The following is a 110,794-nucleotide window of genomic DNA, read 5'->3' on the forward strand; positions in this document are numbered from 1 at the left end:
CGTAAAGAAGCTCCACAAGACGGGCGGGCGGAACAACAAGGGACGCATCACCACCCGTCACATCGGGGGCGGCCACAAGAGGCGCTACCGGCTCATAGATTTCAAGCGCAACAAGGACGGGGTCCCCGCCACGGTCGCCGCGGTCGAGTACGATCCGAACCGTTCGGCGAACATCGCGCTGCTCCACTACCACGACGGCGAGAAGCGCTACATTCTGGCGCCGCGCAACCTGACGGTCGGGAGCATCGTGATGAGCGGCCCGGACGCCGACGTCGACGTCGGCAACGCGCTGCCGCTGAACCGCATACCGGTCGGTACGGTGATCCACAACGTCGAGCTCGAGCCGGGCCGCGGCGCGCAGATGGCGCGCAGCGCGGGCACGAGCGCTCAGCTTACGGCGCGCGAGGGCGCGTACGTGACGCTGCGGCTCCCCTCCGGTGAGCGGCGCAGGGTCCGTTCGGAGTGCCGGGCGACGGTCGGGGTGGTCGGCAACCAGTCGCACCAGAACGTGCGCTGGGGGAAGGCCGGCCGCAAGCGCCACCTCGGCATCAGGCCGACGGTGCGCGGCACGGTCATGAACCCGGTCGACCACCCGCACGGCGGTGGCGAGGGCAAGTCGACGCCGGGCAGGGCGCCGGTCAGTCCGACGGGCAAGCTCGCCCAGGGCTCGCCCACGCGTAAGAAGCACAAGCCGTCGGACGCGCTGATCGTCCGAAGGCGTCGTAAGGGAAGGAGGCGCTAGTCGATGACGAGATCGTCGAAGAAGGCGCCGTTCGTGGAGGAGCGCTTGATGGAGCGCATCCTCCGCATGAACGAGAACAACGAGCGGCGGATGCTCAAGACGTGGAGCCGGGCGAGCGTCATCTACCCGGAGTTTGTCGGCCACACCGTCGCGGTGCACGACGGGCGCAAGCACGTGCCCGTGTTCTGCACCGAGAGCATGGTCGGCCACAGGCTCGGCGAGTTCGCCCCGACGCGGACGTTCCGGACGCACGTAAAGAGCGACCGGACCGCGAGGAGGCGATAGCGTGAAGGCCGTAGCCAAGTTCGTGAGGATCGCGCCGAGGAAGGCGCGCCTCGTGGCGGACGAGATCCGTGGTAAGAGCTACCCGGAGGCCCGCGCCACCCTCATGTACACCAACAAGCGCGCCGCGGAGATCGTCGGCGGCGTCGTGAACAGCGCCGCCGCCAACGCGGAGCACAACTCGGACGCGAACCCGGACGAGCTCGTGGTTCGGACGGTCAAGATAGACGAGGGTCCGACCATCAAGCGCTACCGTCCGCGCGCGATGGGCCGGGCGACCATGATCCGCAAGCGGACCAGCCACATCACCGTGGAACTGGAAGCCCCGGTGGGCGCTACCGTCACGGTAGACACGCCCGAGGGCGAGGAGGAGTAGTTTGGGTCAGAAAATACATCCCGAGGGCTTCAGGCTCGGTGTCAAGCGCAAGGGCGACAAGGTCGACTTCAAGAGCAGCTGGTACTCCGACCGCGACTTCGCGGACCTGCTCGGCGAGGACCTGAAGGTCCGCGACCACATCGAGAAGAAGCTCAGGCGCGCGGGGATCGCGAACATCACGATCCGCAAGGCCGCCGAGCAGGGCGAGGTCGCCGTGGACATCTACACGGCCCGGCCCGGCATCGTGATCGGCAAGGGCGGCAGCGAGGTCGACGCGCTCCGCAACGAGCTTCAGGACCTGACCCGCAAGAAGGTCCAGGTCAACGTGCGCGAGGTCTCGCGTCCGGAGCTCAACGCGCAGCTCGTCGCCGAGTCCATCGCCGAGCAGCTCGAGGGCAGGGCGGCGTTCCGGAGGACCATGAAGCGGGCGCTCACGAGCGCGATGCGCTCCGGGGCCGAGGGTTGCCGCATTCGGTGCGGCGGGCGTCTCGGCGGCATCGAGATGAGCCGCGAGGAGACCATCTCCGAAGGACGGGTGCCGCTGCACACGCTGGACGCGGACATCGAGTACGGGTTCAAGGAGGCCAAGACCCAGATGGGCCAGATCGGGGTAAAGGTCTGGATCAACCACGGGGTTCACGACGACTTCGCGGATGGGGGCCGTTAAGCCATGCTGGTACCGAAGAAGCTCAAGTACAGGAAGCCCCACCGGGGCAGGATGCGGGGTCTCGCCAAGGGCGGGACGGAGATCGAGTTCGGCGAGTACGGGCTCCAGGCGCTCGAGGCGTCCTGGATCACCAACCGCCAGATCGAGGCCGCCCGTATCGCTATGACCAGGAAGATCAAGCGTGGCGGTAAGGTGTGGATCAACATCTTCCCGCACAAGCCGGTGACCAAGAAGCCGGCCGAGACCCGGATGGGGAGCGGCAAGGGTAGCCCGGAGGGCTACGTCGCCGTGGTCAAGCCGGGGCGCATGATGTTCGAGATGAGCGGGGTGGGGGAGGAGCTCGCTCGCGAGGCGATGATGCTCGCGGCGCAGAAGCTCCCGATAAAGACCCGCTTCGTGGTCCGTGGAGGTGTGCAGTAGTGAAGGTCGCCGAGGTGCGGGAGCTCGGGGTCGAGGAGCTCGAGCGCCGCGTCGCAGAGACGCGGCGGGAGCTCTTCAACCTGCGCTTCCAGCACGCGACGGGGCAGTTGGAGAACACGGGGCAGCTCAGGGAGGTCAAGCGGAACATCGCTCGGCTCCTGACCGTCCTGAACAAGAAGCAGCGGGAGAACGCATAGTGACGGAAGAAAGGGAGAACCAGCAGGAGGGGACGCAGGCGACGGAGCCCGTCGTCAACGACGTCCCCCCCGGGGAGACCGTAGAGGCGGGTCTGGACACCGGCCCGGCCAAGGGCCCGGCGCTGGACCAGGACGAGGGCCCGATACAGGACCCGCAGTCCGAGAGGAACACCCGCAAGGAGCGGGTCGGTCTCGTGGTCGGCGACAAGGCCCAGAAGACCGTGACCGTCTCCGTCGAGACGCTCGTGAGGCACCCCAAGTACAAGAAGCGCGTCAGGAGCTCCAAGAAGTTCATGGTGCACGACGAGGGGAACACCGCGCGCGTCGGGGACACGGTCCGGATCATCGAGACGCGTCCGCTCTCCGCCAAGAAGCGGTGGCGCCTCGCCAACATCATCTCGAGGGCCGAGTAGTGATCCAGAACGAGACCAGGCTAAGGGTCGCCGACAACTCGGGGGCGAGGAGCATCCTCACCATCCGGGTCATGGGCGGCAGCCGGCGGAGGAACGCCGGCATCGGAGACGTGATCGTGGCGACCGTCAAGGAGGCGACTCCGGGCGGCGGCGTCAAGAAGGGCGAGGTCGTCAAGGCGGTCGTCGTGAGGACGAAGAAAGAGACGCGGAGGGACGACGGGTCGTACATCCGGTTCGGCGAGAACGCGGGCGTCATCATCAACAACGACGGCGCGCCGCGCGGGACCCGAATCTTCGGACCGGTCGCCCGCGAGCTCAGGGACAAGGGCTACACGAGGATCATCTCGCTGGCCCCGGAGGTTCTGTAGACCATGGGCTTGAAGATAAGGCGCGGGGACACCGTCATGGTGATCTCCGGCAAGGAGAAGGGCAAGCGCGGCGAGGTCGAGCGGGTCATTCCGAAGAAGAATCGGGTGGTCGTCGGCGGCGTGAACGTCAGGACGCGCCACGCGAGGCCGAGCCAGCAGAACCAGGAAGGGCTCTTCACGTTCGAGGCCCCGATAGACGCCTCGAACGTCATGCTCGTCGACGGCGACGGCAACCCCACGCGGGTCGGCTACCGCTTCGACGAGGCCGGGAAGAAGGTCCGCATCAGCAAGAAGTCCGGGAAGGATATCGACTAGTGGCGAGGATGAAGGACAAGTACCGGGAGGAGGTAGCCCCGGCGCTGAAGGACCGCTTCAACATCGAGAACGTGATGCGGATCCCGAAGATCGAGAAGGTCGTCGTCAACATGGGCGTCGGCGAGGCCGTGGCGAACAGCCGGGCCATGGACGGGGCCATGGAGGACCTCGCCAAGATCACCGGCCAGAAGCCTCAGTTGCGAAGGGCCCGGAAGAGCATCGCCGGGTTCAAGATCCGCGAGGGCATGCCGGTCGGCGCTCGTGTAACGCTGCGCGGCGAGAGGATGTGGGAGTTTCTCGACCGCCTCATCTCGATCGCGCTGCCGCGCGTGAGGGACTTCCGGGGCGTCAGCCCGACGGGCTTCGACGGGCGCGGAAACTACGCGCTCGGCCTCAGGGAGCAGCTGATCTTCCCGGAGATCAACTACGACGAGGTCGACGCGACGCGCGGCCTCGACGTCGCGGTCGTGACGACGGCGGAGACCGACGACGAGGCACGGGAGCTCTTGCGGCTCCTCGGGATGCCTTTCCGGACGAGCTAGGAGCGTAAAGAGATGACCAGGAAAGCGTTGTTGGTCAAGCAGAAGAAGCAGCAGAAGTTCGAGGTGAGGGAGTACAGCCGGTGCCAGCGGTGTGGGCGCTCGCGCGGGTACTACCGCAAGTTCGGGCTGTGCAGGATCTGCTTGAGAGAGCTGGCGCACGAGGGCAAGATCCCGGGCGTCACGAAGGCGAGTTGGTAGGTTAGCGATGAGCGTAAACGATCCTATAGCGGACTTCCTTACCCGCATCCGGAACGCGCATATGGCCCGTCACGACCAGGTCGTGATGCCGCACTCGAAGATGAAGATGGAGGTGGCCCGCATCCTCAAGGAGCAGGGCTACGTCAACGAAGTCTCCGAGAAGGGCGCGGGCGCCGAGAAGAAGCTCGTGGTCGAGCTGAAGTACGGCCCCGACGGGCGGCGCGCGATCACGGGCCTCCGGCGTATGAGCCGGCCGGGCAGGCGTGTGTACCGCAAGCAGACGAACATCCCCCGCGTCCTCGACGGGCTCGGGGTGGCGATCCTCTCGACCTCGCGGGGGATTCTCACCGATCACGAGGCCCGCAGGGCCGGCATCGGTGGCGAAGTCCTCTGCTTCGTCTACTAGGGGGTGATGACTAGTGTCTAGAATCGGCAGGGCGCCGGTAACGGTGCCGAACGGCGTGGAGGTAAACCTCTCGGACCGGGCCATCAACGTGAAGGGGCCGAAGGGCCAGATCGAGGTGCCCGTCGGCCGCGGCGTGACCGTGCGCCAGGAGGACGGCAGCCTGCAGGTCGACCGCCAGTCCGACTCCCCGGATCACCGGGCGATGCACGGGCTGACGCGGAGCCTCCTCCAGAACGCCGTAACGGGCGTGACGGACGGGTTCACCAGGACGCTGCAGATCCAGGGCGTCGGCTACAGGGGTGCGCTGCAGGGGCGCGACATAAACCTGCAGGTCGGCTACTCGCACCCCGTCGTTGTGGCCCCGCGCGAGGGTATAGACTTCGAGATGCCCAACCCGACCACGATCGTGGTGCGCGGCATAGACAAGCAGCGGGTGGGCCAGCAGGCGGCGGAGATCCGCAAGGTCCGTCCGCCGGAGCCCTACAAGGGCAAGGGCATCCGTTACAGCGACGAGCAGGTCCGGCGCAAGGTCGGCAAGGCCGGATAAGGGGAGCGTAAAGAGATATGGCGGTTACGGAGGCCAAGAGGGCCCAGAAGAACAGGCGCCGGGCGAGGATCCGGCGCAAGATCACCGGCACGGCGGAGCGCCCACGGCTCTCCGTCTACCGGTCGAACGTCCACATCTACGCCCAGCTTATCGACGATCTGGACGGGCGTACGCTGGCCGCGGCCGACTCTCGCGAGGTCGAGGGGGCCGAGGACCGCAAGGACGCGGCCCGCAGGGTCGGGGAGCTTATCGCTCGCCGGGCGCTCGATGCGGGGATAGAGATCGCGGTCTTCGACCGCGGCGGGAACAAGTACCACGGCCGCGTCGCGGCGCTCGCTGAGGGCGCTCGCGAGACCGGCCTGAAAGTCTAGGAGGACACCAGTTTTGGGACGACCGAGAAGCGGAGGCCCCGGCGGCAGAGGACCGGGCGGCCCCGGGGGCCCTGGAGGCCCCGGCGGTAGGGGCGGAGGCCCCGGTGGCAGAGGCGGTCAGGGCGGCAGGGGCGGAGGCCCCGGCGGCCGGGGCGGCCAGGGCGGTCGCGACGGCGGTCGCGGCGGCCGTCGCGACCGGGACAACGAGTTTCAGGATCGCGTCGTGGAGATCCGGCGCGTCGCCAAGGTCGTCAAGGGCGGCCGGCGCTTCAACTTCAGCGCCCTGGTAGTGGTAGGCGACGGCAAGGGCCGGGTCGGCGTGGGCCTCGGCAAGGCGAACACCGTTCCGGCGGCGATCGCGAAGGGCCAGGACAAGGCCAAGCGCGAGATGTTCGAGGTGCCGATGCGCAACACGACCATCCCGCACGAGGTCCTGGGCAAGTTCCTGAGCTCGACGGTGATGCTCAAGCCGGCCTCCGAGGGTACCGGCGTCATCGCGGGCGGCGGCGTCCGCGCGGTCCTGGAGCTCGCGGGGTGAGGGACGTCCTCACGAAGGCCCTTGGTTCGACCACCTCGGTCAACCTCGTGAGGGCCACGGTGGACGGCCTCAGGAACCTGCGCTCCAAGGCGACCATCGAGCAGTCCAGAGGGGTAAAGATCACGATATGAGCCCCTGAAGATCACGCAGACGAAGAGCGTCATCGGCTCCATCGAGCCGCACAAGAAGACGATCCGTGCGCTGGGCCTGAAGCGCATCCGGGACTCCCGGGTGCACGGGGACACGCCGCAGATTCGCGGTATGATCCAGAAGGTACAGCACCTGGTCCGCGTCGAGGAGGTGGACGAGTAGTGAGGCTGAACGAGTTGGCTCCGGCCCCGGGCTCGACGAGGGAGCGCAAGCGCCTCGGCAGGGGCAAGGGTACCGGGCAGGGCAAGACGGCCGGCCGCGGCCACAAGGGCGCCGGCGCCCGTTCGGGCTCCTCGGCCTACGCCGCGTACGAGGGCGGGCAGATGCCGCTGCAGCGCCGCCTCCCGCGCCTCAAGGGGATGGCCCGCGGGCCGCACACCCCGGCGCGTCCGACGGTGTACGCGCCGATCAACCTCTCCGAGCTCGCCGAGCTCGAGGGGGATACCTTCGGCGTCGAGGAGCTGAAGGCCGCCGGGCTTCTGAGGAAGAAGGTCGGCCTGGTCAAGATCCTCGGCGACGGCGAGATCGGGCGGGCCATCACGGTCCGGGCGCACGCCTTCTCCGGGACGGCGCAGGAGAAGATAGAGGCCGCCGGCGGGAGCGTCGAGATACTGGAGCGTTAGGGATGCTCAAGGCACTAGGAAACGCGTGGCGCGTCCCGGAGCTCCGCCGTAAGCTGATGTTTACGGCGGCGCTCCTGGTCCTTTACAGGCTCGGGTCCTACGTGCCCCTGCCCGGGGTCAATCGGGAGGCGCTCGAGGGCGGCGTCACGGGCGGCAACGCCGTGACCAGCCTGTTCAACACGTTCAGCGGCGGGGCTTTCAACCAGCTCTCGGTGTTCTCGCTGGGGATCATGCCGTATATCACCGCGTCCATCGTCATGCAGCTCTTGACGGTCGCGGTGCCGCGGTTGCAGGAGCTCGCCAAGGAGGGCGAGACCGGGCAGCAAAAGATCACGCAGTACACCCGGTTCTTCACCCTGGGGCTCGCGATCATCCAGTCCATCGCGATGATGTTCTTCTTCCGAAGCGGGCAGCTTATCCCGGGGGCGCTCTCGGGGGCGTCGCCGATAGACCTGTTCCTCGTGGTCGTCACGCTGACGGCCGGGACGATGCTCATCATGTGGCTCGGCGAGCTCATCACGCAGCGGGGCCTCGGCAACGGCATCTCGCTCATAATCTCGGCGGCGATCCTCTCGCAGGCGCCCGCCGCGGTCCGGGGCCTCTTCGAGAACGGGAGCATCATCACCCTCGTGATCCTCGGCATCCTCGCGGTGCTGATCATCGCGGCGATCGTGTTCGTCAACGAGGGGCAGCGGCGCATCCCGATCACCTACGCCAAGCGCCAGGTGGGGAGGCGGATGAGCCAGGGCGGGACGACGTACCTGCCCCTGAAGGTCAACATGGCCGGGGTCATCCCGATCATCTTCGCCTCCTCGCTCCTGATCTTCCCGACGATCATCACGCAGTTTCTCGGCGGGGGCAACGACTCGGTCCTGGGCCGGGTCGCCGGGTTCTTCGCGCCTGGCGAGGTGCCTTACCTGGTGCTGTTCGCCCTCCTTATCCTGATGTTCACGTACTTCTACACGGCCGTGCAGTTCAACCCGATAGAGCACGCGGACAACCTCAAGAAGAGCGGCGGCTACATCCCGGGGATACGGCCCGGCCAGCCGACGGCGGTGTACCTGAACAACGTGCTCACCAGGATCACGCTCTTCGGCGCGATCTTTCTGGCGACGATCTCGGTCTTGCCGTACATCTTCACGAGCTTCCTCGACCTGGGCAACCAGATCTTCCTCGGCGGCACCTCGATGCTGATCGTGGTCGGCGTCTCGCTCGACACGGTGCGCCAGCTCGAGAGTCAGTTGATGATGAGAAACTACGAAGGGTTCTTGCGCAAACGATGAGGATCATACTTTTTGGCCCCCAGGGGGCAGGCAAGGGGACGCAGGCCTCACGGCTCGCCGAGAAGACCGGCGGCAAGCACATCGCCACCGGCGACCTGGTGCGCGCGGAGATCAAGTCGGGCTCCGAGCTCGGCGAGAAGATCCAGGAGTACAACGACCGCGGCGACCTCGTCCCCGACGAGATCATCGTCGAGATGATGAAGCCGCACCTGGATCAGGCGGACTCCTGGATCCTGGACGGCTTCCCGCGCAACCAGGCCCAGGCCGAGACGCTCGGCGAGGCGCTGGAGGAGATCGACGCGCGCCTCGACAAGGTGGTCGCCCTCGAAGCCCCGGACGACGCCCTGATCGAGCGCCTCTCGGGGCGGCGCCAGAGCGAGGCGACGGGGAAGACCTACCACGTCCAGTACGACCCGCCGCCGGAGAACCCCGACGAGGACCCGGGCCCGTTCATCCAGCGCAAGGACGACACGGAGGAGGCGATCCGCCACAGGCTGGACGTCTACCACGAGCAGACCGAGCCCCTCAAGGACTACTACGAGGGTCAGGGCCTCCTGGTCACGGTCGACGCCACGAAGCCCATCCCCGAGGTGACGGACGAGGTCTTGCGGGCCGTGGGGGAGGGCTCTTAAGGGCCATGATCGTCCGGAAGAGCCGCTCGGAGCTCGAAACGATGCGCGAAGGCGGCCGCATAACGGCCGCCTGCCTCGAGATGCTCCGGCAGAACAGCAGGGCCGGCGCCACCACCAAGGAGCTCGACGCGATGGCCGAGGAGTTCATCTACGAGCGGGGCGGCAAGCCCGAGTTCAAGGGCTACCAGGGCTTCCCCGCCTCCATCTGCGCCTCGCCGAACGCCATGATCGTGCACGGCATCCCCGGCCCGTACCGCTTGAAGGAGGGGGACATAATCTCCCTGGACGTCGGGGTGCGCTACGAGGGGTTCGTCACGGACTCGGCGACGACGGTCGCGGTCGGGCCCATCCCGGAGAAGACGAGGGAGCTCCTCGACGTTACCCGCCAGTGCCTCGCGGCGGCGACGGACGAGATGCGGGTCGGCAAGCGGCTCGGGGACGTGGGGCACGCGATACAGGGCCTCGCCGAGCCGCGGGGGTACGGGGTGATCCGGGACCTCGTCTCGCACGGGGTCGGGCGCAAGATGCACGAGGACCCGCAGATCCCGAACTACGGCCAGCCCGGCACCGGCCCGAGGCTCCAGCCCGGGATGACGTTCGCGATAGAGCCGATGATCACGCTCGGCGACTACGACATCCGCATCAGCGAGTGGGACGGCTGGTCCATCTACACCGCCGACGACTCGCTGGCCGCCCACTTCGAGCACACGATAGCCGTCACCGAGGCCGGGCCCTGGGTCTTGACGGAGGAGTGAGGCTGGGAGAAAGACGGGCGGCGTGGTAGTATAATCGTTTGGTTTCGGTCATCTTGTAACAATGAAACGAGAAGAGGCGAGGGAGGTCCTTGGCTAAAGAAGACGTCATAGAGGTGGAGGGCACGATCACCGAGGCGCTGCCCAACACGCAGTTTCGGGTGGAGCTCGACAACGGTCACAACGTGCTCGCGCACATCTCGGGCAAGATGCGGATGAACTACATCCGGATCCTGCCGGGCGACAAGGTCAAGGTGGAGCTGAGCCCTTACGACCTCGACCGGGGTCGCATAACCTACAGGTTCAGGTAGCAGAAGGTAAAAGGAGAGGTTTCTTGAAGGTACGGGCGAGCGTGAAGCCCTTGTGCGATCGGTGCAAGGTCATAAGACGGCGCGGGGTGTTGCGCGTTATATGCAGCGCCAACCCTCGCCACAAGCAGAGGCAGGGTTAGCATGGCGCGTATAGCTGGCGTGGACCTTCCCAGGGAGAAGCGGGTCGAGGTCGGGCTGACCTACGTCTTCGGGATCGGCCGCTCCACGGCCAAGAAGATCGTCGCGGACACCGGGATCGACCCGAACACGAAGGTCCGGGATCTCGCCGAGGGTGAGGTCGCGCAGATCAGGCAGTACGTGGACGCGAACGTCGAGGTCGAGGGCGACCTCAGGCGCGAGAACAACCAGAACATTCGGCGGCTCATAGACATCGGCTCTTACCGGGGCATCCGGCATCGCCGCGGGCTCCCGGTGCGCGGGCAGCGGACGAAGACCAACGCCCGTTCGCGCAAGGGTCCGAAGCCGTCCATAGGCGGGAGGAAGAAGAAGTAGATGGGTAGGGGTAGGCAGCAGCGCCCGCAGGGCAGGACCCGCGGGGCGAGCCGGACGCGGCGCAAGGTCCGCAAGAACATCTCGACCGGCGTCGTGCACATCAAGAGCTCGTTCAACAACACCATCGTGAGCGTCTCCGACCAGGAGGGGAACGTCATAGCCTGGGAGTCCGCGGGCGCCCTCGGCTTCAGGGGGAGCCGTAAGAGCACCCCGTACGCGGCCCAGATGACGGCCGAGAGCGTGGCGAACAAGGCGATGGACCAGGGCATGCGCCGCGTGGACATCGAGGTCAAGGGTCACGGCTCGGGCCGCGACATGGCGGCCAGGACGTTCCAGAGCATGGGCATCGAGGTCCTCTCCATAAAGGACGTCACCGGCCAGCCGCACAACGGCTGCAGGCCCCCGAAGCGGAGGAGGGGCTAGATGGCTCGGTACACGGGGCCCAAGGGGAGGCGCGACCGCCGGGCGGGCGTGATGCTCTCCAACATGCGCAAGAACCCCATCGAGAAGAAGCCGTACCCCCCGGGCGAGCACGGCCGGGGCAGGCAGCGCCAGACGGAGTACGGGCTGCGCCTCCTCGAGAAGCAGAAGGCCCGCTGGTACTACGGCGTCTCCGAGAAGCAGTTCCGCAAGGCGTACGATCGGGCGACTCGGATGCAGGGCGTCACCGGCGAGAACCTCCTGAGGCTCATGGAGCTCCGGATGGACAACGTCGTGTTCCGCATGGGGTTCGCGACCAGCCGCCAGCAGGCGCGCCAGATCGTGGTGCACGGGCACTTCCTCCTCAACGGCCACAAGCACAACATCCCGTCGGCGATCCTGAAGCCGGGGGACGTTATCACGGTCAAGGAGAAGAGCCGGAGGCTGGAGCCGATACAGAACGCGGTCGAGCAGGTCGTCGCGGTTCCGCCGTGGCTCGAGGCCGACCACGACAACTTCACGGGCAGGCTCCTGCACACGCCGGGGCGCGACGAGATCGACACCCCCGTCGAGGAGCAGCTCATCATCGAGTTCTACAGCCGCTAGGCGGAGCTTAAAGCCCGGCGCTTGGGAGAACCTTTCAATTACAGCAGGTGGTTAGTTTGACGATGCTAGACATAGCGCCACCCCGTTTCAGGGTGGAAGAAGAGAGCGAGCGGCGCGGGCTGTTCGTGGCGGAGCCGCTCCCGCGCGGCCTCGGGCACACGCTGGGCAACGCCCTGAGGCGCGTGATGCTCGCCGGGCTCGAGGGCTCGGCGGCGACGAAGATCCGGATCGAGGGCGTCAGCCACGAGTTCTCGACGATCGACGGCGTCAAGGAAGACGTCGTGGACATCGTGCTCAACGTGAAGGGCCTGAAGTTCAAGCTCGAGCGCGACGAGCCGATAGAGCTCGAGATCGTGAAGCGGGGGCCCGCCGAGGTCACGGCGGCGGACATCGACCTCAAGGCCGACGTCGAGGTCGTGGACCCGGATCACTACATCGCGAGCGTCTCCGAGGGCGGCAACCTCGAGATGCGGCTCACGGTCGAGAGGGGCCAGGGCTACCGCAGGGCCGAGGCGAACAAGTCGGACGCCGACCCGATCGGGGTCATGGCCGTCGACTCCCTGTTCTCGCCCGTCCAGAGGGTGAACTACAGCGTCTCCGAGACGCGCGCGGGCGCGCGGACCGACCTCGACTCGTTGCAGATAGAGGTCTTCACCGACGGGCGCATCGCCCCTCGCGAGGCCCTGCAGGAGGCGGCCAGGCAGCTCACCGACATCCTCGGGCTCTTCACCGACGGCTACAACGGCGGCCGGACCCAGGCGGCGAGCCGCATGGACCGCCCGGTCATCACGGACGAGCGGCCGGTCGAGGACCTGGAGCTCACGGTGCGCTCCTACAATTGCCTCAAGCGCGAGGGCGTCGACACCATCGGGCAGCTCGCGACGATGACCGAGGAAGAGCTGATGAACATCCGCAACCTCGGGATGAAGAGCGTCGACGAGATCCGGTCGAAGCTCATGGAGTACGGTTACGAGCTGGAGAGCGAGGGGATCGGCGATGAGGCACGCTAAGCGCGGACGCAAGCTGAACCGCGAGGCCGCCCACCGGCGGTCGATGCTGGGCACGATGGCCGGGCAGGTCATCACGCACGGCAGGATCAAGACGACCGCCCCCAAGGCCAAGGAGGTCCGGAGCGTCGTCGACAAGCTGATCACGATCGCCAAGAAGGACGACCTGGCCGCCCGCCGGCAGGCCGTGAAGGTCCTGAAGGACAAGACGGTCGTGCGCCGTCTCTTTGAGGACGTCGCCCCCGATCTCGACGACCGCGACTCGGGCTACACCCGCATCCTCAGGCTCGGCCCGCGCCTCGGCGACGGCGCCGAAGCGGTCTACCTGGAGCTCGTCAACCACACGGTGGAGTAGCCGGTAGCCGCAGAAACACACGCAGCACCCGACGAAGGGGCCCGCCACGGCGGGCCCTTCGCCGTCTCTTGCCGAAAGGTCTCTTTCTCCTACCCCGGCGCGGACCCCGCTGAGGGCGAGCGGGCGCTTACGGGGTGAGCTTCGGGTCGGGCGGGGCGAGTACGTCGGCGTCGTCGGCCCCAACGGCGGCGGGAAGTCTACCCTGGTTCGCCTCTTGAACGGGCTCCTCGTCGCCGACGAGGGTCGGGTGCGGGTGGCGGGCCTGGACCCGGCCGTCGAGCCGTTCGAGGTACGCAAGAGGCTCGGCATGCTCTTTCAGAACCCGGAGAACGGCCTCGTCGCGCCGTTCGTGGAGGACGACGTGGCGTTCGGGCTGGAGAACCTCGGGGTGGCGCGCGAGGAGATGCGGGCGCGGGTCGCGGAGGCCATCCGGGCGGTGGGGCTGAAAGGCTACGAGCGGCGCGAGCCGCACACCCTCTCCGGGGGGGAGAAGCAGCGCGTCGCGCTCGCGGGGGTCCTCGCGGGGGAGCCGGAGATCCTGGTCCTCGACGAGCCGACCTCCATGCTGGACGGGGAGGGTCGCCGGGAGGTGCTGGAGCGCGTCCACGCCCTGCGCGGGACCCGGACTATCCTGCACGTGACGCACCACCTCGAGGAGATCCTGGACGCCGACCGCGTCCTCGTCGTGAACGCGGGGCGTCTCGTCGCGGACGTCTCTCCCCGCCGCCTCCTCTCGGACGCGGAGCTTCTAAGGGAGAACCGGCTGGTCTTGCCGACGGTCCTGCGGCTGGGCGCCGGTCTGGGCATGGCGGGTCCGGGGGCGAGCTGCCCCGGACCCGGAGGAGCTCGCGCGTGCTGTGGAGGAGCGCATCGAGGCGCGGCAGCGGCGGGAGGGGGCGAGGGCGCGGTGAGGGTAGAGCTGAGGGAGGTCGGGCACGTCTACGCCCCGGGACGGCCCTGGAGGTGGTGGCGCTCCGGGGCGTGTCGCTCTCCGTCGAGCTCGGAGAGGTGCTCGCGGTGGTCGGCGGGACGGGCTCCGGGAAGAGCACGATGGTGCAGCACCTGAACCTGCTGCTGGAGCCGACGAGCGGGGAGGTCCTGGTCGACGGGGTCGACGCCCGGGGTGGAGCAGGAGCGAGCTCCGGCGGCGGGTCGGGCTCGTGTTCCAGTTTCCGGAGGCCGCGCTCTTCGCCCGACCGTGCGGGAGGACGTGGCCTTCGCCCGCGCAGGATGGGCCTGGGCGAGGGGGAGGTGCGCGAGAGGGTGGACGGCGTCCTGGAGAGGCTCGGCATCGGGCACCTGGGGGAGAGGGTGCCGCACTCGCTCTCGGGCGGGGAGAAGCGGCGGGCGGCGATCTCGGGCGTGCTCGCGATGGGACCCGAGGTCCTCGTCCTCGACGAGCCCACGGCGGGGCTCGACCCGGCCACCCGGGAGGAGTTGCTCGGCGTGATCCGGGCGCTGCGCGGGGACGGCAAGACGGTCGTCCTCGTCTCCCACGACCTCGACGAGGTCGCCGAGGTCGCGGACAGGGTGTGCGTCATGAGGGACGGCAGGATCGAGCGGGTGGGGACGCCCGGGGAGGTCTTCTACGCCGGCGCCGCGGCGGGGCCGGTCCCCGCCACGGTGCGCGTGGCGGCGCCTCTGCGCGAGGGGCATCCGGAGATAAACAAGCCCGTCTCCTTCGAGGAGACGCTCGCGGCGCTCAAGGCCACGCTGGGGCAGTAGGACCCTAGGTGCGCAAGCTCGGGCAGTTCTACCCCGTCGGGTCCCCGATGCACGATCTGGACCCGCGCGCCAAGGTCCTGGCGGTCGCGGTCCTCGCCGTCGGGCTGTTCCTCGTCGGCTCGCTCGCCGGCTTCCTCGTCGTGGGCGCGGCCCTGGCCGCGTGCGTCGCGGCGAGCCGGGTGCCGCCCCCCGTCTTCTACGGCTTCCTGCGGCCGGTCCTGCCGATCGTGGTCGCCACGGCGCTCTTTCAGGCGCTGTTCTCGCGGGAGGGGAGGTTCTGTTCGCGTGGGGGTTCGTGGAGGTGAGGGACGGGGGCTCAGGCTCGCGGCGTCTCTGGTGGCGAGGATACTCCTCCTCGTCGGCGCGGCCGGCCTCCTGACCGCGACGACCTCGCCGCTCGCGCTGTCCGACGGCGTCGAGGACCTGCTCTCGCCGCTCAAGAAGCTGCGTCTCCCCGTGCACGAGGTGGCGATGATGATGTCCATAGCGCTCCGCTTCGTCCCGACGCTGGCGGAGGAGGCGGACAGGATCAGGAAAGCCCAGGCCGCGCGCGGCGCCGACTTCTCCGAGGGGGGGCTCTGGAGGCGCGCGCGGGCGATGCTGCCGGTGCTCGTCCCGCTCACGATCGGCGCTTTCCGCCGCGCCGACGAGCTCGCCGAGGCGATGGAGAGCCGGGGATATCGCGGCGGCGAGGGCCGGACCCGCTACCGCGAGCTCCATTTCGGCCCGCGCGACGGGCTCGCCCCGGTCGTGGCCGTCCTCGTCGTCGCCGTTGCGGTCTCGCTGTGAGGTACGCGGGCCTCGTGGAGTACGACGGGACGGACTTCGCCGGGTGGGCCGCCCAGCCTGGCCGCCGCACCGTCGAGGAGACGCTCGTCGGCGCCCTGCGGACCATCCTGCGCCAACCCGTCAAGCTGACCGTCGCGGGGCGCACGGACGCGGGCGTGCACGCCTCGGGTCAGGTCGTCTCCTTCGCGGCGGAGACGGACCTTTTGCCCTCCTCCGTCGCCTACAGGGCCACGGCCGTGCTCCCGCCCGACGTGGCCCTCAGGCGCTGCGCGACCGTTGACGACGGCTTCGACGCCCGCAGGGACGCCACGAGCCGCAGCTACGAGTACCGCGTCGTCGACGACCCCATCCGTTCGCCGCTGGAGCGCCGGAGGGCGGTGCACGCCGTCCGGTCCCCGGACCCCGAGCTGCTCCGGGAGGCCGCGGCGCTGGTCCGGGGGACGCACGATTTTCGGGCCTTCACCCCGTCCAAGAGCCACCACGTTCGCTTCACCCGGGCCGTCGAGGAGTCGGGGTGGGAGGAGCGGGACGGTCTGCTCGTCTACCGCATCAGCGCGAACTCGTTTCTTTACGGGATGGTCCGCGCCCTCGTGGGCACGATGCTGGAGGTGGGGCAGGGGAGGCGCGAGCTCGCCGGGTTCGCCGAGCTTCTGGAGGGCCGCGAGCGGGGCGACGCCGGACCCGCCGCCCCCGCCCGCGGCCTCACGCTGGTGCGTGTGGGATACGAAAATCCGGTCTTCGGAGGAGCGGCCCGTGAGGCAGAACCTGCCCGGCCGCCCCGGCGTAGACGTCGGGGCGGCCGGGAGACGCTTCGCGGGACGAGACGCGCTCCGACGCGCAGCGAAGGAACGCCCCCTCAGAGAGGGGGCGAAGGGTCGTCCTACCGTGGGAGACGTCTGCCCAGGGGCGTTGGGGGCTAGCTCCTAGTATCCCAGTACCAGCACGACCGCCATGATCGAGAGCCCCAGGCCGCTGAGGAGGTCTGCGCGGAGGGGTATGAAGCGGGCGACGAAGCCCCGAGTTGCAGGCCGGCGAACGTCGTCAGGGCCGTCATGGCACCGAAGACCGCCGCCGTGAACACCGGGGGGTAGCCGAGCATCCCGAGACCGGTGCCCGCGAGCAGGTTATCCAGGCTCAGGGAGAGGGGATACCCAGGAGCACCCAACGCTCGTCCAGCTCCTCCGGCGCCTCGCTCTGCAGGCTCCGAACCACGAGGTACAGGCCGAACACGAGCAGCACGATCGGCCCCACGAGGTCCGCCCACTCGCCGATCTCCTCCCCGAAGTAGCGCCCGATCAGCAGCCCCACCAGGGGCGAGAAGCCGTCCCACAGCCCGAACACCAGCGCTATCTTGAGCGCGCGCCGCAAGCTGAGCCCGAAGGCCCCGAGCGCGACCGCCAACCGGGCGTTGTCCAGGCTGAGGACGAGACCGAGGAAGAGCAGCGATACGACGGTCATGGCACCCTCCTCGAATACTCCAAACCGGTCGGTGAGTCGCTGCTTTTCCTCGTACGCACACGGGGGATAAGGTCCGCTACACCCGGCTCCGGGCCCTCGTTGGCGGCCCGTACCGCATCGGCCACGAGATCGTGGTCGGGCGAGAGGTGACAGACCGGATCGGTGCGGGCCGCGTCGCCGGTGAGCTGAAACGCCTGGCAGCGGCAGCCGCCGAAGTCGATCTCGCGGCGGTCGCAGCTCCGGCAGGGGTCGGGCATCCAGTCCGTCCCCCGGAAGCGGTTGAAGAGGGGCGACTCGTCCCAGATCCACTCCAGCGAGCTCTCGCGCACGCTGGCCCGGGGGAGCTCCAGGGTGTGCGCCGCGGGGCAGGGCAGGACGCCCCCGTTGGGCGTCACCGTAAGCTGCCGCTGGCCCCAGCCGTCCATGCACGGCTTGGGATAGAGGCTGTAGTAATCGGGGATGACGTAGATAATCTCCATCTTCCCCTCCAGGCGCTCGCGCGCGGCGCGTACCACCGCCTCGGCCTTACCGAGCTGAGCCCTGCTGGGCATCAGGGCCTCGCGGTTGCGCCAGGCCCAGCCGTAGTACTGGGTATTGGCGAGCTCGATCCGATCGGCGCCCAACTCCTCGGCCAGATCGAGGAGGCCGCCTACCCTGTCGATGTTGTGGCGGTGGATGACCACGTTCAGGGTGAGCGGCCAGTCCATCTCCTTGACCATGCGGGCCGCCGCGACCTTGTGTTCGTAGGAGGTGGTGCCGGCTATGCGGTCGGAGAGGGCCGGCTCGTCGGCCTGGATGCTTATCTGCACGTGGTCGAGGCCGGCGGCCCTTAGCCCCTCGGCCCGCTGGGGCGAGAGGCCCAGAGAGCTCGTGATGAGGTTGGTGTACAGGCCCAGGCCACGGGCGCTCGCCACGATCTCTTCGAGGTCGCGGCGCCCGAGCGGCTCGCCGCCCGAGAGGTGAAGCTGCAGGACGCCCAGGGCCCGCGCCTCGGCCAGCACCCTCTGCCACTCGGCCGTGGTCAGCTCCTCGCGGTAGTCCGCGAGGTTGAGCGGGTTGGAGCAGTACGGGCAGTGGAGCGGACAGCCGTAGGTGAGCTCGGCCAGCATGCCGTACGGCCTATTCACCGCCAAGCTCCACCCATCGCTTGGCGGCGAGCCGGGAAAGGAAGTCCCGCACCTCGTCGCCGACCACGCGGTCGTAGCGTCTGCCTAGCTCCTCCACGATCCCGTCGACCGTGCGCTCCCCGTCGCACAGGCCGAGGATGATCGCCCCTGTCTGGTTCAGGACCAGCACCCCCTCCGGGGCCAGCAGCACGTGCTGTTCGCGCACGGGGTCCCACTCCAGTCGGACCTGTCGTGCCAGATGGGGCCGATTCGTCGATCGTACCGCGATGCTCATGTCGCCACCTCCTGTGCCGTCGTGCGCCCCGCGTCCGCCAGGCGTGGCGCGGCCGAGCGGCAAGCCTGACGCTCGAGGCACGACGATCCGGTTGATGTGGTCAATGGTCTCCCTGCGGGGTGCTGCTCGGATAGGCCCTGTCGATGGCGTCCAGCATGCTCCACAGCACGTCGCTCTTGAAGGACAGGGCCGCCACGGCCCGCGCCTGCTCGTCCGGTGTCCGGCAGTGCTCCATCACCACCTCCAGGGCGTGCTCCGAGTCGCGCGGGGCCTGCGTAAGGCGGGAGCGGAAGTAGGCCAGCCCGGCGGGGTCGATCCAGGTGTAGAAGCGCTCGAACGCCCTCAGGCGCTCGGCCATGAGATCCGGCGCGAACAGCTCCGTCAGCGAGGAGGCCACCGCCTCGACCCACGGGCGGGTGCGGGCGAAGTTGACGTAGGCGTCGACGGCGAAGCGCGTCCCGGGCACGACGTGCCGCTCGTCCCACATCTCCTCCCGCGTCAGCCCCGCGGCCTCGCCCAGGCGCAGCCACGCCTCGATGCCCCCCTCGCTGTCCGCCGTTCCGTCGTGGTCGTGGATGCGCCGGATCCAGCGCCGGCGCACCTCGCGATCGGGGCAGTTGGCGAGGATGGCGGCGTCCTTGCGCGGGATGTTCTCCTGGTAGTAGAAACGGTTGGCTACCCAGCCCTGAATCTGCGGGCGGCTCAAGCGCCCCTCGTTCATCATCTCGTGGAACGGATGCCGGCTGTGATAGCGCTGCGACTGAGCGCGCAGGGCTCCGATGAAGCTCTCGGTGTCGGATACCACCAACTTCAGATCTCCAGTTCTAGACCGTCCGCGGCCACTTCCATCCCATGCTCCTCGACGATGCGCCGCTCGGGCGCGTCCTCGAGCAGGATGGGGTTGGTGTTGTTGATGTGGATGTAGATCTTGCGCTCGATGGGGAGCGGGGCCAACTGCTTCAAGCTACCGTCGGCGCCGCTGATCGGCAGGTGTCCCATGTCGCGCGACGTCTTGCCGGCGATGCCGAGCCGGATCAGCTCGTCGTCTTGCCAGCAGGTCCCGTCGAAGAGCAGGCATGAACAGCCTTCCAGCTGATCGCGCACCGATGCCGTCAACCTTTGCGCGCCCGGTACGTACACCAGGGCCCGGCCGGTGCGCCCGTCCGTGATCCGGTACCCCACCACGCTCTCTTCCCCCTCCCCGGTCCCGAAACGCGCCTGCTTGTCCGTGGGGACGTGGAAGGCCTGGTAGGAAAGACCATCCGCCAGCGGCACCTCTACCCCCGTGGCGACCGGCCGCCACTCGACGCGAGCGTAGGCGCCGAGAATCCGGAGCACCGACGTGCCCCCGCAGAGGGTCTCGTGGACTGCCGCGGTGGCGTGTACCTCGACGTCGCCAGCTTCTCGCAGCAAGAGCAGCCCTAGAGTGTGATCCAACTCCGCGTCGGTGAGCAGCATGGCCTGCACCGGAGAATCCCTCACTCCCCGCGGGTGCAAGGCCGGGAAGGACTCGATCTGGGCGCGGATGTCGGGCGAGGCGTTGAGCAGAAACCACCGCCGGTAGTCGGCGCTCACCGCGACCGACGACTGGGTGCGCGGACGGCAGGGCCGCGAGCCGTCGCGCGCGGCACGACACTGAGGGCAGGAGCAGTTCCACTGCGGAAACCCTCCCCCCGCCGCCGCTCCGAGCACGCGCACCCACACACCCATCCTCCATCCGTCTTATCTCCCCACGGCAAGACGCAAATAGTAAGGGCGCCGGACCGTTCGGCCCGGCGCCCAGTCGGTCTACTCCGAGAAGACGTACGCAGTCACCTCAGCGCTGGTCCCGATCTCCTCGAACTCGGGGGTTTCCCACTCCATGGCTATTACCTCCATGGCTATCACCTCCTCTCACTGGACTCTGACGTTCGACCCATCGTGGCACGCTGGGTGGCGTGCGCCACCCAGCGTAGGAAAACTCGTGCTTATTCCTCCGGCAGAGCGAAAACGAAGAGGCCGGCTCCGTGGGGCCCCCCGATCATCCCGGGCAGGAACCCCTCGACCCAGCTGCCCCAGCCGACGGGCACGGCTACGTACTGCCTCCCGTCGATGCTGTAGGTCACCGGGCTGCTGTGGTGGCCGGACCCGCATTGGAACGACCACAAGAGCTCCCCGGTACGCGCATCTAACGCGTTGAACTCACCCGAGGGCTCGCCGGCGAAGACGAGGTCCCCGGCGGTGGCGAGCACCGACGCGCACATCGGGATCTCGTTCTCCCACCTCCAGACCTCCTCGCTCGTGGAGGCGCTGAAGGCGGTTACGGACCCCCGCATGTCCTCGGAGTCCACGGTGACGGCCGCCCCCCAGTAAGGGATGCCCTCCTTGAACTCCCTGCGCCGCCGCGCGACCGTCGAGCCGGTATCTTGCACCGGGACGTAGAAGAGATCCGTCCTCGGGCTGTAGGCCGCGTGCGTCCACTCCTTGGCGCCCGCCGGCCCCGGGTAGAAGTGGACGTTCTCCCCCTCTTTCTCGGGGTAGATCTTCGGCGTTACGTTGCCGTTGGCGTCGATCTCGCCCCACGTGATGCGGTCGACGAAGGGCGTTACGCGGACGAGCTCGCCGTTCGTGCGGTCCAGGACGAAGAAGTACCCGTTCTTGTCGAAGTGGGCCAGGAGCTTGCGCCCGTCCTGCTCGAAGAGGATGCTCTCCATGTTGGAATCGTAGTCCCACAGGTCGTGCGGGGTGAACTGATAGTGCCACTGGATCGTGCCGTTGTCGACGTCCACGGCGACGACGCTGTCGGTGAAGAGGTTGTCGCCCTCGCGGACTTCCCCGTCGAAGTCGGGCGCCGGGTTGCCGGTCCCCCAGAACAGCATGTTCAGCTCCGGGTCGAAGGTGCCCGTGACCCAGCAGTTTCCGCCGCCCCGCTGCCAGGCCTCGCCGTCGGCCGGCCAGGTCTCGGACCCCGGCTCGCCGGGCTTCGGGATCATGTAGCAGCGCCAGACGCGCTCTCCGGTGTTGATGTTGTAGGCGTCGAGGTGGCCGCGCGACCCGAACTCCCCGCCGGAGCTCCCCACGATGACCATGTCCTTCACGACGAGGGGAGCGACCGTGGCGCTCTCGCCGGCCCGCACGTCACCGTGCACCGTATCCCAGAGCGCCTCGCCGGTCTCGGCGTCGAGCGCGACGACGTGGGCGTTCAGGGTGGCGACGAAGACCTTGCCCTCCGCCACGGCGACCCCGCGGTTCACGTTGCCGCAGCAGAGCGAGACGTCGAACGGGATCGCATGCTTGTACTGCCACAGCTGCTTCCCCGTCTTGGCGTCGACGGCCCAGACCCAGCCGTCCCAGCCCGAGACGTACATAACCCCGTCCACGACGAGCGGGGTAGCCTCGAACGCATACGTCGAAGGACCTGCGTGGAGGCCCTGCGAGCCGAACTGGAAGACCCACGCCGGAGAGAGGCGCTTGACGTTCTCCGTGTTGATCTGGTCCAGCAAGCTGTACCGCTGCCCGTCGTAGTTGCCGTAGTAGGAGATCCAGTTCTGCGGCTCCCCCTCGCGGGCATTGAGGATGCGCTCGTACGTGACGTCCTTGGCTACCGGCGGCGCGGTCCCGACCTGGGCGGTCGAGGTCCCCAGCTTGATTGCCGGCGGCGCGTCTATGTATTCCTGCGTCAACCCTTTCCCCTTTCTAGACTCGTGGCTGGGCCGGGCGGTCGAGGCGCGCTTCGGCGGGTACGTCCCCCAGCACGACGATGGCCCCGAACAAGCCCTTCCCCTCGTCGTTGCCTACGTTGGAGCTGTACCAGTAGTAGCCCGGGCCGTCGAGGTCGAGGGTGACGGTTCCTCGCGAATGGTTCGGCAGCCACTGCCACACGTAGTCGCCGTTGCTCGGCAAGAGCGCGCAGTGGGTGTTCGTGTCGTCGTTGAGGAGCTCGATATCGATCTCGCCCCCATGAGGCATGACGAGGATCGAGGGCTCGTAGATCAACTCGTCTTCCGGGATGCGGATCGTGGCGCGCATGCGGCCGTCGGACCCCTCCTCGGCGTGCGCGAGGCCGCCTCCGTGGGTGAGCAGTCGACCTATCGTCGCCCTGTTTTGCTTGTCCAGCCCAAGCTCGCTTACTACCTCGGAGAGCACCTGCTCTTCTCTTTTGGCGGTAGTCATCGGCTTGACCTCCTTCCCTGGGTTCCCCAACCCTTAGTAAGGAATAAAGAAACATAACGGGGGTTAAACCGGTATTCTGGTGGTCGCCATCGGCTTGGTGGTCGCCATCGGCTCGCCCTCCTCCCTGGGTTTCCCCAACTAGTTCCCCAACTAGTTTCTTCCCAACGGCCCCGAAGGTACCATACAAACGTATCTGTGGTCAATGTCATATTTGTATCTTGTAAGCCGAATGAATGCTTGCCGGTTCATCCGTCGGCGGCGACGCTGCACATGGCGGAGGATTGCCCAGAGGCTCGGCCCCCGGGGGAACGAAGTCGTCTCTATGCATCCGCAAACGACCGGTCCCCGAGGACACCGCTCCCTTCGCTAGGGTGGTAGCCCCCCGGAAGGAACGACTTGAGTAGAGCGCGTGACGAGGAGGGATTCGAGCGGTCGTTCGACGTACGCGCAAGACCCGCCAGGCTCGCGCCGTGGAGGTTGGCGGCGGTACGAGCCATGCAAGACGCGGAAGGACTCTCGGATCGGCGGGCCGCCGAAGCGATGCGTGCCCGCACAGACCGGAAGTACGCTCCAGTTTAGTAGTCCGGGGCCACCGGGGAGTTCCGATGTCGACGCGGCGGTCCACGCCCCGGAAGTTCGGGCGGTCGCCCCGGCGCAGGAGCGGTGGGCAGAACGGGTCCTATCCGGGCGCCGCCGCCGTCTCCGGGAGCGATTCGGCGATCTTCGCGCCGACGATGCGTCCGAAGGTGTTCGAACGCAACACCGACGTTGCCGGGGGGTGCTTGTGGTAGAAATGCCCCGTGATCTCACCGGCTGCGTAGAGGCCGGGGATCGGGGCCTCGTTCGTGTCCAGCACGCGCCCGTCCGCGTCGACCTTCAGCCCGCCGAAGGTGAACTTGAGGTGTGCCGTCATCGGGAACCCCGAGAACGGCGCTTCGACGATCGGGTTCGCCCAGTTCGATTTGGGCGGCGTGATCCCCGAGGTCTTTTTGCCGTCCATCTCGACCGGGTCCCAGTCGCCGGGGCCGCAGGCCGCGTTGAACTCGCTGACGGTAGCCTCGAGCTTCGTCGGGTCGAGGCCGAGCTTCTCGGCCAGACCGGCGATCGTGTCGGACCGTTCCGGTGGCTTGTCGGTGGTCTCGTAGACCCAACTACCCTCGAAGCGCTCCATCACGGTCTTGTCGGTGATGAAGTACGACTTCTGGTTCTGGTGACGCCAGGTGTCGTAGGCGATCAGCTCGGTGGAGGCGAAGAGGTAGTCCTCGCCCTCGTCGTGGAAGCGGTCGCAGCTCTCGTTGACCACGATCCCGTAGTTCTGGCCCCAGATGACCGCGTGGACCTTTCTCGCCCGCGCGTCGACGAGCTCGGCGTGGACCATGTCGAACTGCCCGGCCGTGCCTGCCCCGATCTCCGTCGCCATGCGGATGCCGGAGCCTCGGTTGTACTTTACGCCGGGGGAGATGATCGGAAGGTCGGCCGCGTCCTGGCCGAGATGCCGCGTGAGCATCTCCGGGTTCCCCTCGAAGCCGCCGCAGGCCAGGACGACCGTATCGGCCGTGATGGCGCGCTGCTGACCGTCGGGCTCGCGCACGACGATGCCGTTGACCCGCCCCTCGCCGTCGAGGGTCAGCTCGATCGCCTCGCGCCCGTAGAATACGTCGGCGGTCCGATACTTCGCGATGCGGATCAAGTAGTTGTCGAGGATCTCCTTGCCGCCACCCACCGGGTAGGCGTAGTGCTGCCCCTCGAAATCCAGGGCGGCGTTCTCCTCGTCGCGATGGACCAGCTTGACGCCGTGGTCCTGCATGAACCCGACCGTGTCTGGCACCTCGTCCTCGAGCCTGCGCCAGTAGTCGAGGTCCGACGGGACCGGACGGTCCTCCTGCCCCACCCGTCCAACCCGGTCGCGCGAGAGCGTGTTGTCGTGTTTGAGCCGCAGAAAGGGCGTCGTCCAGCGCGAAGCCCCCGGCCATACGCCCTTCTTTCCCGCCTCGATCAACGCCACGCTGCCAACCCGGCCGGCCCTTTCCGTCGTCTCCAGGAAGCTCAACGTCGCCGCCGAGCCTGCGAAACCGCTACCAATGACCGCCACGTCGTAGTCCGGCAAAACCTTCTCCTTCCCAGAACGCCTGTCCTCCGGCTCCTCCTGTTTTGTATGATGACACACAATTAAAGATAATGCGTAAAGTGATGCAAGGAACAGGTATAGTTGCGATGCCCGGGGCTCGACTCTCGTCTCTGTGGCGAGCGACGCCGGCGCGATCGTCTCCTGGTGAATGGACCATCGGTAGTACGGTGGGCCTGGCGGCGGAGACCACCGTGCGTCCGCCGGGAGTACGCCGGAGCCCGCGTCTCCGGAAGCACCGGACCAGGCGGCACGAGCGGCGAGAAAGGTACGACGGTGAGCGGCGCGATTCTGCTACGTTGGTCGAGGGTCCCCGATCCTCTGGACGAGCTCAGATTCTAGGGCACGAGTAGCGGTGCGTTCATCTCAGGCGCGCTTCGCCCTGCGCTCCCGGTCTTTCGCGATCTTCGCGGCCGGGACCCTGGTAAGCCAGACGGGCGAGTGGATGACCCTGGTCGCTTTAAACTGGGCGGTGCTCGAGTTCACCGGCTCCGCGGTGTACCTGGGCTTGATCAACGCCTGTCGGCTGGTCCCCGTTTTCCTGCTCAGCGTCCCGGCCGGGGTACTTGCGGATCGAACCGACCGGCGAAAGCTACTGATCCTGATGCAGGCCGGTACCATGCTGTCGACGTTCTGGGTCGGGTACTTGCTGGCGGCGGGGAGCCCGTTCTGGTTGTTGGCCGCCGTGGTGACGCTACGCTCGGTCATGATGGCCGTGGTTACGCCGGTTCGCAACTCCCTGATCCCGAACCTGGTGCCGGAGCGTCAGGTAGCCAGCGCGGTCGCGGTCGACGGCGCCGTGCGGAACGTTGCTCGCATCGCGGGACCGGCGATCGCCGGGGTCTTGCTGGCCGTGATGGAGGTCTCGGGCGTGTTCTGGATCAGCGCGTGCAGCATCGCGGCCGTGTTGCTCTCGCTGTCTGTCGTTCGCCCGGAATCCAAGAGGGATGTCGGTACCACTACGGTAGGAGCGGATATCCGGGAGGCGGCTGCTTACGTGAAGAACAGCCCGTCCGTCCAGTCACTCCTGATCCTGGCCGTGGTGCCCATGGTGTTCGCGTTCCCCTACACCGCCATGATGCCGCTGTTCGCGGAGAAGCTTTTGAGGCTCGGACCGGAGGGGCTCGGCATCCTGCTCTCGGTCGCCGCGGCGGGCGCCCTCATGGGATCGGCGTGGCTGTCCCTGGGAGGCGAGACGGAAGGGGCGGGAAGATGGCTGGTGTGCTCGACCATCGGCCTCGGCCTGTTCCTTCTCCTGTTTATGATCTCGCAGAGTTTCGTCGTGGCGGCGGTCACGATCTTCCTGGTGGGGCTCGCCAGCTCGACGTACCGCACGATGAGCCGCGTCACCCTCCAGACACGGGTCCCGGATCGACTCCGCGGCCGGATAATGAGCATCGCGCTGATGGATAGGGGGCTGATGCCGCTGGGGGCGATCCTGATCGGCGCCGTCGCCGAATGGGCGGGCGCCCTGTGGGCCGGCGCGGCCATGGGGGCCGGATGTATTGCCGTCACCCTGGCGGTGCTCGCCGCAAGGCCGAGGATCTGGAGCCTGTAAACTCCGAAGATTCCCGGGGGCCGGCGACGCGCCGTCCCTTTCGTCCTCCGGATCCGGAGAGAAGGCCCGGGGCGGCCTCCGAACCGGGAGGCGACTTGCATTACAGTACTGAGCCATCGGCTTCGTAGCTGTTCAATTACATGAGGGCGTGTCGTCAGAGAGGGAGATGCTCGTATGGGTCGGGATGCGTTTCCGGTCGTGTTCGACGGCCACAACGACGTACTGCTAAGGCTCGGTGGGCCGGATGGGGGCGGCCCCGGCGCGTTCTTCGAGCGCGGCGACCGTGGGCACCTGGACCTGCCCCGGGCACGAGAGGGGGGCTTCGGGGGCGGCTTCTTCGCCGTCTGGATCCCCTCGCCCAGGGAGCAGACGCCAGCGCCCGGGCGTACTCCGGGATCGCTCCCACCCGCGCTCGATGCCGCGTACGCGTTGCGCCGCTCGATGGCCGCCACCGCCATGCTGTTCGGGATCGAGGATCGCTCGGACGGGAAGTTCCGGGTCGTCCGCACCGCCGCCGAGCTGCGGCGGTGCCTGGACGAGGGAGTAATGCCGGCGGTGCTCCACTTCGAGGGCGCCGACGCGATCGACACCGACCTCGACGCGCTGCACGTGCTCTACCGGGCGGGGCTGCGCTCGCTGGGCCTCGTCTGGGGGCGGCCGAACGCCTTCGCCGAGGGCGTCGCCGTGCATTTTCGGCGCTCGCCGGATACGGGGCCGGGGCTGACCGAAGCCGGCAGGGAGCTTGTTCGCGCCTGCAATGACCTGCGCATCATGATCGACCTTTCTCACCTGAACGAGCGAGGCTTCTGGGACGTGGCGGCTCTCACGGATGCCCCGCTCGTCGCGAGCCACTCCAACGCCTACGCCCTCTGTCCCTCCTCCCGGAACCTCACGGACCCGCAGCTCGACGCCATAGCCGCCTCCGACGGGATGGTCGGCCTCAACTTCGCGGTCAACTTCCTCCGCGAGGACGCGGCCCGGGATGCGAGCACTCCTCTGGACGTGATGGTCCGGCAGATCGACCACCTCGTCGAGCGAGTCGGGATCGACGGGGTCGGCTTCGGCTCCGACTTCGACGGGGTTTTGATCTCGCAGGAGATAGGCGACGTGTCGGGCCTGCCGAAGCTCCTGTCGGCGCTGGGGGACCGGGGCTACGACGACGGGGCCCTCCGGAAGCTCGCCCACGAGAACTGGGTCCGCGTCCTGCGCAAGACCTGGGGCGAGTAAGGGGAAGTCGAGCGATGCGTCCTGCGCCGATTCTCCCCGCAGTTTTTTAGATAGCGTCGTCGTCTCCCTCCAGAGTAGCTTCATCTCGCGGGGCTCGACGAGCACGATCGGTTGGGGACGTGCGTCCTGCCGCGGCCGGCGCGGGCGAGATCGGCGGCCACGTTCCCGGAGGTTCCGAGGGTGCGGCCGTTCCGTTTCTAGCTACGGGGGGTGGGGTAGGAGGAGTCGCTACGAGCACCTTGGCTCGCGCCAGGCCACCCTCCGGCACACGGCCTCGAGGTAGGAGGAAGAATCTATGGACGAGAACGAGAAGAACAGGCCGAACGATGCCTCCGAGCGTGCGGGTGAGGGCGAAGCCGCCCGAGACGCGGCGGAACCGGCGTTGCCTCCGGCCCCGCAAGCGCCGAAAGAGCGCCTCCAACCGCCGCCGAAGGTCCCTGAGGAGGAACTACCTCCGCCGCCCGAGGTAGGGACGCAAGAGATGCGTCCGGCCCCGCAGGTGGGCAAGCAAGACCTATCCCCGGCTCCCGAGACTTCGGAGGAGAACCTGCCTCCGGCTCCGCAGGTACCGGAGGAGAACCTGTCCCGGGCTCCGAGCGTGCCGGAGGAGACCATCCCTCCGGCCCCCGAGGTACCGCCCCAGAAGCTGCCCCCGCCTCCCGTCCCTCCCGCCGCGGACCTGGGAACGGCCCCGGAGCCCGTGCCGAAGCAGGAGCTCTCGCCGCCCCCTCCGGTGCCGAAAGAGGATCTGACGCCGGCCCCCGAGGTTCCCCCCGCCCAGGAGCTCCCTCCCCCTCCGAGCGTACCAGGGGAGAACCTACCCCCGCCCCCGGAGGTCGCGGCCGAGGAGGTGTCAGAGCCCCCGGAGGTGCCGCCGGCGCGGCCATCGCCGGTTTCGGAATCGGCCAGGGTCGTGGGGGAACGGTTCGAGGAGGTCGACATGGCCGTGCCCGTGATCGAGGAGGAGCTCGTAGTCAAGAAGCGCCCCGTGATCAGGGAGGAGCTGAGGATAAGGAGGAGGGTCGTCGAGGAGGAAGAGGTGTTCGAGGTCGACCTGCGCAAGGAGGAGGTCGACGTGGAGGATACCTCCGGGAGGTCGCGCGAGGACTGAGCCCCGACCGGCAGCCAACGGGTCTTCTCGCCCGCCCCTGGCCCGTTGCCCAGGCCTCCTCCGCGGGTCCCGTCCTGCCGGGGAGGCCTGCGTATGCTACTATTTGTCGCGTTTGCTATTGAGCAGTTGATACCGGTATCAAGTTCGCGGAGGAAGATGAAAAGTTACATGGCGCGGCCCCAGTCGGTCGAGCGCAATTGGCATCTCGTCGACGCCGAGGGGAAGACGCTGGGGCGTCTCGCCTCGGAGATCGCGCGCGTCCTGCGCGGCAAGAACAAGCCGCAGTACACGCCGCACGTAGACACGGGCGACTTCGTGGTCGTGGTGAACGCCGAGAGGGTGGTCGTCACGGGCAGGAAGGCCGAGCAGAAGGTCTACTGGCGGCACTCCGGGCGCCCGGGCGGCCTCAAGGAGACGAGCTACGAGGTCATGATGGAGCGCAAGCCGACCGAGATCCTGCGCAAGGCCGTCTGGGGCATGATGCCGAAGACGCGGCTCGGGCGGGCGCAGTTCAAGAAGTTGAAGATCTACGCAGGGTCCGAGCATCCGCACCAGGCTCAGAACCCGCAGCCCTACGAGGTGAGGTAAAGAATGGCGGCAACTCAGACGTTGTACAGCGGCACGGGCAGGCGCAAGACGAGCGTGGCTCGCGTGAGGCTCCTGCCGGGCGACGGCAAGATCACGGTGAACGGCCGGGATTACAAGGAGTACTTCCCGCGCAACACCTACCAGGTGATCGTGACCTCCCCCTTGAGGGTCCTCGAGGTCGCGGGCAACTACGACGTGGTCGTGAAGGTCGAGGGCGGCGGCCCGACGGGGCAGGCGGACGCGGTGCGCCACGGGATCGCGCGCGCCCTCTCCGAGGAGTCCCAGGAGGCGCGCGGCGAGCTGAAGAGCGCGGGGCTGCTTACCCGCGACTCCCGCGCCGTGGAGCGCAAGAAGTACGGCCTGAAGAAGGCCCGCAAGCGCCCGCAGTTCTCCAAGCGCTAGAAGGCAGAGGAGAGACGAGGTCTCCGGCGGGCCCCCCCGCGTCGCGAGCGCAACGCGCTCGCGGCGGCACGGGGGGCCGCCCGGCGTTCGGGAGGTTTTTTGCAGAGGATCAAGTTCGGTACCGACGGGGTGCGCGGGGTCGCAAACGAGGGCCTGACCCCCGAGATGGCCCTGCGCCTCGGGCTCGCGGGGCGCGCCTCTTCGGCGGCCCCATCCTCGTCGGGCGCGACACGCGCCTCTCCGGCGGGATGCTCTCCGACGCCCTCGCCGCCGGGGCCGCGAGCGGCGGCGCCTCCGTTCTGGAGCTCGGCGTGCTGCCCACCCCCGGCGTCGCCGCCCTCGCGGCCAAGCTGGGGGCGAGCGCGGGCGCCGTAGTGAGCGCCTCGCACAACCCCTACCCGGACAACGGCATCAAGTTCTTCTCCGGGGAGGGCCGCAAGCTCCCGACGGACGTCGAGGCGGAGCTGGAGCGGCTCACCGGCGAGGAGGCTCCCCGGCCGACCGGCGGCGACGTGGGCGCGGCGGAGCCCGTCGAGGAGGCGGTCGCGCTGTACGCGGAGCACGTCCTCGGGATGCTGCGCCCGAGCGCCGAGGGGACGAGGGTGCTGCTCGATTGCGCGCACGGGGCGGCGTACGAGGTCGCCCCGCTCGCGTTCTCCGGGGTCGGGGCGAAGCTCTCGGTGGTGGGGAACGAGCCCGACGGGACGAACATCAACGAGGGCGTGGGCTCCACGCACGTCGAGGGGCTGGACGCGCGCGGCAACGACGTTGCCTTCGCCTTCGACGGGGACGCCGACCGGGTCCTCGCCGTCGACGAGACGGGCGGCGTGGTCGACGGGGACCGCATACTCGCGATCCTCGCCCGCGACCTCCACGAGCGCGGGGCCCTGAAGGGCGGGGTCGTGGTCACGGTCATGAGCAACCTGGGCTTCTTCAAGGCGATGGACGGCCTCGGGATACCCTACGAGGTCACGCCCGTCGGCGACCGGCACGTGGCCGAGGCCATGAGGAGGAGCGGGGCCTCCCTCGGCGGCGAGCAGTCGGGGCACGTGATCCTCTCGGAGTACGCGACGACCGGCGACGGGCTGGTAACGGCGCTGGCCCTGCTGGACGTGATGGCGAGGAGCGGCAAGCCCCTCTCGGAGCTCGCGCGGGTCATGGAGCGGTACCCGCAGAGCCTGATCAACGTCCGGGTCGAGGGTTCGGCCCCGGAGGTGGCCGGGAGCGGCGCCGCGAAGGAGGCCGTTGTCCGCGCGGAGCGGAGGCTCGGCTCGGAGGGACGCATCCTGCTCAGGCCGAGCGGGACGGAGCCCGTGGTGCGGGTTATGGTGGAGCACGAGGACGCGGCGGTCTGCCGCGAGGTCTGCGAGGAGGTCGCGGCGGTCGTCGCCGAGGGCGCCTCCGGGGCCAAGGGGGTTCGGGTTTGAGGTTTGTAGGATGCTCTTTGGCCTGGCGGCCGGGCGAGGCGGGGACGCGCGAGTCGTGCCTCGTGGTCCTGGACGAGCGCGGCAGCATCGTCGCCAACTCCTTCGCGCAGGGTGCTGCGGAGCTCGCGGCGGCGGCCGAAGGCTACGCCGAGGGACGGCGGGGGGTCGTGGTCGGGGTGGATGCGCCGCTCTCCGTCCCGAACGAGCGGGGGACGCGCAGGATCGAGCGCATCCTCTCGAAGGTGGCGCTGCCGGCGTACTCGGCGAGCCGCAAGATGTTCGGCGGGGCCCCGTTCGCCGAGGAGCTTCTGGCGGCGCTCGAGGGGGTCGGGATCGAGTACACCGACTACCCGTTCAAGCGCGCCCGGGGCCAGAGCGTCGTCACCGAGGTCGACTCGGCGGCGACCTTGAAGGTCCTGCTCTTCGAGCGCGGCGACGACGCGCGGGAGGGGGAGAGGAGCGCCGACGAGGACCTCGCGGCGGCCCTCCGCGAGCTGCCGGAGCCGAAGCTGCGCAAGGGGAACAAGGAGGCGCGCGCCGCCGCGCTCAAGGGGGCCGTGGACGCGCTGTGGAACACGCCGGGGCTGCGCTTGAGGACCGGGAACCTCTCGGCGGACCTGAACGCCCCGGAGAACGTGGACCTCTCCAAGCTCGACATCACCGCCGAGCTCTCGCACGCGGAGCTGGACCGGCTGGCCGCGCTCGTGGAGGGGACGCTCGCCGCGTACACCGTGCACCGGCACTGGAAGGGCCGGGACGGCTCCATCGTGGTCGGCACCGGGCACGAGGGCTCCGTCCTGCTGCCCGCGCCGGAAGGGTTGCAGCACCGCATCGCCGAGGAGTGCCGCGCATCGATGGTGCCCTACGCCTAGGGAAGGAGGGTAGGGTTTGGGCCTGAAAGTCCGCATCATCCCCTGCCTCGACGTGAACGCCGGCAGGGTCGTCAAGGGGACGAAGTTCAAGGACCTGCGCGACGCGGGCGACCCCGTGGAGCTCGCGGCCCTCTACGACCGCGAGGGGGCCGACGAGCTGGTCTTCTACGACATCACCGCCTCCCACGAGGGGCGCGAGACCGCAGCAAGGCTCGCGAGGGCGACCGCGGAGGAGGTCTTTATCCCGTACACCATCGGCGGCGGGGTGAGGACGGCGGACGACATGCGCGCGATGCTGCGGGCCGGGGCCGACAAGGTCTCCGTGAACAGCGCCGCCGTGAGGACGCCGGACCTCGTCGACGCGGGCGCGGAGCGGTTCGGGAGCCAGTGCGTCGTCCTCAGCGTGGACGTGAAGCGCAAAGGAGACGGCCGGCCCGGCTGGGAGGTCTACCTGAACGGGGGCGCGTGAACACGGGGATAGACGCCGTAGAGTGGTGCGTGGAGGGCGAGAGACGGGGGGCGGGGGAGTACGTGTTGAACAGCATGGACGCCGACGGGACCGAGGTGGGCTACGACCTCGACCTCATAAGCGAGGTCGCGGGCAGGACGGGGCTCCCGATCATCGCCTCCGGCGGGGCGGGACACCCGGACCACATGGTAGCCGCCGTGCGAGCAGGCGCCTCCGCCGTCCTCGCCGCGAGCATCTTCCACTTCAACGAGTGGACCATCGCCGACACCAAGGCGAGGCTCGCAGAAGCCGGGATCCCCGTCCGATGAGCGCCCGCGAGAACGCCCCGACGGAGGTCCGCTACGACGCGAACGGGCTCGTCCCCGTCGTGGCGCAGGACTCGACCACGAACGAGGTCCTGACCCTCGCCTACGCGAACCGGGAGGCCGTCGAGAAGACCCTTGGGACCGGCGAGGCCCACTACTACTCCCGCTCTCGTCGAGAGCTCTGGCGCAAGGGCGAGACGAGCGGGAACACGCAAAGAGTGGTCGAGGTCCGGCTCGACTGCGACGGCGACGCCCTGCTCTACAGGGTCGACCCCGCGGGCCCCGCCTGCCACACCGGAGAGCAGACCTGCTTCTTCACCACGCTCTCAGATGGGGGATCCTCGGTCCGGGAAGAACCACACCTCGGGCGCACGCTGACGAGGCTCGCCGGCACGATAAAGGAGCGCCACGGGAGATGCCCGAGGGCTCCTACACGGCGAAGCTGTTCGGGCGTGGGGCGGGTACATCGGCCAGAAGGTCGGGGAGGAGGCGGTCGAGGTCGTGGTGGCGGCGCTGCAGGACGACAGGGTCGCCGAGGAGACGGCCGACCTCCTCTACCACCTGCTGGTGCTCCTGGAGGAGCGTGGCGTCCCGACGGAAGAGGTCGCGAGGATCCTCGATGAACGGCACAGGTAGAGGGCTCACCCCGAGCCTTCCGGAGGCCCGGCGCCTCGCCCGGGGGTACGACGTCGTGCCGCTGTACGCGGAGTTTATAGGGGATCTGGAGACGCCGATCTCCGCCGCGCTCAAGTTCTCGGACGAGTCGCACGTCTTTCTGCTGGAGAGCGCCGAGGAGGCGGAGCGGTTCGGGCGGTACTCGTTTCTGGGCTTCGGCCCGAAGCGGACGCTCTCGTACCGCGACGGCGTCTACACCGTCGTCGACTCCGACGGGGTGCGCGAGGTGCCGGCCAAGGACCCGTTCCGGGGGCTCGCCGAGATCGTCGGGAAGAAGAGCGTCGCGCCCCTGCCGAACCTGCCGGCCTTTGTCGGCGGGGCGGTCGGGTACTTCTCCTATGACGCCGTGCGCTACCTCGAGAAGCTCCCCGGCGCGCCGCCGGACGACCTGGAGGTACCCGAGGCTTACTTCGCGGTCACGGACACTCTGATCGTCTTCGACCACCTGAGGCACAAGGTGCTCGTGATCTCCCTCGTCGACGCCGCCAACCTTCGCGACGTGGAGGGCGAGGGCTTCGCCGCCGCCTACCGCAGGGCCGCCGACGACATCGCCCGCGTCGCGGAGAGGCTCGCGGCCCCGATGCTCCGCCGTCCCCTGCCGGAGGGGAGCGGGGGGGCGATGGAGATCCAGTCGAACTTCACCCGCGCCCGTTACGAGGAGTCCGTGGAGCGGGCGAAGGAGTACATCCGGGCGGGGGACGCCTTCCAGGTGGTGCCGAGCCAGCGCTTCTTCGCCGAGGTCGGGGACCTCGACCCGTTCCTCCTGTACCGGGGCCTGAGGACGGTCAACCCGTCGCCGTACATGACGTACCTGAAGATGGGGGAGATGGCGCTCGTCGGGGCGTCGCCCGAGCCCCTGGTCCGGGTCGAGGGGCGACGCGTGATGACGCGTCCGATCGCGGGGACGCGCCCGCGCGGGGCGACGGCCGAGGAGGACGCGGCGCTCGCGGAGGAGCTACTCGCGGACGTCAAGGAGCGGGCCGAGCACGTCATGCTCGTGGACCTCGGGCGCAACGACCTCGGGAGGGTCGCGGAGATAGGGAGCGTGAGCCTCGAAGACTTCATGGGGATCGAGCGCTACTCCCACGTCATGCACATCGTCTCGACGGTGGAGGGCGACCTGAGGGAGGGCCTCAACGCGCTCGACGCCCTGGCGGCGGCGTTCCCGGCGGGGACGGTCTCGGGGGCGCCGAAGGTCCGGGCGATGGAGATCATCGACGAGCTCGAACCCACCCGCCGCGGCCCCTACGCGGGCGCGACCGGCTACTACGGCGTCGACGGCCGCCTCGACACCTGCATAACGCTGCGCACCGCGCTCCTGAAGGACGGCCGCGCCTATTTCCAGGCCGGCGGCGGGGTCGTCGCCGACTCGGTGCCGTCACTGGAGTACGAGGAGACCCGCAACAAGGCCGGGGCGATGGTCCGCGCCCTGGAGGTCGCCCGGAGCCGCGGAATGTGGCTCTAGGAGAGGGCTACGCCGGGCCGTACAGCATCCCGGAGGGACCGCGGAGGGTGTGGCTTCTGATGTCCCCGCGCCTGAGAGAAAGCCCCCGCTCCTAGCGGTCTCGGCGCGCCCTGACCGCCTCCGCGAGCTCCCGGAGGACGGGGACGGTCATCCCCCAGCCCATGCACGCATCGGTGACGCTCTGGCCGTAGACGAGGTCGGTGCCGCCCTCGGTCAGGTCCTGGGCCCCGTCTTCGAGGAAGCTCTCCATGAGGACGCCGACGATGCCCCTCTGGCCCCCGGCGACCTGCGAGGCTATGTCGGAGGCGACGGCGGGCTGGCGGCGGTAGTCCTTCAAGCTGTTGCCGTGGCTCGTGTCGATCATGACGCGCTCGGGGAGGCCGACCTTGCGGAGGGCGGCGAGGGTGTCCCGGACGCTCTCGGCGTCGAAGTTCGTGCCGGTCTGCTTGCCGCCGCGCAGGATCACGTGGCAGTCTTCGTTGCCGCGGGCGTTGACGATGGCGGCGAGCCCCTGCTCGGTGACGCCGAGGAAGTGGTGCGGGTAGTCGGCGGCGCGCAGGGCGTCGATGGCGATCTGGATGTTCCCGTCGGTCCCGTTCTTGAAGCCGACCGGCATCGAGAGGCCGGAGGCCAGGTCGCGGTGGACCTGGCTCTCGGTCGTGCGCGCCCCGATCGCGCTCCACGCGATGACGTCGGAGAAGAACTGCGGGGAGATCGGGTCCAGGACCTCGCAGCCCGCGGGCAGCCCGAGCTCGGCGATCTCGAGCAGGAGCCCGCGCGCCGCGCGGAGCCCGGCGTTGATGTCGAAGCTGCCGTCGAGGTGGGGGTCGTTGATGAGCCCCTTCCAGCCGACGGTCGTCCGAGGCTTCTCGAAGTAGACGCGCATGAGGATCAGGAGGTCTTCCCGGAGCTCCTCGGCGACCTCCAGGAGGCGCCGGGCATAATCCAGGGCCGCCTGGGGGTCGTGGACGGAGCAGGGCCCGACCACCACGATCAGGCGGTCGTCCTCGCCATTGAGGACGCGCACGACCTCCTCGCGGGCCCGCCGCACGGTCGCCGCCGCCCTGCGGGAGAGCGGGAGCTGCTCCAGCAGGATCGCGGGCGGCTCCAGGGGCCGGATGCTCTTGACCCTGAGGTCGCGGGTCTTCGCTTCGGCCGCCTCGGCCTCGCCGCCGACCACGTCTTCCACGCCGGGGATGGTCTCCAGGATGGCCCGAAGCTCGATCGGAACCTCGCCCTCCAGACCGACGACGGAGCGCCCCTCGCCCTCGAAGACGCTGGTCCCGAGGCCCGCCTTCTCGGCCTGGCCCCGCACCGCCTCCACCGCCCCCCGGGAGCCGTTGGAGGAACGCACCACAACGAACATCTCTTCCATCTCCTGTCTGTTACTGAACACGAACGGAAGCAGAGGCCTGAGCGCCCCTGCCGCTTGAAAGCGGGGTCCACCCCGTTTGCACCAGTGTAGCGGGCGCACGCGAGCCGTCAAGAATCGGCCGCGTTCGCGCACCCGCGGTCCCGGCGAGGGCCCGCCCTTTCGCGCCGCCGGGGAGGGGCGCGGCGGTCTCCCGGCCCCGGTTCCCCGTCCCGCGGGGGCCGTTCTCGGCTCTCCGAGCCCCCGGCCGCCAGACGGCAGACCGCCCCTTACCCGTAAGCTATACTTGCCGCCATGCTGAGCGTTCTCCTCCTTCTGGGCGGCTATCTGCTGGGCTCCGTGCCGACGGGGCTCATAGCGGGGCGTGCCTACGGGGTGGACGTCCGGCGCTCCGGGAGCGGCAACATCGGGATGGCGAACGTCCTGAGGACCGCGGGCAAGGGAGCGGCCGTCATCACGATGGTCGGGGACATGCTCAAGGGCTTCGTCCCCGTGCTCCTGGCACGCGCCCTGACGACGAACGAGTGGATCGTGGCGGCCGTGGCGCTCGCGGCGGTGGTCGGGCACTGCTGGCCCGTCTTTCTGGGCTTCAAGGGGGGCAAGGGGGTCGCGACGGGGGCGGGAACCTCGATCGCGCTCGCCCCGGTCGTGGGCCTGGCGCTCTTCGCGTTCTGGTGGATCGTGGTGTTTATAGGGAGGTACACCTCCCTGGGCGCCATCGCCGTGATGGTACTGAGCCCGATCGTCTTCCTGCTGACGGGGCAGCCGTGGCCGTACGTCCTGTACACGGTCGTCGGCGGGGCGCTCGTCCTGTACCGCCACAGGGAGAACGCGCGCGCCCTCCTCAACGGGACGGAGCGCAAGATCGGGGAGAAGGCTGGGGGGAACAATGTCCGCGCTCGCTGAGGCTTACCGGGGAAGTCCGTCCTCCTGACGGGGGGACCGGCTTCTTGGGGACCGCGCTCGTCGAGAAGATGCTGAGGAGCCTGCCGTCCCTGGGCCGCCTGTACCTGATCGTGCGCCCCTCCCGCACCCAGGGGCGAGGGAGAGGTTCGAGAAGGACGTCCTGGGCTCCGCCGCCTTCAAGGCTTTGCGCGACGAGCTCGGGGAGGGGTTCGCGGACCACGCCGCCGAGAAGGTCCGCGTGCTGGAGGGCGACGTGCACTCCGAGGACCTGGGGCTCGGGCCGGAAGACCTCGCCGAGCTCTCGCGGGAGGTGGACGTCGTGATCCACTCCGCCGCCTCCGTCGTCTTCGACGCCCCGCTCGACGCCGCGGTGGACTCGAACGTGCGCGGCACCCTAGGCCTCCTGACCCTCGCCCGCTCCTGGGAGAAGAGGCCGCTCTTCATGCACGTCTCGACCTCTTACGTGGCGGGGACGAAGCCCGGCCTCATCCTCGAGGAGCCGCCGGGCGAGGGGACGCCGAACGGGAAGAAGCTCGACCCGAAGGGGGAGGTCTCGCGCCTCGACGCGATCGTGCGCGAGGTCGAGGAGGCCTCAGGGGAGAAGGGCCTCGTGAGGCGTTTCGACGAGGAGGCGCGGCGCGAGCTCGGGATGGTCGGCGAGCCCGACGAGGTGGCCGAGAGGGTCGAGACGCTCAGGCGCGCGTGGGTCCGCGAGCGGCTCGTCGAGCGCGGCAACGAGCGGGCGCGGGAGCTCGGGTGGCAGGACGTCTACACGTTCACCAAGTCGCTCGCCGAGCGGCGGGTCCTGGAGGAGCGGGGGGACCTGCCGCTCGTGATCCTCAGGCCCGCGATCATCGAGAGCTCCTTGAGGGAGCCTTACCCCGGTTGGATCCAGGGCTCCCGCATGGCCGACCCCATCATCATGGCCTTCGCCCGCGGCATCCTGCGCGAGTTCCCCGGCGACCCGAAGAGCATCGTGGACATCGTCCCCGTGGACCACGTCGTGAACGCCGTCATCGCCGCCGCCGTCCGGCGCCCCGAGGAGCCCGAGGTCTACCAGGTCGCCTCCGGGGAGCGAAACCCCATCCGCTACCGCGATTTCTACGAGAACGTCCGGGAGTTCTTTCTGAAGAACCCGCTCAGGGACTCGGGCGGGCGGCCTGTCCCCGTGCCGGAGTGGAGCTTCCCCGGGCGCAAGCGCGTCGAGGGGCTCCTGAAGGCGGAGCTCACGGGCCTCAAGGTCGCGGGCGCGCTCGTCTCGCGGATGCCCGAGGGGCACGCGAAGACGGACCTTCGCGGCAGGATCGCCAGGGCCGACAAGCGCGCCCGGATGAGCTACTACTTCAGCCGCATCTACGGCGACTACGGGGACATGAAGAGCACGTTCTCCGCGAGGCGCGTGTACGAGCTGTACAAGTCCCTCCCCGAAGGGGACCGCGAGGCCTTCCCGTTCGACATCGCCGAGGTCGACTGGAGGGAGTGGCTTCAGGAGACGCACCTGCCCGCCATCACCCGGAAGCCCGGGCGAAAGAAGCGCGGCAAGGGCCGCGAGGAGAAGCCGGGCGAGGTCGCGGCGATCTTCGACGTCGACGGCACGCTCGTCAAGTCCAACGTCGTCTCCTACTACGCCTGGATGAAGATGCGGGACCTCCCGCCCATAAAGCGGCCCCTCTTCGCCGCCTCCATCCTCGGGAAGGTGCCGTACTACTGGGCGCTGGACAAGATCAGCCGCACCCACTTCAACCGCGCCTTCTACAAGAGCTACAAGGGCTGGAAGCCGGCCCGAGCCCGCGCCCTGGGCAAGGAGAGCTTCGCCGGGTACACCCTGGACCGCCTCTTCCCCGGCGCCGTCGAGGAGCTCCGGGAGCATAGAAGGGCCGGGCACCGCATCGTCCTGCTCTCGGGGGCCCTGGACTTCGTGCTCGAACCCTTCAAGGACCTCGCCGACGACGTCCTCTCGGCGAAGCTGGAGGAGGAGGACGGCGCGTTCACCGGCGAGCTCTCTGGGGCTCCGGTCGCGGGGGAGGCGCGCGCCCGGATGCTCGCCTCGTTCGCCCGCAAGCGCGGCCTCGACCTCTCGCGCTCCTACGCCTACGCCGACTCGATCTCCGACCTTCCCATGCTGGAAGCCGTCGGCAACCCCGTGGTCGTGAACCCCGACGGCCGGCTCGAGAAGGCCGCCAGGGAGCGCGGCTGGACCATAAAGCGCTGGCGCCGGGGGTAAGCCTCCCCGATCATGCTAGCCCTCCGGTACAGAAAGAGCGTCCCGCGCTACCTCCTCATGCGCGCCGCTGCCTCCCGCATCAAGGGCCTGGACACCAGCTCGATCTCGCCGCTCCAATTAGTCAACGTCCCCGAGCCCGCGCTCCCGACCCCGAGTGGGTGCGCGTCCGGCCGCTACTCTCCGGCATCTGCGGCTCCGACCTCGGCACGCTCTCGGCGGAGAGCTCGCCGTACTTCTCGCCCCTCACCTCGCCCCCGTTCGTGATGGGGCACGAGATCTTCGGGAGGTGGTGGGGAGAGCGGGGGCTTCCGTGCCGGCGAGCGGGTCGTCGTCGAGCCCGCGCTGAACTGCACGGTGCGCGGCATAGACCCGCCCTGCGCCTACTGCGCCTACGGCCGCTACGCCCTCTGCATCAAGGTGACGGAGGGAGACATCGCGCCTGGCATTCAGACCGGCTTCTGCGGCTCCACCGGCGGGGCTGGTCGACCGGGACGCTCGTCGCCCATCCCTCGCAGCTCCACCCGGTCCCCGACGGCGTCACCGACGAGGCCGCCGTCGCGATAGAGCCCCTCGCCTGCGCGGCACACGCGGCGCTCGCCGCGAGCCCCGGGCCCACGAGACGGTGGTCGTCCTCGGGGCCGGGAACATCGGGCTGTTCACCGTCGCGGCTCTGCGTAGGCTCACGGAGGCGGGCAGGATCCTCGTCGTCGCCAAGCACGAGCGTCAGAGAGGAGAGGCCCTGCGGCTCGGGGCGGACGAGGTCTTCCACCCTGGGGAGGTCTACGGCGCGCTCCCGGAGGCCCTGGGGGCGACGGTGCACAAACCCGAGCTCGGTAAACCGGTGGTGCTCGGCGGGGCCGAGAGGGTCTTCGAGTGCGTGGGCTCCCCCGGCACCATCGAGGACGCGACGCGCCTCTGCGCCCCGAGCGGGGAGGTTATGCTCGTCGGGATGCCGGGGGCCAGAAGCTCACTGGACCTCACCCCCCTGTGGCACGGGGAGGTGAGGCTCACCGGGGCCTACGCCTACGGGATCGAGGAGCGCCTCGGCGAGGAGCCCATCAAGAGCTTCGAGCTCGCGCTGCGCATGGCGCCCGAGATAAAGCTCGACTCCCTCGTCGGCCCGCGTTTCCGTCTGCGGGAGTACCGCGAGGCGATAGCCGCCGCCCGGGCCTCCGGCCGGCGGGGCCACGTAAAGGTCGTCTTTGACCACCGCTAGCACGATGCAAGGAGTAGAGCGGTGAGCGCCCGCGTCGTCTCCCTGAACGTCGGCCTGCCACGGCCCCTGGCGCACGGCAGAGGCGAGGTCCGGAGCGGCATCTTCAAGTCCCCGGTCCGCGGGGCCCTGCGGTTCGGCGAGGCGGGGCTGGAGGGCGACGGACAGGCCGACACCGAGCACCACGGCGGCGCGGACAAGGCCGTGTGCGTCTACGCCACGGAGCACCTGCCGTACTGGCAGAGGCGCCTCGGCCGGAGCCTGGAGCCCGGCGCGTTCGGCGAGAACCTCTCCACGGAGGGTCTCGCGGAGACGAGGGTTCGCATCGGGGACGTGTACCGGGTGGGGACCGCGTTGGCGCAGGTCAGCCAGCCGCGCATCCCCTGCTTCAAGCTCGGCGCCCGCCACGGCGAGGGGAAGCTCGCGCTGTGGGTCAAGGAGACCGGGCTCACGGGCTTCTACCTGCGGTGCGTCGAGCCGGGGGAGGTTCGCGCGGGGGACGAGATCCTCCCGGTCGAGAGCGCGGAGCACGGCTTCACCGTCGCCGAGGCGAACCGGGTGATGCACGGCGACGGGCGGGACGTCGCGGGGATGGAGCGCCTCCTCGCCACGCCCGCGCTCTCCGCCGAGTGGAAGAGGATGCTGGAGGTCCGCCTGCGCAAGGCGACCGCCGGGCAAGAAGACAAGCTGACGGGCAGATCCGCCCAGAGCCGCTGAAGGGAGCTATCATGAGACGCCCCGGTACCATCAAGATTCTGGAGAACGACAGCCCGCCGATGATGTTCAACGCGGGCGACGGCTTCCACTACGAGAAGCTGCCGGCGGGGACGCGCGTGATCTACCCGCCAGGACCCGTCGAGCCCATCGCCGAACCCGGCGTCGCGATAGAACGGGCGCTCCTGGAGCCGATGGAGATGGAGCCCCTCCACGACCTCCTCTTCCCCGGCATGAAGCTCACCATAGGCTTCGACGACATCTCGCTGCCCATCCCGCCGATGCAGCCGCCGGACATCCGCCAGATGATCATCGAAAAGGTGGTCGAAAAGGCCCGCGCGAGGGGCGTGGAGGACATACACATCATCGCCGCCCTCGGCCTGCACCGGCGGATGACCGAAGCGGAGCTCCGCCACGCCCTCGGCAAGGGGCTCATGAGCGCCTACTACCCCGACCGCCTCTACAACTACGACGCCGAAGACCCGGACGGGAACGTCCAGATAGGCGAGACGGATCAGGGCGAGGAAGTGACCGTGAGCCGCCGGGTAGCGGAGAGCGACCTCCTCGTCTACGTGAACATAAACCACGTCGCGATGAACGGCGGGCACAAGTCCGTGCACACCGGCCTCTCGCCCTACGCGTCCATCCGCCACAACCACACCCCCGACACCCTCTCGAACACGAAGTCCCTGATGGACCCGAAAAACTCCGCGATGCACGGCTCGTTCAACCGGATGGGCGCGATCTTCGACGAGCACGTGAAGGTCTTCCACATCGAGACGACCCTCAACAACTCGGCCTTCCCGCCCGTCTTCGACTTTATGGCGAAGCCGGAGCACGAGTGGGGCGCGCTGACGAAGGCGAACTTCCTCGTAAACCACAAGGCGACGCAGGCGATGCCGCTACCGGCGGCGCGCAAGGTCTTCCACAGCATAAGGGCGCCGCACCGGATGACGAGCATCCAGGCCGGCTCGACGGACCCGGTGCACGAGGAGACGTTGAAGCACGTCTACCATCAGCAACTCGTCCCCGTGGAGGGGCAGGCGGACGTCTTGCTCATGGGCGTCCCGTTCGTCGGGCCGTACAACGTCAACTCGATCATGAACCCGATGCTCGTCTACAACATCCTGCTCGGCTACCTCTTCAACCTCTACAAGGGGAAGCCGCTCGTGCGCCAGGGCGGGGTGCTCATCGGGACGCACCCGATGCCGAACGACTTCAACGAGGTTCACCACCCGTCGTACATCGACCTGTGGAACGAGGTCTACCCACAGACCAACGACATACGGGAGATCGCGCACAAATACGAGAAGCGCTACGCCGAGGACCCCTGGTACAGGACCCTCTACCGCAACTCCCACGCCTACCACGGCGTCCACCCGTTCACCGTCCTGTACTGGGCCGCGCACGCCCTCGACCACCTCGGCGGCGTCATCCTCGTCGGCGGCGACCCGATGACCACCGCCAGGATGGGCCTCAAGCGCGCCGACACCATCGCGGAGGCCCTGGAGATGTCCAAGGACATCGTCGGCCCGAGCCCGAGCACGACCTATATGCACGTCCCGCCCCTGTTCATGGTCGAGGTGAGTTAGGGAAGGTGGGGGCACCGATCGAACTGGAGTCGGTTCTACCTATCCGCGATCCGCAGAATTACAAAGTGCATCTTGCGCACTGGAACGGTGAGGATCACCCTTTGGATGCCTTTGTGCGAGATCGCAACGATTGGGAATTATGGAACAGGTGGCGTCCGGGTAGGAACCGCTTCAACCGCCAGTACATCTTTTCGCTGATCGACTTCTACCTCGAATCCGACATCTGGTTGTTCGGAGGAATATACAAAGTCGTCTCTCGTTCGCCGGACAGCTACTCGCACAGTTATAGGGTGCAGTTGGATCGAGCATCTGCGCGGTTTGTAGGGCGTCTCAAAGTGCACTTCAAGCATCCGTATAGGGAACGATCTGTAAAGCTGGAGAACGTGTATGAAAGGATGGCCGTCTCCGAGCTTTTACGTGAACCCTACTCCGGCGAACGATTTCCTGGTTACGAAAATATCAACCACGATTTCGGCCTGCTAGAGACAGTGTTTCGGTCCAACAGACCTGACTGGAAAGCGGCGCTTGAGAACGTCAAGGGCGTCTACGTAATCGCCGACAAGCGGAACGGGAGAAAGTACGTAGGCTCGGCTTATGGGGACTTCGGCATATGGGCGAGGTGGGGATGCTATATCGGCACGGGGCACGGTTGGAACGATGAGTTGACCAAGCTCATTCGCGAGGAAGGGATCGAGTACGCGAGGAAGAATTTTCGGCTATCACTCTTGGAGTATCGGCCAACTCGTACCGACGATCGGGTAATCATCGAGAGGGAGAATTACTGGAAGGAGGCGCTGCTCTCCAGAGGGCCGTTTGGGTACAACAAAAACTGAACCACCTTTCTCTACGTCTTGTACAACGTTATTTTATAGGTAGTATGCGCGCCCTCGAAGTCGCGGCGTCTATCACGACCAAGGCTCCCTGTTCTAGAAGCTCGCCATGCTGGCGGAGCGCGGCAAAGAGCAGGGGCCCGACATCATCAGGCAGCACCGATTGCGAACGAAGCTGTACGACGCTCGGGCCCTCGGCATCGGTCAGAGCCAGCAGGCGCGTAAAGTCTAGATCGTGGGTGAACACAATGTACCCTTCCCCGAGCGCCCACTCCAAAAGTTCCGCGTCTGGCGCCCCTGGATCCCCTACCTGGCTCCAGTGGATCGCTTCGTAGCCTTGTTCCTCGAGCGCCTTCACCCAGACGGGCGAGAGGTTCATATCCAGAAGGAGCTTCAAGCAGGGACGATCTCAACCTCAAACTCTTCGAGCCTCCGTGCTGCGTAGCTCAACGCCGCACGGACGTCTTCCAGTTCGAGGTAGGGGTAAGCTTCTAAAATTTCTTTTTCCTCGTGTCCATCGGCTAGAAGCCCGAGTATGGTTCCGACCGTTACCCTCGTGCCGCGTACGCAGGGCTTGCCGCCCATGACCTCGGGGTTCCGGGTAATTCTTGCAAGTTCCGACATCTTGCTACGCTCCATTCTCGTCTCCGTACCGCGGATTATACGTGCGTCATTTTCTTGAGGAGGAGTTGAAGCCTTGAGGATGAGGGCAGGCCCCAGGTCTACCCACGCTCATCTTTCACTGCTCCTCACAGCCTCCACAGCGGATCGTCCCTGAGGTGGACGTTGTTGACCTGCAGCCAGTGCCTCTCGGCGGTGTCGCCCCGCTTGCGCCAGGGCCGCGTCAGGCCGACGCCGAGTATCGCCTCGGTGCCGGCCTCGAGGCGCCCTTGCACGCTTGCGACGAGGTCCCGGCGGGGCGTCATCCCGTCGCTCTCGTAGAGCCTGAGGTCGTTTACCACGAGGTCGACCGAGGGCGTAAGGTGATCCAGGACCATCCGGACCGTGCCGCGGTGGTCGACGTACAGCCAGGGCGGGCTCTCCGGCTTCAAGCAGCCGAGGGAGGCGCTTCCCCCTCCGACGTCGACCGTGCCGCTCTCGTCCCAGAGCTCGAGGTCGGGGCCGAAGATCTCCTCGAGGCTCTGCCGGGCTACCTCCTCCAGCGAGTCCCAGTAGTCGTCGGGGCCGTCGTCGAAGAGCCACGTCGCCCGCGCCGGATCGAAGCGGCGGTCTTCGACCTCGGGGGGGCGGCCGGCGTCGGTCGTGGGGCCGAGGTCCACGACGGCGCCGATGTCCAGCGGGCCGCCGTTGGGCCTGAGGAGACGGGTCGTGAGCCTGCCGTAGCGGAGCACCGGACGGACGTGGTCGAGCGTGTCGACGTCCACGCCCGCCGCGCAGACGTACCCTGGCTGCATCCGCGTCAGGTGGTTTACGAGGATCTGCATCTCACCCCTACAAGTGGACGGCCCGGAGATCCCCCCAGGCTTCGTTCAGGTACTCGAGGACGAGCCGCCGGTGGCAGCGTTCGGGCCCGGCCTCGCTGCACAGCAGCACGGTCGGGACCCCGAAGAGATCCCTGTCCAGCGCCTCCTCGACCCTGCGCTCCCGCAAGAGCCGCGTGAAGCTCCGCTCGTACCCCGGCCACTCCATGATCCCGTGCCTGTAGGCGTCGAGCATCTCGCGGGTCGGGGCGAGGAGGGGCTCGTGGAGGTACTCCGCGCCGCAGAGGCTCTCCAGGAAGAACGGGAGGTCGGCGCGCCTGGCGAAGCCGGCCAGCCGGGAGGCGTTGTTGAGCCTCACGTCGAGGAGGCGCCTGATGCCGGCCCCCTCTAACGCCCCGAAGAACTCGGCGGCCGTCTTTTTGGTGAAACCGATCGTATAGACTTCCGTGGGCTCACCTCCGCTTCCGTGAACAGGACCGGCTGGGCGCCGTGCTCCTCGCCCTCCGTCAGGACGCTGCCGTCGCCCCGGATGTGCCGGACCACGATCCCCCGCTCGCCCAGGGCCCGCCCGACGAGGAGCCTGCGGTGGCAACCGGCGGGGTCTTCCTCGCTGCAGAGCAGGGCAAGCGTGCGAGCCCGGAGCTCCTTCTCCAGCCTACTTATACCATCGAGAAAAGGCCCCGAACGCGCGAGCAGCGCGTAGTCCACCCTGCCGTCCGCGTCGTAGAACTCGTCCCCTGCGGGCCGCCCGCCAAGCTCCCCGCCCAGGAACAGGTACGCGATACCAGCGCCCGAGAGGGTCCCCCTGAGTGCGCGGGCGTTGAAGTGGGGCGCGTGCCTGGAGTACGGGCGCGAGCGGGCGTCTACCAGGACCTCGATCCCGTACCCCTCCAACAGGCCGACGAGCTTCTCCGCCGGGTGGTTGGAGTGCCCCACCGTGAACACCGACCCCCGGCCTCCCGCCCCCATGCCTCCGATGATCGAACCCTTTCCGTTCCGCCGAGCGTCCGGCCCGCGTGGCGCTCGAAGTCCTCCGTGGCATCCTCCGGAAATACGGGCGAGGTTGAGAATAACCTCGTCGCGTCCTCCTCCCAACGCCCTTTTTTGGAATGCCCGAGAACGTCTCGCGCCCGGGCCGGGCTCGTCGCGCCGGTCGGGTCGCGAGCGGAGAGCTCTCCTCTCCCCCGGGGGGACCGAAATATACCCTTTTCCGGTTGCGTGAGAGACCCCCTCTGTTAGCATGCACGGCGGAACGGGAAGAGGGAAGGAGAAGCATGGCGCAGACCGTCAGGCAAGGCTCGGAGGAGGGCGGGCAGTACACGCCCGTGGGCACGATCCACGTCGTGGATCCGAGCCCGCTCAACTGGTTGTTCATCACGTGGAACACGATGGAGGAGCCGGTCCGCACGGACGCCAACGGCTACCTCGTCGGGGCGGCGATGGAGGAGTCTCGCTGGATCGACGAGACGACGTTCGAGGTCAAGCTCAGGAAGGGTATCCGCTTCCAGGACGGGGAGGACTTCGACGCGAGAAGCTTCGAGCGGGCGTTCGTCGAGGTGCAGCGCTGGAAGGCGCCGCACCCGCCGGGGACCTCGCTCAACTTCCACCCCGACACGAGGCTCGAGATCCTGGACAGCCACACGGTGCGCATGATCTTCCCGGAGCCTGACGGCGCCATCCTCGGCAAGTTCCGCGGCTTCCACCTCCCGAGCACGCGCTTCTGGGACGAGATCGGCTTCGGCTACAAGAAATTAGGCACGGGCGAAGGCCACTGGTGAATAATCGACGCTCCGGGCCCGTGGGGCACCGGTCCGTTCGTCCTCTCCGAGGGCTACTCCGCCATCGCCAACGAGATCGCCATTATGGGGGCGCAGCCGCTTAACTGCGTCTGGCTAGACACCCGCGAGAAGCGCACCGACCGCGTCGTCCTCACGGCGAACACCGACCACTGGAACAAGGAGCGCGGGCCACGGCTCGAGAAGGTCGTGTACCGCAACGACATAGATCCGGCCGAGGCGCTCGACCTCGTGTGCGACACGGAGGGCGAGATCGACCTGGTCTCCGAGGTCTCCGCGGCGGACGCCGAGAAGGTGAAGAACTCCGAGTTCGCGCGCCTCGAGGTCATCGACGCGATGCGCGTCCTCCTCGGCCTCATCAACCGCGGGGCGGAGGACGCGCCCCTGCACGACGTTCGCGTCAGGAGGGCGCTGAACATGGCCGTGGACCGCGCCCGGCTCGTCGCCGAGGGCTTCGGCGGCTACGCCTACGAGAGCGCCGGCATCATCCCGTCCTACGCCGGAGGCTACGCGGGCCTCGAGCCCTACCCGCACGACCCGGATGCCGCGAAGAAGCTCCTCCGGGAGGCCGGCTGGCCCGAGGGACGCGCCCTGAAGCTCGCCACGACGACCGCCACGGAGCCCGTCGCGGGGATGCTCGCTGAAGGGATGGGCGAGTCTCTGGGGATAGGGGTCGACGTCATCGTCGTCCCGGACGAGGACCTGCTCGCCGCGCAGCACGCGCTCGTCGAGAAGGTGATGCCGCTCCCGTTCGACGTCCTCCTGCACGCTTGGTTCGACCTGTCGGCCGACGCCCCGCCGGCGTTCATGCACGGCTTCCTCTACGGCGAGGGCGGCGCCTTCCGCACCGGCCCGCCGGTGGCGGAGTTCGACGGGCTGCTGAACAGGTTCGTCCGGGAGATCGACGCCGACAAGCAGCGCGAGCTCTCGGCGGAGATCGACCGCTTCGTCTACGACGAGGCGCTCTCCCTCTTCCTCGTCTTCCCGCAGGCGCTGTACGCCGTGAACCGCAACGTCAACTTCGTCGCCCACGCGACCACGCTGGAGCTCGCCGAGACCGAGGTCACGGAGGAGCACTGGTCGCGCAGGAATGGTTCTTGAGCGCCCCTACCGGGTAAAGACTACGGGGCACGTACGGACCACAGGGGAGGATGAACGTGGAGAACATACAGTCCGTAACGCTCGAGGAGGCGCAGGCGGTTGCCCAGGCAGCCATAGAGAAGGCCCGGGAAATGGGGCAACCGATGAACGTCGCGGTCGCCGAGGTCGGCGGGCGCCTGAAGGCCTTCGCCCGCATGGAGACGGCCTGGACCGCCAGCATCTCCATCGCCCAGGACAAGGCCTTCACCTCGGCCACCCTGGGGTTCTCCACCCAGGAGATCGGGGAGATGGCGCAGCCGGGCCAGCCGCTCTTCGGCATCAACACGACCAACGGCGGCCGGATCGTCATCTTCGGTGGCGGCGTCCCGCTGATGCGCGACGGCCACGTCGTCGGCGCCGTGGGCGTTAGCGGCGGTACCCCGGCCCAGGACCACGAGGTGGCGGAAGCCGGAGTCGCCGCCTTCGGCTAGGGCGCGAGAAGACCGGCAAGACCGGGGGGCGGGGCCAGAAGGTGTGGCCTCGCCCCCTCGCATGCCCGGCGCCGTTGCGCGGCATCCGGGGGTCTGGTTGACTTACTCCTCCGTGGATCATCGGGAAAGGGGAAAGGCATGGCCGGGAAGGTTCTGGACACGATCACGGCGGAGGAGGCGCGCCGGGTCATCGACGCCGCCGCCAGGAAGGCCGAGGAGATCGGGCAACCGATGGACATAGCCGTCGTCGACGCCGGGGGCAACCTCAAGGCGCACGTCAGGATGGACGGCGCGCACATCGGGAGCATCTCGATCTCGATAAACAAGGCCTACACGGCGATCGCGTTTCAGGGGGAGACGGCGGGGCTCCAGGAGTTGACCCGCCCGGACGGGCCGATCTACGGCCTCAGCGACGCGCACGGCGGACGGCTCGTCGTCTTCCCCGGCGGCATCCCCCTCGTGCGCGACGGCAGCATCATGGGCGCCATCGGCGTCTCGACCGGCACCATCGAGGAGGACCAGCAGGTCGCGGAGGCGGGCGTCGCCGCCTACTAAGGAGGCCGCGAGCGACGAGGAGGGGGCGGGGCAGATAGCCCCGCCCCCTCCTCGCTCGTCCGGAGCTTCTAGGCGTTCAGCGCCGCCGCGTGGTGGCGGAGGTGGTCGTCGACGAAGGTCGAGATAAAGTAGTAGCCGTGGTCGTAGCCCTCGTGGCGCCGGATCTCGAGTGGCTGGCCGGACTCTGCGCAGGCCTCTTCGAGGACGCCCGGGTAGAGCTGCTCTTCCAGAAACTGGTCCCCGGTGCCCTGGTCCACGAGGATCGTCCGGCCGTCGGGGAAGGCCCCCCTGCTCTTTATGAGCTCCGAGGCGTCGTGCTCGCGCCAGGACTCCTCGTCGGGGCCAAGGTAGTTCGAGAAGATCTTCTTGCCCCACGGGGCGCGCGTCGGCGCCGAGATGGGGGCGAAGGCCGAGACGCTGCGGTACCTCTCGGGGTTCTTCAGGGCGATGGTGAGGGCGCCGTGGCCGCCCATCGAGTGCCCGAAGATGCCCCTGGCGTCCGCGCGGGCGGGGAAGCTCGACTCCACGATCCCGGGCAGCTCCCCGGTGACGTAGGAGTACGTCTTGTAGTGCCTCGACCAGGGCTCGACCGTCGCGTCGATGTAGAAGCCCGCGCCGCTCCCGAGGTCGTAGTCGTCGTGCTCCCCGGGGAGGTCGAGGCCGCGGGGGCTCGTGTCGGGGGCGACGAGCATCAGGCCGAGCTCGGAGGCGAGCCGCTGCGCCCCGGCCTTCTCCATGAAGTTCGCCTCCGTGGAGGTTAGGCCGGCGAGGTAGTAGAGGACGGGGACCGGCCCCTCGGCGGCCTGCGGCGGGGCGTAGACCGAGAAGCGCATGGTGGCGTCGCAGGCCTCCGAGCGGTGCTCGTGGAAGGTCACGGCGCCGCCGAAGGAGCGGTGCTCGCTCAGGGTTTCGAGGTTGCTCATCGGCGCCACCCTAGAAGTTGACGACGCTGCGGATGGACTCGCCCTTGTGCATCAGCTCAAAAGCGTCGTTTATGTCCTCCAGCGCCATCGTGTGGGTGATGAGGGGGTCGATGTCGATCTTGCCCTGCATGTACCAGTCCACGATACGGGGCACGTCCGTCCTGCCCCTCGCCCCGCCGAAGGCCGAGCCCTTCCAGACCCTGCCCGTGACGAGCTGGAACGGGCGCGTGGAGATCTCCTGCCCGGCCCCCGCGACCCCGATGATGACGGAGACGCCCCAGCCCCTGTGGCAGCACTCGAGCGCCTGGCGCATCACGTTTACGTTGCCGATGCACTCGAAGGTGTAGTCGGCGCCGCCGCCGGTGAGGTCGACGAGGTAGGGGACGAGGTCGCCCTCGACCTCGTTGGGGTTCACGAAGTGGGTCATGCCGAACTTCTCGGCCATCGCCTTGCGCTCGGGGTTGAGGTCCACGCCGATGATCTTGTCGGCCCCGACCATCCTCGCGCCCTGCACGACGTTCAGCCCGATCCCCCCGAGCCCGAAGACGACGACGTTCGCGCCCGGCTCGACGCCGGCGGTGTAGATCACGGCCCCTATCCCGGTCGTGACGCCGCAGCCGATGTAGCAGACCTTCTCGAACGGGGCGTCCTCGCGGATCTTGGCGACCGCGATCTCCGGCAGCACGGCGTGGCTCGCGAAGGTCGAGGTGCCCATGTAGTGGTAGAGCGGGTCGCCGTTGAGCGACAGACGGCTCGTCCCGTCGGGCATGAGGCCCTGGCCCTGGGTGGAGCGGATCGCCGTGCACAGGTTCGTCTTGCGGCTCAGGCAGCTCTTGCACTGGCGGCACTCCGGGGTGTACAGCGGGATCACGTGGTCGCCTTCCGCGAGGTTCGTCACCCCCGGCCCGACCTCCACCACGACCCCGGCGCCCTCGTGCCCGAGGACGGACGGGAAGAGCCCCTCGGGGTCCGACCCGCTCCTCGTGTACTCGTCCGTGTGGCACACGCCGGTGGATTTGATCTCCACCAGCACCTCGCCGGCCTTCGGCCCCTCGAGCTGTACCGTCTCCACCTTCAGGGGCTCGCCCGCCCCGAACGCCACCGCTGCCTTGATGTCCAAGCTCGCTCTCCGTCCCTTCGTTTGTTCAGCAGGGCGTATGTTTGCACCGCAACACGTCAGGGGCAAGACCTGCCGCCCGCGAGGAGCCGTGGCGCCACGCCCCGAGGCACCCCAACGCTCCGACCCTTCCGGAGCCCCGGGACGCGCGATATGATTTTTGTATCCGGAGCAGCAAACGGGTGGTGGCGATGGTCGACTTCATGAGCCTCGAGGAGCAGGTGGACAAGGATTTCACCGTTGCCAGGCGCAGGGCGTGGCTGCGCGGCCTCGTGAGGAGGGTGTGGGGGAAGGCCGGTGGCGGCAAGCTCCTCGCGTTCCAGGAGATGCGGCGCTCGCTCGGGGCCTCGGGCGGCATCGCCCGGGGCAGGAGCACGGTCGAGTTGGAGCGCATCGTCGGCAGCGACGGCAAGAGCGACTGGTTCGACGAACGCTTCATGCCGCTGCGCGGGCTCTCGCGGGAGCGGTGGAAGCGGATCGACAGGGCCCTGAGGCTCGGGGCCGAGCTACCCCCCGTCAGCCTCTACAAGCTGGGCGATGCCTACTTCGTGCGGGACGGCCACCACCGGGTGAGCGTCGCCCGGTTCCACGGCGCCGAGTGGATCGACGCCGAGGTCACGGAGTTCTGGTCGCCGAGGGCCCCCGAAGCGCCGGCGCCGGCCCGCGAACACCCGACGGGCGCCGCGACGGCGTTGGCGCTGTAACGCCCCGAACCCCCGCGCATCGCGCGGTTCTAGCGGCACCGAAAGACCTTCGCTCCGTCCACCCTCATGGTTCAGCGACGGCTTGCATCGTGGCCGGGCTGGCCCGCTTCAGTGGAGGTGTGTGGGCTGCGCCGTTAGGACCTCGGACGCGCCTAGGGCGAGGCCCCACCCGAGCAGGACCACGCCCAGCGGCGTGCCGATCCTGCGCCCCCAGCTCGCGTTTTTCTCGACTGCCATCACCGCGCCCAACACCAGCATCCAGCCGAGGCTTCCCAGGCCGACGGCGAACATGACGAGCATCAGCGACCAGCAGCACCCCACGCAGAACAACCCGTGGTGCGCCCCCAACCGGAGCGCCTGCGCCGCTTCGTCGCGACCGTGCCAGTGCCCCGCGATAAAGCTCAAAGGCGAGCGGCACTTCTGCAGGCAGTGGTGCTTGAGCGGCGTGAACTGGTAGAGCCCGGCCAGCGTTACGGTCCCCGCCGCGACAAAGCGGGCGTTTGCCTCCAGCCACGAGCCCCCCTCGACGGCCTCGTGCAGGAAAAGGTCGCCGAGGTAGACGGCGGCGCCGAACAGCGTCCAGACGCCGAGGTATCCCGCGACGAGGAGGGCCACCAGTCGTGCGCGATCCTCCCTCCGGCGCACGAGCGTTCGGAACAGCGAGATCAGGGGGAGGCTGGTGGGGAGCATCATGGCGACCACCATCACCACCCAGCCGGCGACGAAGACGAGCATCAGGACGGCGTTGCCCCTGACCTCTTCCAGGCCGTGGTGGCCGAGGAAGCGTCCGTAGGGGGAGTGGCCCCACGCCCACAGCGTCAGCCAGGCGAGGGCGATCAGCGCTGCCATCAGGACTACGAAGGGTTTGCGGCGGTCGCTGCTCCGTGCGGTCCACACGAGACCCCAACACCTCCCCGCGAGTGCGGACGCGAGGGCGGGGGCCGTCGGCGTGCCCCCACCCCTCGAAGTCTGGCCTCAGGCGGCTTCGAACCTGAAGTGGCCCTGGATCGCGTTGTTGTTCGAGATGTCCATGTCCCTGAGCCCGTAGCCGGAGGAGTTTCTCCGGTACTTGGCGGCCTTGCTCACGTAGGCCGGCGAGCCGGGGATGGTCGAGAACACGGTCTCCTGTAGAGTAGTAGGCTTCTCGGTGGCCCCCACGTAAGAGGCCATGTCGGCCTCGACCACGGGGTTCATGCCGGCGCCGATCCTGAGGGAACCCTTGCCCTCCTCGACCGTGAAGACGATCGGGGCCCGCTCCACGGCGACCACCTCGCCGATCAACTGCGCGAAATCCGCCAGCGGCCCCCCGAGCTTTCCGGTGAAGACGTTCAGGAGCGCCTCGGCCTGCTCTGCAGTGGCCCCGTCGTCCACGTACGCAACGATCTTCCAATCGCCCTGGAAGATGTTGCCCGGGATGTGCGTGAGGCTGGCGTAGGTGCGGCCCGAGACGTCGACGCCACCGACCGTACCCCTATCCACGTGGTACGCCACCACCGCTTCGCAGGTGCCGTTGTCGGGGTCCTCGCCGATCCAGCAGGGACAGAGCACGTTGCAGTCGCACACCTCGAGTATGCGCCCTTCAAGCTGATAGGCCATCGCTTCTGCCTCCTCTCCACCCCCCTTCCCGAACGGAACCCTTTTACCCCGAATCTATCCCGATTTTCGGGACGTTGCAAGTTTTGACACAAACTTATCGCACGGTACACCGACCCGGCAAGACGACGCACTGTCGTGGCGACGGAGGGTGCTTCGATGCGGGTCGTCGTGCGCTCGAGGTCCTCGTGCCGGCTCGGCTACGCTGCCGCGTGCTCTAGAGTGCGCGCCTCGCGGGGAGTAGGGCCAGCAGGCAGACGGCGGCGAGGACCGAGTAGGAGAGGAGGTCGCCGCCGAGGTCCGAGAGGATGCCGCCCGAGGAGGCGCCCACGGCGTAGCCCGCGGCCCAGGCGAAGTTGGTGGCGCCGAAGGCGAGGGCGCCCTCGACGCCGGCCTTCTCGGCGGCGCGGGAGAACATCGAGGTGCCGGGGACGAGGGGGGCGTTGAACGCCCCGCCGGCGAGCACGACGAGGAGGGCGACGAGGAGGGGGGCACCGGCCCAGGGCAGCAGGATCAGGATGGCGAGCGAGGCGAGGAGGCCCGCGAGGATCGGAGGACGGTAGCCCCTCTTGTCCGACCAGCGCCCGAGCAGGGGATGGACCACCGACTCGACCGCGGCGGCGGCGAGAAAGACGATCCCCACCGCGAGCGCCCCCCAGCCGAGGGCCGATAGCTGCAGGGGGGCGAGCACGGTGAGGACGCCGAAGAGCAGGGGCGAGAACCCTATAAACGCCAGGCCTACCCTGAGGTCGGGGCGCGAGAACGCGGCGAAGAACCCGAACAGGGAGCCCGAGCCCGTCGGCGCCGGTGCGGGGGTGAGCAGGACCCAGAGGGCGACCGCGAGGCCGAACGCCGAGACGAGGGCGAAGGTGAGGGAGATCCCGAAGGTCGCCGCGGCCCCCCCGAGGACGGGGCCCAGGAGCGCCCCGACGACCGCGGCGCTCACGAGCGTCCCGATCATCTGCCCCCGCTGCTCCTCCGGGGTGCGGGCCACGAGCCAGGTGAACGCCGAGACCCACGAGAGGGCGCTCCCGAACCCGGCCAGAAACCTCAGGGAGATCAGCCACCACGCCGCCTCCGCGAACCCGAAGAGGAGGCTCGTCGCGCTCATCAGGCCGAGCCCGAGGAGCGCCGTCGCCCTCACCCCGAGCCGGGCCGCGAGGTAGCCGCCGGGGGCCGACCCGAGCAGGACCCCGACCCCGAACGCCCCGCTCAGGATGCCGGCCGCGGACCTCGAGAGGCCGAGCTCCCCGGTGTAGTACGGCAAGAGCGGGGTGAGGGCCGCGTAGAAGATGGTGTCCACGAGGACCATCGCGCAGGTCAGGATCAGTAGCCGTCGCACCCGGATATTCTATCCCCCGGGCACGATGCGTCGGCGCCTTCGCCGGGAAGAGCTTTCACGGGTGGGCGAGGACGCGCCTGCTAACATGGCGGCATGGCCACCAAGACGAGGACGAAGGGTTCGCCGGGGATGATCTCGGGCTGGCTCGCCTGGGGGCGGAGGAGCAGGCCGAACAAGGTTTTGTTTCTCGCCTCGACCCTCCTCGCGCTCTTCGTCACGGCCGTCTTCGCCTGGGCCACCGTGAACCCCGCTCCGGGGGACGGGACCAGGTATCTGCTCCTGTACTGGGTCTGGGGCTGTGCGCCATAGCGATCCTGCTCGGCATGGCCGAGTACAAGACGAGCCCCTTGCGCAGGGGCGGGGAGCGGGGCAGTACTTTATCCTGCTCTACATAGGCTCCCTCCTCATCATCACCCGCGCCCTCAACCTGTTTCTCTACCACGGCCCGTAGGCCGGGGGCCCGGGGCGGGCCCGGCGTGCTGGATTCTTCCGGTCGCGGCCTTTATGCTGGCGCGATGCTCAAAGCACTCCTCTTCGATCTGGACGGCACGCTCGCCGAGACGGACTCCGTGCACCACCCGACCTGGGCCGACCTGCTGAAGCCCTACGGCTACAGCGTGGACTGGGCGTTCTTCCAGGAGAGGCTCAGCGGTCGCCTCAACCCGGACATCGTCGCCGAGCTCCTCCCCGACCTCTCCGAGCAGGAGGGGCTGGCGATGGTCGAGGCGAAGGAGGCTGACTTCCGGGAGAGGGCCGCCGCCCTGGAGCCCCTGCCCGGCCTCGTGGACTTTATCGGGTGGGCGAAGGGGCGGGGCCTCGAGACGGCCCTCGTCACCAACGCCCCGAGGGAGAACGTGCTCGCCGTCGTGCGCGCTCTGGGCCTCGACGAGGTCTTCGAGCCCGTGATCCTGGCCGACGAGGTGGGGGTGGGCAAGCCCGACCCCGCGCCGTACCTGGCCGCGCTCGACGCCCTGGGCGTCCGGGCGGGGGAGGCCCTCGCCTTCGAGGACTCGCCCTCGGGCATCGCCTCCGCGGTCGCCGCGGGCGTCCCGACGGTCGGCGTCGCCTCGACCCACGATCCGGGGAAGCTGGGGAGCCTCGGCGTCGCCCTCGTCGTCCACGACTTCAGCGACCCGGAGCTCGAAGCGTTCGTCGAAGCGCGCTGATCTAGCCGTCTTCTTCCCGCCGCGAGGCAGTATCCAGGAAGGCGCGGAGCCTGGTCTCGTACTCGGGGTGCTCGTACGCCCCGACGTGCTCGTAGCCCCGCAGCGTCCACAGCTCCGCCTCGGGGTTGGACCGCGCGAAGAGCCCGGCGTGCTCGTAGGGGACCGTCTCGTCTGCGGTCGAGTGGATCACGTAGAGCGGTACGCCCTCCTCCCGGAGGCGCGCCGCGTCCGCGCGCGGCCGGACGGCCCAGGGGTCGAAGTCTAGGAAGAGCTTGGCGGCCAGGAACGCGCCCGCGTTGAAGGCGCGCGGCAGGCCGCTGCTCTCCGGGAGCCCGTCGCGCAGCAGCAGCGGAAGATCCGCGTAGCCCGCCTCCTCGACGACGGCCGAGACCCCGGTGCCGGGCGCCGAGCGCACGACCGTCGCCCCGCCCATCGACCAGCCGTGCAGCACGACCTCGCCGGGATCCAAGTCTTCCGCCTCCAGCCACGCGAGCGCCCCGCGCACGTCGCGCACCTCCCGGTAGCCCAATGTGCGCCGCCCGCCGCCGGACTCCCCGTGGCCCCTGAGGTCGAGCATCAGGACGCCGTAGCCCGCCTCGCTGTAGACCGGGGCGGTCCTCCCGACGTGCTCGTCGGAGCGGTCCCCGCCCCAGCCGTGGACCAGGACGGCCGCCCGCGGGGGACCGGAGCCCGGGCGCGGCGGGCTCCACCACGCCGAGAGCGGGACCCCGTCGGTGGCCTCGAAGCCGACCTCCTCGACCGCGAGGCCGGCCGGAGGGGGCCGACGGGGCGCGGGTCCGGGGCGGAGAGCCGCGTCGCCACGAGGAGCCCGACCCCCAGGTAGCCGGCGGCGAGCAGGGCGAGCCCGGCCGCGAGGCCGAGCGCCGCCCTCCCGAAGGGGCGGCTCAGCGGCTTACCGTCACCGTCGTCTCGTCCGCCGTCTCGGGAGCGTCAAGGTCAGGGTGCCGGAGGGCTCGTCGAAGCTCCAGTCGGCCTCCGCGCCGTCTCGGGCGACGCTGGCTGGACGGGCCTCCATCCCCCGCAGCTCCAGGACCACGTGTTCGCGCTCGGGACGAAGGAGCCCTCGCGCGCCGCGAGCCGGACCGTAGTCTCGCCGCCGGGCGCCTCGCAGGAGATGCTCCGGCGGGCGTACTCGCCGCTCTCGTGGGCGAAGCCGTCGCCGGCGTCCTCGTAGAGGGAAGTCTCGCCGCCCGCGGCGCCCGCGGCGGGGCGTACGAGGAGCGTCAGGGGGTCGGCGGCGCGCTCGCCGACGTGGTTCATCTCCGGCCAGAGGGGGAGGGCGGTGTTCGCCTTGTGGTAGAGGGCGGGCTCGCCCAGGGGGCGTGAGCGAGGACGTGGGCGGGACCTTCGATCTTCTCGCCGGTCCAGAAGTGGAACCAGGTGCCCTCGGGGAGGTAGACGTGGCGGTGCTCTATGCGGGGCGGGTGACCGGGGCGACGAGCAGGGCGTCGCCGAAGAGGAACTCGTCGTCCGTGGCGTAGGTGGTCTCGTCCTCCGGGTGCTCGAAGAGGAGGGGGCGCAGCATCGGGGCGCCCGTCCTGTGGCACTCCTCGAAGAGGGCGTAGAGGTAGGGGAGGAGGCGCTGCCGGAGCTTGAGCATCTTGCGGATGCTCCCCTCGTGCCCCTCGCCGAAGGCCCACGGCTCCTGGCTGCGGGTGCCCTTCGCCGAGTGGTTGCGGCAGAAGGGCTGGAAGATCCCGAACTCGTACCAGCGCGCGAGCAGCTCGCCCTCCGAGTCCCCGAAGAAGCCGCCGATGTCCACCCCGGCCCACGCGACCCCCGAGAGGCCGAGGTTCTGGAGCTGGGGCATGCTCATCCACAGGTGCTCCCACCACGAGGAGTTGTCCCCCGTCCACTGCAGGGCGTGGCGCTGGAGCCCCGCGTAGCCGGCGCGCGTGATGACGAACGGGCGCTTCTCGGGGCTGATCTTCAAGAGGCCCTCGCGGACGGAGCGGGCCATGAGGGAGCCGTAGGTGTTGTGGATCTGGGCGTGGCGCTTCGGGTCGCCCCCGCCGGGGTGGACGACGTCGCCAGGCATCGTGGACTGCTGCGGGACGAAGAGCGAGGGCTCGTTCATGTCGCACCAGATCCCGGCGACGCCTTTGTCCAGGAGCGCCCGGTGGTTCTCGCCCCACCACTCCCGCGTCGAGGGGTTCGTGTAGTCCGGGAAGGCGCACAACCCGGGCCACACCACGTTGTGGAACTCCTCGCCCTCGGCGGTCTGGCAGTAGAAGCCCCGCTCGCGCCCCTCCGTGTACACCCCGTAGGTCTCGTCCACCTTCACGCCGGGATCGACGATGGTGACGACGTTGAAGCCCCGCTCCTTGAGGCCCGAGATGAACTTCCCGGGCTCGGGGAAGCGCCCTTCGTCCCAGGTGAAGACGCGGAAGCCGTCCATGTAGTCGATGTCGAGGTAGAGCGTGTCGCACGGGAGGTCGCGCTCGCGGTAGGAGCGCGCGATCTCCTCGACCTCACGGGCGGTCTCGTAGCTCCAGCGGCACTGCTGGTGGCCCAGGGCCCAGAGCGGCGGCATCGGGGTGCGGCCGGTGAGTTCGGTGTAGCGCATCAGGACGTCTCGTGGAGAAGGGCCCGCGAAGACGTAGTAGACGAGGTCTCCCCCCTCGGCGCCGTAGTAGGCGCGGTCCTCGTGCTCCTTGGCGAGGTCGAACTCGACGCGGTGGGTGTTGTCGAAGAAGAGGCCGTGCGAGGCGCCCCCTCTCACGCCGTTCACGGAGAGGGTGAACGGGATGGAGGTGTAGAGGTTGTTGAAGGAGGCGGTGTGGCCCGCCGGCGGGTCGACGTTCCAGAAGACCTGGGAGGAGCCCGTCTTCTCCAGGCCGCTCGTCCGCTCCCCGCACCCGAAGTATCGCTCCCCGCCCTCGCGCCGCTTGTAGAGCCTCACGGGGCTCCCTAGAGGCTGGCTGAAGACGTCCGCCCCCTCCCGCACGACCTCGCCCATCCCGAGCTCCTCATCGTCCGCGGCGAACTCGCGCCCCTGTGCATCCAGAAACGAGACGCGCAGAGGGTTCAGGGAGACGCGGGCCGTCACGGGGCCGGTCGAGAGGGCGAGGGTGCCGTCGTCTTCTTGCAGCTCCGCCTGCACGGGCTCCCAGTCGGTCTTCGCTATGGCCTCCGTGTCGTAGCGGGGCGTGCGGCCGTTGGGGAACATGCCGACGCGGAAGAGGTTCGGGGCGAGCGCCGCGACCTCGACGGTCGTCCGGCCCGCCCTGAGCCGGAGGCTCTGGCCGTCGTGGTCGGCGAGCTTCGCCCCGCCGAGCGGCTCGTAGTTGCCCCCGGTGGCCGGCGGCGTCTCGAAGATCTCGGTCATCGTTCCTCCTGGTGGTCGGTCGGGTTCTCGTCGGGTCCGGCGCTTCCCGAGGGGACGGTGCTGTCCCGTCTGCCGCCGGCTCAGTCCCGGGGGTGCAGGACGGTCTCGGCGATCTCGCGCACCCGGTCGCGGGAGATGCCGTTCTGTTGCTCCTGGGAGAGCGGGTGCTCGGTCGGCAGCAGGTCGACGAGCGGGCGGAGGCCCACGGGCCGGGTGCGCAGCCGGGACTTCATGCTGATCGTCTCCGGGTAGCCGGGCAGGGCGGTGCTGAGCCAGCCGAAGTACGGCATCTCGCTCTCGCGCCCCTCCTCTTCCCAGAGCTCGGTCGCGCGCCAGAAGCTCTCCTCGCTCACGGAGACCCAGACGCCCCACACGAGCCCCTCCTCCGAGTCGAGGATGGGGAGCTCGAGGTTCCCCCTCAGAAAGAAGTGTTGCCCGTCGATGACGCACTGGTCGGAGGTGAGCTCGGCCCGCGCCTCGCGCTCCTCGGGCGGGAGGCCGTACCAGTAGGCGGGGGCGTCGGTGTCGTAGACGAGCGGGGGGCCGGGGTGCTCCCTGCCGCAGACCGAGCAGCGGAAGGTCTCCGTCCCCTGCACTAGAAGTCCATCTCGCGCCCGACGCCCCTCTCCCGCGCCCTGTCGTAGACGAGGCGGGCGGCGGCGAGGTCTTCGAGGGCGAGGCCCTGGCTGGAGAAGAGGGTTATGTCGTCGGGGCCCCGCCTGCCGGGGACGTGGCCGGCGATCACGGAGCCGAGCTCGCGCACGGCCTCGGGGAGGACGGCGCCGGTCTCCAGCGCCGAGAGGAGGTTGCCGGCTTCGAGGCCGAGCTCCTCGCGGGAGTCGACGGCGACGAGGCTCGCGCGCCCGGCGACGGCGCGGTCGATCTCGGCCTTCATCAGGAAGTTCGAGCCGGCGGCGTTGACGTGGGCGCCCGGCTTGAGCCACTCGCCCTTGAGGACGGGGGAGCTGGAGGAGGTGACGGTGACGACGATGTCCTGGGCGGCGGGCTCCTCGGCGGCGGCCGTCGTCTCGATCTCCATCCCGAGCTTCTCGCCCATCTTCTCCGCGAAGGCCTTGCGGCTCTCCTCGGTGCGGCTGTGGACGATCACGCGCTCGAGCTTCTTCACGGCGGCGATGGCCTCGACCTGGCTCTCGGCCTGCCAGCCCGCGCCGTAGACGCCTAAAGTGCTCGCGTCCTCGCGGGCGAGGTGCTTCGTCGCGACGCCGCTCGCCGCCCCGGTGCGCATCTGGCCGAGCTTGTCGGACTGCATCTGCGCGAGAAGCTCGCCGGACTCCGGGTCGAAGAGCATCGTGTAGAAGCGCGCCCCGCCCCGGGCGACGGTGTAGGCCTTGAGGCCCAAGGCGCCGATCTCCGGGGCGCCGGCGAACATGACGTTCAGGCCGCTCGTCGGGAGGGAGACGCGGCGGCGGGCGCGGTTCGTGGCCTTCCCTTCGGCGTGATGGCGGAGGACGGCCTCGACGGCGTCGAGGACGGAGGGCATGTCGAGGAGGTCCGTGACCTCCCCCTCGGTGAGGAAGAGGGTCACGCGGCCTCCCCGTGACCGATGCCGGTCCGTATCCTTGTTAGAATCCTGGGACTCATGCGGGTGCTTGTAATAGACAACTACGACTCCTTCACGTACAACCTCGTCCAGTACCTCGGGGAGCTCGGCGCGGAGGTGGTCGTGCGGCGCAACGACGAGCTCACGCCCGAGGAGATCCCCGGCATCAACCCGGACAGGATAGTGATATCCCCCGGGCCGTGCACCCCGAACGAGGCCGGAGTCTCCCTCAGGACGATCGAGGAGGCCCCCGAGGGCGTCCCGGTCCTCGGCGTCTGTCTCGGGCACCAGTCCATCGGCCAGGCGTTCGGCGCCTCGGTCGTGCGCGGGGAGCCCGTCCACGGCAAGACCGCGAAGATCCTGCACGACGGCGAGGGGGTCTACAAGGGGCTGCCGCAGGGCTTCCAGGCCACCCGCTACCACTCGCTCGTCATCGACCCGGACACCGTCCCCCAGAGCCTCGTGGTCACGAGCCGCACCGAGGACGGGGTCATCATGGGGGTCCGCCACAGGGAGAGGCCCGTCGAGGGGGTCCAGTTCCACCCCGAGAGCGTTCTCACGGAGGGTGGCCGTCAGATGCTCAAGAACTTCCTGGGGCCGTAGGGACGTTGGCGCTGTTACGGGACGCGTTGAGGAAGGCGGCCTCCGGGGAGGCGCTGGCGGCCGGGGAGGCCGAGCGGGCGCTGGAGGAGATCATGTCGGGCGCGGCGAGCCCCGAGCTGACGGCGGCCCTCCTGACCGCCCTGAGGGTGCGCGGCGAGTCGGTGGGGGAGATCGTGGGCTTCGCCCGCGCCATGCGCCGCTTCGCCGCGTCGGTCGAGGCGCCGGAGGGCGTGGTCGACACCTGCGGGACCGGGGGCGACGCGAAGGGCACGATCAACGTCTCCACCGCCGCCGCGTTCGTCGCGCGCGGGGCGGGCGTCGCCATCGCCAAGCACGGCAACCGGGCCGCGACGAGCCTCGCGGGCTCCGCCGACGTCCTGGAGGCCCTCGGGGCGGAGATAGACCTCGGCCCCGAAGGGGTCGGGCGCTGCATCCGGGAGGCGGGCGTCGGCTTCATGTTCGCGCGCACCCACCACCCCGCGATGCGCCACGTCGTCCCCGTGCGCGCCGAGCTCCCGTTCCGCACGATCTTCAACCTCCTCGGCCCCCTGACCAACCCGGCCGGGGCGAAGAGGCAGCTCGTCGGCGTCTTCGGCGCCGCGTACGTCCGGCCGATGGCCGAGGCCCTGAGCGGGCTCGGCGCCGAGAAGGCGCTCGTCGTCCACGGGAGGGACGGGCTCGACGAGATCACCGTCACCGGCCCGACCCTCGTCGCCGAGGTCTCCGGGGGCGAGGTCTCCGAGTACGAGGTCTCGCCGGAGAATCTGGGCCTCGGCCGTCACGAGCCGGACGGCCTCCTCGGCGGCGACGCCCACACCAACGCCCGCATCCTGCGCGACGTCTTCTCCGGGGAGGAGAACGGCGCCGCCCGCGACGTCGTCCTCGCGAACGCCGGGGCGGCGATCTACGTCGCAGGCCGGGCCCCTTCGCTGAAGCAGGGGGTTCGCCTCGCGGAGGGCGCGATCTCCTCCGGCGCGGCGACCGAGGCCCTCGACGCCTTCGTCCGCGCCACCCGCCGCGCCAAAGATCTGGCCGGGGGCGCGGCGTGAGCGGCCGTCCCACCGTCCTCGACGACCTCGCCGCGGCGGCGGCGGAGCGCGCCGCGGCGTTGAAGAAGGCCAGGGACCTCGACGAGCTCTACCAGGAGGCCCTGCTCTACGAGAAGCGCGACTTCGCCGCCGCCCTGAGAGCACCCGGCCTCTCCGTCGTCTCCGAGATAAAGCGCGCCTCGCCGTCGGTGGGTTTTATCGGGGAGGTGGACCCGGCCGACTGGGCCGCGGGCTACGAGCGGCAGGGCGCCTCCTGCCTCTCCGTCCTCACGGAGCCCGACCGCTTCAAGGGCTCCCTGCAGGACCTGGACGCCGCGCGGGACCGCGTCGCCATCCCGGTGCTGCGCAAGGACTTCACCGTCGACGAGGCGCAGGTCCTCGAAGCCGGGACGCGGGCGGACGCGGTGCTCCTGATCGCGGCGCTCTTCGACGCCGCCTCCCTCGCCCGCTACGTCTCCCTCGCCGTCGAGGTCGGCCTGACGCCCCTCGTCGAGGTCCACGACGAGGCCGAGGCGGACCTCGCACTCGAGTCCGGCGCCAGCGTGGTAGGCGTCAACAACCGCGACCTCCGCGACTTCACCGTGGACCTCGCCACCTTCGAGAGTCTCGCCCCGCGCCTCGCGGGCGCGACCCTCGTCGCCGAGAGCGGCGTCAAAACGCCGGGGGACGGCCGCCGCCTGCGCGACGCCGGCGCCGACGCGGTGCTCGTCGGCGAGGCCGCCATGCGCGACCCCGCGCTCGTCGCGAAGCTCTCTGCCCTGCCGTAAGATCGTCGTACGAAGGAGGAGACTTGACTACGGCCAGGATCGAGTACCACGATGAGGCCTGCGAGCGTTTCGACGACGCCTGGACGCTGTGCTTCCAACGCTGCACCTATCACTACGACGACCGTGAGTCTCAGCCGGGCTACCGTTTCATCTGGCGCAGGCCCGACGGCACCCTGCAACCCGCGCGGGGACAGGCCCGAATACCGGACGCGGGTACCTTAGAACGCTTGACCGAGGCGGCAAGGGCTGAGGGTTGGTACGGGTAATACGTTCGAGCAGCATCGGGAAAGGAAGAACATGAATCGGGTCCCCGTGGAACACAAGCGGCGCGAGATCGAAGCGCTGTGCGAGCGGCACGGGGTCGAGCGTCTGGCGTTGTTCGGCTCCGCGCTACGGAGTGACTTCGACCCGGAGAAGAGCGACCTGGACTTCTCTGTGGAGCTCCGCCCGATGAGCCCGGAAAAGCATGCCGCAGCCTACTTCGGGCTTCTGGAGGACCTCGAGAAGCTGTTCGAGCGGCGCGTGGATCTGGTAGAGATCGGGGCGGTGCGCAACCCTTACTTGCGACGCAGCATCGAGGGCGAGCAAGAGATCGTCTATGCCGCGGCGTAGCAAGGAGGCTTACCTGTGGGACATCGCGGACTCGTGTCGGGCTGTCCTGGAGTTCGTGGGGGGCCGCGAACTCTCCGACTACCGCCAAGACCGTATGCTGCGGCGGGCGGTGGAACGCGAGCTATCCATAGTGGGCGAGGCCGTGAGCCAGGGTACGAGATACTTCCCCGAGCTCGAGGAACGAATCGGCCCCGTTCGTCAAATCGTGGCGTTCCGCAACCGCATCATTCATGGTTACGCCGACGTGGACTCCGACATCGTCTGGGCGGTAGTTCATGCCGAGGTTCCTCGGCTGCTCGAAAAGTGTGAGTCGTTCCTGAGAGACGAGTCTTAGCTTTGCGCGAAAGGTCGAGCGTCGACCGCACGGCATCGGAGCGGACGCGGTCCTCGCCGGGGAGGCCGCCATGCGCGACCCCAAGCTTGTCGTGAAACTCCCCGCTCCACCGTAGGTTCGTACGGTAGAACTTTCCTCTGCGTTCGCGCATCGGGGGCCGGGTTCGACGCGCCGGGCGCAGGGAGTACAATCTCATACCTATGGTCAAGGTAAAGGTGTGCGGCATAACGAACGTGGGAGATGCCCGGGCGGCGGTGGAGTTCGGCGCCGACGCGCTCGGCTTCGTCTTCGCTGAGAGCCCGCGGCGGGTCGGCGTGGAGGAGGCGCGGGAGGTCGCGGGGGCGGTGCCCGAGGGCGTCTTGAAGGTCGGGGTGTTCGTGAACGAAGAGCCGGGGGAGGTGCTCCGGGTCGCGACGGCCCTCGGGCTCGATTACGCGCAGCTTCACGGGGACGAGGGGCCGGAGACCGTAACCGAATTGAGGGACCGGGGCGTCAAAGTGATCAAGGCGCTCAGGGTGCGCGACGAGGGTTCGCTCGCGGCGCTGGAGAGGTACGACGCGGACCTTCTCTTGCTGGACGCCTACAGCGAGAAGGCGCGCGGGGGGACGGGCGAGAGGTTCGACTGGGGGCTGGCGAAATCGCTGAGGGGGCGTGGTAACATCCTCGTCTCCGGAGGGTTGGCGCCGGAGAACGTGCGCGAGGCGATCCGGCTCTTCGAGCCGTACGGGGTGGACGCTTCCAGCTCCCTGGAGAGCGTGCCCGGCATCAAGGACAGGGAGCGGGTCCGGAGGTTCATCTTTGCAGCAAGAAACTGACAAGACCGACCACTACTTCGGCTCCTTCGGCGGGCGCTACGTGCCCGAGACCCTCATTCACGCCCTGGAGGAGCTGGAAGAGGCCTACGAGCGGTACAAGGGCGACGGGGAGTTCGTGGCCGAGCTCGAGGGTCTCAGCAAGGACTTCGTAGGAAGGGCGACGCCGTTCATGTTCGCCGAGCGGCTCACCCGCAAGTGGGGCGGGGCGAACGTGTGGTTCAAGCGCGAGGACCTCGCGCACACGGGGGCGCACAAGATCAACAACGCCCTCGGCCAGATCCTGCTGGCCGACCGCATGGGCAAGGGGCGCATCATCGCCGAGACCGGGGCGGGCCAGCACGGGGTCGCGACCGCGACCGTCGCCGCGCTCTACGGCAAGGAGTGCGTCGTGTACATGGGCGAGGAGGACACCCGCCGCCAGGCCCCGAACGTCTTGAGGATGAAGCTTCTCGGCGCCGAGGTCGTGCCCGTGACGAGCGGCTCGGGGACGCTAAAGGCCGCGCTCAACGAGGCGATACGAGACTGGGTCACGAACGTCGAGGACACGCACTACATTATCGGGACGGTGGCCGGACCGGCGCCGTACCCGAGGATCGTCCGGGATCTTCAGGCCGTGATCGGGCGGGAGACCGAGGCGCAGGCCCACGAGCGTCTCGGCGGCGACCCGGACGCGATCGTCGCGTGCGTCGGCGGCGGCTCGAACGCCATCGGCATCTTCCACCCGTTCGTAGGGCGCGAAGGGGTCCGTCTGGTAGGCGTCGAGGCGGCGGGCCGCGGGCTGGAGACGGGGGAGCACGGGGCGTCGCTGACCGGCGGGGCGCCGGGGGTGTTGCACGGCTCCTTGAGCTACGTGCTTCAGACCGAGGACGGCCAGATCCGGGAGGCCCACTCCATCTCCGCCGGCCTCGACTACCCCTCCGTCGGCCCCGAGCACGCCTACCTCAAGGACGAGGGCCTCGTCGAGTACGTGAGCGTCACGGACGAGGACGCCCTGGAGGCGTTCGTCGAGTGCTCGCGCCTGGAAGGCATCATCCCTGCGCTGGAGACGGCGCACGCCATCTCCTACGCCGAAGGGCTCGCCAGGGAGCTCGGGCCCGGAAAGAACATGGTGATCAACATGTCCGGGCGCGGGGACAAGGACATCGGGGTCGTGGCCGAGCACCTCGGCATCGACGCCAGGGAGGCGGAAGAAGCTTCGGGTGACGAGTAGCGGCCAGAGAGAGGGCCGGATCGCTTCTCCCGCGGAGGGGCTGCGCGCGGCGTTCGCGGAGGGGCGGCCCGCGCTCATCCCGTACCTGACGGCGGGCTACCCGACGCTGGAGGGGGCCTACGAGGTGGGGGAGACGTACCTCGAGGCCGGCGCGGACGTCGTGGAGATAGGGGTGCCGTTCTCGGACCCGCTCGCCGACGGGCCCACGATCCAGAACACCGCGAACCGGGCCCTGCAGAACGGCGCGGACCTCCGGTACTGCTTCGAGCTCGCGAGCCGGTTCTCCGGGCGCGCCCCCGTCGTGCTGCTCGTCTACTACAACAACATCTTCGCGCGCGGCGCCGAGGGGTTCCTCCGCGAGGCGGCCGAGGCCGGGGTGTCGGGGCTCGTGATCCCGGACCTCCCCATCGGGGAGGCGAAGGCGTTCCGGGAGATGGCGGGGGCCCGGGACGTGGCGATCTGCCCGCTCGTAGCACCCACGACTACGGAGGCGCGCCTCGACAAGGTGGCGGAGGCCGCCTCGGGCTTCGTGTACTGCGTCTCGGTGGCCGGGGTCACGGGGCGAGGGAGAGCCTGCCGCCGGGGCCGTGGACCTCCTGAGGAGGGTCCGGGCGAAGGTCTCCGTGCCGGTGGCGCTGGGCTTCGGCATCTCGACGCCGGAGGCCGCGCTTCAGGCGGCGGGGGCAGGGGCGCAGGGCGTGATCGTGGGCAGCAAGCTCATGCAGATCGTCCACGACGGCGGGCCCGAGGCGGCGGGCGCCTGGCTGCGGGAGCTCAGGGCGGCGCTGGACGGCGGAACCGGAACGGAGGGGTAGAGATCAGGGCCTGGCTCAGCAAGCGGCGGGAGTACTCGAGGTCCGGCGGGAAGGGCCCGCAGGTGCCCGACACCGAGAGCGGCCTCGCCTCGACCGACGGCGTCTTTACCAAGTGCGAGTCGTGCGGGGAGCCGATCTACGAGAAGGACCTCGCGAACCGCTTCAACGTCTGCCCGCACTGCGAGTTCCACTACCCCCTCTCGGCCCCCGACCGCGTCCGGCTGCTCTCCGACGCGGGCACCTTCGAGGGTCGGGACGCGGGGATGCTCGCCGGCGACCCGATGGGCTTCGAGGGCTACGGGGAGAGGCTCGCCGCGGCGCGCGAGAAGACCGGCCTCGACGACGCCGTCCTCAGCGGCACGGCGAGGATAGGCGGGCACGCGGTCGCGATCGCGGCGATGGACTTCCGGTTCATCGGGGGCTCGATGGGGAGCGTGGTGGGGGAGAAGATCTCGCGCACCATGGAGCTCGCCTACGACGAGGGGCTCCCGCTCGTCGTCGTCTCCTCCTCGGGCGGGGCCAGAATGTTCGAGGGCGTCTACTCTCTCATGCAGATGGCGAAGACCAGCGTCGCCCTCAGCCGCTACATGACCGGCTCCATGCCCTACGTCTCCATCCTCGCCGACCCGACCTTCGGCGGGGTGACCGCCTCGTTCGCCACCGCCGCCGACGTCGTGATCGCCGAGCCCAAGGCCAGGATCGGCTTCGCCGGGGCGCGGGTCATCGAGAGCACGACGAAGGAGCGGCTGCCGGAGGGCTTTCAGACGGCGGAGTTCCAGAAGGAGCACGGGCTCGTCGACCGGATAGTCCACCGTCTCGCGCTCAAGAACGACCTCGAGCGCTTCCTGGGGCTGCTCTCGTGATCCTGGAGTTCGAGAAGCCGATCAAGGACCTGGAGGCCCGGATCTCCGGCCTGCACCGCCTCGCGGGCTCGAACGAGGGGCTGCAGGAGGAGATCTCGCGCCTCGAAGCCGCCCTCGAAGCGGCCAAGAGGCGCATCTACACGAACCTGACCCCCTACCAGCGGGTCCAGGTCGCCCGCCACCCCGAGCGCCCGGGCTTCCGCGACTACCGCGACGCCATAGCCTCGGACTTCTACGAGCTCTCAGGCGACCGGCTCGGGGCGGACGACCCGGCGGTGCGCGGCGGGCTCGCCCGTGTGGGCGGCCAACCCGTGGTCCTGCTCGGCCACGACAAGGGCGACGACGTGAAGACGCGCGTGGCGAGCAACTTCGGGATGGCCCACCCCGAGGGCTACCGCAAAGCCGGGCGCCTCTACGCCCTCGCCGAGCGCCTGCGCGTCCCCATCGTCGCGCTCGTGGACACGCCGGGAGCCTTCGCCGGGCGCCGGGCCGAGGAACACGGGCAGGCCTGGGCGATCTCCGCCGACCTCATGGAGCTCGCCCGGGTCCCCGTGCCGGTCGTCGCCGTGGTGATAGGCGAGGGCGGCTCGGGCGGGGCGCTCGCGATGTGCCTCGCCGACCACGTGGCGATGCTCGAGAACTCCTACCTCTCGGTCATAGCGCCCGAGGCCTGCGCCTCCATCATCTTCCGCGACGCCAAGCGCGCCGCCGAGGCCGCCGAGGCGATGAAGATCACGGCGGGAGACCTCCTCGCCCACGGGATCGTCGACGAGGTCCTCCCCGAACCCCTCGGCGGCGCCCACAACGAGCCCGAGGCCGCGACCTCCGCCGTTGACCGCGCCGTCTCGGCCGCCCTGGAGAGGTTCTCCCACGTCGAGCCCGAGACGATAGTGAAGGCCCGCTACGAGCGCTACCGGAGGATCGGGGCGCACCTCTCGGCGGGCGAGGTCGGGGGCGCCCCCGCCGAGCGTTCGCTGGAGGGCGTCGGGGAGTAGGGACTACGACGCCGGTTCGGGCGTCGAGGGGTCCGGGCCGAGCGTCAGGAGCGGCGGTATCTCCTCTGCGGGGACGGGGCGGGAGAAGAGGTAGCCCTGGCCGAGCTCGCAGCCCAGAGCCTTGAGCGTCTCGAGCTGGGCTCTCGTCTCTATCCCCTCCGCGACCGTGGAGAGGTTCAGGGCGCGGGCGAGGTCCACGATGGAACGGACGACCTTGCGGGCCTCGGGGTTCTCCGTCAGGTCCTCCACGAAGGAGCGGTCGATCTTGAGGACCTCCACCGGCAGCCGCTTGAGGTACGAGAGGCTCGAATAGCCCGTCCCGAAGTCGTCTATCTCGAGGCCGAGGCCGAGGGCTTTGAGGCCCTGGAGCTTGGCGAGGATGCTCTCCTCGTTCTCCAGCATCAGGCCTTCGGTGATCTCCAGGGAGAGGACCTCCGGGGGGAGCCCGCTCCCCTCGATTACGCGGGCGACCCTCTCCACCAGATCCTCCTGCCGGAGCTGCCTGACGGAGAGGTTGACGCTGATCCCGGGCGGCCGGGAGGGGCGCAGGCCCTGCCACTCGACGGCGCGGCGGCAGGCCTCTCCCAGCACCCACTCGCCGAGCGGCACGATCAGCCCGGTCTCCTCCGCGAGCGGGACGAACACCTCGGGCGGGACGTTCCCGCGCTCGGGGTGGTCCCAGCGCGCGAGGGCCTCGACGCCGGAGATCTCGCCCGTCGCGAGGCCGAGCTTGGGCTGGTAGTGGAGCCTGAAGCCGCTCCCGGCCGGGTCTTCGACCGCCCGGCGGAGGTCGTTCTCCAGCCGCAGGCGCTCCAGGGCGCGCGTCCCCATCTCTTCCTTGTAGACCGCGTGCCGCGTGCCGCCCTTCTTGGCCGCGTACATCGCCACGTCGGCCTCGCGCAGCAGGTCCTTCGCCGTCTTCTCCCCGAGGGCTCGGCCGTCCAGCCCGCCGAGGGCGACCCCGATGCTGGCCGTGACGAAGGTCTCCCTGGCGCCGAGGCGGAAGGGCTCCTCGAGGACCTCGAGGAGGCGCTCCGCCGCGCGGACCACCTCCCCGCTCCCCGAGACGTCCTCCAGCAGCACCGCGAACTCGTCGCCGGCGAGCCTCGCCACGGTGTCTCCGGGGCGGAGCGCCCCCCCGAGGCGCCCGGACACTTCGACGAGGAGGTCGTCGCCGGCCTCGTGGCCCAGAGTGTCGTTTACCGCCTTGAAGCGGTCGAGGTCGACGAAGAGGACGGCGACCCCGTCCGGCTCCTCTTCGTCCGTCCGCCGCGCGCGTTCGAGGGCGTGGTCCAGGCGGTTCATGAAGAGGGCGCGGTTGGGCAGGCCTGTCAGGGCGTCGTGGAAGGCGCGGTGCGAGAGCTGGTCCTCCAGGGCCTTGCGCCGGGTTATGTCGATGACGTAGACGCGGACGAGGGCGTTGCCCGTCACGAGGGAGACGACCCGGTGGTAGTACGCCTCCCCGACGCCGACCTCGTCGTCGACGAAGGCTTCCTCCCCGAGCGCGAGGCGGGAGATCGCGGCGTCGAGGTCGGAGAGGACGGGGTGCTCGCTCCCCTTCTCCTCCAGATCCGGGAACGTCTCCCGTCCGGCGGGGTTGCAGTAGGTGAGGTTCCCGGAGAGGTCCACCTCCATCACGGGGTTCGGGTTCAGCCTGGGGAAGGAGGCGAGGCGCGAGAGCTCCTCCTCGGCCTTCTTGCGCTCCGTTATGTCGCGGACCGTGACGATAACGCCGCCCACCCGCTCGTCGCTCGTGCGGTTGCTGGCGGTGACCTCGGCGTAGCGCCAGGAGCCGTCGCGGTGCGTGAGGCGGACCTCCATCAGCCCGTGCTCCTCGGGCCCGCTCTGCATGACCTCGCCGAAGAACTGCTGCGCCGTCTCCAGGTCGTCCGGGCGCACGAGGTCGAAGCCGTTCGTACCGAGGAGGTCCTCGGGCCTGTGGCCGAGGAACCGCTCCACCGAGGGGCTCAGGTAGGTGAGGTTGCCGTCGGGGGCGACGACCATGATCACGTCGAGCACGTTCGAGACGAGGGTGCGCAGGCGCTCCTCGCCCCGGCGCCGGTAGGCGCTCTCCGTGAGGGCGTGGGCCTCCAGGGCGAGCGAGACCTGAAAGCCCAAGGTCTCGAGCCCCTGTTTTATGTCCCCGGGCAGGGTGGCGTCGCTGGCGACGATGATCACGCCGCGGAGCTCCTCCTCGATGAGGAGCGGGATCATGAAGAAGGGCCGGGGCCTCGGGGTGAGGCCGAGGGCGCTGCGGAGCACGACGTCGGCGCTCGCGTCCTCGCCGCCGACGGAGCGCCCGTCCAGGAGCCGGGCGAGCTGGCCTTCGGGGAGGTTGCGGACGGCGAGCTTGTAGCCCATGATCTCCTCCGCCCGGTGGCCGGCGGAGGCGAGCACGTCCATCTCCTCCTCGGAACCCATCGCCAGGCCGGACCGGACGCTCGGCACCCCCTTGCCGACGAGACGCAGGGCGGCGGCGAGCGCCGCGTCGTAGACCATCTGCCGGTCGTGGGAGGCGGCGAGCGCCGCCCCCGCGTCCCTCAGGGTTCGCTCCCGGTCCAGGGCCCGGCCCTGGCGCGAGAGCGTGAGGGAGAGCAGGTGCAGCGTCAGGGACATGAGCACCAGGCCGAAGAGGTTCGGCAGGACGGAGGCCGGCGCGACGGCGTAGCCGCCCGTGGCGAGCGGGGTGAGGGCGACCGCGCCGTAGAAGGCGACGAGGTAGGCGGCCAGCACGGAGACGGCGTCGCGGGTGCGGCCGTAGAGCGAGCGGAACATCAGCCCGGCGTAGACCAGCCCGAGGGCGGAGGGCGGGTTGCCGGTGGCGAGGCAGGCCGCGCCCAGGGCGAGGCCCTCGAGGGCCGTGAGGGGGAGGGGGGAGAAGCCGCTCCGCCTGTACCCCCGAGCGTAGCGCCACGCCAGGAAGGCGAGCCCGGCGAAGGCCGCCGCGCGCAGGGAGGCCGGCGTCGGGTGATCGGAGGCGACGGTGGTGGGGACGACGAGCGCCGCCATCACGAGGCTGGCGAGCAAGAAGATCCAACGCACCCGGCTCAGCAGGCCGTCCGGCGGGGCGAAGGACCCCAGGAAAGCCATGCGTGCCGGGCCGGTGCCGGACAACCCTAACTATCTCCCGCGTCCGTCCGGTCCCCACACACCCTGCCCACCACCGCTAAGCCGCCCTCTCTGAGTGCCTCGCTGCCCAAGAATATTATCGTTCCCCCATCAAGAACGCTTTAGGCCGCCCGTACCGCGGGCGTCCGGGGAGGGCGGATCAGGCGGAGAGAAAGGCCGCGAGCTCGCGCGCCGTCTCCTCCGGCCTCTCCTCGGCGAGGTAGTGGCCCGCGTCCACGGGTCGGCCCCGCACGTCGCCGGCGTAGGCGCGCCAGACCTCGAGCACGCTGTAGAGCCCGTGCATCGCGCCGTTTCGGCCCCAGAGCGCCAGGAGGGGGCACTCTACCCTGCGGCCGTTCTCCCGGTCGGAGTCGTCGTGAGAGAGGTCTATCGACGCGGCGGCGCGGTAGTCCTCGCAGCTTGCGTGGACCGTGCGTTCGTCGAAGCACCGCTCGTACTCGGCGAGGGCCTCGGGGGCGAAAGTCTCGGAGGTCGAGCCGTACCGGCCGAGCACGGACCGGAGAAAGTAGGAGCGGCTGCCCCCGATCAGGGTCTCCGGGAAGTCGTAGGGCTGGGAGAGGAAGAACCAGTGGTAGTAGGCGGTGGCGAGGTTCCGATCGACGGTGGAGAAGAGGTGGCGGGTGGGCAGGATGTCGAGGACGGCGAGCCGCGAGACGCTCCCCGCGTGGTCGAGCGCCATCCGGTGTCCGACGCGCCCTCCCCGGTCGTGGCCGGCCACCGCGAAGCGCTCGAAGCCCAAAGAAGCCATCGCGCGCACCATGTCGTCGGCCATGGCGCGCTTGGAGTAGGCGACGTGGGCCTCGTCGCCCCCGGGCTTCGAGCTGTCGCCGTAGCCGCGCAGGTCGGCGGCGGCGACGGAGAACCCGGCGTCGGCGAGGAGGGGGGCCACGCCGTGCCACATGGCGTGCGTCTGCGGGTAGCCGTGGAGGAGCAGGACCGGCGGGCCCTCGCCGCCCAGGACGACGTTGATCTCCACCCCTTCCGCCCCCGCGACCCGGTGCCGCTCGAAGCCCTCGAACACGGCGCTGGCCTAGCCGAAGAAGGTGCGGGCCGCCCCGTAGAGGTCGTCCGGGACGGTCTTCGTCTCCTCGGTCGCCTCGGAGAGGTCGACCGTGACGATCTCGCTGCCGCGCAGGGCGACCATCTTGCCCCACTCGCCGTTCTTGACGGCCTCGGCGGCGCGCAGGCCGTACCTCGTGGAGAGGATGCGGTCGTAGGCGGTGGGGGTGCCGCCGCGCTGGAGGTGCCCGAGGACGACGTGGCGGGTGTCGATGCCGGTGCGCTCCTTGAGCTCTCCGGCGAGGCCCTCGGCGACGCCGCCGAGGCGGACGTGGCCGAACTCGTCCTTCTCCGCGGTCTGGGTGACGAAGTCCTCCGAGAACGTAACCCCCTCGGAGACGGCGACGATGCCCCACTTCTCGCCGTTCTCGGCGCGCTTCCGGAAGATGGAGACCATCTCGTCGACGTCCGGCTCCACCTCCGGGATCAGGGTGACGTTCGCGGCGCCGGCGACGCCCGCGCCCCAGGTGATCCAACCGGCGTGGCGGCCCATGATCTCGACGACGAGGATCCTCTCGTGGCTCTTGGCGGTGGTCCTGAGCCTGTCTATGGCCTCCGTGGCGATGGAGACGGCGGTGTCGTAGCCGAACGTGGTGTCGGTGGCGGAGAGGTCGTTGTCTATGGTCTTCGGGCAGCCGACGACCTGCGTGCCGAAGTCCTGGTGCAGCCTGCGCGCCACCCCCAGGGTGTCGTCGCCGCCGATGGCGACGAGGGCGTCGACGCCTATCTCGGCCATGTTGTCTACCACCTTTTTGGCGTCGCCTTCGTTCTTGTAGGGGTTGGTGCGGGAGGAGCCCAGGATCGTGCCGCCCTCGTCGAGGATGTAGCGGACGTCGCCGACGGTGAGGTTCACGACGGAGTCGGCCTCGGGAGAGAGGAGGCCCTTCCAGCCGCGCCTGATGCCCGAGACCTCGTAGCCGTAGTCGGAGATCGAGCGCATCGTGACCGCTCGGATCACGCCGTTCAGCCCCGGCGCGTCCCCGCCGCCCGTCAGCATCCCGACCCGGTTTACTTCGGCCATGATCTTCCTCCCTGTCTCGAAATCTCTGGAGGGGTCAGTCTACCCAAAAGCCGCGCGCAGCATCGGTTTGCGACGGAGGCTCTTCCCGGCGGTCGACGGGCGGGTCTACCGGCCGGGCGTGCGGCGGACCTTCGGAACGTCGTGGGCCGCGCCCGCGGGGTCCCCGGTGCGCAGGCGGACGCGGAGGAAGTCGAAGAGGACGCGCAAGACCGCCAGGGCCGGGACGGCGACGATCACGCCGAGGATGCCGAAGAGGCCGCCGCCGACGATCACGCCGAGAAAGACCAGGATCGGGTGGACGTGCAGGGTGTCGCCCTGGATCTTCGGCGTCAGGAAGTTGCCTTCGAGCTGCTGCACCCCGAGGAAGAGGAGCGCCGTCAGGAACGCGTCCGTCAGCCCCCCGAAGGCGAGCGCGACGAGCAGGGCCGGGATGGCGCCGAGAAACGCCCCGAGGTACGGGATGATCGCCGTGACGGAGACGATGGCCCCGAGGACGAGCGCGTAGGGCACGCCTATAAAGAAGAGGCCCACCGCCGAGACGGCCCCCTGGATCAGTAGTATCAGCGCGAGCCCGCCGAGGTAGCGCGAGAGGGAGTAGCCGAAGGCGTTCCACAGGCTCCTCGCGTCGCTCCGATAGTCGTGCGGCGCGGCCCTGAGGTAGAACGCCTTGATCTTGCGCACGTCGACGAGCAGGTAGATCCCTATAAACAAGACCCCGAGCAGGGTCACGAGGAAGTTGACGGTGCTGTAGACGAAGCCGAGCACCCCGCCGACCAGGCTGGAGCCTATCGACCTGACGGCGTCCACGAGGTTCTCCCTGACCCTGGAGATGAGTTGCTGGGGGTCGTCGTTGGGGAGCAGGCCCCTGTTCTCGAGGGAGTCCAGGGCGTCGCGCAGGTACTGCTCGGCGCTCGTCGCTATCCCGGGCGCCGCGCCTATAAGGGAGGAGAACTGCTGGGCGACGATGGGCACCAGGTAGAGCGCGGCGGCGACGATGATGCCCACCACCAGCAAGAACGAGAGCAGGATCGCGATCCCATGCGGCACGAAGCGCGAGAAGAAGCGCACGGGGAAGGAGAGCACCAGGGCGAGGGCTATCCCCCCGACCGCCGTCGTGAGCACGCTCGGCACGAGATAAACGGCGTACGCGAGGGTGACGATCACCGCCAGGATCAGGACCGTCCGGGTGCGGCGCGAGATCCGGATCGGGGTCGGATGCGCGGTGACGTCCGGCTCCCTCCTCCTGCGGCCCCCGAGCTTGCGCCTCACTGCCGCCCTCCGGCTCTCCGGTTTGGTCTGCGCAGCACCTTCGTCCGACATGAGACCGCTTTACCCTCTGACCCTCTCGGCTACGCGTGAAGCCGAACTAGAAGCGGACGCCTCTTGTCCTTGAGTACGGCAGCCAACCATCACTATTACAAAGAAAGCGTTAAGAATGCTCTTCGGAGACCGTTGCAGATGCTAAGTGCGAGAAGTCGAGACGCCGAATTGCACCAACACCGCATGCTTCGCAACAACCGTCCACCGCACCAAAAATCGTTTCCGTAGCAACTAGCATCTCGGGGTATTCAAATTCATTGCCAACGAGATCTACCCACTCGATCTGAAATAGAGGAGCTTGACCTAACTGCGCAGATCGCTCGAAGGCATCCTCATGATCCTCACGGATGGTGCATGTAAAACCGAGGGAATTCAGTCCACCTAGTACCCGCTTGAGCTTCGCAGGTGGGAGACCGGTCACGCGTCGGAGCAGGTCTACATAGATGTGCATGTTGTCTGGCAGTTCCTCCGGACAACCATGGACAAAAGCTAGTCCAATGACCTCACGCTCAACCTGCGTCATACGACGGAGAACATTGAACCAGTGGTGCGCGTGCTCTAACGCTATTTGTTGTGCATCAGAATCATTCTCAATGCCAAGCCTCTGGTACAGAAGATCAGGAATCGGCGGGAAAAACTCTTCCTTCTCCCGCGGCCCGAGTTTTTGCTCGATTAGGTCCACAAGCTCCGCAGGCGACGTTCCCCGTAGGTCTACATATCCAACAGTGTCAGGTAGACCCGGTATAGGCGTATGGTCGAAGCGAGCCGGAAGGAGGTAATCTCCTTGTTCCTTGATAGCCCGCGCTTGCGCACTACGCCGCTCATGATTAGTCCACACCTTTTCCGCGTAGTCTGTGGAGGCGAAGAGTACGCAATGCTGAGCAAGATTCTGATAAATGTCGTCCAAGTGAGCGTAGAGATCCTTACCCCATAGCTGCACCTTCTCGCGCTCATCGTAAAAGACGCGAATGCCCCTCTTGGCCAACAGATCTGCAACCTCTCGTACGTAAGCACGCTGTTCCCCTGCAAAGGAGAGGCAAACGTCATAATCGAAACGAGAGCTATCTCTGTCTGTTGTAGGCATTTACGTCACGCTCGCACGCTCGACTACATTACTAGTAAATTATACCGTTATGGTCCGCGTGCTCTTCGTCTGCCTTGGGAACATCTGCCGCTCGCCCATCTCCCAGGGCGTCTTCGAGGAGGTCGTGCGCCGCGAGGGGCTCTCGGGGGAGATCGAGGCTGACTCCGCCGGCACGCACGGCTTCTACCACGCCGGCGAGCCGCCGGACCCGAGGGCGCAGAGGAGCGCAATGGAACGCGGCATCGACCTGAGCGGCCAGCGCGCACGTCTCCTGAGTAGAGAGGACTGCGAGCGGTTCGACTACGTCCTCACGATGGACGAGGAGAACTACGAGAGGGTGGCGGCCCTCTGCCGGAGCGGCGAGGGGGGCGCCGTGATCCGGCCCTTCCTCGACTTCGCCCCGACCGTCCGGAGCGCGAGGTCCCCGACCCTTTCCACGGCGGCCCCGACGGCTTCGAGCTGGTCATGGACCTGGCCGAGGCGGCCTCGGAGGGGCTCCTGGAGGACATCCGAAGGCGGCACCCCATACCCCGCGTTGGCTGAGGAGGCCCTGGCCGGAGGGTAGAGGCGGCCCTCGGGAGAGGCTCGTCTCCGCCCGGCCTCTAGGCGGGGGTGCATCGGCGAGGTGTACCGGGCGGAGCTCTCGGACGGCTCGTCCGTGGTGGCGAAGGTCGACCGGAGCGGCGAGGCGAACCTCGGGCGCGAGGCGTACATGCTCCGCTACCTCCGCGAGAGGTCCGAGCTCCCCGTCCCGGAGGTCTACTTCTCCTCGGAGGGGCTGCTGCTCATGGAGTTCGTGGAAGGCGGGGGAGCCCTGTCGCCGGCAGAGCCTCACGCGGCGGAGTTGTTGTCGGCGCTGCACGGCGTCACCGCCGAAGCCTACGGGCACGAGCGCGACACCCTGATCGGCAGCCTCTCCCAGCCGAACCCGTGGACGCGCTCGTGGGCCGAGTTCTTCCGCGAACAACGCCTGCTCTACGCCGCGGGCGTCGCCCGCGAGGCCGGGCGTCTCCCGGCGAAGCTCCACCGGAGGGTACAGGATCTAGCCGGGAAGCTGGGGGAGATCATCCCGGACCCGGCACCGCCGTCCCTCATCCACGGGGACGTCTGGAGCGGGAACGTGCTCGCCAGGGGAGACAGGATCTCCGCCTTCCTGGACCCCGCGATCTACCACGCCGACCCGGAGATGGAGCTCGCCTACATAAGCCTCTTCGACTCCTTCGGCCCACGCTTCTTCGAGCGCTACGCCGAGCTTAGCGCCATAAGACCGGGCTTCTTCGAGGAGCGACGCCACCTCTACGCGCTCTACCCGCTCCTCGTACACGTTTACTACTTCGGCGGAAGTTACGTAGAGGCCGTCGACCGTACCCTCCGGCGCTTCGGGGCGTAAGCTCCCTCAACTCATCCCGGCCAGCGCCTCGCGCGCCTCGGCCGGGGACATCGGCACGTTGTAGATCGGGGAGCCCGGCTCCTGCCTCGCGCTCTGGGCCAGCGTGCCCGCGTCTACCGGCGCGAAGCCGATCTCTTCTACGAGGCGGGAGACGATCTCCTTCGCCTCCCCGTCGTCGCCCGAAACGAAGATGGTCTCCCGCTCCTCCAGCGGCGCCTCGGGCCTTCCGTTCTGCGCCAGCCTCGCGTAGTAGATGGTGTTGAACGCCTTGACGACGCGGGCGCCGGGGAGGTGGCGGGCGAGGAACTCGCTCTGGGCGCGGCCGCCGAGGTCGATCCCGCCGTCCCTCTCGGGGTAGTAGTTGGAGGCGGTCACGAAGACCTTGCCCGAGAGCCCCTCCGCCGGCAGATCCCCGTAGCGGCCGAACGGGATCGCCTCCATCACCACCTCCCCGAAGTCCGCGGCCTCCTCGACGGTCCCGGCCCGCGCGTTCGCCCCGATCTCCCGGACCAGCCCCTCCAGCGTCTCCGGCCCGCGGGAGTTGGCGACGACGACCTCGTGCCCGGCCCCCGCGAAGAGCCTCGCGGCCGTGGAGCCGATGTTCCCCGCCCCGATGATCCCTATCCTCATGCCGTGCTCCCTTCCTGGCCTGCACGGCATTCTTGCACAGCCGCGCGCTTCCACCGTCTGAACGACTAAACTGACCTTCGTCGTCCATCTACCCCCCGGAGCGCTAGCCGTGGACCACGTACACGAGCCCAACGACCACGAAGATCCCACCACCGGCGACGACCCGCCCGTGACGGGGATCGCCTCCCGACGGGTGGAGCCGGGCCGGGAGGGGGAGTTCGAGGAGTGGGTCTCGGGCATCCTCGCCGTGGTGAAGGAGTTCCCGGGCTACCTCGGCTCCGACGTGCTCCGGCCGAGCGGCGACGAGGACGACGAGTACAGGATGATCTACCGCTTCGACCACGTGAGCAACCTGAGGCGGTGGGAGGAGTCGGAGGAACGCCGGAGATGGCTGAGAAAGGCAGAGCCCCTGGTGCGCGAGGAGAACGTCCAGGTCCTGACCGGTCTCGAGCCCTGGTTCACGCTCCCCTCGAAGCCGGGCGAGCCCTCGCCGCCCCGCTACAAGATGGCGGTGGTGACCTGGCTCGCGGTCTTCCCGACGATCACCGTGATCTTCCTGGTCCTCAGGCCCGTCCTCAACGCCCTGCCCCTGCTGCTGCGCACGCTGCTCCTCACCCTGATCATGGTCTCCCTCATGACCTACGTGGTGATGCCCCGCATGACGCGCCTCTTCGCCTTCTGGCTCTACCCCGAGAGGAGGCGTTAGGCAGAGCTTCCCGCCCGGCGAGACGTCTTCCAAGCCGGTGCCGGAAACAGGACCTTCTGAGACCTTCCCCTAAGCCCGCTCGAGCCGTCGTCGCAGACCAGCACGTCCGTGAGCGTCCCTCCGACGACCACCGTCACGCTTCCCCCCTTCCCTCCGTTACCCTAGCCCGCCACCGGCTCGAAGACGCCGGCCTTGTACACCTGTCCCGGCAGCTCCTTGCCGAGCTTCCCCGAGAGCCAGCGCGCCACCTCCACGAGCGCCTTCAGGTCCACCCCCGTCTCGTAGCCCATCCCGTGCAACAGGTAGACGAGGTCCTCCGTGGCGACGTTCCCCGTCGCCTGTGGGGCGAACGGGCACCCGCCCGTCCCCCCGACCGAGGCGTCCAGGACCGTCGCCCCCGACTCCACCGCGGCCACCGCGTTCGCGATGCCGGTGTTGCGCGTGTCGTGGAAGTGGCAGCCCACGGTGACGCCGTGCGCCGCGGCCCCACGGACGAGCTCGCGCACCTGGAGCGGCACCCCGACCCCGATGGTGTCGGCCAGCACGATCTCGTCGGGCTGCGCCTCGGCCACCCTCCCGGCGATGCCGAGCACGTGCCCCGGCTCCACCGCCCCCTCGAACGGGTCCCCGAAGGCGGCGCTCAGGGTGATGGAGACCCTCACCCCGTCGAGCCGCGCCCGCTCCACGAGCCTCTCCGCGAGCGCGGTCGCGTCCGCGACGGTCGTGTTCTGGTTCTTCTTCGCGAACGTCTCCGTCACGGGGAACGCGTAGCGGACCTCGTCGACGCCCGCCTCGACGGCCCGCTCGTAGCCCTTCTCGTTGAGGACGAGCCCCGCGTAGACCGTGCCCTCGCGGCGGTGTAGCCCCCGCATCACCTCCTCGGCGCCGGCCATCTGGGGCACCCGCTTGGGGTTCACGAAGCTCGCCGCCTCGACCCTCGGGAGCCCCGCCGCGGCGAGCCTGTCGCACAGCTCGGCCCGCGTCTCCGGCGCGAGGATCTCCGCCTCGTTCTGGAGGCCGTCCCGGGGCCCCACGTCCACGATCTCGATGCGCATCAGATGATCCCCCTCTCTCGCAGGGCCTCGCGCTCCCCCTCGTCCAGCCCCAACACCCCGCCGTAGACCTCGTCGTTGTGCTCCCCGAGGGCGGGGCCGGTCCAGCGGACCTTGCCGGGGGTCTCCGTGAGGCGCGGGACGACGTTCTGCATGGGGAAGGTCCCTATCTCCGGGTCCTCCGTCCGGATCACGTTCCCCCTCGCCTCGTAGTGCGGGTCCTCGACCATGTCCTTCGCGGTGAAGACCTTGCCCGCCGGGACCCCGGCCTCGGCCATGGTCCTCAGCACCTCTTCCCCCGTGCGCTCCTCCGTCCAACCGGAGATCATGGCGTCGAGCTTCTCCATGTTCTCCCCGCGGGCGTGGTGGGTCGCGAACCGCTCGTCCTCGGCCCACTCGGGGTGGCCCATCGCCCTCGCGAGCCTCCCGAAGACGGTGTCGGCGTTCCCGGAGATCAGGACGTAGTCCCCGTCGCTCGTGGGGTAGAGATTGGCGGGCGCGACGAACGGCAACACGGTCCCGGTCCGGCCGCGCACGTGCCCGGTGAGCTCGTACTCTGGGATGGTGCTCTCCATGAGGGCGAGGACCGCCTCGTAGATCCCCACGTCCACCACCTGACCCCGCCCGTCGTGGGCGTCGCGGTGGTACAGGGCGGTCAACGCTCCCAGGGCCCCGAAGGTAGCGGCGAGCGAGTCGCCCAAGGAGATCCCGCTTCGCGGTGGGGGGCTGTCCGGGAACCCGGTGACGTGCCGGATACCGCCCATCGCCTCCCCGATAGCCCCGAACCCCGCCCGGTTCTTGTAAGGACCGGTCTGCCCGTAGCCGGAGACCCGCACCATGACGAGCCCCGGGTTGATCCCGAGAGCTTCTCGTACCCGAGGCCCCAGCGCTCCATCGTCCCCGGCCGGAAGTTCTCGATCACGACGTCCGCCTCCGCCACGAGGCCCTCGCGAGCTCCTGGCCCTCCTCCTCCCGGAGGTTCAGCGTCACGGACTTTTTGTTGCGCGCGATGATCGGCCACCACAGGGTGCGCCCCTCCTTGCGGTGGCGGCCCCACTCGCGCATGGGGTCGCCCTTCCCCGGCGGCTCGACCTTTATGACCTCGGCCCCGAAGTCCGCCAGAAGCTGGCCGCAGAAAGGCCCCGCCAGCAAGCTCCCCATCTCCACGACCCGCACCCCCGCGAGGGGGAACCCGTTCTCGCTCACTCCCTGCCCTCCTCCAACGCCCTTATGACGGTATCCCTACCCTCGTAGACGTGCTCGCGCATGACGATCTCGGCCCTCTCCCCGTCGCCGGCTTCGAGGCTCCGGAGAAGCTGGCGGTGGTGGTGGTTGGAGACCTGCCTCTCCTCCGGCGTGTACCAGTAGAAGGCCTTGAACACGAGCGGGAGCTCGACGGTCCGGTCGAGCAAGCCCCGCAGCCTGCGATTGCGGCCGGCCTCCACGATCCCGCCGTGAAACTCCTGGTTGCGCGCCACGAGCCACCTCGTCTCCTCCTGACGGTCCGAGAAGCGACCCTCCACCGCCTCCATCTCGGCGGCGACCGCGCGCAGGCGTTCGAACTCCTTCTTTGTTATGCGTCCGGCGGCACGCCGCGCGGCGTGACCCTCCAGCAGGGCCCGCAGGTCGTAGACGTCCCAGACGTCCTCCATGCCGAACCCGCGCACGACCGCGCCCTTGTTCGGCACGATCTCCACGAGGCCCTCCGCCTCCAGCCTCGTCAACGCCTGCCTGACCGGCGTGCGGCTGACCCCGAGACTCCGGGCCAGCTGCTCCTCCACCAGCCGCCCCCAAGGCTCGTACTCGCCGACCATGATCATGCTCCGCAGCCGTTCCACCACCTCCGCGTTCCCGGCTCTTCTTCGCCCATCGGCCGCGCCTGCGCCCAAAAACCTCGCCTCCCCAACGCCCCTGCGGACCTCCCGGATACGACGACTTTTGTATACAAAAATAATGTACGCCGTTAATTGTGTCAATGACATCAAAAAAATGTGCTGCAAAAACGGGGGTAAACGATTCGGGAAGCAGATTTCTTCTTGACAAGAAGTGGCCAAAGGCTTAGTTTGTATACAGGAAGGGAAGCATCGTCCGGGCGGTAGGGCGGCCGGGCAGGAAGGGGAGAGGGATGAACGGGGCTGTCGGGCGTGTGGGGAGCGAGATCACCCGCGGTCAATTCTTGAAGGGTGCAAGCATGTTGGGGCTGGTCGCCGGGGCCGGGGGGTTGCTTACGGCGTGCGGCGGAGGTGGGGGAGGGGCTTCCGGGCCGGTCGGGTTGTCGGTGAGCCATTACCCGACGCTCTTATATACCGTTCCGTGGGCCGTGGCGATAGAGCAGGGGTACTTCGAGGAGCGGCAGATACAGCTCGAGGAGATCGTGGGCTCCAGCGGCGGCGGGACCACGGTTCGGAACGTCGTCACGGGAGGGCTGCCGCTCGGGGCGGTGGCTACGCCGGCGGCGATCAACGCGTTCAACGAGGGTTCCGGGCTGAAGATACTTGGGGGTGCCATCGGGAACACGGCGGACGTCAGCTTCGTGACGCTCCCCGACCGCGGCATAGAATCCATGGAGGACCTGCCAGGGAAGACGATGGGGTTCAGCAACCCGGGGTCGGTCACGGAGGGTTGCGCCGTGCTCGCGCTCCAGGGGGCGGGGATAGAGCTCGGCGAGGTCAAGTTGCAGGCGATGGGCGGGCTCTCCGAGGCGATCACCGGGCTCAAGGAGGGCGTGATAGACGTGGCGCCGGTGATCCTGCCGACGGCGATCAGCCAGGTCGAGGAGGAGGGCCTCGTCCCCGTCTTCCAGACCACCGAGTACGTCGACGCCTTCCCGCAGCTCGTGATGATCGCCACCTCGCAGACCGTGGGCCAGCAGCCCGAGCTCCTGCAATCGCTTATGGAGCTGTACGGGCAGGCCGTGGACTTCACGGTCGAGAACCCCGAGGAGGCGGCCGCGGCCTGGTCGAAGAACTCCGAGGTCGCCGAGGAGGACGCCGTGGCTTCGCTCGAGGCCATCGACCCGTCCACCTACTACACGACGACCCTGAGCGCGGACTCCCTGAACCTCGTCGTAGAGGAGATGAAGGCGATCAACCTGCTCGAAGAAGGGGACGAGGTCGACTGGGGGGAGCTTCTGGACCAGCAGTTCCTGCCGGAGGACCAGCGCGTGGATCCGGCGGAGCTCGCGTAGGCGGCGGACGTGCATATCCAGATAAAGGACGTGCGGAAGGTCTTCGAGGGCAGGGGGGACGAGAAGGTCGAGGCCCTCTCCGGGATAGACCTCACCGTCTCCGAGAACGAGTTCGTCGCCATCGTCGGGCCGAGCGGCTGCGGGAAGAGCACGCTGCTCGAGATCGTGGCGGGGCTCACCGAGCCGTCGGGCGGGGAGGTCCTCATAGGGAGGGACCCGATAAACGGGCCGCACCCCGAGGTCGGGATCGTCTTCCAGCAGGAGTCGACCTTCCCGTGGAGGACGGTGCTTGAGAACGTCGAGTTCGGCCTCGAGATGCACGGGGTGGGGAAGAAGGAGCGGCGCGAGCGTTCGCTGGAGCTCATCGAGCTCGTGGGGCTGCAGGGGTTCGAGGGGCGTTACCCGGGCGAGCTCTCCGGCGGGATGCGCCAGCGCGTCGCGATCGCGCGCACGCTCGTCATGGATCCCGGGGTGCTCCTCATGGACGAGCCCTTCGGCGCCCTCGACGAGCAGACGCGCCTCATCCTGGGCGACGAGCTCCTGCGTATCTGGTCGCGCACCGAGGCCACGGCGCTCTTCATAACCCACTCCATCGAGGAGGCCACCCTGCTCTCCGATCGGGTCGTCGTCATGAGCGCCCGGCCGGGGACCACGAGGAAGGTGGTCGAGGTCGACCTCGAACGGCCGCGCGACTCCAGCGTGGTCAGCACCCCCGAGTTCGGACGGCTGACCGGCGAGATCTGGGAGGTCTTGCGCGAGGAGTCCATGAAGACGCTCAAGGGCCAGGAGAGGGGCGGGTCGTGAGCTTCGGGGCGAAGGTACGCCTGACGCGCTGGGCCGTCGTACTCGCGGCGATCGCGGCGCTAGAGGTCATGCCGCGCATAGGGTTTGGGGACTCGATTACGCTGATCCCGCTCAGCGAGATCCTGCCGGAGCTCTTCGAGATGATCGCGAGCGGCGAGATGACGGAGCACCTCCTCGCGACCGGGGGGGCATTCGCTCTGAGCTTTCTGCTCGCGGCCGTCACCGGCGTGCCCTTGGGCTTCTTGCTCTGGCGCTACAAGCCGCTCAAGCGAACGCTGGACCCCTACCTGACCACCTACTACGCCATCCCGATCTTCGCCTTCTACCCGCTGTTGCTCGCGGTGCTCGGCTTCAACATCTGGCCCATCGTGTTCATCGCGTGGGCCTGGGCGGTCGTCGCCGTCGTGATGAACACCGCGATAGGCTTCGGCGAGGTGCCGCAGGTTCTAACGAAGGTCGGAAAGAGCATGAACCTCAGCCGCTGGCAGACGATCTCGAGGATCTTCTTCCCGGCCGCCGTCCCGTACATCTTCACCGGGCTCAAGCTCGGGATGGTGTACTCGCTTATCGGGGTGATCGCCTCGGAGTTCGTGCTCTCCACGCGCGGCCTCGGCTACCTGGTCTCCTACAGCTACGTCAACTTCACGACCGCCGCGATGTACGCGGCGATGCTGCTCATACTGGCGCTCGCCATCCTCCTGAACTGGGCGCTCGGCGGCATCGAGAGGAGGTTGTACGGCAATGTCTGATGCGGCCGGACACGCAACGAGCCCGGCGGGGAGCGGGGCGAGGAGCGCCCGGCTGGACCCGGTCCGGATCGCCCAGGTCCTCTTCCCGTTCGGGCTGCTCGCGCTGTGGCAGGTTCTCGCGGTGGCCCTCGGGGACTTCTTCGTCGCCGCGCCGCTAGCCTCCTTCGGAGCCCTCGTCGAGGGCGTCCGGAGCGGGTGGCTCGGGGAGAACGGCGGCGTGACCCTCCTGGCGCTCGTCTACGCCTACGGCCTCGCCGTGGTCTTCGGCGTGGTGATCGGTTTCCTGCTCGGGCTCTCGCGCTTCGCCTACGCGGTCTTCGAGCCCATCGTGATCGCGCTCTACGCCCTGCCGAAGGTGGCGCTGTACCCGCTCTTCCTCTTCGCGTTCGGGCTCGGGATCTCGTCGCAGGCGTGGTTCGCCATGTTCTTCGGGGTGTTCCCGATCCTGATCTTCACGATGAGCGGGACGCAGAACGTCGGGGAGGTCATGTTCAAGGTGGGCCGCTCGCTGCGTCTCTCGCGCTTCCAGCTTTTCCGCTCCGTGGTCTTCCCCTCCATCCTGCCGTCGATGGTCGCGGGGCTCAGGATCGGCTTCGGCGTCACCTTCCTCGGGGTCGTGCTCTCCCAGATGTTTGCCGCCAAGAGCGGGCTCGGGTTCGTCCTCATTCAGAGCGTAGAGCTCCACGACATGCCGCAGCTCTACGGCCTCGTCGTGCTGCTCACCCTCTTCGCCTTCGTGATCAACGGCGCCTTCATGCTCTGGGAGCGCCGCCTCACGAGGCACCGCCCCGAAACGGGCTGAGGGCACGGACGAGCCGCAGCCTCAGGGAGAACGCGTACGTACCCCTCCCATCGCGAAAGCGAGGACGCATGACAGACGCAGAAGCCCTGACGGGGCTGCGCGAGCAGCTCGAACAGGATCGTCCGCTCGAAGGGCTCCGGGTCCTGGAGTTCGGCTCGCTGATCGCCGGGCCGTTCGCGACCAGGATCATGGCCGAGTTCGGGGCCGAGGTGATCAAGGCCGAGAGGCCGGGGACCGGCGACCCCTTGCGAAACTGGAGGTACGTCGACCCCGGGACGAAGACCTCGCTGTGGTGGGCGCTCCAGTCGCGCAACAAGAAGCTCGTTACGCTCGACCTCGGCCACCCCGAGGGGCTCGAGCTTGCGAAGAAGCTCGCGGCGGGGTCCGACGTGCTGCTCGAGAACTTCCGTCCCGGCACCCTGGAGAAGCTCGGGCTCGGCCCCGAGGCGCTGCGGGGGATCAACCCGCGCCTCATCCTGGTGCGCGTCTCGGGGTACGGGCAGACCGGCCCGTACAAGGACAAGCCAGGCTTCGCGAATATCGGGGAGGCGATGGGGGGCATCCGCTACGTGACCGGCGAGCCGGGCCGTCCTCCCGTGCGGACCGGTGTCTCTTTGGGCGACTCGCTCGCCTCACTCTACGCCGTCATCGGGACGCTCATGGCCGTCCACGCCCGCGACGTGCGGGGGACGGGGGAGGGGCAGGTCGTGGACGTCGCGCTCTACGAGGCGGTCTTCAACCTCATGGAGTCCCTGGTCCCGGAGTACGACGTGGCCGGCATCGTGCGCGAGCGGACGGGGGCCTCGCTCCCCGGGATCGCGCCGAGCAGCTCGTACTGCGCGGGCGATGGCTCCTACGTCGCGATCGGGGCCAACAGCGACGCCATCTTCAAGCGCCTCATGAAGGCCATCGGACGTCCCGAGCTCGCCGACGACCCCCGCTACGCCACGAACGCCGACCGGGCCGAGCACGCCGACGAGATTGACGACCTGATCGAGGGCTGGACCGGGCGACACGGGGCCGAGGAGATACAACGCATCCTCGATGAGGCGGCGGTCCCGGCCGGACCCATCTACTCCGTCACCGACATACTCGAGGACGAGCAGTACCGGGCACGCGAGATGATCGTCGAGGGCGAGGTCGAGGGCGTTGGGGCGGTCAAGATGCCGGGCCTGGTCCCGAAGCTCTCGAAGACCCCCGGCCGCTCCGAATGGTACGGCGGGAAGCTAGGAGCCCACAACGAGGAGGTCTACGGCGGACTTCTCGGCCTCTCCCCGGAGGAGATCGAACGCCTCTCGGAGGAGGGCGCGATCTAATGTCCCCGCGGGATGCGGGCGTCCCCGTCCCCGAAGACCGAGCGTCGGCCTTTCGGGACGGGAGCCCCCGCCGGTGCTACGGAGACCGAGGGGAGCCTCCCGGGGATGAGCGTCGAGAACACGACCCCGAGAGCCTCGCCCCCCTGCCCGCGCGCCTCGCAGGCGAGGACGAGCCTGAGCCCACCCCGTACCCCCTCGGTCCCGGCCGTCGCCCCCGGGTAGGGCGGCTCGAAGGAGAGGTGCTGTCGCGATGCCACGCGCTCGATCCCATTGCCGAGACCGCGGGCCAGCTCGAGGAGGTCGTCGGGGGCGGCGTCGGCGGGGATACGGCCGCCGATGCTTCGGACGGCGTGCGCCGTCAGGGCCGTCGAGAGGTGGAGCCTGCGGGCTTCCCGTTCGAGTACCGGGTCCATTCTCAAGGGGTGTCGCGGTCTCCGTGCACGGTAGCACCGTATCCTAGCAACCAGGCCGGCGCACGCCCGCGCGCCGGAGAGGAGGGAGTATGACGGGGGCGAAGAACCTGACCCGCAAGATCCTGGAGACCCACCTGGCTTCGGGCAACCTCACGCCCGGAGAGGAGATAGACCTCTCCGTGGACCAGATCCTCGTAGAAGACGCGACCGGCTCGATGACCGCCCTCCAGTTCGAGGCGCTCGGGATGGAGCGCGTCCAGGTCCCGCTCGCCGTCATGTACGTGGACCACAACGTCCTCCAGATCGACGACAAGAACATGGACGAGCACCGCTACCTCAGGACTTTCTCCGCCCGCCACGGCGTCTTCTACTCCCGTCCGGGGAACGGCATCTCCCACTACGTCCACCTGGAGCGCTTCGCCAAGCCCGGCGAGCTCCTCGTCGGGGCCGACTCGCACTCCACGATGTCCGGCGCGGTCGGGACGTTCGCCTTCGGGGCCGGCGGGCTGGACGTGGCGGTGGCGATGGCGGGCTACGGCTTCACGCTGGAGTGCCCGAAGGTGGTCGGCGTCGAGCTGCGGGGACGGCTCCCCGACTGGGTGCAATCCAAGGACATAATCCTCGAGCTCTTGAGGCGCTACGGGGTACGCGGGGGGCTCGGCAGGGTCTTCGAGTTCACGGGGGAGGGGGTTACGTCCCTCTCCGTGACGGAGAGGGGCACGATCTGCAACATGATCACGGAGATGGGCGCGACCGCGGCCGTCTTCCCCTCGGACGAGCGGGTCCGCGAGTGGCTCGCCGCCCAGGAGCGCGAGGACGACTACGAGCCGCTCCGTGCGGACGAGGACGCCCCCTACGACGAGGAGGAGGTCGTGGAGCTCTCGGAGCTAGAGCCCCTGATCGCGAAGCCGTCCTCGCCGGGCAACGTCGTCCCGGTCCGCGAGGTCGCCGGCACGAAGACGGTCCAGGTCTGCGTCGGCTCCTCGGTCAACTCCTCCTACGAGGACCTTGCTATCGTCGGCAGCGTCCTCAGGGAGAGCATAGTCCACCCCGCCATCGAGATGACCGTAACCCCCGGTTCGCGCCAGATCCTCGACACCATCGCCAGGAGCGGGGTCTACGGGGACCTCGTCTCCTCGGGGGCGCGCATGCTGGAGCCGGTCTGCGGCCCGTGCATCGGCGTCGGCCAGGCCCCTTCGAGGGGTGCACCCTCCGTCAGGACCTTCAACCGCAACTTCCCCGGCCGCAGCGGGACGCAGGGCGACGAGGTCTACCTCTGCTCGCCCGCGACGGCCGCCGCGACCGCGTTGAATGGCGAGATCTCCGACCCCCGCGAGCTCGGCGAACCGCCGGTGCTGGAACCGGCCCGCACGAACCCGGCGATGGACGACCGCCAGATTCTCGCTCCGCTGCCCCCGGAGGAGGCGCGGGAGATCGAGATCGTGCGCGGGCCGAACATCGTTCCTCCACCGGAGGGCGAACCGCTCCCCGAAACGCTCGAAGGCCGGGTCGTGATCGTGGTCGAGGACGACGTCTCGACCGGCGACATGGCCCCCGACGGGGCGTTGGGTATGAGCCTCTGGTCCAACATCCCCGAGTGCGCGAAGCACATGTTCCGCCGCCAGGACCCGGGCTTCCACGACCGCGCCCTGGAGTGGGGCGGAGGTTTCGTCGTCGGGGGACACAACTACGGGCAGGGATCCAGCCGCGAGCATGCGGCGCTCTCGCCGCTGCACCTCGGCATCCGCGCGGTCGCCGCCAAGAGCTTCGCGCGCATCCACCGCCTGAACCTCATCGCCCAGGGCATTCTCCCGCTCGTCTTTGCCGACGAAGAGGACTACGAGCGCGTGCGCCAGGGCGACACCTGGCACATGGCCGACGTGCGCGAGACGATCGCGGCCGGCGGGGAAGACCTCGTGGCCGGAAGCGAAGCGGGGGAGGAGATCCCCCTCAAAGTGCGTCTCTTCCCCCGCGAGCGGGAGATCCTGCTCGCCGGAGGGAAGCGAGGCTACCTTCGTGACGGCCGCAACGCCGGGGACTCCCGCCCCTCCTGAAGCATCTCGCGGAGGAGAGGAACCCCTCCGCGATAGCCGTCAGCCCCGGGCACGAACGAGAAGCCGAAGTGCCTGCAAGCCGAACGCAGACCACAAGGTTCGAAGGGTGCAAAACCCTTCGTGACCGTTAGGCCAGCGCGCTCCAGACCTCGAGCTTGTTCTTGACGTGGCGGATGACCTCGTCGGTGAACTCGCGGGTGCCGGAGGAGCCGCCGAGCTCGGCGGTGCGGGTCCCCTCGAGGACGTTCTCGAAGCACGCCTCGTAGATGGCGCGGGAGACCCGGTCGGCCCGCTCGTCCTTGAAGAAGCCGAGGAGGGCGGCGCCGGCCAGGATCATGGCCATCGGGTTGGCGACGTTCTTGCCCTCTAGAGACGGGGCCGTGCCGTGCGGGGCCTCGGCCATCACCGTCTCGGGGTTCTCGTCCTCGTCGAGGGCGATAAGGAGGGACTCGGCGCCCGCGATCGAGCCGAACATCTGCAACACGAGGTCGCTCATGCAGTCGCCGTCGCGGTTGAGCGTCGGGATAACCATCGGCTCGCCGTAGGTCGAGAGGAGCAGCGCGTACGTCGCGTCTATAAGCTGCGGGTCGTAGCGGACGTCGCGGTTGAGGCCCGCCGCCCGGTCCATCTCCTCCTTGAGCATCCCCTCGTAGACGGGGGAGACGGTGTACTTCGGCCCGCCGAAGACCTTCGCGCGCATCTTGCGCGCCTGGATGAACGCGAACTCCGAGACGCCGCGGCAGACCCGGCGCGAGATCTTCTCGGTCCGGAACGCCACCTCGTCGAGGTCCTCGCCCTCGCGCCACTCCTTCGCGCCGTAGGCGTCGTCGACGGCCATCCGCACCACCGAGATCGGAGCGTGCAGCCCCACGATGGGGTTCACGCCGGGGATGCGCCGCCCGGTCCGGACGATCACGGTCCCGTTGATGCCGCGCCTGAGGATCGCGTTCGGGGAGCCGACGTCGCCGGACACCTCCGGGGTGACGGTCGCGGCCTTGATGCCGAAGCCGCACGCCTTCATCGCCTCGGCCGCCTCGTGCACGACCACGTTCTCCGTCGCCCGGCGGTTCTCCAGCGACAGGTCGTACCGCTTCATCTCCAGGTCCAGCCCCGTCACCGACGGGTCGAGCACCCGGAGGGACTCCTCCAGAAGTTCCTGCCCCGTCTGGTCACCCTCCATGACGACGATCGTCTTACGCTCCACGCTATGTCACTCCTCCGAAAAGCTCTCGAACCTCCACGGAGTATACGACGGGCGTGGGGCGGCATCCGTGACGGCGGGGACGTCCCCGCGGGCTACTTGCCCGGGGTGCGCCTCACCTCCGGGGTGGCCTGGCTGCGCGTGTAGAGGTAGGCGATCGCCGTGAAGATCAGGGCGGCGGCGAGGGCGATGATCACGTGGAAGCCCTCGGTGGCGTGCGAGATGGCCTGCCCGATGCTCGAGCGGTCGTCGAACATGAGCTCGACGGCGACGTAGACCAGAAGGCCCGCGCCGAGGTAAACGAGGATGGGGAAGCGGTTCATTATGTAGCTCAAGATGGAGGCCCCGAAGATGATCAGCGGGATCGTCAGCGCGATGCCGATGCCCACCAGCGTGACGCTGCCGCCGGAGACCCCGACCAGCGCGATCACGTTGTCCAGCGACATCACGACGTCGGCGACCATGATGATCCCGACGGCGCTCCACAGCCCCGACCCCTCCTTGACTTCCTGTTCCTCGTCGTCGTGCTGCACGAGCCTCCACGCGACCCACAACAGCGCCAGCCCGCCGACGAGCTGCAAGTAGGGCAGGCTTATAAGGTACGAGACGATAAACACGAACAAGAGGCGCAGGCCCACGGCCCCGGCAACCCCCAGCAGGATCGCCCTCCTCCTGACATCCTCGGGGAGGCTGCGCACCGCGAGCGCGATAACCACCGCGTTGTCCCCGGAGAGGATCAGGTCTATGAGCAGTACCCCGAGGAAGCGGCCGAGCATCTCCGCCGTGAAAAAGTCCGCCAAAATGTTGCCTTTCGTAGTCTCTTTCCGTCCCCGCTGACCGGCGGAGACGATCGGAGCATTATACTCGCAGTCCCGAGGATAGCACGTTACTTTTGTGTCTTTTGCCGCACGCCGATTTCACGAACGCCGCCAGGCGACGGGGAGTACTCGCGGCGACGGCGGGCACGGGCGGGGAGGCCGGATCTCTACGAGAAGAGGTCTATAAGCTGCAGGTTCTCGAACTCGGCGGCGAGGGTGGGGGAGAGCTGGGCCCTGCTCCCGGTCTCGCCCATCTTGCTCGCCACCTCCAGAAACGCGGCGACGGTGCCGGTGAGGGGGACGTCGCGGCGCCTGAGGGCGACGATGGGCCGCTGCATCTCCGGGGCGTCCTCGACCTCTATAAGCGAGAGGTGCCCCGCCGCCACGCTCCTCACGACGGCCGTGCGGGGCAGGAAAGCCACCCCCAGGCGGTGCTCGACCATCCTCTTGGCCGCCTCTATGTTGTCCAGCTCTATGGTGCTGAGCTCCCGGATGCCGGCGTCCTTGAAGAGGGACTGGGTGGCCTCGTAGTAGCCCGAGGCGTGGTCGAAGAGGATAAGCTGCTCGCGGCCGACCTCGGCGAGCTCCGCCGAGCTCTTCTCAGTGAAGCGGTGGCCCGGGTCGGTCACGAGCACGAGCTCGTCCTCGTAGAGCGTCACGCTCTCCGCCTCGGGGTGGCCGACGTCCCGCGCGATCCCGAGCTGCACCTCCTCCTTGAGCACCATCTCGAGCACGTCCTCCGAGTGCCCGGTCCTGACGGAGACCGACACCCTGGGATGCACGGCCGTGAACCGCTCCAGTATCGCCGGCAGCGCGTACGTGCTGACGCCGGGCGACGTCCCTATGGAGATCCTGCCGCCCGAAGCCCCCCGAAGCTCCCGCAGATGCTGCTTCCCCTCCTCGATGCTCGCCATGCACCGCTCCGCGTACGGCCGGAACTCACGGCCCGCCGGCGTGAGCCGCATCCCGCGGCTCGTCCGCACGAAGAGCTGATCCCCCAACTCGTCCTCCAAAGCCTTCAACCGCGCCGTCAGCGTCGGCTGCGTCAGGTACATCTCCTCCGCCGCACGGCTCACGTTCCCGAGCCGCGCCACCGCCAGAAAACACTCGAGCTGCCTCAACAGCACGCCGGCCCCTTCCGTCCGTGACCTGTCGGTATAAACATAATCTATTGCGACGATACAAGCAAACAATTGGACTTATAGTAAACGCGTTGTTAACTTGGTGCCACGTTGAGGAGCGGACGGAAGGAGCGGAGATGATTCCGGTTCAGTACAGGGATTCGGAGACCGAGGAGATACTGGAGCAGCGTCACGAGGACGAGGCCCCGACGATGGGCACCGAGGTCTGGCTGGGCGTTCGGCGGTACGAGGTGCTGTACCGGTGGCAGTGCGTCCCGACGTGCTGCATCGTGTACGTGCGTCCGGTGAGGGTCGAGCAGCGCGTCGCGGTCGCGGTCTAGGGGAGCGGGTAAGAGGGTTTTGGGCGTCGGTCTCTGCGGTGTGGATGCCGCGTCGGCTTGCTAAAGTGGCTCCTGTTTAGAGGGAGCCGCGGGCGGGCTGTCGCGGGATCTCGTGTAGAGAAGGAAGGAGCCCGAAACTTTATGGCTAGTACGAGGCAGGGGACGGAGGGGGTCGAGTTCACGGCTCCCATACCGGACGAGTTCGCCGAGATCCTCACCGACGACGCGGTCGCCTTCGTCGCGAAGCTCGCGCGGGAGTTCACCGGCAGGCGGGACGAGCTTCTACGGAAGCGCGCCGAGCGCCAGGAGAGGATCAACGCCGGCGAGATGCCGGACTTTCTGCCGGAGACGAAGGAGATCAGGGACGGCGACTGGAAGATAGCCCCGATCCCCGACGACCTGCAGGACCGGCGCGTGGAGCTCACGGGCCCTCCGGACCGCAAGATGACGATCAACGCCTTGAACTCGGGGGCGAAGACGTGGATGGCGGACCTCGAGGACGCCAACTGCCCGACGTGGCGCAACATGCTGGAGAGCCAGCTCAACCTGCGCGACGCGAACCTTCGCACCATCACCTTCGACGACCCGAAGACCGGCAAGGCCTACGAGCTCAACGAGGACGTAGCCCTGATCATCGCCCGCCCGCGCGGCTGGCACCTCAACGAGAAGCACATGATCGTGGACGGGCACGAGGTCCCGGGCGGCCTCTTCGACTTCGGCCTGTACTTTTTCCACAACGTCCAGACGCTCCTGGACCGCGGTTCCGGCCCGTACTTCTACCTGCCGAAGATGGAGAGCCACCTCGAGGCGCGCCTGTGGAACGACGTCTTCAACCTCGCCCAGGACGAGCTCGGCGTGCCGCGCGGCACCATCAAGGCGACCGTCCTCATAGAGACGATCCTCGCTACGTTCGAGATGGACGAGATCCTCTACGAGCTGCGCGAGCACTCGGCGGGCCTGAACTGCGGCCGGTGGGACTACATCTTCTCGTACATAAAGAAGTTCCGCGAGAAGGACCTGCTCCTCCCCGACCGCTCCGAGGTCACGATGACCGTCCCGTTCATGCGCGCCTACTCGCTCCTGACGATCAAGACCTGTCACAAGCGCGGCGCCCACGCCATCGGCGGGATGGCGGCCCAGATCCCCTCCAAGGACCCCGAGGAGAACGAGAAGGCGAACGCCAAGGTGCGCGAGGACAAGGAGCGCGAGGCCAGGGACGGCCACGACGGCACCTGGATCGCCCACCCCGGCATGGTCCCGCTCGCGATGGAGGCCTTCGACGAGCACATGAAGGGGCCGAACCAGATCAACGAGAAGAGCCCCGACGTGAACCCGACCGCCGCCGAGCTTCTGGAGAAGCCGGAGGGGAACATCACCGAGGCGGGCTTCCGGCTGAACGTGAACGTCGGCGTGCAGTACCTCGGCGGCTGGCTCGCTGGGCGCGGGGCCATCCCCGTCTACGGGCTCATGGAAGACACGGCGACCGCCGAGATCTCGCGCGCCCAGGTGTGGCAGTGGATCCACAACGACGCCGGCGTCCTCGACGACGGCACCGAGGTGACGGAGGAGCTCTTCCGCAAGGTGCTCGCCGAAGAGCTCGACAACATCAAGGAGCTCGTCGGCCCCGAGCGCTTCGAGCGCGACGAGTTCGGCAAGGCCGCCGAGCTCTTCGACCGCATCTCCACCGACAAGAACTTCGTCGACTTCCTGACCATCCCGGGCTACGAGTACCTGGACTAGATCGGACGCAGCATCCTTCACGACACCGACATCCGACCCCGCGGACAGGCCGGCGGCTCCAACCGGAGACCGCCGGTTCCCGCCCTCCTGCCCCGGAGCGTGGGCCACGTACCCACGCCCCACGCAACCCCCCGACTACCTGACGGGTTGCGTGCGCTAGACACATACGTCTAGACTGAACGTATGTGCAAGGGTAAGGTAGAAGTTCCGATGGAAGGAGAGGTTGGATGCAGCAGAACGGCAAGAACGACTCGGCGGAGATAGAGGGGTACTTCAACGGTCCCCGGTTCGAGGGATCGAGCGTCCTTACGGGGCGGAGGACGTCGCGCGGCTCAGGGGTTCGGTGCAGATCGAGCACACGCTGGCGCGGATGGGGGCCGAGAGGCTCTGGCAGCTTATGCACGAGCGTCCGTTCGTGAGGGCGCTGGGTGCCCTGACGGGGAACCAGGCCATGCAGCAGGTCAAGGCCGGGCTCGAGGCCATCTACCTCTCCGGCTGGCAGGTCGCGGCCGACGCGAACCTCTCCGGGCAAATGTACCCCGACCAGAGCCTCTACCCGGCCAACTCCGTGCCGCACGTCGTCAAGAGGATCAACCAGACCTTGCAGCGCGCCGACCAGATCCACCACTCCGAGGGTAGGAACGGGATCAACTGGTTCGCCCCGATCGTGGCCGACGCCGAGGCCGGCTTCGGCGGCGCCCTCAACGTCTTCGAGCTCACGAAGTCCATGATCGAGGCGGGGGCCGCCGGCATTCACTTCGAGGACCAGCTCGCGTCGGAGAAGAAGTGCGGCCACATGGGCGGCAAGGTGTTGCTGCCGACCGCGCAGGCCGTTCGCAACCTGATCTCCGCGCGTCTCGCCGCCGACGTCATGGGCGTGCCGACCGTGATCGTCGCCCGGACCGACGCCGACGGCGCCGACCTCATCACCAGCGACGTCGACCCGTCCGACGCCCAGTTCCTCACCGGCGAGCGGACGATGGAGGGCTTCTACCGGGTGCGGGCCGGCCTGGATCAGGCGATCGCCCGCGGCCTGGCCTACGCGCCGTACGCGGACGTCGTGTGGTGCGAGACTTCGACGCCGGACCTCGAGCAGGCCGAGAAGTTCGCCGCCGCCATCCACGAGCAGTTCCCGGGCAAGCTCCTCGCGTACAACTGCTCGCCCTCCTTCAACTGGAAGAAGCGCCTCTCCGACGAGGAGATCGCCACCTTCCAGGAGAAGATCGGGGCGATGGGCTACAAGTTCCAGTTTGTGACGCTCGCGGGCTTCCACGCCCTGAACAACTCCATGTTCGAGCTCGCGAACGACTACAAGGACCGGGGCATGGCCGCCTACTCCGAGCTCCAGCAGCGCGAGTTCGCCAACGAGAAGGACGGCTACACCGCGACGAAGCACCAGCGCGAGGTCGGCGCGGGCTACTTCGACGACGTGGCCCAGGTGGTCGCGGGCGGCATGGCCTCCACCACCGCCCTCACCGGCTCCACCGAGGAGGCCCAGTTTAACGACGTCGACGACGACCCGAGGACGGAGATCGCCGACGAGAAGGGCCAGCTTATAAAGTAGCCCTCGGGCCCAAAGCCAGCGACACCCCAGGAGGGGGCCGAGAGATCGGCCCCCTCCTTCGCGTCCGGCGGTGAGCGACGCCGTGGCGGTAGCTAGATATGAATTTCGGTATGTATACTGTTGCGCGCACGTTACGCGGCGGAGTCTAGGGGGCGTTCAGGCAGTTGGAGAGAGACGGGCCGGTACCGGGCGGAGCATCCCGGCGCAGTTCCCGGTGGGGTTCGGCCGGCAACGGGTCGCGACGGGGCAAGGAGATCTTCGACGCCCTGGTCCGGAACTCCTCGGATCTGATCACCGTCCTCGACGCGCGGGGGCGCATCCTGTACGAGAGCCCCTCGAACGAGAACGCGCTGGGTTACAGGGCCGAGGAGATCGAGGGTACAGACGCCTTCGAGCTCGTGCACCCCGAGGACCGCGAGCTCGTGCGGCGCTCCTTTCGGGGCGTCGTCGCCGGGCGCAAGGGCGACGCCGGGCCCGTGCGTTTTCGCTGCCGGCACGCGAACGGCTCCTGGCGGCACCTGGAGGCCGTCGGCAACGACCTGCTGGATCACCCCGAGGTGGGCGGGTTCGTCGTGAACTCCCGGGACGTCACCGAGCGGGTGGAGGCCGAGGAACGCTTCCGCGCGCTCGCGGAGCACATCCCCGTCGTCACTTACATCGGCGAGCTCGACGAGCTGAGCACGTGCCTCTTCATCAACTCGCGGCTGAAGGACCTCCTGGGCTACACGCCGGAGGAGCGCCTGGCCGAACCGGGGCTCTGGGCCAGGTGCCTGCACCCCGAGGACCGCGAACGGGTCCTCGCGGCGAACGACCGCTCCAACAGGACCGGGGAGCCGTTCCGGATGGAGTACCGCATGGTCAGGCGCGACGGCGGCGTCGTCTGGGTGCGGGACGAGTCGGTGGTGCTCAGGGACGAGGAAGGCAGGCTGCACCGCCGCCAGGGCTACCTGCTCGACGTCACCGAGCGCAGGGCGGCCGAGCGGGCCCTCTCCGAGGCGGAGGGCCGCTTCCGGGGCGCCTTCGAGGACGCGCCCATCGGCATGGCGCTCGTCACGCTGCCGGACCAGTCCTCGCCGCGCCTCGACCGCCGCTACCTCCGGGTCAACCGCGCGCTCTGCGAGATCCTGGGCTACGGGGAGGAGGAGCTGCTCGGGAAGACCTCCTCGGACGTCACCCACCCCGACGACCTTGAGAAGAGCAGGGCCTACGCGCAGAGGGCCGTCCGCGACGGCGAGCACAAGTACAGCCTGGAGAAGCGCTACGTCCGGGCCGACGGCGAGGTGGTCTGGGTCCTGCTGAACGTCTCCCTGGTGCGCGACGGCGACGGGAGCCCGAGCCACTGCATCTCCCAGTTTCTCGACGTCACCGAGCGCCGTCGCGCCGAGGAGGCCCTGCGGGAGAGCGAGGAGCTCCACCGCGCGGTCGTCGAGCAGAGCGTGGAGGCGATCTACCTCTTCGACCCCGTCGACGGGCGCGTCCTGGAGGCGAACGCCTCCTTCGGCTCGTTGCTCGGGCGCGAAGAGGTCGAAGACCTGAGCGGGATGACGATCTACGACTTCGTGGCGGCGGAGCGGGAGAGCGTGGACCGCGAGGTGGAGCATCGCCTGCGGGAGCGGCGTACGACCGGCTGCGCGGAGAAGAAGTACCGCCGCCGCGACGGCTCGCTCGTGGACGTGGAGGCGAGCGCGACCGTCGTCCACTACGGCGGGCGGGACGTCCTCTGCGTGGTCGCCCGGGACGTCACGGAGCGCAAGAGGGCCGCGGCGCGGCTCGCCGAGGAGCGCAACCTCCTGCGCACCCTCGTGGACAACATGCCCGACTACATCTACGTCAAGGACACGGACAGCCGCTTCGTCATGAACAACGCGGCGCACGCGCGGGCCATCGGCGCCACGGAGGAGGAGCTCGCCGGCAAGACCGACTTCGACGTCTTCCCGAAGGACCTCGCGGCGCGCTACCACGAGGACGAGCGGGCGGTGATCGAGACCGGCGCGCCGCTGGTGGACAAGGAGGAGCCGGTCGAGAGCCGGGAGCTCGGCCGCCGGTGGCTCTCCACGACGAAGGTGCAGCTCGGGAACGGCTCCGGCGGGGTCACGGGTCTCGTCGGGATCAGCCGCGACATCACGGAGCGCAGGGAGATGGAGGAGCAGCTCCGCCACCAGGCGCTGCACGACGGGCTCACCGGCCTCCCCAACCGCGCCCTCTTCCTCGACCGGCTCTCCCACGCCCTGGTGCGTTCAGAGCGGCTGGAGCTTCCCGTCGCGGTCCTGTTCGTGGACCTCGACGACTTCAAGGTGGTGAACGACTCCCTCGGCCACCACGCCGGGAACACCCTCCTCGTGGGGGTGGGGGAGCGCCTGCGGGGGTGCGTGAGGCCCGGGGACACCGTCGCCCGGCTCTTCGGGGACGAGTTCGCGATCCTGCTCGAAGCCCCGACCGGGATGGAGGACGCGAGGGCGGTGGCCGGCCGGATCGGGGAGCGTTTGCAAGCGCCCTTCGACGTGGAGGGCAGAGAGGTCTTCGTCAGCCCGAGCGTCGGGATCTCCATGAGCAACACCTCCGAGGACGAGCCGGAGTCGCTCCTGCGGCGGGCGGATCTGGCGATGTACGCCGCAAAGAACCGGGGCAAGGCGCGCACCGAGATCTACAGCCCCAGCATGGGCCTCAGGGCGAGGGAGCGGATGAGCCTCGAGAACGAGCTCAGGCGCGCGGTCGAACGCGAGGAGTTCACCGTCCACTACCAGCCGATCGTCGAGGTCCGCTCGGGGATCCTGCGCGGGGTCGAGGCGCTCGTGCGCTGGAGGCACCCGGAGCGGGGCATCGTGACCCCGGCCGAGTTTATCCTCCTCGCCGAGGAGACCGGCCTCATACGCCCCATCGGCCGCGGGGTCCTGAAGGAGGCCTGCCGCCGGGCCGGGGAGTGGCGGGCCCTGCGCCCAAAAGATCCCCCGTTCGTCGCGGTCAACCTCTCGACGGGCCAGTTCGGCCAGGAGCCGGAGCTTATCCCCGAGACGCTCTCGGAGACCGGGCTCGACCCGTCCCTGCTCAAGCTGGAGATCACCGAACGCGCCATGATGGACGACGCCGAGTTCGCCCTCGGGAAGCTCGAGCGCCTCAGGGGCATCGGGGTCAGGTTCGCCATCGACGACTACGGGATGGGCTACTCGTGCCTGCACTACCTCAAGCGCATGCCGGTCGACTGCCTGAAGATCGACCGCTCGTTTATCGCGGGCCTCGGGGAGCAGCCGGAGGACGACGCGATCGTCTCCGGCACCGTCGGCCTCGCCCACGCCCTCGGCCTCGAGGTGGTCGCCGAGGGCATCGAGACCGCCGAGCAACTCGCCTTCCTGAAGGGCCTCGGCTGCGACATGGGGCAGGGCTTCTACCTGGCCCGCCCCGCCCCCGCCGAAACCATCACGAGCCTCTTGATGGGCGAGCGCCGCAAGTAGACGCCCATGCCGAGCGGGGCTGGATGAGCGCCGCGTCCCCGCACGGTCCGATCCGGACTCAGCCGGGCTGGTATCTTCTCTGCATCCGAGCAGGAAGGGGATGGGCAATTGCGAGCAAAGGGCTTTACCCACGCCAGCGTCCACGCGCGCGACCTGGACGAGTCGGTGCGCTTCTACTCGGGGCTGTTCGGGATGGAGGAAATCCCGGCCCCCGGCTTCCCGTACCCGGTGCGCTGGCTGCGGGTGGGAGACCTCCAGCTTCATCTCTTCCTGAGCGAGGAGCAGGCACCCCGCGCTCACCACTTCGGCCTGGACGTGGACGATTTCGAGGCGGCGTACGAGAAGGCTCGCGGGCTCGGAGCCGTCGTGGGGGAGGGGTACTTCTCGAAGGTCTACGAGCTCCCCGACGGGGCGGCGCAGCTCTACCTCCGGGACCCGGCCGGGAACATGGTGGAGGTCAACTGGCCGGACGCCTCCACGCTGGACCGCTCGGTCGTCGGGCACATAGAGAAGGTGGGGGAGGGCGACGAAGGGGCCACGCTCTACCCGCGGCGGTAGGAGACGTGCGCGTCACGCGCAGAGGAAGGGGAATCATGGCGGATCTACCGGAAAAGCTGACGCTCATCTTCGACGGGGCCTGACACTTCTGAACGCGGTCGGCGCGCTGGGTTCGAGCGCTCGACCGAGACCGCCGCGTGACGGTGGTGCCGTACCAGAAGGAGGGCGTCCCGGCCTCCGCCGGGCTCTCCACCGGGGATTGCGAGAAGGCCGCCTGGGCCTATGAGCCCGGCGACGTCCCGGGCGAGCCGCGCCGCAGGTGGCGGGGCGCGGGCGCGATCGACGCCTCGCTCGCCGTCGCGCTCGGGACGAGGCTGCCGCTCTCTCTCTACGAGCTGCCCGGCATCTCGTTCCTCCAGGACGTCGCCTACCAGTTCGTCGCGGATAACCGCGGCAAGCTCCCCGGCGACGAGCCCTACTGCAAGCAGCACCCGGACGAGTGCCAGTAGGTAGGACGCCCTCCGGGACCGCGAGATGCGCCCCGATCGAAGCCTGTAGCGCAGGCCGTCCCGCGCGGACCCGGCAGGCCGGGCGTAGCGCCGATGATTCAGAGGGATAGCCGTCCCGCGCGGACGGTTGGATCAGCCTAAGGAGCAGATCCCAGAAGCACACGGATGCGGTCGCACACGCTTTCGAGCGCGGCTCTCGAGGGGACGTGGCGGCACCCCGCGAGGCATTCGGAGTGGGCCAGGTTCGGGAAGACCTCCCGCGCCCGCGCGAGTACCGCCGGGGCGGGGAAGAACAGGTCGTTCTCGGAGGCGAAGACCGCCACGGGCCCGCCGAACCCCTCCAGTTCCTCCTCCGTCGCCAACCGGGGCAGGGCGGCGTCCAGCCTGACGTGACGGTAGACCGCCCCGAGCTGGCGGACGGCGAGGCCGTCGGGCTCCGTCAGCAGGGGGGCGGTCGCCCGCCGCAGGCGCTCGTCGGTGGGCCGGAGGCGGTACAGGAGCATGGGGACGACCACGCGGGCGAGCATCGGCGGGACGGGGCCCCGGACCAGTCCGGCGGGGGAGACCAGCGCCGCCCGCGAGATACGTTCGGGCACGGCGCCCATCGTCCGGATGGCGATGCCCGCCCCGTAGGAGAGGCCGACCAGCGGCGCGCGTTCGAGGCCGAGGCCGTCCATGACGTCCTCCAACCAGAAGGCGTGGCCGTCGCCGAGGGGCGACGGCCTCTCCTGCGCGCTCCTGCCCGGCTGGCCCACGATGTCCGGCGCGTAGAGACGGTGGTGCCGCGCCAGCGGCAAGAACCACCGCAGGCAGGTGGGGTTGAGGAAGTTGCCGCCCGGCAGAAAGACCGCGGGCGGGGCGTCCTCGGGGCCGGCCACGAGCACGTGGGTCTCGCCCGAGCGCGTCCCGACCCGGCGGCTCTCGTGGCCGACGCCGAGGGCGGCGAGCGCCTCGCCGTAGAGCGCCTCGATCCGCACCGCCCCCTCGGCGGTTCGGTAGATCGACGAGCGCAACGCGCCCCTTCGCCCGCCCTTACGCGGGGATGTTCAGGACGATCTTGCCCACGCCCTTGCCCTCCTCCATGTGGTTCATGGCGGCGGTGGCCTCCTCGAGCTCGAAGGTCTCGTTGATCACCGGGTGCAGGTCGTGCTTCTCGTAGAAGTCGAGCATCTCGCCGAACTCCCGGGCGCTGCCCATCGCGGTGCCGAGGACGTCGAGCTGCTTCAAGAAGATCTTGGGCATGATCAGCTTCGGCACCGGGCCCGCCGTCGCCCCGAAGGTCACCACCCTGCCGCCGGGCTTCGCGAGCGTCACGAGGGCGTCGAAGACCTCGCCCCCGATGGAGTCCACGGAGAGGTCGACCCCGCCGGCCATCCCGCGCAGCTCCTTGGACCAGTTCTCGGTCTCGTAGTTCACGCCGCCCTCGGCGCCGAGCTCCCTGGCCTTCTCGATCTTCTCGTCGCTCCCCGACGTGACGAAGACCTTCGCTCCCGCCGCGCTCGCCATCTGCACGAGGAACGTCGCCACCCCGCCGCCGATGCCCGGCACGAGCACGGTCTCGCCGCCCTGAAGCCCCCCGCGCGTGAAGAGTGCCCGGTAGGCGGTGAGCGCCGCGAGCGGGATGGCCGCCGCCTCGGCCTGGGAGAGGTGGGCGGGCTTCGGGAAGACGTTCTCGGCCGGCACCTTGACGAACTGGGCGTACGTCCCGTCCTCCGGGAGCCCGAGGATGCGGTAGTCCTTGCCCGAGATCCGCAGGTCGTCGCCCCAGTAGAGCGACGGATGTATAAGGACCTCCTCGCCCTCGCCCGGGCCGCTCACCCCGTCTCCCCGAGCCGCAACCTCGCCGGAGCCGTCCGAGCCGAGGGTCACCGGCAGGGCGTCGGGTTTCGCCCCGGGGTACATCCCCCGCGTCACGAACACGTCGCGGCGGTTGAGGGCCGCGTTCCTCAGCCGTACGACGACCTCTCCCGGGCCCGGTTCCGGCTCGGGCACGTCCTCGTAGACCAGGTTCTCCGGACCGCCCAGCTCGTGCAAGCGAATGGCCTTCACATGCTCTCCCTTCGGTCGAACGCCGCTTCCTTCCAGCCGTCAGCTTAATGGTTTCGGCGGCTCCCTACCGGCAGACGAGAGCGCCGGCCGGGGAGGGTCCCCGACCGGCGCTCGGAATCGGCCGTTGAGCTGGTGGGTGCTGCTCTACACGAACGCCGAGATGCCGGTGACGTCGCGGCCGACGATAAGGGACTGGATGGTGTCGGTCCCCTCGTAGGTGTACACGATCTCCATGTCCGAGAGGTGGCGGGCGACGTGGTACTCCAGCAGGATGCCGTTGCCGCCCATGCAGTCGCGGGCCATCGAGCAGACCAGCTTGGCCTTTTTGGCGTTGTTCATCTTCGCGAGCGACGCCATCGGGCCGGTCATCTTGCCCTCTTCCTGGAGCTTGGCGAGCCGGTAGCACATAAGCTGCATGGTCGTGATCTCGGCGAGCATGTTCGCCAGCTTGTTCTGGATAATCTGGAAGGAGGCGATCGGCTTGCCGAACTGCACCCTCTCCTTCGCGTACGTGAGCGCCGCCTCGTACGCCGCGATGGCGTGCCCGACGGCCTCGTACGCGACGCCGCCGCGCGTCGCCGTGAGGACCTTGTTGGTGTCCTTGAAGGAGTTGGCCCCCTCGAGCCTGTTCTCGGCGGGCACGCGCACGTTCTCCAGCGCTATGTCCGGCTGCCAGACGGCCCGCTTGCCCATCTTGCCCTTGATCAACTCCGTGGAGTAGCCCTCGGGCATGCGGCCGTTCTCGTCCTTCTCCAGGACGAACGCCTTGACCTGGCCGTCCTCGGTGTCGCGCGCCCAGATTATGACGAGGTCCGCGAAGGTCGAGTTGCCGATCCAGCGCTTCTCCCCGTTGATGACGTACTCGTCGCCCTCGCGCCTCGCGCTGGTCTCCAGCATCACCGAGTCGGAGCCGTGCTTGGCCTCCGTGAGGCCCCACGCCCCGATCTTCTCGAGCTTCGCCATCGCCGGCAGCCACCGCTGGCGCTGCTCCTCCGAGCCGAGCATGTGGATCGTCCCCATCGCGAGCCCGGAGTGGACCCCGAAGAAGGTGTTCAAGCTCCCGTCCCCGCGCGCCATCTCTATGGCGATGAGCGCCGCCGAGAGGTGGCTCATCCCCGGGCACCCGTAGCCCTCGATGGTCGTCCCCGCGATCCCGAGCTCCGCGACCTTCGGGATGAGCTCGAACGGGAACTGCGCCTTGTCCCAGTACTCGTTTATGACCGGGATGACCTCCCGATCCGCGAACGCCCGGACCCTGTCCCGGACCTCCTTCTCCTCCTCCGTCAGGAGCTCCTCGAGCAGGTAGTAATCGGTCCCCAAGGATTGCGTCACGTCGGCTAGCAAAACCGCCTCCTTCAAGTCTCCTTGCCCGGCGCCAACTCTAACATGGCACCCCGGCAAACGCCCTTCACTCCTGTTATCATCCTTGATGTTGTCAAAAAAGACAAGTTTCCGTTGCGTGGCGTCTAAAAATCGTGCGCTGGCACGGGACCGTTGCTAGACTCGGAAGCGGTTCGGGAAGAGGGGAGCCACGTCGGTTTGGCTGAGGGAGTAGGAGAGGTTCGGGCGGCGACGCCGAAGGACGTTTTCCTGAGCGAGGTCAAGTCGCGGAGCGTTTTTCCGCTCTTGATCCTGCACCTCGTCCGGGAGAAGCCGGAGTACGGGAACAGCATCATCAAGGGGGTTCGGGAGATCACGGGCGGGGTAATGAGCGTCTCGCCGAACACGATCTACCCGCTGTTGAGGCGCCTGGAGGAGAAGGGCTACGTCGCCGGGGAGTGGGAGAAGCCCGAGACGAAGAGCCGCAGGTTCTACACCATCACTTCGGCGGGCGAAGAGAAGTACGCCGAGATCAAGGAGCGTTTCGAGGACCACCTCTTGAGGGTCAAGGGGGCCGTGGAGGCTATTCACGGCGAGCTTTACGGCAAGGGCGACTAGGGAAAGGGAGCTCGACCATGCATAGGATCAAGAGGGTCGCGGTACTGGGGGCGGGGACGATGGGTGCTGCCATCGCCGCCCACTGCGCCAACGCAGGCCTCGAAGTAGACCTGCTCGACATCGCGCCCAAGGAGGGCGACGACAAGAACGCCGTCGTCAAGGGCGGGTACGAGCGCATGATGAAGGCCAAGCCCGCGAACCTCATGAGCCGATCCGTGGCCGAGCGGATACGCATCGGCAACTTCGACGACGACTTCGGCAGGGTCGCCGAGGCCGACTGGATCCTCGAGGCGATCATCGAGAAGCTGGAGCCGAAGCAGGGGCTCATGGCGCGCGTCGAGGAGATCGCCAAGGAGAACGCCGTCATCTCCTCCAACACCTCCGGCATCCCGCTGCACAGCGTCGCCGAGGGCCGCTCGGAGGGCTTCAAGAAGCGCTTCCTGGGGACGCACTTCTTCAACCCGCCGCGCTACCTGAAGTTGCTCGAGATCATCCCGACCGCCGAGACCGACGGGGAGGTCGTCGAGGCGGTCAGGGCCTTCGGCGAGCGCGTCCTCGGCAAGGGCGGCGTGATCGCCAAGGACACCCCGAACTTTATCGGCAACCGCATCGGCTCCTTCGCCGGGATGCAGTCGGCGAGGTACGCCTTCGAGAACGGCTACGGCATCGAGGAGATCGACGCCATAACCGGCCCCCTGATCGGCCACCCGAAGACCGCGACCTTCCGCCTGAACGACCAGGTCGGCCTCGACATCGCCGTCGGCGTCGCCGAGAACCTCTACGAGCTCGTCCCCGAGGACGAGTCGCGCGAGGAGCTCAAGCCGCCGCCGAAGCTGAAGGAGATGGTCGAGAAGAACCTCCTCGGCAACAAGACCGGCGGGGGCTTCTACAAGAGGGGCAAGCGGGACGGCAAGACCGTCTTCGATGTCCTGAACCTGGAGACCTTCGAGCACGAGCCCGTCCAGAACCCGGAGGTCCCGATCCTCGAGGAGGCCCAGGGCCAGGGCGACCTCGGCGCGAGGCTCCGCTTCCTCATGGACAGGGCCGAAGACGACCGGCACGCCAGGTTCCTCCGCGACACGCTGCTGCCGTACATGGCGTACGCCTCGCGCCGCGTCCCCGAGATCAGCGACACCCTGGAGGACGTCGATCACGCGATGGAGTGGGGCTTCGCCCACAGGGCCGGCCCGTTCCGCACCTGGGACCTCCTCGGCGTCGCCAAGACCGTGGAGCAGATGGAGTCCCTGGGCATCGAGGTGGGTCCGTGGGTGAAGGAGATGCTGGAGGGCGGCAACGAGAGCTTCTACAAGACCGAAGGGTCGAAGGAGCTCCAGTTCAGCCCCGTGAACGGGCAGTACGAGCCCGTGCGCGTCGACCCCATGATCCTCTCGCTCGACGAGGTGCGGGGTGAGGGGGGGGAGATCTCGCGCAACGACTCGGCGAGCCTCCTCGACCTCGGCGACGGCGTCCTGTGCTTCGAGATCCACTCGAAGGGCAACTCCATCGACGCGAAGGTGGTCGAGCTCGGCAACGAGGCGTTGCGCAGGCTCGAGGAGGAGGACTGGGCCGGGCTCGTGATCGGCAACGAGGGCAGGAACTTCTGCGTCGGGGCGAACCTCGGCGAGGTCGCGGGGACCGCGCAGGGGGGCGACCTCGAAGGGGTCGGCAGGGCCGTCGAGGCGTTGCAGAACCTCCTGATGGGCTTCCGCTACGCCTCCAAGCCCGTCGTCGCCGCGCCGCACGGGCAGACGTTGGGCGGCGGGGCGGAGATCGCGCTGCACGCCGACAGGATCTGCGCCGCCGGCGAGACCTACATGGGCCTCGTCGAGGTCGGCGTCGGCCTGATCCCGGCGGGCGGCGGCACGAAGGAGCTCATAAGGCGCCTCGTCTCCCCGGCGATGCACACCCGCGCCCCCGCCCTGCCCTACGTGCAGGAGGCGTTCCAGAACATCGCCCTCGCCAAGGTCTCCTCCAGCGCCCTGGAGGCGAAGGAGATGGGGTACCTGGACGACGACGACCGGGTCGTGATGAACCCCGACCACCTCATCAACACCGCCAAGCGCGAGGTCCTCGACCTCGCCGACGGCTACGCCCCCCCGATCCACGACAAGGGCATCTACGCCTCCGGAGAGTCGGTTCGGACGGCGCTGGAGATCGGGGTGAAGACCCTGCAGTGGGGGCGCTACGCCTCCGAGTACGACGGCGTCATCGCCGGCCACCTCGCCCGCGTCCTGACCGGCGGCGACCTCTCGCTGCCGCAGTGGGTCCCGGAGGAGTACATCCTGAAGCTCGAGAAGGAAGCCTTCCTGGAGCTGCTGAAGAACGAGAAGACGCACGAGCGCATCGGCGCGATGCTGAAGACCGGCAAACCGCTACGCAACTAAGAAGGGAATCGCCATGAAGGAAGCAGTGATCGTCTCCGGCGCCCGCACCGCGGTGGGCCGGGCGCCGAAGGGCACCCTCCGCGGGGCCCACCCCGTCGACGTCGCCGCCGCCTCCATACGGGGAGCGGTCGAGCGGGCGGACGGGCTCGACCCCGGCGAGATCGAAGACGTCATCTTCGGCTGCGCGATGCCCGAGGGGACGCAGGGCTACAACCTCGCCCGCCTCGGCTCCGTGAGGGCCGGCCTCCCGGAGACCGTCCCGGCCCAGACGATAAACCGGTTCTGCTCCTCGGGGCTGCAGACGATCGCCATGGCCGCCGAGCGCATCATGGTCGGCCACGCCACGACCGTCCTCGCCGGCGGCGTCGAGCACATGTCCTCCACCCTCGAGATGCCGACCTTCTCCCCGAACCCCGGGCTCGTCGAGACGAACCCGGCGGTGTACATGGGGATGGGCCTGACCGGCGAGCAGGTCGCGAAGGAGTTCGGGGTCTCGCGCGAGGACCAGGACGAGTTCGCCCTCAGAAGCCACACCCTCGCCCAGAAGGCCGTGAACGAGGGGCGCTTCGACGAGGAGATCGTGCCGATGGACGTCGCCTACAACTGGGTCGACGACGACGGAGAGCACCGGCACATGGAGACGACCTTCAAGCGCGACGAGGGCCCGCGCGACACCTCCCTGGAGAAGCTCGCCAAGCTCCCGACGGTCTTCCAGATGAACGGCACGGTGACGGCCGGCAACTCCTCCCAGCGCTCGGACGGCTCCGCCGCCGTCGTGGTCATGGAGCGCGAGGAGGCCGAGCGGCGCGGGCTGACGCCCCTCTTGCGCTTCGTCGGGTTCGCCGTCGGCGGCGTACGCCCCGAGGTCATGGGCATCGGGCCGACCGTCGCCATCCCGAAGGTCCTGGAGCAGACGGGGCTCACGCTCGACGACATAGACCTCATCGAGTTCAACGAGGCCTTCGCCGCCCAGGCGCTCGCCTCGATCCGCCACCTCGGCCTCGACTTGGAGAAGCTGAACGTGAACGGCGGCGCCATCGCCCTCGGCCACCCCATGGGCGCCACCGGCACCAAGCTCACCGTCCAACTCATGAACGAGATGAAGCGGCGGGAGTCGAAGTACGGCATGGTCACCATGTGCATCGGCGGCGGCATGGGCGCCGCCGGCATCTTCGAGAACCTCCAGAGCTAGGCTCGGCCCACGCGAAAAACGGAGCCCCCGCCGCGGCCGTAGCGCCGCGGCGGGGGCTCCGTTTTTCGCGGGCCGCCGACGACCGTACCTCCCCCGCAAGCCGTAGAATGAGCGCGAGAATCGGTAAACCCGGCCACAACCTAATAAATAGTGCGCAATATAATTGTGCGCGTTGGTCTAGTGGACGCGAGAGCGAGGAGACGCGACATGGCGTTCGTGCGGGTTGGAGAAGAGAACGGCACACCGGTCGAGCTGTACTACGAGGATCAGGGGTCGGGGAGCCCGGTCGTCTTGATCCACGGTTGGCCGTTGAGCGGCCGGTCGTGGGAGAAGCAGGTTCCGGCGCTCGTCGATGCGGGCCACCGCGTCATCGCCTACGACCGCAGAGGGTTCGGCAAGTCCTCGCAGCCTTACGGCGGCTACGACTACGATACCTTTGCCGCGGACCTGGACGCGCTGCTCACCCAGCTCGACCTCAGGGACGTGACGCTGGTCGGCTTCTCGATGGGCGGCGGCGAGGTGGTGCGCTACATCGGCAAGTACGGCACCGACCGCGTGTCGAAGGCCGTGCTGGCCGCCGCCGTGCCGCCGTACCTCTACAAGAGCGACGACAACCCCGAGGGCGGGCTCGACGACGCCACGATAAGACAGTTCCAGGACGGGGTGCGCAGCGACCGCATCGCGTTCCTCGACGGGTTCACCACCGGCTTCTTCGCGGCGGGCGACCGGAACGATCTGGTCAGCGAGCCCTTCCGGCTGTACAACCGCGAGATCGCGGCCTTCGCCTCGCCGAAGGGGACGCTGGACTGCATCTCGGCGTTCTCGTACACCGACTTCCGCGACGACGTCGCCAGGGTAAACGTACCGACGCTGGTCATACACGGCGACTTCGACGCGATCGTCCCGTTCGAGGTCAGCGGCAGGCGCTCGCACGAGGCCATCGAGAACAGCCAGCTCGTGGTGATCGAGGGCGGACCGCATGGCGTAAACGCCACCCACCCCGAGCAGTTCAACCGCGCGCTGCTCGACTTCCTGGGCTAGGGCGCTACCGGATGGCCGCGGCGTCTCCGCCGCGGCCATCCCCGTGACGAATCCCACGCGGCGAAGTTGTCGTGCCCCTTCGACCTCGCCGGCCTCGCGCGGGCCGGCATCGAGAGCCCGGGCTTCGTCCGGTCCGAGAACGGCGGCGACGGTCTGTTCTATGATGGGTTCCGAGCGGTTCGACCGTGAGCTGCTCGCCCTCCTCGTGGGGTAGGGTCGGGACTCCGGAGGGCGCCGTGGTCGGCCTGGCGCGGCCTCTCGCCGGGCGTGGTATACGGGTGATGTGAGTGAGCGGATGATGTCTGACGGGCTACAAGACCGGGGTGGGGCCGAAACGAACGGGCCGGCGAGCTCCGAGCTCGCCCTGCTCTGCTTCGGGCTGCATGCCGCGTCGCGCGCGATGACGGCGGTCTACAGGCCCCTGCTGGAGGAGGTCGGCCTCACCTACCCTCAGTACCTCGTGATGCTGCTGCTGTGGGAGGACGACCCGCGCGGGGTCAAGGAGCTCGGCCGCGTCCTGGAGCTCGACTCGGGCACCCTCTCGCCCCTCCTCAAGCGCCTGGAGGCGGCGGGGCTCGTCCGGCGGGAGCGCCGGGCGGCCGACGAGCGCGAGGTGGAGGTGACGCTCACGCCGGAGGGCCGCGCCCTCCGGGAGCGCGCGCGGCACATCCCGCGCGCCATCGAACAGGCCACGGGCCTCTCCGACGAGGGGATCGAAGAGCTTCGCGTGAGGCTCGCCGAGCTGCGGGCCGCGCTGCGCCGGGCGCCGACCGGGTAGGCCGGGGCACGAGCGAGCCGCGCCGGCGTCCGCGGCCTCGCCCGGAAGTGTGTTAGCCTCTCTCGCCATGAACCCGGAGAGAGAAAGCGCGAAGATCGGGCCGGTGTCGCCCTCGCGGCTCGGGACGCAGCCGGTCGGCGAGGTGGCCGAGGTCGCGGAGGGGGTACACCAGCTCAAGGTGCCGATCCCCATCCCGCTCGTCTACGTCTCGGCGTACCTCGTCGAGGGGGACGACGGGTGGACCCTGATCGACACCGGCTTCGACTACGGCGAGGGGAAGGCGGCCTGGGAGGCCGGCGCCCGCTCGCTCGGGTTCGGCCTGGAGAGCGACGTCTCCCGGATCATCGTCACGCACTTCCATCCCGACCATCTGGGTGCGGCGCGCTGGCTCCAGGAGACGAGCGGGGCGCCGGTGTACATGCTGGAGAGCGAGATTCGCAACGCCCGAGCCGTGTGGGAGAACCGGGACACGTCGCGCTTCGTCGAGCACCTCGTCAGGCACGGGATGGACCGGGAGACCACCGAGCGGGCGACGGCGAGCATGAGGACGAGCCTCGCGCTGCCGGAGAAGATGGTGGCGCTGGAGGAGGGGGAGGAGCTGCCGCTGGGGCCCGGGATGGCGCGGGTGGTGCGGGCGCC

The 110,794-nt window shown here is 68.7% G+C and carries 124 protein-coding genes and 5 pseudogenes (2 of these 129 running past the window's edge); 86 read left to right on the top strand and 43 right to left on the bottom strand.

What is annotated here, in order from left to right; translation table 11 throughout:
* The 32 genes and pseudogenes from rplB to truA all read left to right on the top strand — a co-directional run.
* A protein-coding gene (gene rplB, locus GBA65_RS05790; protein ID WP_166395759.1) for a 50S ribosomal protein L2 crosses the window boundary here: on the top strand, positions 1–742 show its 3' portion. 98 nt of this gene lie to the left of the window's left edge; 742 of the gene's 840 nt are visible here — the last part of the coding sequence; the start codon falls outside the window, past its left edge; it ends in the stop codon at positions 740–742.
* Positions 743–745: 3 nt separating this feature from the next.
* Positions 746–1,027: a 30S ribosomal protein S19 gene (gene rpsS, locus GBA65_RS05795; protein ID WP_166395760.1), complete on the top strand. Its 282-nt coding sequence runs from the start codon at positions 746–748 to the stop codon at positions 1,025–1,027.
* Position 1,028: 1 nt separating this feature from the next.
* The gene (gene rplV, locus GBA65_RS05800) at positions 1,029–1,400 is read left to right on the top strand and encodes a 50S ribosomal protein L22 (RefSeq protein ID WP_166395761.1); all 372 of its coding nucleotides are present in this window, start codon (positions 1,029–1,031) and stop codon (positions 1,398–1,400) included.
* Between the two features lies 1 nt (position 1,401).
* A complete protein-coding gene (gene rpsC, locus GBA65_RS05805; protein ID WP_166395762.1) occupies positions 1,402–2,067 on the top strand; it encodes a 30S ribosomal protein S3 in 666 nt (221 codons plus the stop codon).
* Positions 2,068–2,070: 3 nt separating this feature from the next.
* Entirely contained in the window at positions 2,071–2,487 is a 417-nt protein-coding gene (gene rplP, locus GBA65_RS05810; RefSeq protein WP_166395763.1) for a 50S ribosomal protein L16, read from the top strand.
* Positions 2,487–2,684 (top strand): 50S ribosomal protein L29, encoded by a 198-nt coding sequence (gene rpmC / locus GBA65_RS05815; protein ID WP_166395764.1) that lies wholly within the window; start codon positions 2,487–2,489, stop codon positions 2,682–2,684. The genes rplP and rpmC overlap by 1 nt, the downstream gene beginning before the upstream one ends.
* Positions 2,684–3,097, top strand: a complete 414-nt coding sequence (gene rpsQ, locus GBA65_RS05820) for a 30S ribosomal protein S17 (RefSeq protein WP_407691044.1) — start codon at positions 2,684–2,686, stop codon at positions 3,095–3,097. The genes rpmC and rpsQ overlap by 1 nt, the downstream gene beginning before the upstream one ends.
* Positions 3,097–3,465: a 50S ribosomal protein L14 gene (gene rplN, locus GBA65_RS05825; protein WP_166395765.1), complete on the top strand. Its 369-nt coding sequence runs from the start codon at positions 3,097–3,099 to the stop codon at positions 3,463–3,465. The genes rpsQ and rplN overlap by 1 nt, the downstream gene beginning before the upstream one ends.
* Positions 3,466–3,468: 3 nt before the next feature.
* Positions 3,469–3,780, top strand: a complete 312-nt coding sequence (gene rplX / locus GBA65_RS05830) for a 50S ribosomal protein L24 (RefSeq protein WP_407691045.1) — start codon at positions 3,469–3,471, stop codon at positions 3,778–3,780.
* Positions 3,780–4,322, top strand: coding sequence for a 50S ribosomal protein L5 (gene rplE, locus GBA65_RS05835; protein ID WP_166395766.1), 543 nt, complete (start codon positions 3,780–3,782; stop codon positions 4,320–4,322). Before rplX ends, rplE begins: the two co-directional genes overlap by 1 nt.
* A gap of 12 nt (positions 4,323–4,334) precedes the next feature.
* Positions 4,335–4,520: a type Z 30S ribosomal protein S14 gene (locus GBA65_RS05840; protein WP_166395767.1), complete on the top strand. Its 186-nt coding sequence runs from the start codon at positions 4,335–4,337 to the stop codon at positions 4,518–4,520.
* Between the two features lie 7 nt (positions 4,521–4,527).
* Positions 4,528–4,926, top strand: coding sequence for a 30S ribosomal protein S8 (rpsH, locus tag GBA65_RS05845; protein ID WP_166395768.1), 399 nt, complete (start codon positions 4,528–4,530; stop codon positions 4,924–4,926).
* 13 nt (positions 4,927–4,939) lie between these two features.
* A complete protein-coding gene (gene rplF, locus GBA65_RS05850) occupies positions 4,940–5,473 on the top strand; it encodes a 50S ribosomal protein L6 (protein WP_166395769.1) in 534 nt (177 codons plus the stop codon).
* 17 nt (positions 5,474–5,490) lie between these two features.
* Positions 5,491–5,844: a 50S ribosomal protein L18 gene (rplR, locus tag GBA65_RS05855; protein WP_166395770.1), complete on the top strand. Its 354-nt coding sequence runs from the start codon at positions 5,491–5,493 to the stop codon at positions 5,842–5,844.
* Positions 5,845–6,067: 223 nt separating this feature from the next.
* Positions 6,068–6,513, top strand: a pseudogene (gene rpsE / locus GBA65_RS05860) (30S ribosomal protein S5).
* A 61-nt stretch (positions 6,514–6,574) separates the two neighbouring features.
* A complete protein-coding gene (gene rpmD, locus GBA65_RS05865) occupies positions 6,575–6,694 on the top strand; it encodes a 50S ribosomal protein L30 (protein ID WP_407691070.1) in 120 nt (39 codons plus the stop codon).
* Entirely contained in the window at positions 6,694–7,155 is a 462-nt protein-coding gene (gene rplO / locus GBA65_RS05870) for a 50S ribosomal protein L15 (RefSeq protein WP_166395771.1), read from the top strand. The genes rpmD and rplO overlap by 1 nt, the downstream gene beginning before the upstream one ends.
* Positions 7,156–7,157: 2 nt before the next feature.
* Entirely contained in the window at positions 7,158–8,438 is a 1,281-nt protein-coding gene (secY, locus tag GBA65_RS05875) for a preprotein translocase subunit SecY (RefSeq protein ID WP_166395772.1), read from the top strand.
* Positions 8,435–9,070 carry an adenylate kinase gene (locus tag GBA65_RS05880; RefSeq protein ID WP_166395773.1) on the top strand — a complete coding sequence of 212 codons (636 nt, stop codon included), beginning with the start codon at positions 8,435–8,437 and terminating at the stop codon, positions 9,068–9,070. Before secY ends, GBA65_RS05880 begins: the two co-directional genes overlap by 4 nt.
* A 5-nt stretch (positions 9,071–9,075) precedes the next feature.
* Positions 9,076–9,825: a type I methionyl aminopeptidase gene (gene map / locus GBA65_RS05885; protein WP_166395774.1), complete on the top strand. Its 750-nt coding sequence runs from the start codon at positions 9,076–9,078 to the stop codon at positions 9,823–9,825.
* 89 nt (positions 9,826–9,914) lie between these two features.
* On the top strand, positions 9,915–10,133 hold the full coding sequence (gene infA, locus GBA65_RS05890; RefSeq protein ID WP_166395775.1) for a translation initiation factor IF-1: 219 nt from the start codon (positions 9,915–9,917) through the stop codon (positions 10,131–10,133).
* A 23-nt stretch (positions 10,134–10,156) separates the two neighbouring features.
* Positions 10,157–10,273 carry a 50S ribosomal protein L36 gene (gene rpmJ, locus GBA65_RS05895; RefSeq protein ID WP_166395776.1) on the top strand — a complete coding sequence of 39 codons (117 nt, stop codon included), beginning with the start codon at positions 10,157–10,159 and terminating at the stop codon, positions 10,271–10,273.
* Position 10,274: 1 nt separating this feature from the next.
* Positions 10,275–10,646, top strand: coding sequence for a 30S ribosomal protein S13 (gene rpsM / locus GBA65_RS05900; protein WP_166395777.1), 372 nt, complete (start codon positions 10,275–10,277; stop codon positions 10,644–10,646).
* A complete protein-coding gene (gene rpsK / locus GBA65_RS05905; RefSeq protein WP_166395778.1) occupies positions 10,647–11,069 on the top strand; it encodes a 30S ribosomal protein S11 in 423 nt (140 codons plus the stop codon).
* Positions 11,070–11,672: a 30S ribosomal protein S4 gene (rpsD, locus tag GBA65_RS05910; RefSeq protein ID WP_166395779.1), complete on the top strand. Its 603-nt coding sequence runs from the start codon at positions 11,070–11,072 to the stop codon at positions 11,670–11,672.
* Positions 11,673–11,734: 62 nt separating this feature from the next.
* Entirely contained in the window at positions 11,735–12,682 is a 948-nt protein-coding gene (locus tag GBA65_RS05915) for a DNA-directed RNA polymerase subunit alpha (RefSeq protein WP_166398368.1), read from the top strand.
* The gene (rplQ, locus tag GBA65_RS05920) at positions 12,669–13,034 is read left to right on the top strand and encodes a 50S ribosomal protein L17 (RefSeq protein WP_166395780.1); all 366 of its coding nucleotides are present in this window, start codon (positions 12,669–12,671) and stop codon (positions 13,032–13,034) included. The genes GBA65_RS05915 and rplQ overlap by 14 nt, the downstream gene beginning before the upstream one ends.
* 109 nt (positions 13,035–13,143) lie before the next feature.
* Positions 13,144–14,100, top strand: coding sequence for an ATP-binding cassette domain-containing protein (locus GBA65_RS05925; protein WP_166398369.1), 957 nt, complete (start codon positions 13,144–13,146; stop codon positions 14,098–14,100).
* Positions 14,052–14,759 carry an energy-coupling factor ABC transporter ATP-binding protein gene (locus GBA65_RS05930; RefSeq protein WP_266096545.1) on the top strand — a complete coding sequence of 236 codons (708 nt, stop codon included), beginning with the start codon at positions 14,052–14,054 and terminating at the stop codon, positions 14,757–14,759. Before GBA65_RS05925 ends, GBA65_RS05930 begins: the two co-directional genes overlap by 49 nt.
* 8 nt (positions 14,760–14,767) lie before the next feature.
* Positions 14,768–15,064: a CbiQ family ECF transporter T component gene (locus tag GBA65_RS25055; protein WP_207956180.1), complete on the top strand. Its 297-nt coding sequence runs from the start codon at positions 14,768–14,770 to the stop codon at positions 15,062–15,064.
* Positions 15,045–15,548, top strand: coding sequence for an energy-coupling factor transporter transmembrane component T (locus tag GBA65_RS05935; RefSeq protein ID WP_207956181.1), 504 nt, complete (start codon positions 15,045–15,047; stop codon positions 15,546–15,548). Before GBA65_RS25055 ends, GBA65_RS05935 begins: the two co-directional genes overlap by 20 nt.
* Complete coding sequence (gene truA / locus GBA65_RS05940) at positions 15,545–16,468, top strand: tRNA pseudouridine(38-40) synthase TruA (RefSeq protein ID WP_166395781.1); 924 nt, start codon at positions 15,545–15,547, stop codon at positions 16,466–16,468. Before GBA65_RS05935 ends, truA begins: the two co-directional genes overlap by 4 nt.
* Here truA and GBA65_RS26185 read toward each other — a convergent pair.
* The 10 genes from GBA65_RS26185 to GBA65_RS05985 form a co-directional block, all read right to left on the bottom strand.
* Positions 16,465–16,647, bottom strand: coding sequence for a hypothetical protein (locus GBA65_RS26185; RefSeq protein WP_407691071.1), 183 nt, complete (start codon positions 16,645–16,647; stop codon positions 16,465–16,467). The two genes, truA and GBA65_RS26185, sit on opposite strands and share 4 nt — an antisense overlap.
* A gap of 35 nt (positions 16,648–16,682) precedes the next feature.
* Complete coding sequence (locus tag GBA65_RS25060) at positions 16,683–17,006, bottom strand: manganese efflux pump (protein WP_207956183.1); 324 nt, start codon at positions 17,004–17,006, stop codon at positions 16,683–16,685.
* Positions 17,003–18,133 (bottom strand): pyrroloquinoline quinone biosynthesis protein PqqE, encoded by a 1,131-nt coding sequence (gene pqqE, locus GBA65_RS05950; RefSeq protein ID WP_166395782.1) that lies wholly within the window; start codon positions 18,131–18,133, stop codon positions 17,003–17,005. The genes GBA65_RS25060 and pqqE overlap by 4 nt, the downstream gene beginning before the upstream one ends.
* Positions 18,126–18,338, bottom strand: a complete 213-nt coding sequence (gene pqqD, locus GBA65_RS05955) for a pyrroloquinoline quinone biosynthesis peptide chaperone PqqD (protein ID WP_207956184.1) — start codon at positions 18,336–18,338, stop codon at positions 18,126–18,128. The genes pqqE and pqqD overlap by 8 nt, the downstream gene beginning before the upstream one ends.
* A 169-nt stretch (positions 18,339–18,507) precedes the next feature.
* Entirely contained in the window at positions 18,508–19,215 is a 708-nt protein-coding gene (gene pqqC, locus GBA65_RS05960) for a pyrroloquinoline-quinone synthase PqqC (RefSeq protein WP_407691046.1), read from the bottom strand.
* A 2-nt stretch (positions 19,216–19,217) separates the two neighbouring features.
* Positions 19,218–20,111, bottom strand: a complete 894-nt coding sequence (pqqB, locus tag GBA65_RS05965) for a pyrroloquinoline quinone biosynthesis protein PqqB (protein WP_166398371.1) — start codon at positions 20,109–20,111, stop codon at positions 19,218–19,220.
* Between the two features lie 84 nt (positions 20,112–20,195).
* Positions 20,196–20,285, bottom strand: coding sequence for a pyrroloquinoline quinone precursor peptide PqqA (gene pqqA, locus GBA65_RS05970; RefSeq protein WP_166395784.1), 90 nt, complete (start codon positions 20,283–20,285; stop codon positions 20,196–20,198).
* Positions 20,286–20,374: 89 nt separating this feature from the next.
* On the bottom strand, positions 20,375–22,069 hold the full coding sequence (locus tag GBA65_RS05975; protein ID WP_166395785.1) for a PQQ-dependent dehydrogenase, methanol/ethanol family: 1,695 nt from the start codon (positions 22,067–22,069) through the stop codon (positions 20,375–20,377).
* A 13-nt stretch (positions 22,070–22,082) separates the two neighbouring features.
* Positions 22,083–22,559, bottom strand: coding sequence for an MSMEG_3727 family PQQ-associated protein (locus tag GBA65_RS05980; RefSeq protein ID WP_166395786.1), 477 nt, complete (start codon positions 22,557–22,559; stop codon positions 22,083–22,085).
* A gap of 679 nt (positions 22,560–23,238) precedes the next feature.
* Complete coding sequence (locus GBA65_RS05985) at positions 23,239–24,666, bottom strand: FAD-binding protein (protein WP_166395787.1); 1,428 nt, start codon at positions 24,664–24,666, stop codon at positions 23,239–23,241.
* Between the two features lie 373 nt (positions 24,667–25,039).
* Here GBA65_RS05985 and GBA65_RS05990 point away from each other — a divergent pair, with 373 nt between their 5' ends.
* The 10 genes and pseudogenes from GBA65_RS05990 to trpE all read left to right on the top strand — a co-directional run bounded on the left by GBA65_RS05990 (position 25,040) and on the right by trpE (position 34,783).
* Positions 25,040–26,242 carry an MFS transporter gene (locus tag GBA65_RS05990; protein ID WP_166395788.1) on the top strand — a complete coding sequence of 401 codons (1,203 nt, stop codon included), beginning with the start codon at positions 25,040–25,042 and terminating at the stop codon, positions 26,240–26,242.
* A 174-nt stretch (positions 26,243–26,416) separates the two neighbouring features.
* Positions 26,417–27,469: a dipeptidase gene (locus GBA65_RS05995; RefSeq protein WP_166395789.1), complete on the top strand. Its 1,053-nt coding sequence runs from the start codon at positions 26,417–26,419 to the stop codon at positions 27,467–27,469.
* A gap of 850 nt (positions 27,470–28,319) precedes the next feature.
* Positions 28,320–28,580 carry a DUF2382 domain-containing protein gene (locus GBA65_RS06000; RefSeq protein WP_166395790.1) on the top strand — a complete coding sequence of 87 codons (261 nt, stop codon included), beginning with the start codon at positions 28,320–28,322 and terminating at the stop codon, positions 28,578–28,580.
* Positions 28,581–28,736: 156 nt separating this feature from the next.
* Positions 28,737–29,168, top strand: coding sequence for a 50S ribosomal protein L13 (rplM, locus tag GBA65_RS06005; protein WP_166395791.1), 432 nt, complete (start codon positions 28,737–28,739; stop codon positions 29,166–29,168).
* A gap of 3 nt (positions 29,169–29,171) precedes the next feature.
* Positions 29,172–29,570 (top strand): 30S ribosomal protein S9, encoded by a 399-nt coding sequence (gene rpsI, locus GBA65_RS06010; protein WP_166395792.1) that lies wholly within the window; start codon positions 29,172–29,174, stop codon positions 29,568–29,570.
* A 248-nt stretch (positions 29,571–29,818) separates the two neighbouring features.
* Positions 29,819–30,997 (top strand): phosphoglucosamine mutase, encoded by a 1,179-nt coding sequence (glmM, locus tag GBA65_RS06015; protein ID WP_207956187.1) that lies wholly within the window; start codon positions 29,819–29,821, stop codon positions 30,995–30,997.
* 17 nt (positions 30,998–31,014) lie between these two features.
* Positions 31,015–31,869: a DUF429 domain-containing protein gene (locus GBA65_RS06020; protein ID WP_166395793.1), complete on the top strand. Its 855-nt coding sequence runs from the start codon at positions 31,015–31,017 to the stop codon at positions 31,867–31,869.
* A gap of 16 nt (positions 31,870–31,885) precedes the next feature.
* Positions 31,886–32,646: pseudogene (gene hisF, locus GBA65_RS06025) on the top strand (imidazole glycerol phosphate synthase subunit HisF).
* A pseudogene (gene hisIE / locus GBA65_RS26190) lies at positions 32,643–33,279 on the top strand (bifunctional phosphoribosyl-AMP cyclohydrolase/phosphoribosyl-ATP diphosphatase HisIE). Before hisF ends, hisIE begins: the two co-directional pseudogenes overlap by 4 nt.
* Positions 33,263–34,783, top strand: a complete 1,521-nt coding sequence (gene trpE / locus GBA65_RS06035) for an anthranilate synthase component I (RefSeq protein ID WP_166395794.1) — start codon at positions 33,263–33,265, stop codon at positions 34,781–34,783. Before hisIE ends, trpE begins: the two are co-directional and overlap by 17 nt.
* 91 nt (positions 34,784–34,874) lie before the next feature.
* Here the strand turns inward: trpE and GBA65_RS06040 are convergent, their stop codons facing one another.
* Complete coding sequence (locus tag GBA65_RS06040; RefSeq protein WP_166395795.1) at positions 34,875–36,149, bottom strand: 3-deoxy-7-phosphoheptulonate synthase; 1,275 nt, start codon at positions 36,147–36,149, stop codon at positions 34,875–34,877.
* A gap of 300 nt (positions 36,150–36,449) precedes the next feature.
* On the opposite strand from GBA65_RS06040, the gene plsY reads away from it, so the two are divergent.
* Both plsY and GBA65_RS26195 read left to right on the top strand, forming a co-directional pair.
* Positions 36,450–37,061, top strand: coding sequence for a glycerol-3-phosphate 1-O-acyltransferase PlsY (gene plsY / locus GBA65_RS06045; RefSeq protein WP_166395796.1), 612 nt, complete (start codon positions 36,450–36,452; stop codon positions 37,059–37,061).
* A 184-nt stretch (positions 37,062–37,245) separates the two neighbouring features.
* A complete protein-coding gene (locus GBA65_RS26195) occupies positions 37,246–39,285 on the top strand; it encodes an HAD-IB family hydrolase (RefSeq protein WP_407691047.1) in 2,040 nt (679 codons plus the stop codon).
* Between the two features lie 446 nt (positions 39,286–39,731).
* Here the strand turns inward: GBA65_RS26195 and GBA65_RS24075 are convergent, their stop codons facing one another.
* Positions 39,732–39,872: a hypothetical protein gene (locus GBA65_RS24075; RefSeq protein ID WP_228281709.1), complete on the bottom strand. Its 141-nt coding sequence runs from the start codon at positions 39,870–39,872 to the stop codon at positions 39,732–39,734.
* Positions 39,873–39,907: 35 nt separating this feature from the next.
* Between GBA65_RS24075 and GBA65_RS06070 the strand changes: the two genes are divergently transcribed.
* From GBA65_RS06070 to GBA65_RS06085, 4 genes are all read left to right on the top strand, one after another.
* On the top strand, positions 39,908–40,501 hold the full coding sequence (locus tag GBA65_RS06070; RefSeq protein ID WP_166395799.1) for a zinc-binding dehydrogenase: 594 nt from the start codon (positions 39,908–39,910) through the stop codon (positions 40,499–40,501).
* A gap of 21 nt (positions 40,502–40,522) precedes the next feature.
* Positions 40,523–41,215 (top strand): MOSC domain-containing protein, encoded by a 693-nt coding sequence (locus tag GBA65_RS06075; RefSeq protein ID WP_166395800.1) that lies wholly within the window; start codon positions 40,523–40,525, stop codon positions 41,213–41,215.
* Between the two features lie 11 nt (positions 41,216–41,226).
* Positions 41,227–42,804, top strand: coding sequence for a lactate racemase domain-containing protein (locus tag GBA65_RS06080; RefSeq protein ID WP_207956189.1), 1,578 nt, complete (start codon positions 41,227–41,229; stop codon positions 42,802–42,804).
* A 101-nt stretch (positions 42,805–42,905) separates the two neighbouring features.
* Positions 42,906–43,637, top strand: coding sequence for a GIY-YIG nuclease family protein (locus tag GBA65_RS06085; protein WP_207956190.1), 732 nt, complete (start codon positions 42,906–42,908; stop codon positions 43,635–43,637).
* 28 nt (positions 43,638–43,665) lie between these two features.
* Here GBA65_RS06085 and GBA65_RS06090 read toward each other — a convergent pair whose 3' ends face one another.
* From GBA65_RS06090 to GBA65_RS06110, 5 genes are all read right to left on the bottom strand, one after another.
* Positions 43,666–44,031 carry a DUF5615 family PIN-like protein gene (locus tag GBA65_RS06090; RefSeq protein WP_166395802.1) on the bottom strand — a complete coding sequence of 122 codons (366 nt, stop codon included), beginning with the start codon at positions 44,029–44,031 and terminating at the stop codon, positions 43,666–43,668.
* The gene (locus tag GBA65_RS06095; RefSeq protein WP_166398375.1) at positions 44,028–44,258 is read right to left on the bottom strand and encodes a DUF433 domain-containing protein; all 231 of its coding nucleotides are present in this window, start codon (positions 44,256–44,258) and stop codon (positions 44,028–44,030) included. Before GBA65_RS06095 ends, GBA65_RS06090 begins: the two co-directional genes overlap by 4 nt.
* A gap of 125 nt (positions 44,259–44,383) precedes the next feature.
* The gene (locus tag GBA65_RS06100) at positions 44,384–45,079 is read right to left on the bottom strand and encodes a hypothetical protein (RefSeq protein WP_166395803.1); all 696 of its coding nucleotides are present in this window, start codon (positions 45,077–45,079) and stop codon (positions 44,384–44,386) included.
* A 7-nt stretch (positions 45,080–45,086) separates the two neighbouring features.
* Positions 45,087–45,434: a DUF488 domain-containing protein gene (locus GBA65_RS06105; RefSeq protein ID WP_207956396.1), complete on the bottom strand. Its 348-nt coding sequence runs from the start codon at positions 45,432–45,434 to the stop codon at positions 45,087–45,089.
* A gap of 29 nt (positions 45,435–45,463) precedes the next feature.
* A complete protein-coding gene (locus GBA65_RS06110) occupies positions 45,464–46,021 on the bottom strand; it encodes a DUF488 domain-containing protein (RefSeq protein ID WP_207956192.1) in 558 nt (185 codons plus the stop codon).
* A 329-nt stretch (positions 46,022–46,350) separates the two neighbouring features.
* Here GBA65_RS06110 and GBA65_RS06115 point away from each other — a divergent pair, with 329 nt between their 5' ends.
* From GBA65_RS06115 to GBA65_RS06130, 4 genes are all read left to right on the top strand, one after another.
* Complete coding sequence (locus tag GBA65_RS06115; protein WP_166395805.1) at positions 46,351–46,854, top strand: ABC transporter substrate-binding protein; 504 nt, start codon at positions 46,351–46,353, stop codon at positions 46,852–46,854.
* Positions 46,855–46,938: 84 nt separating this feature from the next.
* Complete coding sequence (locus tag GBA65_RS06120) at positions 46,939–47,973, top strand: ABC transporter substrate-binding protein (RefSeq protein WP_166395806.1); 1,035 nt, start codon at positions 46,939–46,941, stop codon at positions 47,971–47,973.
* 56 nt (positions 47,974–48,029) lie between these two features.
* A complete protein-coding gene (locus GBA65_RS06125; RefSeq protein WP_228281710.1) occupies positions 48,030–48,443 on the top strand; it encodes a GlcG/HbpS family heme-binding protein in 414 nt (137 codons plus the stop codon).
* A gap of 138 nt (positions 48,444–48,581) precedes the next feature.
* Positions 48,582–48,998 carry a GlcG/HbpS family heme-binding protein gene (locus tag GBA65_RS06130; protein ID WP_166395808.1) on the top strand — a complete coding sequence of 139 codons (417 nt, stop codon included), beginning with the start codon at positions 48,582–48,584 and terminating at the stop codon, positions 48,996–48,998.
* A gap of 68 nt (positions 48,999–49,066) precedes the next feature.
* On the opposite strand, the gene fghA is transcribed toward GBA65_RS06130, so the two are convergent.
* Together fghA and GBA65_RS06140 are read right to left on the bottom strand one after the other, a co-directional pair.
* Positions 49,067–49,921, bottom strand: coding sequence for an S-formylglutathione hydrolase (gene fghA, locus GBA65_RS06135; RefSeq protein ID WP_166395809.1), 855 nt, complete (start codon positions 49,919–49,921; stop codon positions 49,067–49,069).
* 10 nt (positions 49,922–49,931) lie between these two features.
* Positions 49,932–51,041, bottom strand: a complete 1,110-nt coding sequence (locus GBA65_RS06140; RefSeq protein ID WP_166395810.1) for an S-(hydroxymethyl)glutathione dehydrogenase/class III alcohol dehydrogenase — start codon at positions 51,039–51,041, stop codon at positions 49,932–49,934.
* Between the two features lie 179 nt (positions 51,042–51,220).
* On the opposite strand from GBA65_RS06140, the gene GBA65_RS06145 reads away from it, so the two are divergent.
* Positions 51,221–51,742 (top strand): hypothetical protein, encoded by a 522-nt coding sequence (locus tag GBA65_RS06145; protein WP_166395811.1) that lies wholly within the window; start codon positions 51,221–51,223, stop codon positions 51,740–51,742.
* Between the two features lie 108 nt (positions 51,743–51,850).
* Here the strand turns inward: GBA65_RS06145 and GBA65_RS06150 are convergent, their stop codons facing one another.
* The 3 genes from GBA65_RS06150 to GBA65_RS06160 all read right to left on the bottom strand — a co-directional run bounded on the left by GBA65_RS06150 (position 51,851) and on the right by GBA65_RS06160 (position 54,677).
* On the bottom strand, positions 51,851–52,591 hold the full coding sequence (locus tag GBA65_RS06150; protein ID WP_166398377.1) for a DUF2182 domain-containing protein: 741 nt from the start codon (positions 52,589–52,591) through the stop codon (positions 51,851–51,853).
* Positions 52,592–52,717: 126 nt separating this feature from the next.
* Entirely contained in the window at positions 52,718–53,338 is a 621-nt protein-coding gene (locus GBA65_RS06155; RefSeq protein ID WP_166395812.1) for a DUF1326 domain-containing protein, read from the bottom strand.
* Between the two features lie 214 nt (positions 53,339–53,552).
* Entirely contained in the window at positions 53,553–54,677 is a 1,125-nt protein-coding gene (locus GBA65_RS06160) for an MFS transporter (RefSeq protein WP_166395813.1), read from the bottom strand.
* 93 nt (positions 54,678–54,770) lie between these two features.
* On the opposite strand from GBA65_RS06160, the gene GBA65_RS06165 reads away from it, so the two are divergent.
* From GBA65_RS06165 to GBA65_RS06175, 3 genes are all read left to right on the top strand, one after another.
* Entirely contained in the window at positions 54,771–54,986 is a 216-nt protein-coding gene (locus GBA65_RS06165; RefSeq protein ID WP_166395814.1) for a hypothetical protein, read from the top strand.
* On the top strand, positions 54,976–55,128 hold the full coding sequence (locus tag GBA65_RS06170) for a hypothetical protein (protein ID WP_166395815.1): 153 nt from the start codon (positions 54,976–54,978) through the stop codon (positions 55,126–55,128). Before GBA65_RS06165 ends, GBA65_RS06170 begins: the two co-directional genes overlap by 11 nt.
* Before the next feature lie 64 nt (positions 55,129–55,192).
* A complete protein-coding gene (locus GBA65_RS06175) occupies positions 55,193–55,843 on the top strand; it encodes an HAD family hydrolase (protein WP_166395816.1) in 651 nt (216 codons plus the stop codon).
* A gap of 1 nt (position 55,844) precedes the next feature.
* On the opposite strand, the gene GBA65_RS06180 is transcribed toward GBA65_RS06175, so the two are convergent.
* The 5 genes from GBA65_RS06180 to GBA65_RS06195 all read right to left on the bottom strand — a co-directional run bounded on the left by GBA65_RS06180 (position 55,845) and on the right by GBA65_RS06195 (position 60,738).
* Positions 55,845–56,507, bottom strand: coding sequence for an alpha/beta hydrolase (locus tag GBA65_RS06180; protein ID WP_166398378.1), 663 nt, complete (start codon positions 56,505–56,507; stop codon positions 55,845–55,847).
* 293 nt (positions 56,508–56,800) lie between these two features.
* The gene (locus GBA65_RS22860; protein ID WP_207956193.1) at positions 56,801–57,124 is read right to left on the bottom strand and encodes a DUF5110 domain-containing protein; all 324 of its coding nucleotides are present in this window, start codon (positions 57,122–57,124) and stop codon (positions 56,801–56,803) included.
* A 151-nt stretch (positions 57,125–57,275) separates the two neighbouring features.
* Complete coding sequence (locus GBA65_RS06185) at positions 57,276–59,192, bottom strand: glycoside hydrolase family 31 protein (protein ID WP_207956194.1); 1,917 nt, start codon at positions 59,190–59,192, stop codon at positions 57,276–57,278.
* An 80-nt stretch (positions 59,193–59,272) separates the two neighbouring features.
* On the bottom strand, positions 59,273–59,788 hold the full coding sequence (locus GBA65_RS06190; RefSeq protein WP_166395817.1) for a DUF2199 domain-containing protein: 516 nt from the start codon (positions 59,786–59,788) through the stop codon (positions 59,273–59,275).
* Positions 59,788–60,738 (bottom strand): ornithine cyclodeaminase family protein, encoded by a 951-nt coding sequence (locus GBA65_RS06195; protein ID WP_166395818.1) that lies wholly within the window; start codon positions 60,736–60,738, stop codon positions 59,788–59,790. The genes GBA65_RS06190 and GBA65_RS06195 overlap by 1 nt, the downstream gene beginning before the upstream one ends.
* Before the next feature lie 54 nt (positions 60,739–60,792).
* Here GBA65_RS06195 and GBA65_RS06200 point away from each other — a divergent pair, with 54 nt between their 5' ends.
* From GBA65_RS06200 to GBA65_RS06240, 9 genes are all read left to right on the top strand, one after another.
* Positions 60,793–61,356, top strand: coding sequence for an anthranilate synthase component II (locus tag GBA65_RS06200; protein ID WP_166395819.1), 564 nt, complete (start codon positions 60,793–60,795; stop codon positions 61,354–61,356).
* Between the two features lie 11 nt (positions 61,357–61,367).
* Positions 61,368–62,405: an anthranilate phosphoribosyltransferase gene (trpD, locus tag GBA65_RS06205; RefSeq protein ID WP_207956331.1), complete on the top strand. Its 1,038-nt coding sequence runs from the start codon at positions 61,368–61,370 to the stop codon at positions 62,403–62,405.
* Positions 62,402–63,172, top strand: a complete 771-nt coding sequence (locus GBA65_RS06210; RefSeq protein WP_166395821.1) for an indole-3-glycerol phosphate synthase TrpC — start codon at positions 62,402–62,404, stop codon at positions 63,170–63,172. The genes trpD and GBA65_RS06210 overlap by 4 nt, the downstream gene beginning before the upstream one ends.
* A gap of 312 nt (positions 63,173–63,484) precedes the next feature.
* Positions 63,485–63,784 carry a nucleotidyltransferase family protein gene (locus GBA65_RS06215; protein ID WP_207956195.1) on the top strand — a complete coding sequence of 100 codons (300 nt, stop codon included), beginning with the start codon at positions 63,485–63,487 and terminating at the stop codon, positions 63,782–63,784.
* Positions 63,771–64,118, top strand: a complete 348-nt coding sequence (locus tag GBA65_RS06220; RefSeq protein ID WP_166395823.1) for a HepT-like ribonuclease domain-containing protein — start codon at positions 63,771–63,773, stop codon at positions 64,116–64,118. The genes GBA65_RS06215 and GBA65_RS06220 overlap by 14 nt, the downstream gene beginning before the upstream one ends.
* Before the next feature lie 200 nt (positions 64,119–64,318).
* Positions 64,319–64,933, top strand: a complete 615-nt coding sequence (locus GBA65_RS06225; RefSeq protein WP_166395824.1) for a phosphoribosylanthranilate isomerase — start codon at positions 64,319–64,321, stop codon at positions 64,931–64,933.
* On the top strand, positions 64,917–66,143 hold the full coding sequence (trpB, locus tag GBA65_RS06230; RefSeq protein ID WP_166395825.1) for a tryptophan synthase subunit beta: 1,227 nt from the start codon (positions 64,917–64,919) through the stop codon (positions 66,141–66,143). The genes GBA65_RS06225 and trpB overlap by 17 nt, the downstream gene beginning before the upstream one ends.
* Entirely contained in the window at positions 66,133–67,821 is a 1,689-nt protein-coding gene (gene accD / locus GBA65_RS27000; protein WP_166395826.1) for an acetyl-CoA carboxylase, carboxyltransferase subunit beta, read from the top strand. Before trpB ends, accD begins: the two co-directional genes overlap by 11 nt.
* Entirely contained in the window at positions 67,818–68,816 is a 999-nt protein-coding gene (locus GBA65_RS06240) for an acetyl-CoA carboxylase carboxyltransferase subunit alpha (protein WP_166395827.1), read from the top strand. The genes accD and GBA65_RS06240 overlap by 4 nt, the downstream gene beginning before the upstream one ends.
* A 3-nt stretch (positions 68,817–68,819) precedes the next feature.
* Here the strand turns inward: GBA65_RS06240 and GBA65_RS06245 are convergent, their stop codons facing one another.
* The 5 genes from GBA65_RS06245 to GBA65_RS06265 form a co-directional block, all read right to left on the bottom strand.
* A complete protein-coding gene (locus GBA65_RS06245) occupies positions 68,820–71,930 on the bottom strand; it encodes a putative bifunctional diguanylate cyclase/phosphodiesterase (RefSeq protein ID WP_166395828.1) in 3,111 nt (1,036 codons plus the stop codon).
* A 154-nt stretch (positions 71,931–72,084) separates the two neighbouring features.
* Positions 72,085–72,966: an alpha/beta fold hydrolase gene (locus GBA65_RS06250; protein WP_166395829.1), complete on the bottom strand. Its 882-nt coding sequence runs from the start codon at positions 72,964–72,966 to the stop codon at positions 72,085–72,087.
* 9 nt (positions 72,967–72,975) lie between these two features.
* On the bottom strand, positions 72,976–74,025 hold the full coding sequence (locus GBA65_RS06255) for a 6-phosphofructokinase (RefSeq protein WP_166395830.1): 1,050 nt from the start codon (positions 74,023–74,025) through the stop codon (positions 72,976–72,978).
* A 105-nt stretch (positions 74,026–74,130) separates the two neighbouring features.
* Positions 74,131–75,294: an AI-2E family transporter gene (locus GBA65_RS06260; RefSeq protein WP_166395831.1), complete on the bottom strand. Its 1,164-nt coding sequence runs from the start codon at positions 75,292–75,294 to the stop codon at positions 74,131–74,133.
* A 160-nt stretch (positions 75,295–75,454) separates the two neighbouring features.
* On the bottom strand, positions 75,455–76,330 hold the full coding sequence (locus GBA65_RS06265) for a TIR domain-containing protein (protein WP_407691048.1): 876 nt from the start codon (positions 76,328–76,330) through the stop codon (positions 75,455–75,457).
* A 148-nt stretch (positions 76,331–76,478) separates the two neighbouring features.
* Here GBA65_RS06265 and GBA65_RS06270 point away from each other — a divergent pair.
* Both GBA65_RS06270 and GBA65_RS06275 read left to right on the top strand, forming a co-directional pair.
* Positions 76,479–76,972, top strand: a pseudogene (locus GBA65_RS06270) (low molecular weight protein-tyrosine-phosphatase).
* Positions 76,973–77,054: 82 nt separating this feature from the next.
* A complete protein-coding gene (locus tag GBA65_RS06275; RefSeq protein ID WP_166395833.1) occupies positions 77,055–77,819 on the top strand; it encodes a fructosamine kinase family protein in 765 nt (254 codons plus the stop codon).
* A 6-nt stretch (positions 77,820–77,825) separates the two neighbouring features.
* Here GBA65_RS06275 and GBA65_RS06280 read toward each other — a convergent pair whose 3' ends face one another.
* Positions 77,826–78,449, bottom strand: coding sequence for an NADPH-dependent F420 reductase (locus GBA65_RS06280; protein ID WP_166395834.1), 624 nt, complete (start codon positions 78,447–78,449; stop codon positions 77,826–77,828).
* A gap of 109 nt (positions 78,450–78,558) precedes the next feature.
* Here GBA65_RS06280 and GBA65_RS06285 point away from each other — a divergent pair, with 109 nt between their 5' ends.
* Positions 78,559–79,155, top strand: a complete 597-nt coding sequence (locus GBA65_RS06285; RefSeq protein ID WP_166395835.1) for an antibiotic biosynthesis monooxygenase — start codon at positions 78,559–78,561, stop codon at positions 79,153–79,155.
* Between the two features lie 161 nt (positions 79,156–79,316).
* On the opposite strand, the gene GBA65_RS06290 is transcribed toward GBA65_RS06285, so the two are convergent.
* The 3 genes and pseudogenes from GBA65_RS06290 to GBA65_RS06300 all read right to left on the bottom strand — a co-directional run bounded on the left by GBA65_RS06290 (position 79,317) and on the right by GBA65_RS06300 (position 82,045).
* On the bottom strand, positions 79,317–80,210 hold the full coding sequence (locus GBA65_RS06290) for a hydroxymethylglutaryl-CoA lyase (RefSeq protein WP_166395836.1): 894 nt from the start codon (positions 80,208–80,210) through the stop codon (positions 79,317–79,319).
* Positions 80,210–81,368 (bottom strand): annotated as a pseudogene (locus GBA65_RS06295) (CaiB/BaiF CoA transferase family protein). The gene GBA65_RS06290 and the pseudogene GBA65_RS06295 overlap by 1 nt, the downstream one beginning before the upstream one ends.
* A gap of 41 nt (positions 81,369–81,409) precedes the next feature.
* The gene (locus GBA65_RS06300; RefSeq protein WP_207956197.1) at positions 81,410–82,045 is read right to left on the bottom strand and encodes a GntR family transcriptional regulator; all 636 of its coding nucleotides are present in this window, start codon (positions 82,043–82,045) and stop codon (positions 81,410–81,412) included.
* Between the two features lie 482 nt (positions 82,046–82,527).
* Between GBA65_RS06300 and GBA65_RS06305 the strand changes: the two genes are divergently transcribed.
* The 5 genes from GBA65_RS06305 (at position 82,528) to GBA65_RS06325 (ending at position 87,065) form a co-directional block, all read left to right on the top strand.
* Positions 82,528–83,394, top strand: a complete 867-nt coding sequence (locus GBA65_RS06305; RefSeq protein ID WP_166395838.1) for an ABC transporter substrate-binding protein — start codon at positions 82,528–82,530, stop codon at positions 83,392–83,394.
* Positions 83,395–83,403: 9 nt separating this feature from the next.
* On the top strand, positions 83,404–84,198 hold the full coding sequence (locus GBA65_RS06310) for an ABC transporter ATP-binding protein (RefSeq protein WP_166395839.1): 795 nt from the start codon (positions 83,404–83,406) through the stop codon (positions 84,196–84,198).
* Entirely contained in the window at positions 84,195–84,947 is a 753-nt protein-coding gene (locus GBA65_RS06315) for an ABC transporter permease (RefSeq protein ID WP_166395840.1), read from the top strand. Before GBA65_RS06310 ends, GBA65_RS06315 begins: the two co-directional genes overlap by 4 nt.
* Positions 84,940–85,749: an ABC transporter permease gene (locus GBA65_RS06320; protein ID WP_166395841.1), complete on the top strand. Its 810-nt coding sequence runs from the start codon at positions 84,940–84,942 to the stop codon at positions 85,747–85,749. The genes GBA65_RS06315 and GBA65_RS06320 overlap by 8 nt, the downstream gene beginning before the upstream one ends.
* 68 nt (positions 85,750–85,817) lie before the next feature.
* Positions 85,818–87,065, top strand: coding sequence for a CaiB/BaiF CoA transferase family protein (locus GBA65_RS06325; RefSeq protein WP_166395842.1), 1,248 nt, complete (start codon positions 85,818–85,820; stop codon positions 87,063–87,065).
* On the opposite strand, the gene GBA65_RS06330 is transcribed toward GBA65_RS06325, so the two are convergent.
* Positions 87,062–87,484 (bottom strand): hypothetical protein, encoded by a 423-nt coding sequence (locus GBA65_RS06330; RefSeq protein ID WP_166395843.1) that lies wholly within the window; start codon positions 87,482–87,484, stop codon positions 87,062–87,064. The genes GBA65_RS06325 and GBA65_RS06330 overlap by 4 nt on opposite strands.
* Before the next feature lie 83 nt (positions 87,485–87,567).
* Here GBA65_RS06330 and GBA65_RS06335 point away from each other — a divergent pair, with 83 nt between their 5' ends.
* Positions 87,568–89,532 (top strand): aconitate hydratase, encoded by a 1,965-nt coding sequence (locus GBA65_RS06335; protein WP_166395844.1) that lies wholly within the window; start codon positions 87,568–87,570, stop codon positions 89,530–89,532.
* A gap of 127 nt (positions 89,533–89,659) precedes the next feature.
* On the opposite strand, the gene GBA65_RS06340 is transcribed toward GBA65_RS06335, so the two are convergent.
* From GBA65_RS06340 to GBA65_RS06350, 3 genes are all read right to left on the bottom strand, one after another.
* A complete protein-coding gene (locus GBA65_RS06340) occupies positions 89,660–90,736 on the bottom strand; it encodes an isocitrate/isopropylmalate family dehydrogenase (RefSeq protein ID WP_166395845.1) in 1,077 nt (358 codons plus the stop codon).
* 92 nt (positions 90,737–90,828) lie between these two features.
* Positions 90,829–91,533, bottom strand: coding sequence for a TerC family protein (locus GBA65_RS06345; protein ID WP_228281713.1), 705 nt, complete (start codon positions 91,531–91,533; stop codon positions 90,829–90,831).
* 185 nt (positions 91,534–91,718) lie between these two features.
* The gene (locus GBA65_RS06350) at positions 91,719–92,678 is read right to left on the bottom strand and encodes a LysR family transcriptional regulator (protein WP_166395846.1); all 960 of its coding nucleotides are present in this window, start codon (positions 92,676–92,678) and stop codon (positions 91,719–91,721) included.
* 131 nt (positions 92,679–92,809) lie between these two features.
* Here GBA65_RS06350 and GBA65_RS06355 point away from each other — a divergent pair, with 131 nt between their 5' ends.
* From GBA65_RS06355 to GBA65_RS06380, 6 genes are all read left to right on the top strand, one after another.
* Positions 92,810–93,013 carry a hypothetical protein gene (locus GBA65_RS06355; protein WP_166395847.1) on the top strand — a complete coding sequence of 68 codons (204 nt, stop codon included), beginning with the start codon at positions 92,810–92,812 and terminating at the stop codon, positions 93,011–93,013.
* Between the two features lie 141 nt (positions 93,014–93,154).
* A complete protein-coding gene (gene aceB / locus GBA65_RS06360) occupies positions 93,155–94,753 on the top strand; it encodes a malate synthase A (RefSeq protein WP_166395848.1) in 1,599 nt (532 codons plus the stop codon).
* Between the two features lie 343 nt (positions 94,754–95,096).
* Positions 95,097–96,317: an isocitrate lyase gene (gene aceA / locus GBA65_RS06365; protein WP_266096549.1), complete on the top strand. Its 1,221-nt coding sequence runs from the start codon at positions 95,097–95,099 to the stop codon at positions 96,315–96,317.
* 164 nt (positions 96,318–96,481) lie between these two features.
* The gene (locus tag GBA65_RS06370; protein WP_166395850.1) at positions 96,482–99,766 is read left to right on the top strand and encodes a sensor domain-containing protein; all 3,285 of its coding nucleotides are present in this window, start codon (positions 96,482–96,484) and stop codon (positions 99,764–99,766) included.
* A gap of 108 nt (positions 99,767–99,874) precedes the next feature.
* Positions 99,875–100,324 carry a VOC family protein gene (locus GBA65_RS06375; protein ID WP_166395851.1) on the top strand — a complete coding sequence of 150 codons (450 nt, stop codon included), beginning with the start codon at positions 99,875–99,877 and terminating at the stop codon, positions 100,322–100,324.
* 137 nt (positions 100,325–100,461) lie between these two features.
* Complete coding sequence (locus GBA65_RS06380) at positions 100,462–100,773, top strand: thiol-disulfide oxidoreductase DCC family protein (protein WP_166395852.1); 312 nt, start codon at positions 100,462–100,464, stop codon at positions 100,771–100,773.
* 137 nt (positions 100,774–100,910) lie between these two features.
* Here GBA65_RS06380 and GBA65_RS06385 read toward each other — a convergent pair whose 3' ends face one another.
* The 3 genes from GBA65_RS06385 to GBA65_RS06395 form a co-directional block, all read right to left on the bottom strand.
* On the bottom strand, positions 100,911–101,786 hold the full coding sequence (locus GBA65_RS06385; protein WP_166395853.1) for an alpha/beta fold hydrolase: 876 nt from the start codon (positions 101,784–101,786) through the stop codon (positions 100,911–100,913).
* Between the two features lie 19 nt (positions 101,787–101,805).
* Positions 101,806–102,822: a zinc-binding dehydrogenase gene (locus GBA65_RS06390; protein WP_166395854.1), complete on the bottom strand. Its 1,017-nt coding sequence runs from the start codon at positions 102,820–102,822 to the stop codon at positions 101,806–101,808.
* A 144-nt stretch (positions 102,823–102,966) separates the two neighbouring features.
* Positions 102,967–104,166 (bottom strand): acyl-CoA dehydrogenase family protein, encoded by a 1,200-nt coding sequence (locus GBA65_RS06395; RefSeq protein WP_166395855.1) that lies wholly within the window; start codon positions 104,164–104,166, stop codon positions 102,967–102,969.
* 195 nt (positions 104,167–104,361) lie between these two features.
* Between GBA65_RS06395 and GBA65_RS06400 the strand changes: the two genes are divergently transcribed.
* From GBA65_RS06400 to GBA65_RS06425, 6 genes are all read left to right on the top strand, one after another.
* Complete coding sequence (locus tag GBA65_RS06400) at positions 104,362–104,760, top strand: PadR family transcriptional regulator (RefSeq protein WP_166395856.1); 399 nt, start codon at positions 104,362–104,364, stop codon at positions 104,758–104,760.
* Positions 104,761–104,777: 17 nt separating this feature from the next.
* Positions 104,778–107,144, top strand: coding sequence for a 3-hydroxyacyl-CoA dehydrogenase/enoyl-CoA hydratase family protein (locus GBA65_RS06405; protein WP_166395857.1), 2,367 nt, complete (start codon positions 104,778–104,780; stop codon positions 107,142–107,144).
* 13 nt (positions 107,145–107,157) lie between these two features.
* A complete protein-coding gene (locus tag GBA65_RS06410; RefSeq protein ID WP_166395858.1) occupies positions 107,158–108,336 on the top strand; it encodes a thiolase family protein in 1,179 nt (392 codons plus the stop codon).
* A gap of 207 nt (positions 108,337–108,543) precedes the next feature.
* Positions 108,544–109,377, top strand: a complete 834-nt coding sequence (locus tag GBA65_RS06415; protein WP_166395859.1) for an alpha/beta fold hydrolase — start codon at positions 108,544–108,546, stop codon at positions 109,375–109,377.
* 298 nt (positions 109,378–109,675) lie between these two features.
* On the top strand, positions 109,676–110,155 hold the full coding sequence (locus GBA65_RS25785; RefSeq protein ID WP_207956333.1) for a MarR family winged helix-turn-helix transcriptional regulator: 480 nt from the start codon (positions 109,676–109,678) through the stop codon (positions 110,153–110,155).
* A gap of 103 nt (positions 110,156–110,258) precedes the next feature.
* Positions 110,259–110,794: the 5' portion of an MBL fold metallo-hydrolase gene (locus GBA65_RS06425; RefSeq protein WP_166395860.1), read on the top strand. Its footprint extends 457 nt past the window's final position; 536 of the gene's 993 nt are visible here — the first part of the coding sequence; its start codon is at positions 110,259–110,261; its stop codon lies beyond the right edge, outside the window.

Source organism: Rubrobacter marinus (assembly GCF_011492965.1).
GTDB lineage: Bacteria > Actinomycetota > Rubrobacteria > Rubrobacterales > Rubrobacteraceae > Rubrobacter_F > Rubrobacter_F marinus.

Bases quoted from the DNA above. Each gene is read 5' to 3' on its own strand.
- rpsS (WP_166395760.1), top strand. From the start codon at position 746: ATGACGAGATCGTCGAAGAAGGCGCCGTTCGTGGAGGAGCGCTTGATG.
- rplP (WP_166395763.1), top strand. From the start codon at position 2,071: ATGCTGGTACCGAAGAAGCTCAAGTACAGGAAGCCCCACCGGGGCAGG.
- rplX (WP_407691045.1), top strand. From the start codon at position 3,469: ATGGGCTTGAAGATAAGGCGCGGGGACACCGTCATGGTGATCTCCGGC.
- GBA65_RS05840 (WP_166395767.1), top strand. From the start codon at position 4,335: ATGACCAGGAAAGCGTTGTTGGTCAAGCAGAAGAAGCAGCAGAAGTTC.
- rpsH (WP_166395768.1), top strand. From the start codon at position 4,528: ATGAGCGTAAACGATCCTATAGCGGACTTCCTTACCCGCATCCGGAAC.
- rplR (WP_166395770.1), top strand. From the start codon at position 5,491: ATGGCGGTTACGGAGGCCAAGAGGGCCCAGAAGAACAGGCGCCGGGCG.
- secY (WP_166395772.1), top strand. From the start codon at position 7,158: ATGCTCAAGGCACTAGGAAACGCGTGGCGCGTCCCGGAGCTCCGCCGT.
- GBA65_RS05880 (WP_166395773.1), top strand. From the start codon at position 8,435: ATGAGGATCATACTTTTTGGCCCCCAGGGGGCAGGCAAGGGGACGCAG.
- map (WP_166395774.1), top strand. From the start codon at position 9,076: ATGATCGTCCGGAAGAGCCGCTCGGAGCTCGAAACGATGCGCGAAGGC.
- rpsM (WP_166395777.1), top strand. From the start codon at position 10,275: ATGGCGCGTATAGCTGGCGTGGACCTTCCCAGGGAGAAGCGGGTCGAG.
- rpsK (WP_166395778.1), top strand. From the start codon at position 10,647: ATGGGTAGGGGTAGGCAGCAGCGCCCGCAGGGCAGGACCCGCGGGGCG.
- rpsD (WP_166395779.1), top strand. From the start codon at position 11,070: ATGGCTCGGTACACGGGGCCCAAGGGGAGGCGCGACCGCCGGGCGGGC.
- GBA65_RS05915 (WP_166398368.1), top strand. From the start codon at position 11,735: ATGCTAGACATAGCGCCACCCCGTTTCAGGGTGGAAGAAGAGAGCGAG.
- rplQ (WP_166395780.1), top strand. From the start codon at position 12,669: ATGAGGCACGCTAAGCGCGGACGCAAGCTGAACCGCGAGGCCGCCCAC.
- GBA65_RS26185 (WP_407691071.1), bottom strand. From the start codon at position 16,647: ATGCTCGGCTACCCCCCGGTGTTCACGGCGGCGGTCTTCGGTGCCATG.
- GBA65_RS25060 (WP_207956183.1), bottom strand. From the start codon at position 17,006: ATGACCGTCGTATCGCTGCTCTTCCTCGGTCTCGTCCTCAGCCTGGAC.
- pqqA (WP_166395784.1), bottom strand. From the start codon at position 20,285: ATGGAGGTAATAGCCATGGAGTGGGAAACCCCCGAGTTCGAGGAGATC.
- GBA65_RS05980 (WP_166395786.1), bottom strand. From the start codon at position 22,559: ATGACTACCGCCAAAAGAGAAGAGCAGGTGCTCTCCGAGGTAGTAAGC.
- GBA65_RS05995 (WP_166395789.1), top strand. From the start codon at position 26,417: ATGGGTCGGGATGCGTTTCCGGTCGTGTTCGACGGCCACAACGACGTA.
- rplM (WP_166395791.1), top strand. From the start codon at position 28,737: ATGAAAAGTTACATGGCGCGGCCCCAGTCGGTCGAGCGCAATTGGCAT.
- rpsI (WP_166395792.1), top strand. From the start codon at position 29,172: ATGGCGGCAACTCAGACGTTGTACAGCGGCACGGGCAGGCGCAAGACG.
- glmM (WP_207956187.1), top strand. From the start codon at position 29,819: ATGCTCTCCGACGCCCTCGCCGCCGGGGCCGCGAGCGGCGGCGCCTCC.
- trpE (WP_166395794.1), top strand. From the start codon at position 33,263: ATGAACGGCACAGGTAGAGGGCTCACCCCGAGCCTTCCGGAGGCCCGG.
- GBA65_RS06040 (WP_166395795.1), bottom strand. From the start codon at position 36,149: ATGTTCGTTGTGGTGCGTTCCTCCAACGGCTCCCGGGGGGCGGTGGAG.
- plsY (WP_166395796.1), top strand. From the start codon at position 36,450: ATGCTGAGCGTTCTCCTCCTTCTGGGCGGCTATCTGCTGGGCTCCGTG.
- GBA65_RS06080 (WP_207956189.1), top strand. From the start codon at position 41,227: ATGAGACGCCCCGGTACCATCAAGATTCTGGAGAACGACAGCCCGCCG.
- GBA65_RS06095 (WP_166398375.1), bottom strand. From the start codon at position 44,258: ATGTCGGAACTTGCAAGAATTACCCGGAACCCCGAGGTCATGGGCGGC.
- GBA65_RS06100 (WP_166395803.1), bottom strand. From the start codon at position 45,079: ATGCAGATCCTCGTAAACCACCTGACGCGGATGCAGCCAGGGTACGTC.
- GBA65_RS06115 (WP_166395805.1), top strand. From the start codon at position 46,351: ATGGCGCAGACCGTCAGGCAAGGCTCGGAGGAGGGCGGGCAGTACACG.
- GBA65_RS06120 (WP_166395806.1), top strand. From the start codon at position 46,939: ATGGGGGCGCAGCCGCTTAACTGCGTCTGGCTAGACACCCGCGAGAAG.
- GBA65_RS06130 (WP_166395808.1), top strand. From the start codon at position 48,582: ATGGCCGGGAAGGTTCTGGACACGATCACGGCGGAGGAGGCGCGCCGG.
- fghA (WP_166395809.1), bottom strand. From the start codon at position 49,921: ATGAGCAACCTCGAAACCCTGAGCGAGCACCGCTCCTTCGGCGGCGCC.
- GBA65_RS06150 (WP_166398377.1), bottom strand. From the start codon at position 52,591: ATGGCAGCGCTGATCGCCCTCGCCTGGCTGACGCTGTGGGCGTGGGGC.
- GBA65_RS06155 (WP_166395812.1), bottom strand. From the start codon at position 53,338: ATGGCCTATCAGCTTGAAGGGCGCATACTCGAGGTGTGCGACTGCAAC.
- GBA65_RS06165 (WP_166395814.1), top strand. From the start codon at position 54,771: ATGGCCACCAAGACGAGGACGAAGGGTTCGCCGGGGATGATCTCGGGC.
- GBA65_RS06175 (WP_166395816.1), top strand. From the start codon at position 55,193: ATGCTCAAAGCACTCCTCTTCGATCTGGACGGCACGCTCGCCGAGACG.
- GBA65_RS22860 (WP_207956193.1), bottom strand. From the start codon at position 57,124: ATGAACCACGTCGGCGAGCGCGCCGCCGACCCCCTGACGCTCCTCGTA.
- GBA65_RS06185 (WP_207956194.1), bottom strand. From the start codon at position 59,192: ATGACCGAGATCTTCGAGACGCCGCCGGCCACCGGGGGCAACTACGAG.
- GBA65_RS06200 (WP_166395819.1), top strand. From the start codon at position 60,793: ATGCGGGTGCTTGTAATAGACAACTACGACTCCTTCACGTACAACCTC.
- GBA65_RS06220 (WP_166395823.1), top strand. From the start codon at position 63,771: ATGCCGCGGCGTAGCAAGGAGGCTTACCTGTGGGACATCGCGGACTCG.
- GBA65_RS06225 (WP_166395824.1), top strand. From the start codon at position 64,319: ATGGTCAAGGTAAAGGTGTGCGGCATAACGAACGTGGGAGATGCCCGG.
- GBA65_RS06255 (WP_166395830.1), bottom strand. From the start codon at position 74,025: ATGGCCGAAGTAAACCGGGTCGGGATGCTGACGGGCGGCGGGGACGCG.
- GBA65_RS06280 (WP_166395834.1), bottom strand. From the start codon at position 78,449: ATGAGGATAGGGATCATCGGGGCGGGGAACATCGGCTCCACGGCCGCG.
- GBA65_RS06290 (WP_166395836.1), bottom strand. From the start codon at position 80,210: ATGCGCATCGAGATCGTGGACGTGGGGCCCCGGGACGGCCTCCAGAAC.
- GBA65_RS06320 (WP_166395841.1), top strand. From the start codon at position 84,940: ATGTCTGATGCGGCCGGACACGCAACGAGCCCGGCGGGGAGCGGGGCG.
- GBA65_RS06325 (WP_166395842.1), top strand. From the start codon at position 85,818: ATGACAGACGCAGAAGCCCTGACGGGGCTGCGCGAGCAGCTCGAACAG.
- GBA65_RS06335 (WP_166395844.1), top strand. From the start codon at position 87,568: ATGACGGGGGCGAAGAACCTGACCCGCAAGATCCTGGAGACCCACCTG.
- GBA65_RS06355 (WP_166395847.1), top strand. From the start codon at position 92,810: ATGATTCCGGTTCAGTACAGGGATTCGGAGACCGAGGAGATACTGGAG.
- aceB (WP_166395848.1), top strand. From the start codon at position 93,155: ATGGCTAGTACGAGGCAGGGGACGGAGGGGGTCGAGTTCACGGCTCCC.
- GBA65_RS06405 (WP_166395857.1), top strand. From the start codon at position 104,778: ATGCATAGGATCAAGAGGGTCGCGGTACTGGGGGCGGGGACGATGGGT.
- GBA65_RS06410 (WP_166395858.1), top strand. From the start codon at position 107,158: ATGAAGGAAGCAGTGATCGTCTCCGGCGCCCGCACCGCGGTGGGCCGG.
- GBA65_RS06415 (WP_166395859.1), top strand. From the start codon at position 108,544: ATGGCGTTCGTGCGGGTTGGAGAAGAGAACGGCACACCGGTCGAGCTG.
- GBA65_RS25785 (WP_207956333.1), top strand. From the start codon at position 109,676: ATGTCTGACGGGCTACAAGACCGGGGTGGGGCCGAAACGAACGGGCCG.